Raw genomic sequence first — 112,558 nt, forward strand, 5'->3', positions numbered from 1 at the left:
GGGCCAGCTCAAGGCCAAGCAGGAAGCCGATGCGGCCCTGGCCGGTCGGGTCGAGGCGCTCGAACAGGTCATGCGGCATTTGCTCGAGCCGATCGCCGAGCAGGACCAGCAGCTGGAAGTGGCCCTGGTGACCCTGGTCGGCCAGGTCACCCGCGAGGTCATCCAGCGTGAGCTGAGTGGCGACTCCAGCCAGATCCGCCAGGTGCTGCGCGAAGCGCTCAAATTGTTGCCCATGGGCGCAGAAAACATTCGCATCCACCTCAACCCCCAGGACTTCGAACTGGTCAAGGCCTTGCGCGACCGTCACGAGGAAAGCTGGCGGATTCTCGAAGACGATTCCCTGCTGCCCGGCGGTTGCCGGGTCGAAAGCGAGCACAGCCGCATCGACGCCAGTGTCGAAACCCGGCTGAGCCAGGCGCTCAAGCAGCTGTTCGAGCAACAGCGCGAGCACGCCACTACGCCACGGGCGGCGGATATGGTCATCGACCTGGACGACAGCCATGCGCCTTGAGCGCCTCAGCTTCGCGCGGCGCATGGAAGGCTACGGCGAGGCCGTCAAGTTGCCGACCCAGCCTATCGTCGAAGGGCGCCTGTTGCGCATGGTCGGCCTCACCCTGGAAGCGGAAGGCCTGCGCGCCGCCCTGGGCAGCCGCTGCCTGGTGATCAACGATGACAGCTACCACCCGGTGCAGGTCGAGGCCGAGGTGATGGGCTTTTCCTCCGGCAAGATCTACCTGATGCCGGTCGGCAGCCTGGCCGGAATTGCGCCCGGCGCGCGCGTGGTGCCGCTGCCGGACACCGGCCGCCTGCCCATGGGCATGTCGATGCTCGGCCGGGTGCTCGACGGCGCCGGGCGCGCCCTGGATGGCAAGGGCGGCATGAAGGCCGAGGACTGGGTGCCGATGGACGGCCCGACCATCAACCCGCTCAAACGCCATCCGATCAGCGAACCCCTGGACGTCGGCATCCGCAGCATCAATGGCCTGCTCACCGTCGGCCGTGGCCAGCGCCTCGGTCTGTTCGCCGGTACCGGCGTGGGTAAGTCGGTATTGCTGGGGATGATGACGCGCTTTACCGAGGCCGAGATCATCGTGGTCGGGCTGATCGGCGAGCGTGGCCGTGAGGTGAAGGAATTCATCGACGAGATTCTCGGCAAGGAGGGCATCAAGCGTTCGGTGGTCGTTGCATCGCCGGCTGACGATGCTCCGCTGATGCGCCTGCGCGCCGCCATGTACTGCACACGAATCGCCGAATATTTTCGCGACAAGGGCAAGAACGTCCTGCTACTGATGGATTCGCTGACCCGTTTCGCCCAGGCGCAGCGGGAAATCGCCCTGGCGATCGGCGAGCCACCGGCGACCAAGGGTTATCCGCCATCGGTGTTCGCCAAGCTGCCGCGTCTGGTCGAGCGGGCGGGCAATGCCGAGGCGGGCGGCGGCTCGATCACCGCCTTCTACACCGTGCTGTCGGAAGGCGATGACCAGCAGGATCCCATCGCCGACGCGGCTCGCGGGGTACTCGATGGTCACTTCGTGTTGTCCCGGCGCCTGGCCGAAGAGGGGCACTACCCAGCCATCGACATCGAAGCCTCGATCAGTCGGGTGATGCCGCAGGTGGTAACCGCCGAGCACATGCGCAACGCCCAGCGTTTCAAGCAATTGTGGTCGCGTTACCAGCAGAGCCGCGACCTGATCAGCGTCGGCGCCTACGTGCCAGGTGGTGACGCCGATACCGATCTGGCCATTGCCCGCCAGCCGGTGATGGTGCGTTACCTGCGCCAGGCCCTGGGCGAAAGCGAAAGCCTGGACAGCAGCCGCGAGCTGCTGGCTGCCGTACTCAACCCAGGGCCAGCGTCCTAATCCATGGCCAACAGCCGCGCGGCGCGCCTGGCGCCGGTCGTCGACATGGCCGAGAAGGCCGAGCGCGAGGCCGCACTGCAGTTGGGACGGGCCCAGGGCCTGCTGGGCCAGGCTGAAGGCAAGCTGGCCGACCTGGAGAAATACCTGCAGGGTTATCAGCAACAGTGGATCAGCGAGGGGCAGCGTGGGGTGTCCGGCCAGTGGCTGATGAACTACCAGCGCTTTCTGTCGCAGCTCGACGTGGCGATCGCCCAGCAGCAGCAGGCGGTCAACTGGCACCGCAACAACCTGGACAAGGTGCGCGAGGTCTGGCAGCAGCGCTACGCGCGCCTGGAAGGGCTGCGCAAGCTGGTGCAGCGCTACCTGGACGAAGCACGCCTGGCCGAGGACAAGCGTGAACAGAAACTGCTCGACGAGCTGTCCCAGCGCATTCCGCGACGCGATTCCCTGGAATGATGGTTGCTGCTTGCGCGGGCTAGTGCTAAATCTTCTTAGGCCGGAATTCAGCATCGCCGGACCGCGGGCTGGGCAGGGCCAGGAAAAAACAGGTGAGACACCGCGTCACCATACGGGTCAACAGCTTATCAGCCGCTCCACGGAGCTGCTTCGGCCACGTTGACCCGCCTTAGCGGGCTGCGGGTTATCCCGGATATCAAGGAGTGTTTCATGCCCATCACCTCGCTGCCCTCGGAAGACGGGCAAGAGTTGACCATTACCATTCAGGGTCGCTTCGACTTCGGCGCCCATCAGGAATTCCGCCGTGCCTACGAGCGCGTCGATGTCCGTCCCAAACGCTATACGGTCGATCTCAAGGGAACCACCTACCTGGACAGCTCGGCGCTTGGCATGTTGTTGCTGCTGCGCGATCACGCAGGCGGTGACCGGGCGCAGATTCGCCTGCTCAATTGCAACGCCGACGTGCGCAAGATTCTCTCCATATCCAACTTCGAACAGCTGTTCCAGATCGACTGAGGCGCGATGAACGCCTCTACCCTCACCATCCTGATTGCCGAGGACAGCGCGACCGATCGCATGCTGCTGTCGACCATCGTGGCGCGCCAGGGGCATCGGGTACTGGTGGCTGCCAATGGGCTGGAGGCGGTGGCGCTGTTCCAGTCGCAGCGCCCGCAGCTGGTGCTGATGGACGCGCTGATGCCGGTGATGGATGGTTTCGAGGCGGCCCGGCGGATCAAGGCCATGGCCGGCGAAGCCATGGTGCCGATCATCTTCCTCACCTCGCTCAGCGAGGAGGAGGCGTTGGTCAACTGCCTGGAGGCGGGCGGCGATGACTTCCTGGCCAAGCCTTACAGCCGGGTGATTCTCGAAGCCAAGATCAACGCCATGGATCGGCTGCGCCGCCTGCATCAGGAGGTCCTGCACCAGCGCGACCAGATTGCCCGGCATAACGAGCACCTGCAGAACGAGCAGTTGGTCGCCAAGGCGGTTTTCGACAAGGTGGCCCATTCGGGTTGCCTGGGTGCCGGCAACGTGCGCTACCTGCAGTCGCCCTATGCGCTGTTCAATGGCGATCTGCTGCTGGCCGCCTTTCATCCCAGTGGCGACATGCACGTGCTGCTCGGAGATTTCACCGGCCATGGCCTGCCGGCGGCGATCGGCGCAATGCCACTGGCGGAAGTCTTCTACCGCATGACCGGCAAGGGCCATTCGTTGGTGGAGATTCTCCATGAGGGTAACGCCAAGCTACGGCGTATCCTGCCGCGCGGGGTGTTCTGCTGCGCCACGCTGTTGAGCATCAGCTTCCGTCGCCGGGTCGTGGAGTTCTGGGGCGGGGGCCTGCCGGCCGGCTACGTGTTGCGCCATGGCAGCGATGAGCGGGTGCCTCTGGTATCGCGCCACCTGCCTCTAGGCGTGCTCGACCCGGACAGTTTTCGCGACGACTACGAATCCTTTTCCCTGGCCCTGGGCGACCGCGTGTTTCTGCTCTCCGACGGGGTGCTGGAGGCGCAGAACGAACGCGACGAACTGTTCGGCGAACAGCGCCTGCTCGAGGTCCTCGCTGCCAGCCAGGACCCGTCGCGTCTGTTCGCCGACATTCAGCAGGCCCTGCGCGCCTTTCATGGCGAGGCGCGCGATGATGTCAGCCTGGTCGAGGTGACCATGGTCGAAGACGACGCGGTCAGTCGCCCACCCCTGGCGCCGGAAGAGTGGCAGGCAGGCCCTGAAAACTGGTCGGCGCGCTATGATTTTCGCGGCCCCACCCTGCGTGACTTTTATCCGCTGCCCCATTTGCTACAGCTCTTGCTGGAAGTACCCGGCTTGCGAGGCAATGGCGGCAATCTCTACAGCGTGTTGTGCGAGTTGTACACCAATGCCCTGGAGCACGGCGTGCTGGCGCTGGACTCATCTCTCAAGCGCGATGCCGCCGGGTTTGCCGAATACTATCGGCTACGTGCCGAGCGGCTCGATACCTTGCAGGACGGCTGCGTGAGCGTGGCCTTCGACGTGCAGCAGGAAGCGGCTGGTGGACGCCTGAGGCTGACGGTCGAGGACAATGGCGTGGGGTTTGATCCGCAGGCCGTGCGGGCACGCCAGCGCAACCCCGATGGTTTCAGTGGGCGTGGCATGGCGTTGATCCGGGAACTCAGCGAGCGCTGCGAGTGGTCAGCCGATGGGCGTCGGGTCAGTGTGGAGTTTTCCTGGGCCAGGCAGGCATAATCGGCCTGCTTTCGCTCGTCGTCTTATTGCCGCGGCAGCGAACCATCGTTCGAGGTTGGCCTGGAGTCGAGGGTGTCCGACAATCATCTGGATCGTGATGTGCTCAGTTCCCTGCAGGAGATCATGGAGGAGGAGTATCCGGTACTGCTGGATACTTTCCTGATCGACTCCGAGGAGCGCCTGCGCCTGCTGCAGAGTGCCGAGCATAGCCAGGACGCCCAGGCGATGCGCCGTGCAGCGCACAGCTTCAAGGGCAGCTGCAGCAACATGGGGGCCAAGGTGCTGGCCGATTCCTGCCGGGATCTGGAAGAGTTGGCACGGCGCGGCGAACTGGGCGGCTCGGCGCAGCTGATCGCGCGCATCGAGCGTGAATTCGCCATCCTGCGAATCCTGCTGAAATCCGAGCGGCAGCGTTTTTCCACTCACTAAGCGCTTGGCTTGAAGATTGGCCCGACCCTTGCTTGGGGTAGGCAGACGTCATTATTCAAGCGGAGAGCGTTCATGCCCGTTGCCCCTGATCTGTTGCTGACCCCTGCGCCTGCCGCCAAGCCCAAGGCTGCGCCGGCAAATACCTCGCAGAACACAGCGCAACCGCGTAAGCAGGAGGCTTCCAGCTTCTCGCAGGTGTATGCCAAGGAGCGTCAGGCCAAGGCCGTCGAGCGCCAGGACGACGCCGCCAGAAGTGCTCGCGAGGGTAGAACCGACCCGCAGGCGGGCGCCAGTGACCCGGCTTCGGCCGCCGCCGCGGAGCCCGCGGTTGCCGATAGCGGCAAGGATTTGCCCGAGGAGACCACTCTCGAGGAGGGCGCTGTCGATCCGCTGGTGCTGCTGGGGCTGTTCCAGCCAGAGCCGGAGGCCGTGGTGGTCGAGGGCGAGCCCGAGACGCCGGCATCGACGGTTGCCGTGGACTCGACCAGCCTGATCGGCGCCGCGCCGGCGAGCATGACCGAGGCGAGCTTCGATCCGCAAATCGATGCGCTCAACCAGCAGCCCGCCGTGCAATTGGCGCTCGAGGTCGGCGCGCAGGAGAAGGCCGCCGCGCAATCGACAGGCACTCCCGGCGGCGCCGCCGCTTCTGCATCGGCCAGCAGTGGCCAGGCATTCGCCAGCGCCATGTCGGCCATGGGCATGAAGTCCAGTTCCCTGGAAGGTGATACGACCGAGGTAACGCCTCTGCCATCGCTCGAGCTCAGCGGCGAAGCACTCGAGGCGCTCAAGGAAAGCTCTGCTGATACCGCCCCCGAGCAGTTCGTCAGCAAGCTCAGTGCGCTGAGCCAGGCCATCGGCCAGCAGACCGCGCAGGTGGCCAGGGTTCCCGTGGTGCCGGGGCAGCCCCTGGCCATGCACCAGACCGGCTGGAGTGAAGGGGTAGTGGACAAGGTGATGTGGATGTCCAGCCAGAACCTTAAGTCTGCGGAGATTCAGCTCGACCCCGCTGAACTCGGGCGCCTCGATGTGCGCATCAGCCTGAACCAGGATCAGACCCAGATCAGCTTTGCCAGCGCTCATCCGGGTGTGCGCGAAGCGCTGGAAGGTCAGGTGCACCGCTTGCGCGAGATGTTCACCCAGCAAGGCATGAACCTGGCTGACGTGAACGTTTCCGATCAGTCCCAGGGCCGTGCCTGGCAGGGTCAGGAGGGTGACGGGCGTAGCCGCGGTGGCCGTACGGCAGATGACGGCGCAGCGGGTACCGACAGCGATGATCGGGTGATCGGCAGTGTCGAGATTCGCGACCCGGCCCAGGGGGCTGGGCGAGGTATGGTTGACTACTACGCCTGACCTGGGCGCCCGGCGGTGCCGCTGACGGCGCGCTGCGTTTGCCTGTTCTAGACTTCGTATCACCCTGCCTGGTCAATCGGGCAGGGTGATTTCGTTTGGGCTGTTATTCGCCGCGGCCGGGCCAGGCGTCGAGCTTTCGCGTACCATGGCGCGCTTGGCGATTGCAGCCAGGCGTGCGAGCTGGCATAACACTTGCTCTTAACCCATTGAAAGCGGAGGGTTCTCCGCTCCGTGACGGATTTTTGGCATGGCTAAGAAGAACGCGCCACCCGCCGCTGCTGCCGAAGCAGGCAGCAAGCCGCCTGGCAAGCTCAAACTCATCATCGTGATCGTGTTGGCATTGCTACTGGCGGTCGGCGCTTCTATTGGTGGCACCTGGTTCTTCCTCAGCAAGGAAAACCCCAAGCCCGAGGCCGAGCATGAGCAGGCCGAGAACGCCGCGCCGGTCAAGCAGCCGGCCATCTATGAAGAGTTGACGCCTGCCTTCGTGGTCAACTTCACCCAGAACGGCAGGGCGCGCTACATGCAGGTCAGTGTTGCGCTGATGACCCGTGATCAGGCCGGCCTGGATGCGCTCAAGGTGCATATGCCGGTGCTGCGCAACAACCTGGTTATGCTGTTTTCCAACCAGGATTTCGCCACCTTGATCACTCCGGTCGGCAAGGAGATGCTGCGTCAGCAGGCCACTGCCAGCGTGCAGCAACTGGCCGAGAAGGAGACCGGCAAGGTGACCGTCGAGCAGGTGCTGTTCACCAACCTGGTGTTGCAATAGGGCAGGAGTTCACTGATGGCTGTACAAGACCTGCTTTCCCAGGACGAGATCGATGCGCTGCTGCATGGTGTCGACGACGGGCTGGTGGAAACCGAGGAGTTCGTCGAGCCCGGGAGCGTCAAGCAGTATGACCTGACCAGTCAGGATCGGATCGTGCGCGGTCGCATGCCGACCCTGGAAATGATCAACGAGCGCTTTGCGCGCTACACCCGCATCAGCATGTTCAACCTGTTGCGCCGCTCCGCTGATGTGGCGGTCGGTGGTGTGCAGGTGATGAAGTTCGGTGAATACGTGCATTCGCTGTACGTGCCCACCAGCCTCAACCTGGTGAAGATGAAACCCTTGCGTGGCACCGGGCTGTTCATTCTCGATGCCAAGCTGGTGTTCAAGCTGGTCGACAACTTCTTTGGTGGCGACGGCCGGCACGCCAAGATCGAAGGGCGTGAATTCACCCCGACTGAACTGCGCGTGGTGCGCATGGTGCTCGACCAGGCGTTCGTCGATCTGCGTGAAGCCTGGGCGGCGGTGATGGACATCAACTTCGAATACGTGGGCTCGGAGGTCAACCCGGCGCTGGCTAACATCGTCAGCCCCAGCGAGGTGATCGTGGTATCGACCTTTCATATCGAGCTCGACGGCGGCGGCGGCGACCTGCACGTGACCATGCCTTACGCCATGATCGAGCCGATCCGCGAAATGCTCGACGCCGGCTTCCAGTCCGATGTCGACGACCAGGACGAGCGCTGGGTCAAGGCCCTGCGTGAAGACATCCTTGACGTCAGCGTGCCGCTCAGCGCCACCGTTGCACGGCGCCAGCTCAAGGTCCGCGACATCCTGCACATGCAGCCAGGCGACGTGATTCCCGTGGAGCTTCCCGAGCACATGATCTTGCGCGCCAACGGCGTGCCGTCCTTCAAGGTCAAGCTTGGCTCGCATAAGGGCAATCTTTCCCTGCAGGTGCTCGACGCCCTGGAGCGTCAGCACCGTTAGCCGTAATCTGCCGCGCCAGGCGCGGCCAAACCGATAAACGCCAGCCGAGGTTGAACGATGGCAGACGAGAACGAACAAACCAGCCCCGAGGAACAGGCGCTCGCCGACGAGTGGGCGGCTGCGCTGTCCGAGTCCGGTGATGCCGGCGGGCAGGATGATATCGACGCGATGCTGGCCGCCAGCGCAGCCAGCCAGCCGGCGGCGCCGCGGGCGCCGATGGAAGAGTTCGGCAGCATGCCCAAGGCCAACAACCCGGTCAGCCTGGAAGGCCCGAACCTCGACGTGATCCTGGATATTCCGGTGTCCATCTCCATGGAAGTGGGCAACGCCGATATCACCATCCGTAACCTGCTGCAGCTCAATCAGGGGTCGGTGATCGAGCTCGATCGCCTGGCGGGCGAGCCGCTCGACGTGCTGGTCAACGGTACCCTGATCGCCCATGGCGAGGTGGTGGTGGTCAACGAGAAGTTCGGCATCCGCCTGACCGACGTGATCAGCCCCAGCGAACGCATCAAGAAGCTGCGCTGAGGCCATGAACAGAATCCTGCTCGCGCTGCTGGCGCTGCCCTGTTTCGTATTCGCTGCCGAACCTGCCGCCCAGGCGCCTGCCTCCAGTGGTGGCATCGCCGGGCAATTGGCCCAGTTGGTGATCGGTCTGCTGCTAGTGATCGGCCTGATCTTCCTGCTGGCCTGGATGATGCGCCGCGTGCAGCGCCTCGGCCCCAATAACGCCAAGGTGATCAAGATCGTCGCCAGCCAGGCCTTGAGCCCACGCGACCGGCTGGTGCTGGTGCAGGTCGGCAACGAGCAGATCCTGCTCGGCCTCACGCCCGGGCGCATCAATCCGCTGCACGTGATGGGCGAGCCGGTTCACCTGCCCGATGCCGAGCCGGCTTCCACCGAGTTCTCCCAGCGCCTGATGGAACTGCTGGGCAAGGATCAGAAGGATAAGTCCTGATGCTGCGATTTCTGCTCGTGCTGGTGTTCGCGCTGGGTGCCTCGATGGCCTTCGCTCAGGAGCCGCCCTCGGCCAGTGCGCTGATCCAGCAGGGCAGCAATCCGCTGTCGATTCCGGCCATCACCCTGAGCACCGATGCAGAGGGGCAGCAGGAGTATTCGGTCAGCCTGCAGATTCTGCTGATCATGACGGCGCTGAGTTTCATTCCGGCGTTCCTCATGCTGATGACCAGTTTCACGCGGATCATCATCGTGTTCTCCATCTTGCGTCAGGCCATGGGCCTGCAGCAGACGCCGTCCAACCAGATCCTCATCGGCCTGGCGTTGTTCCTCACCATGTTCATCATGGCGCCGGTATTCGACCAGATTAACCGTGAGGCCCTGCAGCCTTATCTGAATCAGCAGTTACCAGCGCAGCAGGCGATCGAGCGAGCCGAAGTGCCGATCAAGAACTTCATGCTCGCGCAAACCCGCGAGAGCGACCTGGAGCTGTTCGTGCGCCTGTCCAAGCGTACCGACATCGCCACACCGGAAGCGGCGCCGCTGACCATTCTGGTTCCGGCGTTCGTCACCTCGGAGCTCAAGACCGCGTTCCAGATCGGCTTCATGATCTTTATTCCGTTCCTGATCATCGACATGGTGGTGGCCAGTATCCTCATGGCCATGGGCATGATGATGCTCTCGCCGCTGATCATTTCGCTGCCATTCAAGATCATGCTGTTCGTGTTGATCGACGGCTGGGCGTTGATCATGGGCACCCTGGCCAGCAGTTTCGGCACCTTGTAGCGAGGCTCACATGACCCCTGAAGTCGCTGTCGATCTTTTTCGAGAAGGGCTCTGGCTGATCTGCCTGATGGTCGGGCTGCTGGTCGTGCCCAGCCTGCTGGTGGGCCTGCTGGTGGCCATGTTCCAGGCTGCCACCCAGATCAACGAGCAGACCCTGAGCTTCCTGCCGCGCCTGCTGGTGATGCTGCTGACCCTGATCGTTGCCGGGCCGTGGATGGTGCAGCAACTGATGGAATACACGCAGAACCTGATCATGAACATTCCCCAGCTGATCGGCTGACGCGATGTTCGAGCTCAGCGATGCGCAGATCGGCGGCTGGGTCAGCAGCTTCATACTGCCGCTGTTTCGCATCGCCGCCTTGCTGATGGTGATGCCGATCGTCGGCACGCAGTTGGTGCCGACCCGGGTGCGCCTGTACCTGGCCCTGGCGATCAGCCTGGTGCTGGTGCCCACCTTGCCGCCGATGCCGCAGGTCGATTCCATCAGCCTGCAGGCGTTCATGCTGATCGCCCAGGAAATCCTCATCGGCGTGATGCTTGGTTTCGTGTTGCAGCTGTTCTTCCATATTTTCGTGCTCGCCGGGCAGATCCTGGCGATGCAGATGGGCCTGGGCTTCGCCTCCATGGTCGATCCGGCCAACGGCATCTCGGTACCGGTGATCGCCCAGTACTTCACCATGCTGGTGACCCTGTTGTTTCTGGCCATGAATGGCCATCTGGTGGTGTTCGAGGTACTGGCCGAGAGTTTCCTGACCATGCCGCCGGGCTCCGGCCTGCAGGTCGAGCACTACTGGGAGATCGCCACCAAGCTCGGTTGGGTGATGGGCGCGGCGCTGATCCTGGTGTTGCCGGCGGTCACCGCGCTGCTGGTGGTCAATATCGCCTTCGGGGTGATGACCCGGGCGGCGCCGCAGCTGAATATCTTCTCCATAGGCTTTCCGCTCACCCTGGTGCTGGGCATGGTGATCGTGTGGATTTCCCTGGCTGACTTCCTTGCGCATTATCAGGCGATCGCGTCCGAAACTCTGATCATGCTGCGTGAACTGGTGAGGGCTGGCTGATGGCCGAGTCGGAAAGTGGTGCCGACAAAAGCGAGGAACCCACGGACAAACGCCGTCGGGAGTCCCGAGAGAAAGGCCAGATCGCGCGCTCGCGCGAGCTCAACACCGTTGCCATCATGCTGGCGGGCACCGGCGGCTTGCTGGCTACCGGCGGCTCGATCGGCAACGCCATGCTGGAGATCATGCGTGGCAATTTCTCCCAGACGCGTGAAGTGCTGATGGATGAGCGCAGCATGGCCCTGTGGTTGGCCGCCTCCGGGCAGCTGGCGCTTGAGGCGCTGGTTCCGCTGCTCGTGGTGCTGCTGGTGATGTCCATTGTCGGGCCTATCGCCCTGGGCGGCTGGCTGTTTTCGGCCAAGGCCATGGCGCCCAAGTTCAGCCGCATGAACCCGCTGGCCGGGCTCAAGCGCATGTTCTCGACGAAGGCGCTGATCGAGCTGGTCAAGGCCCTGGCGAAATTCATCGTGGTCTTGCTGGTGGCCCTGGTGGTGCTGTCGATGGATCGCGACGACCTGCTGGCCATTGCCAATGAGCCGCTCGAGTCGGCCATCATGCATTCGGCGCAGGTGGTGGGCTGGAGTGCGCTGTGGATGTCTTTCGGATTGATCCTCATCGCCGCCGTGGACGTGCCGTTCCAGCTCTGGGACAACAAGCAGAAGCTGATGATGACCAAGCAGGAGGTCAGGGACGAATACAAGGACAGCGAGGGCAAGCCGGAGGTCAAGCAGCGCATTCGCCAGTTGCAGCACGAGATGACCCAGCGGCGCATGATGCAGGCAGTGCCCCAGGCCGACGTGGTGATCACCAACCCGACGCACTTCGCCGTCGCCTTGAAGTACGACCCCGAAGCCGGGCAGGCGCCCATGTTGCTGGCCAAGGGCAGTGACTTCACCGCCCTGAAGATTCGCGAGATCGCGGCCGAGCACAATGTGCTGCTGCTGGAGTCACCGGCGCTGGCGCGCTCGATCTACCACACCACTGAACTCGACCAGGAGATCCCTGCCGGGCTGTACCTGGCGGTCGCCCAGGTACTGGCGTACGTCTACCAGATTCGCCAGCACCAGGCAGGCAAGGGCAAGCGCCCGGCGCCGCTGAAGGATCTACCTATCCCGGCTGACCTGCGGCGCGACGAATGACTCCGGTGCAGTCCGCCGGGCGCGGGCCGCACCACCTTGCCTAATTGATCACGCCACAGGCGACGCGCGCGCCGCCGCCGCCCAGAGGCTTGGGATGGTCAGCGTGGTTGTCGCCACCGGCGTGCACCATCAGCGACAGGTTCTTGAGCTCGTCCACGCTCTTGATGCGCGGTGCCAATACGGGCTGGCTGGCCTTGCCGTCAGCGGTCACCAGCAGGGCAGGGAGGTCGCCCAGATGGCCTTCACCCCATGGCAGGCCATGTTTGCCGGTATTCTTCGGGTCCCAATGACCGCCAGCCGCTTCGGCAGCCGATGGCTGGCCATCCTTGGGCGCCGGGTCACAGCTGGGCTTGCTGTGCACATGGAAGCCGTGCACGCCAGGCTCCAGGTCGTGCAGCTCGGGGGTGAATACCACGCCATAGGGGCTCTGGCTGATTACCACCTTGCCAACCGAACTGCCCACGCCCTTGGCGTCCACAGCGTTGAGTTCGACCGTTTTATCGGCGGCTTGCAGGCCGGCCGCGCAGCAACTGGCCAGTGCGGCCATCATCCAGCGTTTCATGGTGTTCTCCTTGTGTGGGATGTATCGCAATCGAACCATAGGTTCACAGGGTGTGACTGGGCTTTGCCGGCGGGGTTCGCGTTTTCGTCACGGCAGTGTTTCATCGGTATCTGGGCGCCCGCGCTCGAACTGTCTGGTGCGGGGCTTGCGTGGAGTTGGAAGGGTTCTTGCAATACCGGCTGCAGAGGCGTTCTGAACGTCAAAAGATTGAATCAGTCGGGGTACCCACGTGGCACTAAATCGAGCACAGATGATTGGCGACGTTCGCAGTAACCTTGCGGGGCTGCGTCACGGCAACCTGGGCATTCCGCTGCTGCTGCTGGTCATGCTCGCCATGGTCATGCTGCCGATCCCGCCGTTCCTGCTCGACGTGCTGTTCACCTTCAGCATCGCGCTGTCGATCGTCGTGCTGCTGGTGGCGATCTACGCACTGCGGCCGCTGGACTTCGCGGTATTCCCGACCATTCTGCTGGCCGCCACGCTGTTGCGTCTGGCGCTCAACGTCGCCTCCACGCGGGTCGTGCTGCTGCACGGTCAGGACGGCCATGACGCCGCCGGCAAGGTGATCCAGGCTTTCGGTGAGGTGGTGATCGGCGGCAACTACGTGGTCGGTATCGTGGTGTTCGCCATCCTCATGATCATCAACTTCGTGGTGGTGACCAAGGGTGCCGGGCGTATTTCCGAGGTGAGCGCGCGCTTCACCCTGGACGCCATGCCCGGCAAGCAGATGGCCATCGACGCCGACCTCAATGCCGGTCTTATCGACCAGGTCGAAGCCAAGAAGCGCCGCAGCGAAGTGGCCCAGGAGGCCGACTTCTATGGCTCCATGGACGGTGCCAGCAAGTTCGTACGCGGTGACGCCGTCGCCGGTCTGCTGATCCTGTTCATCAACCTCATCGGCGGCATGGCCATCGGCATGCTGCAGCACGGCCTGAGCTTCGCTGATGCCGGGCGCATCTACACCCTGCTGACCATCGGTGACGGTCTGGTCGCGCAGATCCCGTCGCTGCTGCTGTCCACCGCCGCGGCGATCATGGTGACCCGCGTATCCAGCGCCGAGGACATGGGTGCCCAGGTCAACCGCCAGATGTTCGCTTCGCCGCGTGCGCTGGCCGTATCCGCCGCCATCATGATCGCCATGGGCCTGGTGCCCGGCATGCCGCACATGTCGTTCATCAGCCTGGGCCTGGTCGCTGCCGGCGCCGCTTACTGGATTGCCAACAAGCAGCGCAAGGTCAAGGAAGCCGAAGTCATCGAGGTGCAGCGCCAGCAGGAACTGCTGCCGGCGCAGCGCGCTCAGGAGGTCAAGGAACTGGGCTGGGACGATGTGGTGCCGGTGGACATGGTGGGTCTCGAAGTTGGCTACCGGCTGATTCCCTTGGTCGACCGCAATCAGGGCGGGCAACTGCTGGCGCGCATCAAGGGGGTCCGCAAGAAGCTTTCTCAGGAGATGGGCTTCCTGATGCCGTCGGTGCACATCCGGGACAACCTGGACCTGCAGCCCAATGCCTATCGGCTGACCCTGATGGGCGTGAGCGTCGCCGAGGCCGAGGTGTACCCCGATCGCGAGCTGGCAATCAACCCGGGCCAGGTGTTCGGCACCCTCAACGGGGTGGCCGCCAAAGATCCGGCGTTCGGACTGGAAGCCGTGTGGATCGATCCAGGCCAGCGTGATCAGGCGCAATCGCTCGGTTACACGGTGGTAGATGCCAGTACCGTGGTGGCCACCCACCTCAACCAGATCCTTCACAAGCATGCCCACGAGCTGCTAGGCCACGAGGAAGTCCAGCAACTGATGCAATTGCTGGCGAAAAGCTCGCCAAAGCTGGCCGAAGAGCTGGTGCCCGGGCTGATTTCCCTGTCCACCCTGCTCAAGGTGCTGCAGGCATTGCTCCAGGAGCAGGTGCCAGTGCGCGATATCCGCACCATCGCCGAAGCCATCGCCAACGTCGCACCACGGAGTCAAGATCCCGCCGCGATGGTCTCGGCGGTGCGGGTCGCGTTGTCCCGTGCAATCGTGCAAAACATCGTGGGACTAGAGCCGGAGCTGCCTGTGATCACCCTTGAGCCAAGGTTGGAACAGATATTGCTAAATAGTCTTCAGAAGGCCGGTCAGGGCTCCGAGGATGGCATCCTCCTGGAGCCTGGCATGGCCGAGAAGCTGCAACGTTCCCTGGTGGAAGCAGCGCAGCGTCAGGAGATGCTTGGCAAGCCGGTGATTCTGCTGGCAGCCGGGCCGGTTCGGGGAATGCTCTCGCGTTTCGCCCGGTTGGCCGTCCCGAGCATGCATGTTCTGGCGTACCAGGAAATTCCGGACAACAAGCAGGTCACCATCGTTGCGACGGTGGGACAGAACTAATCGAGGGTACGGGCCATGCAGGTCAAACGCTTTTTCGCCGCCGATATGCGCCAAGCCATGAAGCTGGTTCGCGATGAGCTGGGCGCCGACGCGACCATCATCGGCAACCGCCGCGTGGCCGGTGGCGTGGAATTGACGGCCGCACTCGATTACCAGGTTCCCTCGGTGCCGGCGCGCCAGGCCAATCCGGCGCTGGAAGCCGAGCTGCGCAAGACGCAGTCGCGCATTGCGTCGGCGCAGGCGGAGCTGACCACCCGTAGCCAACTGGATGCCGGCAAGGATCGCCAACTGTTTGGCGCTGCGCCTGCCGCTGCGGCAGCTGACAGCCTGGAGGCCGTGCTGCAGCGCCAACAGCAGAAGCCCGCTGCGGCGTCGGTCGATCAGGTGGCGTTGGATTCCATGCGCTCCGAGCTGCATGGCCTGCGCGAATTGATCGAAATGCAGATGGGGTCGATGGCCTGGGGGCAACTGCAGAGCCGCCGGCCGCAGCAGGCCACCCTATGGCGCCGCCTGCAGCGCATGGGGGTACCGGCGGAGCTGTCGCGGGTGTTGCTCGAGCGCGTGGCCTCGATTGCTGATCAGCGCAAAGCCTGGCGTATGGTGCTGGCGCACCTCGCTCACTCCATCCAGACCCCCAAGCAAGAGCCGATGGAAGAGGGCGGCGTGATCGCTCTGGTCGGCCCCGCCGGCATGGGCAAGACCACCACCCTGGCCAAGCTGGCCGCGCGTTACGTGCTCAAGTACGGCGCTGCCAGCATCGCCCTGGTGAGCATGGACAGCTATCGTATCGGCGCCCAGGAACAGCTCAAGACCCTGGGGCGGATTCTGGGCGTCTCGGTGACCCAGGTCGACCCGGGGCAGTCGTTGACCCAGGCCCTGGCGCCGTTGGCGCGCAAGCGCGTGGTGCTGATCGACACGGCCGGCCTGCCGGCCAACGATCCGGCGCTGCGCATGCAGCTCGAGGCCCTGGCAAGTCGTGGCGTCAACGCGCGCAATTACCTGGTACTGGCCGCCACCAGCCAGGCCCAGGTGCTCAAGGCCGCGTACCACAGCTACAAGCGTTGTGGGCTGGCCGGCTGCATCCTGAGTAAACTGGACGAAGCCACCAGCATGGGCGAGGTATTGGGTCTGGCTATTGGCCACCGTCTACCGGTAGCCTATCTGGCAGATGGCCCGCGCATTCCGGATGATGTGCACGTACCGCGCAGCCACCAGCTGGTCAGCCGTGCCGTCGGCCTGCAGGCGTCAGAAGAACCGAGCGAAGACACCATGGCCGATATGTTCGCCGGGCTGTATCAGAACCCCGCGCGTCGTGCCGGTTGAACGGGTTGCGTGTAGCGAAGCGCTGGTCGTGTTCGCCACGGCAGCGCACAATGGCCCCGAGCCCACAGTGAAGTCAGATAAGGTGTGTAGATAACATGGGTATGCATCCCGTACAGGTGATCGCGGTGACCGGCGGCAAAGGCGGCGTTGGCAAGACCAATGTGTCGGTGAATTTGTCGCTGGCGCTCGCCGATCTCGGTCGGCGCGTCATGCTCATGGATGCCGACCTGGGCCTGGCCAACGTCGACGTCTTGCTGGGCCTGAGCGCCAAACGCACCCTGGCCGACGTCATCGATGGCGCGTGCGACCTGCGCGACGTGGTGTTGCAGGGGCCGGGCGGCATCCGCATCGTGCCTGCTGCGTCCGGCACCCAGAGCATGGTGCAGCTCACGCCCATGCAGCACGCTGGCCTGATCCAGGCCTTCAGTGACATCAGCGACAACCTCGATGTGCTGATCGTCGACACCGCTGCCGGCATCGGTGATTCGGTTGTCAGCTTCGTGCGCGCCGCCCAGGAGGTGCTGGTGGTGGTATGTGACGAGCCGACCTCGATCACCGATGCCTACGCGCTGATCAAGCTGCTCAACCGTGACCACGGCATGAGCCGTTTTCGGGTGCTGGCCAACATGGCGCACAGTCCGCAGGAAGGTCGCAATCTGTTTGCTAAGCTGACCAAGGTGACCGACCGTTTTCTGGATGTCGCGCTGCAGTATGTGGGCGCGGTGCCCTACGACGAATCGGTACGCAAGGCCGTACAGAAACAACGTGCGGTGTATGAGGCGTTCCCTCGTTCGAAGTGCGCGCTGGCGTTCAAGGCGATTGCCCAGAAGGTCGATGCTTGGCCCTTACCGGCCAACCCCCGTGGCCATCTGGAGTTTTTCGTGGAGCGCCTGGTGCAACAACCGACTGCAGACACGGCTGTATGACGACAGCCTCTGGACTCCGAATGTACAGCAAGGCACAAGCACGAGATTCACAGCATCAGTTGATCGAGCGCCATGCGCCGCTGGTTAAACGCATTGCCTACCATCTGCTGGCGCGCCTGCCTGCCAATGTGCAGGTCGACGACCTGATCCAGGCCGGCATGATTGGCCTGCTCGAGGCATCGCGCAAATATGATGCCGGCAAAGGCGCCAGTTTCGAGACCTTTGCCGGTATTCGCATCCGCGGCGCGATGCTCGACGAGGTGCGCAAGGGTGACTGGGCGCCGCGTTCGGTACACCGCAACAGCCGCATGGTCAGCGATGCAATACGAAAAATTGAGGCCAGAACCGGTCGTGACGCTAAAGATCACGAGGTTGCTGCCGAACTCCAATTGAGTCTCGAAGATTACTACGGCATTCTTGGCGACACTTTGGGCAGCCGCCTGTTCAGTTTCGACGACCTGTTGCAGGAAGGCGAAAACGGCGGGCTGCAGGAAGACACGAGTTCCCTGTATCACGGACCTTCCCATGAACTGGAAGACCATCGGTTCCAGGCCGCGCTGGCCGATGCCATCGGTAATCTGCCGGAGCGCGAGCGGTTGGTGTTGTCGCTGTATTACGACGAGGAGCTGAATCTCAAGGAAATCGGCGAAGTATTGGGGGTTAGTGAGTCGCGGGTCAGTCAACTGCACAGCCAGTGTGCCGCGCGTTTGCGAGCGCGGTTGGTGGAGTGGCGGGCATAGGAATTTGTTCGCGCCTGGAGTTGGTCGAGCCAGTGCGAACGGGTCGCAGGATTAGCAGGGCGCTGGACACACAGTGAACGCAGCAAAGCCGAGCGCAATGGTTTGCGGCGTTCTGCCAGGCCGGTTTCACGATTATTAAGCGCTGCACATGGTTGTAGGCGTTTTAGGACTGTACGGAGGTCGACTTGGACAAGAATATGAAAATCCTCATCGTCGATGATTTTTCGACGATGCGACGGATCATCAAGAACCTCTTGCGTGATCTGGGGTTCACCAACACGGCCGAGGCCGATGATGGCACCACCGCGTTGCCGATGCTGCAGAGCGGCAGCTTCGATTTTCTGGTAACCGACTGGAACATGCCGGGCATGACGGGCATCGACCTGTTGCGCGCCGTGCGTGCCGATGAGCGCCTCAAGCAATTGCCGGTGCTGATGGTCACGGCAGAGGCCAAACGCGATCAGATCATCGAGGCCGCACAAGCCGGGGTGAATGGCTATGTAGTCAAGCCGTTCACCGCTCAGGTGCTCAAGGAAAAGATCGAGAAAATCTTCGAGCGGGTTAACGGCTGATGTCGGCCGCGAGGTTGTTATGGAACACGATGATTCTAAAGAGGTTGACCTCGAGTCGACCCTGAAAAGCAATGCCCGCCAACTGGTCGACAGCCTCGAACAAGGTAATTTTGGCGAAGCCGTACAACTGATCAACGAACTGAACAAGGCGCGCGACCGGGGGCTTTACCTCGAAGTCGGCAAGCTCACCCGTGAGCTGCACAACGCCATCGTCAATTTTCAGCTCGACCCCCGGGTGCCGCACGCCAAGGAAGTTTCGCAAATATCCGATGCGACCGAGCGCCTGAACTATGTGGTGACCATGACCGAGCGTGCGGCCAACCGCACCATGGATCTGGTCGAGCAGAGTGCGCCGCTGGTCAATGACCTGAGCAGCGAGGCCGATTCGCTCAGCGAGGACTGGGGCCGCTTCATGCGCCGCGAGATGAGCGCCGAGGCGTTCCGTGAACTGGCCAAGCGCATCGAGCTGTTCCTTGCCCGCAGCCAGCGCGACACCAGCAAGCTGTCGGGGCATCTCAACGACATTCTGCTGGCACAGGATTATCAGGACCTGACGGGCCAGGTGATCAAGCGTGTCACGCAGTTGGTGACCGAAGTCGAGAGCAATCTGCTGAAGCTGGTGCTCATGGCCAGCCAGGTCGACAGCTTCGCGGGTATCGATCACAACCTCGATCAGCTACGTGCCGAGCAAAACAAAGAAAAAAATCCGTCCCGCGGTGAAGGTCCGCAGATTCATGCCGATAAGCGTGATGATGTCGCATCGAACCAAGACGACGTCGACGATTTGCTGTCCAGTTTGGGCTTTTAGGAGCACGTCATATGAGCTTCGGCGCCGATGAAGAAATCCTCCAGGACTTCCTGGTAGAGGCCGGCGAAATTCTCGAGCAATTGTCCGAGCAACTGGTAGAGCTGGAAAGCCGCCCGGACGATATGAACCTGCTCAATGCGATCTTCCGGGGATTTCACACGGTAAAAGGCGGTGCCGGCTTCCTGCAGCTCAATGAGCTGGTGGAGTGCTGTCATATCGCTGAAAACGTGTTCGACATCCTGCGCAAGGGCGAGCGTCGTGTCGACGCCGAATTGATGGATGTCGTGCTCGAGGCGCTGGATGCCGTCAATGGCATGTTTGCCGAAGTGCGCGAACGCGTCGAGCTGACCCCTGCCTCGCCACAGCTGCTGGCGGCGCTCGCGCGCCTGGCCGAGCCGGGTGGCGCTGAGCCGGAAGCGGCACCTGCCGCGGTAGCAGAGCCGCAACCTGCACCTGCAGAACCCGTGGCGGCAACGGTCGAGCCTTCAGCTGATATCTCTGACAGCGAATTCGAGCAATTGCTCGATGCCCTGGACGACGAAGCGCCAGCGCCTGCCAGTGCCTCGGCTGATGAAATCACCGATGACGAGTTCGAGTCGCTGCTCGATCAGTTGCACGGCAAGGGCCAGTTCGCGGCGCCGGCTGCTGCAGCGGTGGCACCGCCGGCTGCCGAGCCGGTGGCCGCGCCAGCGTCGGGTGATGAAATCACCGATGACGAGTTCGAGGCGCTGCTCGATCAACTGCACGGCAAGGGCCAGTTCGTCGCCCCTGACGTCGTCCCGGTAGCGGCCACGGTTGTCGAACCCGCCGCCGCGCCAGCGTCGGGCGATGAAATCACCGATGACGAATTCGAAGCGCTGCTCGACCAACTGCACGGCAAGGGTCAGTTCGTTGCGCCTGCGGTAGCAGCAGCCGCTGCGCCTGTGGCCAAGCCGGCGGCTGCTCCCGAGCCGGTCAAGGCGGCAGCACCGGCGGCCAAGGCCGAACCGGCCAAAGCTGTACCTGCAGCCAAGTCGGAGCCCAGCAAGCCTGCTCCCGCTCCGGCGGCCGCCAAGGCGGAAGCCGGCAAAGCGGCGCCTGCGGCAGCTGCCGCGCCGGCCAGCGAGGCGGAAACCACCGTGCGGGTCGACACCGCACGTCTGGACGAGATCATGAACATGGTCGGCGAGCTGGTGCTGGTGCGTAACCGTCTGGTGCGCCTGGGGCTCAACAGCGGCGACGAGGCCATGTCCAAGGCCGTGTCCAACCTCGATGTGGTGACCGCCGATCTGCAGACCTCGGTCATGAAGACCCGCATGCAGCCGATCAAGAAGGTCTTCGGGCGCTTCCCGCGCCTGGTTCGTGACCTTGCTCGCCAGCTCAAGAAAGAGATCAACCTGGAACTGGTGGGGGAAGAGACCGACCTGGACAAGAACCTCGTCGAGGCGCTTGCCGACCCGCTGGTGCACTTGGTGCGTAACGCGGTCGACCACGGTGTGGAAAGCCCGGAGGAGCGCGAAGCCGCTGGCAAGTCGCGCACCGGACGGGTAGTGCTGTCCGCCGAGCAGGAAGGCGATCACATCCTGTTGATGATCACCGATGACGGCAAGGGCATGGATGCCGACGTATTGCGCAGCAAGGCCGTGGAAAAGGGCCTGCTGGACAAGGACGCTGCCGACCGCCTGACCGATCTTGAGTGCTACAACCTGATCTTCGCCCCCGGTTTCTCGACCAAGACCGAGATTTCCGACGTGTCCGGCCGCGGCGTGGGCATGGACGTGGTGAAGACCAAGATTTCCCAGCTCAACGGCACGGTCAACGTGTTCTCGCAGAAGGGCCAGGGTTCGAAGATCGTCATCAAGGTGCCACTGACCCTGGCGATCATGCCCACGCTGATGGTGATGCTCGGCAACCAGGCATTCGCCTTCCCGTTGGTCAACGTCAACGAAATCTTCCACCTCGACCTGTCGCGTACCAACGTGGTTGACGGCCAGGAAGTGGTCATCGTGCGCGACAAGGCGCTGCCGCTGTTCTATCTCAAGCGTTGGCTGGTCAGCAAGGCTGCCCACGAAGAGCAGGGCGAAGGGCATGTGGTGATTCTTACCGTCGGTAACCAGCGTATCGGTTTCGTGGTCGATCAACTGGTCGGCCAGGAAGAAGTGGTGATCAAGCCATTGGGCAAGATGTTGCAGGGCACCCCAGGCATGTCCGGCGCGACCATCACCGGCGACGGCCGTATCGCGCTGATTCTCGATGTGCCGAGCATGCTCAAGCGTTACGCACGGCGTCTCTGATCGTCCGCGGCGCGGCCTAGGTCGCGCCGCTTAGGAGTGTTTATGGTTGTCAAGGTACTGGTAGTCGACGACTCCGGTTTTTTCCGACGCAGAGTTTCGGAGATTCTCTCTTCCGATCCCAACATCACCGTGGTCGGTACGGCCACCAATGGACGGGAAGCCATCGATCAGGCGCTGGCGCTCAAGCCGGACGTGATCACCATGGATTACGAGATGCCGTTGATGGACGGCATCACCGCCGTACGTAACATCATGCAGCGTTGTCCCACGCCGGTTCTGATGTTCTCCTCGCTTACCCACGAAGGCGCCCGGGTCACCCTGGATGCGCTGGATGCCGGTGCCGTGGATTTTCTGCCGAAGAACTTCGAGGACATCTCGCGCAACCCCGACAAGGTCAAGCAACTGCTGTGCGAGAAGGTCCACAGCATTTCGCGCAGCAACCGCCGGGGGATCGGCACGGCGTCCCTGACGCCGCCTGCCGGCGGTAGCCCGAGCCGGCCCGCCAGCACGCTGTCCACGCCCGCCACACGTACGCAGCCAAGCGTCGGCCACCCACCGGCAGAGCGTGCAACCTCGGCCAGCGCGGCGCCCAAGCGCAAGAGCTACAAGCTGGTGGCGATCGGTACCTCGACTGGTGGCCCGGTTGCCCTGCAGCGGGTGCTGACCCAGTTGCCGGCCAACTTCCCGACGCCCATCGTGCTGATCCAGCATATGCCGGCAGCCTTCACCAAGGCCTTTGCCGAGCGCCTGGACAAGCTCTGCAAGATCAGCGTCAAGGAAGCCGAAGACGGCGACATCCTGCGCCCTGGCATGGCTATTCTGGCCCCGGGCGGCAAGCAGATGATGATCGACGGGCGCGGCACCATCCGCATCCTGCCGGGTGACGAGCGGCTGAACTACAAGCCCTGCGTGGACATCACCTTCGGCTCGGCGGCCAAGACCTACAACGACAAGGTATTGGCCGTGGTGCTCACCGGTATGGGCGCCGATGGCCGTGAGGGCGCGCGCCTGCTCAAGCAGGGCGGCAGCCAGGTCTGGGCCCAGGACGAAGCCAGTTGCGTGATCTATGGCATGCCCATGGCGATCGTGAAGGCAAACCTGGCCGATGCGGTCTATCCCCTCGATGATATCGGCCGCCATCTGGTCGAGGCCTGCCTCTGATGGATGTGCTGAGCCTGATCGGCGTCATTCTGGCGCTGGTCGCGATTCTTGGCGGCAATTACCTGGAAGGCGGCCATGTCGCGGCGCTGCTCAATGGTCCGGCCGCCTTGATCGTGCTCGGCGGAACCCTCGGTGCGGCACTGTTGCAGACGCCCGTGGCGGTATTCAAGCGTGCCATGAGCATCTCGCGCTGGATCTTCATGCCGCCGCGCATCGACCTGGCTGGCGGCATCGATCGGGTGGTGAACTGGAGCATGACCGCACGCAAGGAAGGCCTGCTCGGCCTCGAGGCAGTGGCCGATGGCGAGTCGGACCCCTACGCACGCAAGGGACTGCAGTTGCTGGTCGATGGCGCCGAGCCTGAAGCCATTCGCAGCATCCTCGAAGTCGATCTCTACACCCAGGAAAGCCGCGATATCCAGGCTGCCAAGTTCTTCGAATGCATGGGCGGCTATGCACCGACCATCGGCATCATCGGCGCGGTGATGGGTCTGATTCACGTCATGGGCAATCTGGCCGACCCGAGCCTGCTCGGCAGCGGTATCGCGGTGGCCTTTGTCGCCACCATCTATGGCGTGGCCATCGCCAATCTGGTGCTGCTGCCCATCGGCAACAAGCTCAAGTCAGTGGCGCTGCGTCAGTCGGCCTACAGGGAGATGCTCCTGGAGGGCATCCTGTCGATTGGCGAAGGCGAGAACCCGCGCTCCATCGAGTTGAAGCTGCAAGGCTTCATGAGCTGATCATGGCCCGCCGACGCCATCAGGAAGAGCACGAGAACCATGAACGCTGGCTGGTTTCCTACGCGGACTTCATCACCCTGCTGTTCGCCTTCTTCGTGGTCATGTATTCGATTTCGTCGATCAATGAAGGCAAGTACAAGATCCTGTCGGAAACCCTGACCGGCGTGTTCAATCAGCCGGATCGTTCGATCAAGCCGATTCCGGTGGGCGACGAGCGACCACGCACCACCGAGCCGGACCGTTCGATGGTCGACGAGGCGGCGCCCCAACAGATCGCCGCCTCGACCTTGCAGAACATTGCCGACAGCATCCGCGATGCCTTTGGCGGCCTGCTGCAGAGTGACCAGTTGAAGGTGCGCGGCAACGAGCTGTGGATCGAGATCGAGTTGAGCTCCGGGTTGCTGTTTCCCAGCGGTGATGCACTGCCTAACGACGAAGCCTTCGAGATTATCGAGAAAATCGCCAAGATCCTGGCACCTTACGGCAACCCGATACATGTCGAAGGCTTCACCGACAACCAGCCGATCAAGACGGCCCAGTACCCGACCAACTGGGAGTTGTCGGCGGCGCGTGCGGCGAGCATCGTGCGCATGCTGGCCATGGATGGCGTCGATCCGTCGCGCATGGCTGCGGTGGGTTATGGCGAGTTCCAGCCGGTGGCCGACAATGCCACGGCGGACGGCAGGGCGCGCAATCGCAGGGTGGTGCTGGTGGTCTCGCGCAATCTCGATGTACGGCGTAGTGTAAGCGGTGTGGGTAGTGCCAATGCCCAGCCCGATGCGGCAATGCAGCGCGCTGGCACGCAACCTGCAGCAGGGCCTGCAGTACCGGCGCCTGCCAACGGCGCCGTCAATTCCCCGTCGCCGGCCCCGTGAATAGGGCAATTAGTCTCGGCCAGGCCTAGCTGGTCCCCGGGAGGAAGAAGATTATGAGAGTGTGGGCAGTATCGAATCAGAAAGGCGGGGTGGGCAAAACCACTTCCAGCATCGCCCTGGCAGGTCTGCTGGCCGATGCCGGCAAGCGGGTGGTGGTGGTGGACCTCGATCCCCATGGCTCGATGACCAGCTACTTCGGTCACGACCCGGACACCCTCGAAAACAGCAACTTCGATCTGTTCCAGCACCAGGGCAGCGTCCCTGAAGGGCTGCCGAAGCAATTGCTGTTGCCTACCAGCCACGAACATATTGCCCTGCTGCCGTCGAGCACCGCGCTGGCCACCCTGGAGCGTCAGTCGCCGGGGCAGAGCGGCCTGGGACTGGTGATCGCGAAAAGCCTGGCACAGCTGTGGCAGGACTTCGATTACGCGGTGATCGACAGCCCGCCATTGCTGGGCGTGTTGATGGTCAATGCCCTGGCGGCCAGCCAGCAACTGGTGATTCCGGTGCAGACCGAGTTCCTCGCGGTCAAGGGCCTTGAGCGCATGGTCAACACCCTGACGATGATCAATCGCTCACGCAAGCAGGCGCTGCCCTACACCATCGTGCCGACGCTTTTCGATCGCCGTACCCAGGCGTCGCTGTCGACCCTGCGGTTGCTCAAGCACACCTATCCCGAGCAGCTCTGGCAGGCCTATATACCGGTCGATACGCGCCTGCGCGATGCCAGCCGGGCAGGGCTGACGCCGTCGCAGTTCGATGGCAACAGCCGTGGCACCATCGCTTACCGGGCGCTGCTCAAGCATCTGCTGGCGCAGCAGCCGGCCGCCCAGGTGGCGTGATCATGCTGACTGAATATTCTGCGCGTACCGGCTCAAGTCTGTCGCCCCAGCGGCCGATAGCTCATACAGATATCTTCTGCAGGTTGCCTTCATGAGTCGTTCCACTGCTACCGCAACTCGGCCCCAACTGGCGCTGCAATCCTATCTCGATGGGTTGCTGCAGGATGCCGCGATCGAACTCGAACTGGAACAGGCTGAAAGCAGCCTCGACGAATTCGAGGCTGCCGTGCTCGAGGAGCAGGTGCGTGATGCCCAGTTGGCGCCCCGCGCCGAAGCCCCGGGCCTGACCCTCGTCCAGCCGGAGCCGGAGGTGGTGAGCGAACAGGTCGTCGAGGCCTTTGCGCCGACGGTCGTCGAGGCCATACCCATGCCGCCGGTGGTCGAGCCACTGGCTGAGGTGTATCGCCCGACGCCGCAGATTTTCTCCAGCCAGCCCGATGGCCGGCCTGCCTGGGCCGAGGAGCCGTTCGAATGCCTGCTGTTCGATGTGGCGGGCCTGACCCTGGCCGTGCCGCTGGTATGCCTGGGCTCGATCTATCCGCTGGCCGGTCAGGATCTGACACCTTTGTTTGGCCAACCTGACTGGTTTTTGGGCATACTGCCATCACAGTCGGGCAACCTGAAAGTGCTCGACACGGCGCGTTGGGTGATGCCTGATCGCTACCGCGACGATTTCCGCCAGGGCTTGCAGTACGTGATCTCCGTCCAGGGTTACGAGTGGGGGCTGGCGGTTCACCAGGTCAGCCGTTCCGTTCGCCTGAACCCGGACGAAGTCAAATGGCGCAGCCAGCGTGCACAAAGGCCATGGCTGGCTGGTACCGTGATCGAACACATGTGCGCGCTGCTTGACGTTGCCGCCTTGGCTGAGCTGATCGCCAGCGGTGCCACCAAGCGGATGCACAATGGGCAGTTACACTGATAACGGACGTACGCGCCACAGAGCGTGCGACCACTTGAATAGCGGGACTCCCGCGCACCGCACCGCGCGGTCAATGACGAGGCTAGGCCATGAAGAAAAGTTCTGCACAAGGCGCTGAAGATCCGATCCTGCAGTGGGTCACGTTCCGCCTGGATAACGAAACCTACGGCATCAACGTGATGCAGGTGCAGGAAGTGCTGCGTTATACCGAGATCGCCCCGGTACCGGGCGCGCCGAGCTACGTGCTGGGAATCATCAACCTGCGCGGCAACGTGGTCACCGTGATTGACACGCGCCAGCGTTTCGGCCTGGACTCGTCCGATGTCACCGACAACACCCGTATCGTCATCATCGAGGCGGACAAGCAGGTGGTGGGCATCCTGGTCGACAGCGTCGCCGAAGTGGTTTACCTGCGTCAGTCGGAAGTGGAGACCGCGCCTAACGTCGGTAACGACGAGTCGGCCAAGTTCATCCAGGGCGTTTGCAACAAGAACGGCGAGCTGCTGATCCTGGTCGAGCTGGACAAGATGATGACCGAGGAGGAGTGGTCGGAGCTGGAGAGCATCTGAGGTGCTCGAAGCCGCACTCATCGTTCTCGCGTTGGTCTGTGCCGGGTTGGTGGGCACCTGCGTCTGGTTGGCCGGGCGCTTGCGCCTGGCCAGTCAGCTGCAGGCCGAGCGCGACGCCCAGCGTGATCAGCGTATTCGCGAGCTGGGCAAGCGGTTGGATACCTACCTGACCGGCAGCATCCGCATGGGCGAGGAACTGCACGAGCTGCGCCGCACCGTCGCGCCGCTGCCGGACAAGCTCACCCAGATCGAACAGCGCGATCCCACCAGCCTGTCGTTCACCCAGGCCGCCCGCCTGGTCGGCATGGGTGCCAGTGCCGATGACCTGACCCAGTCCTGTGGACTGAGCAAGGCCGAAGCGGAACTGGTCGCCAAGCTGCACCAGGCGCGCCGCTCCTGAGCATTCTTTTTTATCCCTTCGAATCTCGCTCCTGGGCATCGCTTCGTTCCACCCAGGCTACGTCCAGGTCTGCAAATCTCCAGATGTTCTGACAGTGCCATTCTCTGCAGGCGCGTTCCGTGCCCATGGCCCGGCGTTCAGCGAAGCGTTACCCGAGACAGCGACCGGCAGGTGATCTGACGCTCAGGTTTTTTTGCCAGCAGGGCCTTCGAGCAGCAGCGGGCCATCCTTCGGCTTGCCGCGCGGATCGAAGCCCGCCGGAAACTTGCCTTTCAGGTACCAGGCGAAGGCGATGATCTCGGCGATGCAGCGGTACAGCTGCTCGGGAATCGCTTCGCCGAGTTCCAGGCGCGCAAGCAGGCGCACCAGTTCGGCATTCTCGTAGATCGGCACGTCATGGGCACGGGCGATGGCGAGTATGGCCTCGGCCAGCTCATCGTCGCCCTTGGCGCTGAGGTTGGGGGCATTCTGGCCGTCGTAGGTGAGGGCGATGGCCTGGCGTGGGGCTTTATTGTTCATGCGGTTTCGTCGACCCAGCGTTGTTCCAGGGAGGTTTTCGGGCCCTGGGGTGGCGTGCCCTGGCTGCACACCAGGTCGCTGACCGTCAGGCCGGCGGCGACCAGGCGCTCACGCAGGTTGCCCAGCTCGCGGTCGATAAGCCCGGCAGTGCTGGCACGCTCAGCCCATAGTTGGCTGGACAAGCTGCCATGGGCCAGCTGTGCCTGCACCTGCAGCGGCCCCAGCGGATCCAGGTCGAAGGCCAGGTCGATGCGCCAGAGCGTTTCCTTGGGATCCTGCTTGCCGGAGGGGGCGGGTTCCTCGTGCTGGATCTTCACTTGCAGCGGCACCAGTTCGTGCTGGTTACGCATCGGCACTTCCATCTGCCAGGTGGTCAGCAACTGGCCTTCAGGGCCGATCTGGCTCTGCGAAAGGCTCGACAACTGGTGCGTCTGCAGGCGTGAGATGGCCGCGGCCGCCAGTTTGAGCAGCGCCTCCAGATCGCTCTCTTCATTCATCGATTGCAGCAGGCGGCTGGGCAGCGGGAAGCTCAGCGCCTGCTGGCGCCCGCTGCTCTGGCCAATGTTGCCCAGCACGTTGCGGGCGAAGGCCGGCAGCGCCTGGGCCATGGCGTTGGCCGAGGCGGTTGCCGCTGCCAGGGGCGCGGCACCGGGCAGCAAGGGCAGCAGTTGACTGACCAGACGCAGCAGGTTGGCCTTCATGTCGGTACCCAGGCCGCCGGTCTGGCCGGCCAACAGTTTGCTCTCGAGAAACAGGCCGCTGTTTTCCAATGCTTTCATCAGACTCTTGCCATCGCTCATCTGCTCGCCACTCGGCAGGCCAGCCAGGAGCTTGTCGATGCTGCCTTTCAAGCCTTCGGGCAGGCCGCCCTGGCCGCCCATGCCCTTGAGCGCCGCCATCAGCCCCTCCAGCGAGCCCTGACGGCTTTGCTGGTTGCCGAGTTGCTGGAGCAGGGCCAGCTGGTCGAGGCGGCCACTGAGCGGCAGGAAAGCCAATGACTGGTCGCCCTGCACCCGCGCACTGAGCAGGCTGCCCGGCGGCAGATCGAGGCTGGTTTCCAGGCTCAGGGTCTTGCCGGCCAACCCGGTGTTGAGCAGGTTGACCAGCACCTTGAAGACGGTGGTCTGGGCGACCTGGACGGGTAGCGCTTCGCGAGAAATCACCTTGCCCTGTAGCAGGGTGCCAATCGGCAGCTGCTCAAGGTCGATACTGGTCAGCGCTTTGTTGCCGCCGGCCAGTAGGGCCAGCGCCAGGCGGGTATCGGACAGTGCCGTGACGGCCAGCGCCGTACCCTGGGCGATCGGCTGCGGGCTGCTGGCCTGCACGGTGGCCTGGCGACCGTTGTCGAGGGTCACGCGCAGCATCAGCTGGAAGCTCTGCACGCCTTCCTTGACGCCGACCACTTCGGCCTTGGCACTTTCCCCCGCCGCCATCAGGCCATCGAGGGGTTTGAGCAGCTTTACCGCCAGGTCGGCGGGGCTAACTGCCGGTCTGTTGGCCGCCTGCGGAGCGGCAACAGGACGCGATCCACTGATCTCGGTCATTAAGTCTCATACTCTGGGCCCAACGCACGCTGCGGGTGAGCAGGGCGGGCATGTATACTCGCGGCCAATCCGAACGTCCGCAAGAGTATAGCGGCCGCAATCGTCTCGACTTGAACCAGGTGCCCGCGTTGTGAGCAGTCCCTTTCTCGAAGCCACCGCGCTGTCCTGCGAACGGGACTGGCGCCTGCTGTTCGAGAACCTCGACATCAGCCTGGACAGCGGGCAGATGCTGCAGGTGTCCGGGCCCAACGGTAGCGGCAAGACCAGCCTGCTGCGGGTGCTCGCCGGTCTCAGGCCGGCCACCAGCGGCACCGTTCGCGTCAAGGGTCAGCCCCTCGTCAGCCGCAGCGCTGACCTGCTGTGGATCGGCCATGCCGCGGGCATCAAGGGGCTTCTCAGCGCTGAAGAAAACCTTGCCTGGCTGTGCGCCCTGCATCGCCCCGCCAGTCGCGCGCAGATCTGGCAGGCCCTGGAGGCGGTCGGGCTGCGCGGTTTCGAAGACGTACCCTGTCATACCCTGTCCGCCGGCCAGCAACGCCGCGTGGCACTGGCGCGGCTGTATCTGGACAGCCCACCGTTGTGGATTCTCGACGAACCCTTCACCGCGCTGGACAAGCAGGCGGTGAGCCAGCTCGAGGACCATTTGGCCGAGCATTGCCGCGAAGGCGGCCTGGTCGTGCTCACTACTCACCATTCCCTGAGCCGCGTACCGGATGGCTACCGTGACCTTGATCTGGGACAGCATGGCGCATGAATAGCGTGTTTATGCTGCTGGTCGTGCGCGAGGCGCGGCTGCTTTGTCGGCGCCCTGCAGAGCTGGCCAATCCACTGGTGTTCTTCGCTATCGTCATCGCCCTGTTTCCCCTGGCCGTCGGGCCGCAAACGCAACTGCTGCAAAGCCTATCGCCCGGGTTGGTGTGGGTGGCGGCGCTGCTGGCGGTGTTGTTGTCGCTCGACGGCCTGTTTCGCAGCGACTTCGAGGACGGCTCCCTGGAGCAATGGCTGCTTTCCTCGCACCCCCTGCCAGTGCTGGTGCTGGCCAAGGTCGCGGCGCACTGGCTGTTTTCCGGCCTGGCCCTGGTGTTGCTGTCGCCGCTGCTGGCATTGATGCTGGGCCTACCGGGACGCTGCCTGCCGGTATTGCTGGGCTCCCTGCTGCTGGGTACGCCGATCCTCAGCCTGCTGGGCGCCATTGGTGCAGCCCTGACGGTCGGCCTCAAGCGCGGCGGGCTGTTGCTGGCGCTACTTATTCTGCCTTTGTACATCCCGGTGCTGATTCTCGGCAGCGGGGCCTTGCAGGCGAGCCTGCAAGGCTTGCCGGTGGCCGGGCATCTGCTCTGGCTGGCCAGCCTCACCGCGTTGACGGTAACCCTGACACCCTTCGCCATAGCCGCCGGCCTGACTATCAGCGTCAGCGAGTGATTGAACGTGCTACCGAGGATGGCCGCAGGGCCCTTACCTCGGAGAATGATGAGTGACCTGATGAACTGGACATGGTTTCACAAGCTGGGCTCGCCCAAATGGTTCTACGAAATCAGTGGCCGCTGGCTGCCCGGGATGGCCATCGCCGCGGCGCTGTTGCTGGCCGTGGGCACGGTCTGGGGCCTGGCCTTCGCGCCGCCGGACTACCAGCAGGGCAACAGCTTCCGGATCATCTACATCCATGTGCCGGCTGCGTTCCTGGCTCAGTCGATCTACGTGATGCTGGCCGTGGCCGGCGTGGTCGGTCTGGTGTGGAAGATGAAACTGGCCGATGTGGCTCTGCAGCAGGCTGCACCCATTGGCGCCTGGATGACCGCCATCGCGTTGATCACCGGCGCCATCTGGGGCAAGCCGACCTGGGGCACCTACTGGATCTGGGATGCGCGCCTGACCTCGATGCTGATCCTGCTGTTCCTGTACTTCGGCGTCATTGCCCTCGGCCAGGCGATCAGCAACCGCGACAGCGCTGCCAAGGCCACCGCAGTGCTGGCGGTGGTCGGGGTGATCAATATCCCGATCATCAAGTACTCGGTGCAGTGGTGGAACACCCTGCACCAGCCGGCCACTTTCAGCGTCATCGAAAAACCGGCGATGCCGGTGCAGATGTGGCTGCCGCTGCTGATTATGGTGCTGGGCTTCTACTGCTTCTTCGCCGCAGTACTGCTGATGCGCATGCGCCTCGAAGTGCTGCGCCGGGAAGCGCGCAGCAGTTGGGTGAAAACCGAAATCCGCGGGCTGGTGGAGGGCAAACGATGAGTTTCGCGTCATTCGCCGACTTTCTCGCCATGGGCAACCACGGCGCTTACGTCTGGTCGGCTTACGGTATCTGCCTGGCGGTGCTGGTACTCAATGTGCTGTTGCCGCTGCAGGCCAAACGCCGTTACCTGCAGGATGAGGCGCGCCGTATGCGCCGGGAGGAGTCACGTTGAACGCCGTTCGCAAGAAGCGCCTGTTTATCGTGCTGGCGATCCTCGCCGGTGTCGGTATCGCCGTGGCGCTGGCCCTGAGCGCCCTGCAGCAGAACATCAACCTGTTCTACACGCCGACGCAGATCGCCAACGGTGAAGCACCACGCGATACCCGTATTCGCGCCGGCGGTATGGTGGAAAAAGGTTCGGTGAAGCGCTCCAGCGATTCGCTGCAGACCGACTTCGTGGTCACCGACTACGTAGCGCGGGTGACCATTCGCTTCCATGGCATCCTGCCGGATCTGTTCCGCGAAGGTCAGGGCATTGTTGCCATGGGCAAGATCGACGACAGCGGCATTTTGCTTGCCGACGAAGTGCTGGCCAAACACGACGAGAATTACATGCCGCCCGAGGTCAAGCAGGCTTTGGAGCAGAGTGGCATGAGCAAGCAATACGAGAAAGCAGGGGAGGCCGCGCGATGATTCCCGAACTCGGCCATCTGGCGATGATTCTGGCGCTGTGCCTGGCCCTGGTACAGTCCACGCTGCCGCTGATTGGTGCCTGGCGCGGCGACCGCCAGTGGATGAGCCTGGCGCAACCGGCGGCCTGGGGGCAATTCGCCTTTCTGGCGTTCGCCTTCGCGTGCCTGACGTACGCCTTCATGGTCGATGACTTCTCCGTCGCCTACGTGGCGCAGAACTCCAACACCGCGCTGCCCTGGTACTACAAGTTCAGCGCGGTATGGGGCGCCCACGAAGGCTCGCTGCTGCTCTGGGCCTTGATCCTCGGCGGCTGGACCTTTGCCGTGGCGATCTTCTCGCGGCAGCTGCCCGAGGAAATGCTCGCCCGCGTGCTGGGCGTGATGGGCATCATCAGCGTCGGCTTCCTGCTGTTTTTGATCGTCACCTCCAACCCTTTCACCCGGCTGCTGCCGAATGTGCCGGCCGATGGCCGCGACCTCAATCCGCTGCTGCAGGACTTCGGCCTGATCATCCACCCGCCGATGCTGTACATGGGCTACGTGGGCTTTTCGGTGGCCTTCGCCTTCGCCATCGCCGCGCTGCTCGGCGGCAAGCTGGACGCTGCCTGGGCACGTTGGTCGCGGCCCTGGACCATCGTTGCCTGGGCCTTTCTCGGCATCGGTATCGCCCTGGGTTCCTGGTGGGCCTATTACGAACTGGGCTGGGGCGGCTGGTGGTTCTGGGATCCGGTGGAGAATGCCTCGTTCATGCCGTGGCTGGTCGGCACGGCGCTGATTCATTCGCTGGCCGTGACCGAAAAGCGCGGCGTGTTCAAGAGCTGGACGGTGCTGCTGGCCATCGCCGCGTTCTCCCTCAGCCTGCTCGGTACCTTCCTGGTGCGCTCCGGTGTGCTGACCTCGGTACACGCGTTCGCCAGCGACCCGGAGCGCGGCGTGTTCATTCTCGCTTTCCTGCTGCTGGTGGTCGGCGGCTCGCTGACCCTGTTCGCCTTGCGCGCGCCGGTGGTGCGCAGCCAGGTCGGCTTCGGCCTGTGGTCGCGGGAAACCCTGCTGCTGGCCAACAACCTGATTCTGGTGGTGGCTGCCTCGATGATCCTGCTCGGCACCCTGTATCCGCTGGTGCTCGATGCCCTGAGCGGCGCCAAGCTGTCGGTCGGCCCGCCGTATTTCAACGCGCTGTTCGTGCCGCTGATGGGGCTGTTGATGGCCGTGCTCGCGGTTGGCGTGCTGGTGCGCTGGAAGGACACGCCGCTGCGCTGGCTGCTCGGCATGCTCGCGCCGGTGCTGGTGGCCAGTGTGGCACTGGCGTTGCTGGCCAGTTGGGCATGGGGCGATTTCCATTGGGCGGTGCTCGGCGTCTGCCTGCTGGCCGCCTGGGTGACCCTGGCCGGGCTGCGTGACATTCAGGACAAGACCCGCCACAAGGGCCTGTTCAAAGGCATGGCCAGCCTGGGCCGCAGCTACTGGGGCATGCAGTTGGCGCATCTGGGCCTGGCGGTCTGCGCGTTGGGGGTGATCCTCACCAGCCTTGGCAGCTTCGAACGCGACCTGCGCATGGCGCCGGGCGAGGCGGTGGAACTGGGTGGCTACCGCTTCGTGTTCGAAGGGGCGGCGCATCATGAGGGGCCAAACTTCATTTCTGACCGCGGCACGGTGCGCATCTTCGACGGCGAGCGGCAGATCGCCGTGCTGCACCCGGAAAAACGCCTGTATACCGTGCAGCAATCGGTGATGACCGAAGCGGGCATCGACGCCGGGCTGACCCGCGACCTTTTCGTCGCCCTCGGCGAGCCGCTGGGGCAGGGCGCCTGGGCCGTGCGCATTCATATCAAACCCTTCGTTCGCTGGATCTGGCTGGGTGCCCTGATGATGGGCTTCGGCGGTTTTCTCGCCGCCGCCGACAAGCGCTACCGGATGAAGGTCAAAACCCGCGTGCGTGATGCGCTGGGCCTGCAGGAGGCACGGGCATGAGACGGCTGATCTTGTTGCTACCGCTGGTGATCTTTCTCGGCGTGGCGGTATTTCTCTATCGCGGGTTGTTCCTCGACCCGTCCGAACTGCCGTCGGCGCTGATCGACAAACCCTTTCCGGCGTTCTCGCTGCCGGCGGTGGAGGGCGATCAACTGATCACCCAGCAGAACCTGCTGGGCAAGCCCTCGCTGGTCAACGTCTGGGCCACCTGGTGTGTGGCCTGCAAGGTCGAGCACCCGGTGCTCAACAAGCTGGCGTCCATGGGGGTGAACATCCACGGCGTCAACTACAAGGACGACAACGCGGCCGCGCAGAAATGGCTGAGCGAATTCCACGACCCGTACCAGCTCAATATCAGCGACCCCAAGGGCACCCTGGGCCTCGACCTCGGCGTGTACGGCGCCCCGGAGACCTTCTTCATCGACGCCAAGGGCATCATCCGCCACAAGTTCGTCGGCGTGATCGACGAGGCGATCTGGCGCGAGAAGCTGGCGCCGCTGTACCAGCAGATGGTCGACGAGGCGGGCCAATGAGGCGCCTGCTGACCGGCCTGGTTCTGCTGCTGGCGCTGGGTGGCGTCGCCCAGGCGGCCATCGACACCTACGAGTTCGCCACTGAAGCCGAACGCACCCGCTACCGCCAGCTCACCGAAGAGCTGCGTTGCCCGAAATGCCAGAACCAGAACATCGCCGACTCCGACGCGCCGATCGCCATGGACCTGCGTGCCGAGATCTACCGCATGCTCGAAGCCGGCCAGAGCAACGCGCAGATCATCGATTACCTGGTCGCCCGTTATGGCGACTTCGTGCTCTACAAACCGCCGGTCAGCGGCCGCACGCTGCTCCTCTGGTATGGGCCGGCGGCGCTTCTGGGCGGCGGCTTCGTACTGCTCGGGGTGATCGTGCTGCGCCGTCGCAAGGCCGACGGTGTGTCCGCTACTGGCCTGTCGAGCGATGAACGGCAACGTCTGGCGCAGCTGCTCGAGCAGACGTCTGAGGATAAGAGGGCCCCATGATCGAATTCTGGTTGTCCGCCGGCCTGTTGTGTCTGGTCGCCGTGAGTTTTCTGCTTATCCCGCTGCTGCGCGGGCGCAAGGTGCAGGCCGAGGAGGACCGTACCGCGCTCAACGTCACCCTCTATCAGGAGCGCCTGCGCGAGGTGGAGCAACAGCACCAGGCCGGCACGCTGGATGCCGAGCAGCTGCAGGCAGCGCGCGACGAAGCCGCCCGCGAATTGCTGGCCGACACCGAAGGCAGCGAAGCCCGGCAGGGCCGTCGTCTTGGCCGCGCCGTGCCGCTGGTGGCCGTGGTGCTGGTGCCCGTGCTGGCGGTGTTGCTGTACCTGCAGTGGGGCGCCATCGACCAGGTCGAGCAGGCGCGCACCTTCGCCGGTGAGCCGCACAGCATCGAAGAGATGACCACGCGCCTGGAACAGGCGGTGCAGAACAACCCTGAATCGGCTGAAGGCTGGTATTTCCTTGGCCGCAGCTACATGGCCCAGCAGCGCGCCGCCGATGCTGCTCGCGCCTTCGGGCAGGCGGTCAAGGTGGCAGGGCGTGAGCCGGAGCTGCTCGGCCAGTGGGCCCAGGCGTTGTACTTTGCCGCTGACAAACAGTGGAGCCCGCAGCTGGATGCCCTGACCAGCGAGGCCTTGAAAGCGGACCCGGAGGAGGTGACCAGCCTGGGCCTGCTGGGCATCGCTGCCTATGAGGAGCAGCGCTTCGCCGATGCCATCGGCTACTGGGAGCGCCTGGTGGCCGTGCTGCCCGAGGGTGACCCTTCGCGCCAGGCGATTGCCGGCGGTATCGAGCGCGCCCGCCAGGAACTGGGCTCGCCGGCAGATGATGTCAGCGCCGCACAGCCGCAAGCGGCCGGCCTGCAGGTGCGTGTCGAGCTGGCGCCGGCGCTACGCGACAAGGTGCAGCCTGGCGACGTAGTGTTCGTCTTCGCCCGTGCCGCTTCCGGGCCGCCGATGCCGTTGGCGGCCAAGCGTCTGACGGTGGCCGATCTGCCGGCCACGGTCAGCCTGTCCGACAGCGATGCGATGATGCCGCAACTGAAACTTTCCGCGTTCGACCAGGTTCAACTGGTAGCGCGCATTTCGCGCGCCGGCGATGCAAAGAGCGGCGAGTGGATCGGCCAGGGGCAACCGCTGGCCAGCAGCACCCAGGACGTGCAACGCCTTGTCATCGATAGCCCTGACGGCACACCACCATGAACAGACTGATTTCCGCTGCCGTGGCAGCCACCTTGTTGAGCCTTGCCGGCTGTACCTTGCACAGCCCGGCGCCTGGCAAGCCCGATGGCGGCCCTTCGGCTCCCGCCGGTTCGCCGCCAGCTAGCAAGTCCCATCCGCGCTTCGCGCCGCCGCCGGGTGTCTCCAGCCACTGGAATGGCACGCTCGGTGTCTACCAGATCGACTCCGAGCGCGACACCTACTATCGGGAACGCACCTTCTACCGCTGGCAGGACGGCTGGAGCTGGGCGGGCACTCTGCAGGGGCCATGGGAGCCGGTCGACAGCACCGGCGTGCCGCCGGCGCTGTATCGCCACCACGCACAATAGGCCGTCGTTACCTCAGCACGCTTCATTCGCACCGATATTCAAGCCGCCCTGGAGACCCTGTACCGGGGCGGTTTGCTTTCTGATGCCCATTCCAGAGGCTTTCTACGCAGTCCACTTTCCAAGGTGTCCCTCGTCTTGCGATTATCGAACCGCAGTTCGATAATCGCGCATACCGTCTGGACGAGTGACAGTGCCATGCCCGAATCCCGTTCCGTGCCCAGTTCCATGGCGCCGCCTATCATCGCGTCGCCGGCCAAGCGCATCGAAGCCTTTACCGGCGATCCCAACTTCATGACCTCACTGGCCCGGGGCCTGGCGGTCATCCACGCCTTTCAGGAACGCAAGCGCCACCTGACCATCGCCCAGATCAGCCACCGCACCGAGATCCCTCGCGCGGCGGTGCGCCGTTGCCTGCACACGCTGATGAAGCTCGGTTACGTGACCACCGATGGGCGGGTCTACTCGCTGCTGCCCAAGGTGCTGACCCTGGGCCATGCGTACCTGTCGTCCACGCCGATGGCCGTTACCGCACAGCCGATTCTCGACCGGCTCAGCGAGCAGCTGCACGAGGCCTGTTCGATGGCCACGTTGGAAGGCGACGAGATTCTCTACATCGCCCGCTCGGCGACGCCGCAGCGGCTGATCTCCGTGGACCTGAGCGTGGGCAGCCGGCTGCCGGCCTATTGCACCTCCATGGGCCGTATCCTGCTGGCGGCGCTGGATGATGCGGCGCTGGACGATTACCTGAACCACGCCGATCTGCAGGTAAAGACCAGCCGCACCCTGCATACCCCGGAAGACCTGCGCGCCAACATCGAGGAAATCCGCCGCCAGGGCTGGGTGATCATCGATCAGGAGCTGGAAGTCAGCCTGCGCTCCATTGCCGTGCCGCTGAAGGACTCCGCCGGCCAGGTGCTGGCGGCCCTCAACGTCGGCACCCATGTGGGCCGCGTGTCGCGCCAGGAGTTGGAAAACCGCTTCCTGCCAATACTGCTGGAAGCCAGCCACGAACTGAGTACCCGCCTGTTTCAGTAGCCCCTGCGGCCGCAGCCTGGGTTGAGCGAAGCGACCCAGGAATAACCGGTCACGAGCCACGCCATACCCACCCCGCGGTGCACCCATTCAACAAGCTGATGATGGCTGGGAGGCACCTGTGCCTTCGCTACACTCGGGCTGTCTTCCATTGGCCAGCAGGGCAGGTTGGGTATGAGCAATCGCATGATGATCACGGGCGCCGGATCCGGTTTGGGGCGCGAGCTCGCGCTGCGCTGGGCGCGCGAGGGCTGGCGCCTGGCGCTGTCGGACGTCAACGACGCCGGGCTGGCCGAGACCCTGCGCCTGGTGCGCGAGGCGGGCGGCGACGGCTTCACCCTGCGCTGCGACGTGCGTGACTACAGCCAGCTGACTGCCCTGGCGCAGGCCTGCGAAGAGAAGTTCGGCGGCATCGATATCATCATCAACAACGCTGGCGTGGCCTCGGGCGGCTTCTTCGCCGAATTGTCGCTCGAGGACTGGGACTGGCAGCTGTCGATCAACCTGATGGGCGTAGTCAAGGGCTGCAAGGCCTTCCTGCCGCTGCTCGAGAGCAGCCACGGGCGCATCATCAATATCGCCTCCATGGCGGCGCTGATGCAGGGCCCGGGCATGAGCAACTACAACGTCGCCAAGGCCGGTGTGGTGGCCCTGTCGGAAAGCCTGCTGGCCGAGCTCAAGCCGCTGCAGGTCGGCGTACATGTGGTGTGCCCGTCGTTCTTCCAGACCAACCTGCTCGATTCCTTCCGCGGCCCGACGCCCGCCATGAAGGCCCAGGTCGGCAAGTTGCTGGAGAGCTCGCCGATCAACGCCGAGTTCATCGCCGACTATATCTTCCAGGCGGTGGCCGCCGGCGAGTTCATGATCCTGCCCCACGAGCAGGGCCGCCAGGCCTGGGCACTGAAGCAGAAGAACCCGCAACTGCTGTATGACGAGATGACCCTCATGTGCGAGAAGATGCGCGCCAAGGCCGCCGGGCAGCGCGAAGCGAAGACGCCTTGAACCTGCTTATGAGCTTTGCATTCTGGGGAGCTTGTATCCTGTGAATCGACTGGAATAAGGCAGAAGCGGTCAGTGAGCATGTAGGAGGGGCTTTAGCCCCGAGCTTATTAGGCGCAAAGAACTCGCGGCTAAAGCCGCTCCTACGAGTTACGCAAACGACCGCTCCCGCCACGCTGCAGTCATTACAGATGGAATTGAACAGCTTCTCAGGCCATTGCATAGGACGAGCACGCGCTCATGCTTGCCCTAATCGACACGCACGAGTAGGGTTGCCGCCTCGGCTAAACCTGGCCACCTGATCAGGAACTCGTGTGAAACCCGTCTCCCGCGCTTTACTGTTGCTGGCCCTGGTCGCCGCCGCAGTGAACCTGCGACCCGGCATTACCTCGCTGGCGCCGCTTATCGAACGTATCGCTCAAGAACTGTCCCTGAGCCGTGGCTTTATCAGCCTGACCACGGCGCTGCCGGTATTGTGCATGGGCCTGCTGGCGCCACTGGCACCCCGGCTGGCGGTCAGGTTTGGCCTGGAGCGCACCATTACCCTGTGCCTTGGCGCGATCGCCTTGGCGCTGGCCCTGCGCCTGGTCGGTCATTCGAGCGCGGTACTGGTCGGCAGCGCGGTGCTGCTGGGTGCGGCTATCGCCATCGCCGGCCCATTGCTATCGGGTTTCATCAAGCGCCATTTTGTCGGCCGCATGGGCCAGGTGCTGGCCTGGTACTCGCTGAGCATGGCCATTGGTGGCGCCATCGGCGTGGTACTGACCATGCCGGTCGCCCAGCTGTTCGACAACGACTGGAGTTATGGCCTGGCCATCTGGGCAGTGCCGGCGGTATTGGCCGTGGTGATCTGGTGCTTTCTGCCCAAGCAGCACGCCGAGCCGCTGAGCCAGGAAGATGCATCTGCCGGTTTGCCCTGGCGCGAGGGGCGGGCCTGGCTGATCAGTGCCTATTTCGCCTTGCAGGCGGGCCTGTTCTACGCCGTGGCGACCTGGACGGTGGCGCGCTACCAGGAGGCGGGGCTGTCGGCCATGCACAGCAATACGCTGTTCAGCCTGGCCATGTTGATGGGGTTGCCGAGCTCCTTCGTGCTGCCGATGCTGGTGCAGCGCATGAACCGCTACCTGCTGATGGTCGCCTGCGGCAGCCTGACTCTGGTCAGCCTGAGCATGATCACCTTCGTGCCCACCTTCATTCCCGAGTTCTGGGCGCTGACCCTGGGCTTCGGCATGAGCGGCTCCTTCGCCTTGTCGCTACTGTTGCCCATCTACGAGGCGGGCTCGCCGCTGGCGGTCAGCCGCTGGACAGCGATGATGCTCGGCTCGGGCTATAGCCTGGCGTGCCTGAGCCCGGTGCTCAGTGGCCTGGCACGGGATATGTCAGGGACCTACCAGGTGCCGTTTCTGGTACTGACCTGCATGGCGGTGGTGATGGTGCTGCTGGCCTGGTCGATGCGCAAGGGCCCGCGCCGCCCCTCGGCGTGATTGGCCTTGCAGCCCCGGTAGAACACGGCGAAAGCGGGGAGCATCGGTCCATGATTGAATGATCCCCATCACTGTCCTGACTGAACGCTCCGCCCATAGCATTCCCCTGTATCGCGCGCTGTGATAGAAGGCTGCCAGTTTTTTGTGGAGTGCCCCCGTGGAATCGGAATCCATCGTCTACGGCAACATTCGCGACTGGCCGTCGGACAGCCCGGCGGAGAGTCGCCTTCGGCGCCTGCTCAACAGGCAGGTGCTAGACGCCTTGCCTAGCGGCGACGCCTGGCCATTTCTAGGCCGCGAGATGTTCTCCTGCTGCCAGCAACCCGGCAGTGGCTTGTACCAGACCCAGGTGATTCACTTCGGTGCCAGTTACCAGACCATCGAGTACGAATGGAAGCTGTGGGTGGCCGAATTCGAGGCGCTGCTCAAGCGCCTCTACTGGGCCAGTGCCGTGGTGCACCTGGAGACCGAGCTGAACGGTACCCATACCTTTCGCTGGGAAGCCGAATCGGAGAGCGGCCTGCACAGCCCGCAAGACGGCGCGCTGCGTGTGCGTTGTGCCTGGGAGCGGGAAGGGGGATTGCGTGGATAACGCGCTGCGGGCCGCGGCTCCTACACGCTCGCGGGCGACCCACGCGCTGCGTAGGGCGGACCGGGACGCCGGCCGCTCGTAGCGAAGCGAACAGTCCGCCTTTCGGAGGCGGCGACTCACCTGCACAAGCATGCTGCCAGCCTCACGGCGTACCGCCCTCGGCGAGTACGCCCATGGTAAGTACAAATGACCCGCAATCAATGACAAACCACGGCAACTAGTCCTCATCCTCCACCAGCCACTCCTTGGGCACGTCACGCTTGAGCGCCAGTTGGCACTGCCCGCTTTCCGGGTCAAACACGATCACTGCCTCGCCTTTGTCCAGCGCACGACGCACGCGGGTAACGCGGGTGTCCAGTGGGGTCTCGTCGCCATTGTCGGTGCCGTCGCGGGTGACGAAATCCTCGATCAGGCGGGTGAGGGTATCTGCCTCGAGCAGATTGGCGGGGATCAGCACGGTTTTCTCCTGCGGCGCTGGTGGCCTTTGACCATCGGATGCATTGATTTGCTTGGACGGCGCCTGCCGACATTTGATCACCTTTCGTGCCGGGCCACGCCGCGCTGCTGAGCCGGCCGCCAAGCTTGCCAACAATGCTGCACAGTCAACGACTTACATTCATACGCCCGAATGGGCTGCAATCGCTTCAAGGCCTGAGGCACATTTTCGAAGCTGGTGGTTTTTTAGACTGTTCAAAAGCTGATCAGCGTGCTACAACCTTTCCATCGAGTGACATAGCCGCTTGAAAACGAAGGGAAAAGTATGACCAAGTCGGAGTTGATCGAAAGAATCGTCACCCACCAAGGGCAGCTTTCAAACAAAGATGTCGAGCTGGCCATCAAGACCATGCTGGAACAGATGTCCCAGGCGCTGGCGACCGGTGATCGCATCGAGATCCGTGGCTTCGGCAGCTTTTCTCTCCATTATCGCGCCCCGCGTGTCGGTCGTAACCCCAAGACCGGGCAATCGGTACGCCTGGATGGCAAGTTCGTTCCGCACTTCAAGCCTGGCAAGGAACTGCGTGATCGAGTGAACGAAGAGGACGAATAAGTCCGGCGTCCTGGCAGAACGCGTCACCCGCATCCATGCTGCCACCTGCTTCTCTCCGGTTTCTGCATTCCCATATTTGCCTGCAACGGGCGACGTCATCGATTAATGTCCTACCTTTAACGGATAGCCCTTGTACTTCCGGGGCAGCGTTTAGCTTCCGGCCATTGGCTGCGCGCCGTACAGCCTGCGATACAGGATATGTCGCAGCACTTTCATCCAGCCGCTGCCTATCGCATCATTGCGCGCGCGAAAATTCATCTGCCAGACGTTAAGGGATTAACCGATGGAGTACCCGCATATCACTCATCATGGCGCCCAGAATGGGGTAACCGGTTCCTGCCACCAGCTGCATATCACGCAGCACAGCAGTGTCCTTGTCGACTGCGGCCTTTTCCAGGGCGCCGATACCTCGCCGCTTGGCGCGCGGGCCGACCACCAGCGTATTGAATTCCCCCTGGATGGCATTCACGCGCTGATCGTTACCCATGTGCATGCCGACCATGTGGGGCGCATTCCCTATCTGCTGGCCGCTGGTTTCAAGGGGCCAATTCTTTGCAGTGAGCCCTCGGCCAAACTGCTGCCCATCGTGCTGGAGGATGCGTTCAAACTCACCTTCAGCCGTGACCAGAAACAGGTCGAGCGCTACCTCAAGCAGGTGCAGGAGCGAATCATCGCGCTGCCCTACGATCACTGGTTCACCCTGCACGATGATGAAGGCCTGCATGCCAAGGTGCGGCTGCAACGCGCCGCCCATATGCTCGGCTCCGCCTATGTGGAAATCGATGTGCAGTACCGCCCAGGCGAAGCCAGCACGCGTATCGTATTCTCCGGCGACCTCGGTGCCCCCGGCGCGCCGATCCTCAAGCCCTGCGTACTACCACGCCGCGCCGACATCCTGGTGCTGGAAAGCACCTACGGCGACCGCCTGCACGAAGACCGCAGCACCCGCCGCCAGCGCCTGGAACAGGTCATCGAACATGCCCTGGCCAACAACGGCACCGTGCTGATACCCGCGTTCAGCGTCGGCCGCACCCAGGAACTGCTCTACGAACTGGAAGACATCATCCACAGCAAGAAGCTGGGCACCACCGCCGCTCCAGACGCTACTGTGGGAGCGGGCCACGCCCGCGAAAATCCTGAAGCCACACCAAATGATCAAATCGAAGTCGACTGGCCCCACCTACCCATCATCCTCGACTCACCCCTGGCCAGCCGCTTCACCCAGGCTTACCGCGAACTCAAAGACCACTGGAACGAAGAAGCCCAGGCCCGTGTGCAGTCCGGCAGAAGGCCGCTGGCGTTCGAGCAACTGATCACCGTCGACAGCCACGCCGACCACCAGAAGATTCTCAATCACCTGGTCAGCAGTGCGCGGCCCGCCATCGTAATCGCCGGCAACGGCATGTGTTCCAGCGGCCGCATCGTCAATTACCTCAAGGCCATGCTCGGCGATCCTCGGCACGACGTGCTGTTCGTCGGCTTTCAGGCCAGAGGCACGCCCGGCCATGCTATCCAGAGCTTCGGGCCGCGCAACGGCTACGTGGAGTTCGATGGCCAGCGCTACGAGATCCGTGCAGGCGTGCACAGCATCGGCGGGTATTCGGCCCATGCCGATCAAGCAGGGTTGGTCGAGTTCGTGACGGCGATGGAGCAGTGGCCGGGGGAGATTCGGTTGGTGCATGGGGAGGAGGGGGCTAAGGCAGAACTGTCCGAAAAGCTGGAGGATAGGTACAGAGCGAGAAAGCTGCTGATCAAAATCAAAGGAGCAAAAGCCTCCCTGTCTGATGAATCAGCGGGAGAGTTACCTGGATAGCTCAGCTTAGGGAGAATTGGCTCATAAAAAATGGTTAAATACGCGCCTTTCAGGCAGGGCTGCCATCGAGCTTGATGGTAATCCTGGCTCAAGTACGTGGGCTTCGGCCTAAGAATTTTATGCACGCTTTGAAACAGGATGATCAAGCCCATGTCGCAACCCCCTAACCTCCACAAGCAAAGCGACGAGATCGATTTGATCGAACTCTTTCGAACGTTGTGGATGAAAAAGCGGCTGATTATCTTTGTCACCTTGGCGGTAACGCTTGCCGCAGCCGCTTATGCTTTTCTGACGCCGCCAGTGTATCGGGCGCAAGCCAGCATAATGCCTCCTACACTGAGCGATATCGCGGGTTTCAACTTGGCTCGAAACAAAGATATTGGCTTGGAGCCTTTTAAAATCGACGATGTTTATCGCGTATTCACCCGCAACCTGCAGTCGGATCAGAGCAAACGCCGTTTTTATAGCGAGGTCTACTTGCCTTCGCTCACCGATGATCAGAAAAAAGCTTCCCGCGATACGCTTTATAAAAAATTCCTTGAGCGTGTGGCAATTGCCGGGCCTACCAATTCTCAGCCAGATCGTTTCGTTCTTAATATAGAGGGTAGTGATCCAATCGAGGCTGCCCAGTGGGCTGAGCTTTATATAAAAAATGTAGAGCAGCAATCCATTAAGGAAATGCTCAGCAACGCCCAAAGTGAGATAGACGTTCGAGGCCGTAACCTTATGCAGCAGATCGAAACTCTTCGCTATTCTGCAAAAGTCCGTCGAGAAGATAGGATGATGCAGTTAAAAGAGGCTCTCAAAGTTGCGCAAACTATCGGGCTGCAGAATCCCCCTATGATCGCTGGTCAAATGAACGACCAACTATCAGCGATTATGGAAGGTAACTTGACATATATGCGTGGAGCCAAGGCTCTGAAAGCAGAGATTGATGCACTCGCTCAACGTGCGTCTGATGATCCCTTTGTCCCAGAACTTAGGAATTTGCAGGAGCAGCACGCATTATACGCATCTCTTCGTATTCAGCCGGAACGGGTGGCCGTTTACCGTCTTGATGGCACGTTTGAGACGCCCGATGAGCCAATTAAGCCTAAAAAATCGTTAATTCTCATACTGGGGATAGTGCTAGGTTTGGTGCTGGGTAGTTTTGCAGCGCTTATACAAGTTATATCGAATAACTCCCGTTCATCTGGAAAAACGGCAGGGAATACGGTATGAGCATTTTAGTAACTGGTAGCGCTGGCTTTATCGGCAGTAATTTTGTGCTTGATTGGTTGGCGCAAAGCGATGAGCCTGTAATCGGCCTTGATAAGCTGACCTATGCAGGTAATTTGCAAAATTTGGCTTCCTTAGAAGGCGACTCGAGGCACGTCTTCATTAAAGGAGACATTGCTGATAACACGTTGGTGGCTGGCTTGCTAGAAAAGCATCGTCCGCGAGCGATCATTAATTTCGCAGCCGAGTCTCATGTCGATCGCTCGATTCTCGGTCCTGAAGACTTTGTCCAAACCAACGTTTTGGGCACCTTTCGCCTTCTCGAAGCTGCGCGCAGTTATTACCAGGGACTCACCGCAAGAGCTTCGAGCCAGTTTCGCTTCTTACATGTCTCAACCGATGAGGTATATGGCAGTCTCCAAGCGAACGATCCGGCATTTAGCGAAACCAATCGCTATGAGCCTAACAGTCCTTATTCTGCTACAAAAGCCGCTTCGGATCATTTAGTTCGCGCTTACCTGCATACTTATGGTCTGCCAGTGCTGACAACAAACTGCTCTAATAACTATGGACCTTACCATTTTCCGGAGAAGCTGATTCCATTGGTAATCCATAACGCACTCGCAGGTAAGACGCTGCCGATTTATGGTAATGGCCAGCAGATTCGTGACTGGTTGTATGTGTCGGATCATTGCAGTGCTATTCGGCGTGTATTAGAGGCAGGTCAAATAGGTGAGACCTACAACGTAGGCGGCTGGAACGAGAAGACCAATCTGGAAGTAGTCGAGATCCTGTGTGGCATCTTAGATGAAGAGCAGCCACGTGAAGACGGCCTAAGTTACGTCGAGCAGATTACGTATGTCAAAGATCGCCCCGGTCATGATCGTCGTTACGCTATTGATGCAAGTAAGCTGGAGCGGGAGTTAGGTTGGAGGCCGTCGGAGACTTTCGAAACGGGTATTCTCAAGACGGTGCATTGGTATCTTCAAAATGGTGATTGGGTGCGCAATATCACCAGCGGTAGTTACCGCGACTGGCTTACTCTGCAGTACACGTAAATAATTGGTAGACAGCTACTCATGCTCCCAAGGTAAATACGAATGAAAGGACAGTATCAGTGAAGGGCATCATTCTCGCCGGCGGCTCGGGCACAAGACTTTACCCCATTACACAGGGCGTATCTAAGCAGTTACTGCCTATTTATGACAAGCCGATGATCTACTATCCGCTTTCTGTACTGATGCTGGCAGGCATACGCGAAATCCTCATTATTACGACTGAGGAAGATCAAGCTGCGTTCCAGCGGCTACTAAAAGATGGTAGCCAATTCGGCATCAATTTAAGTTATGCCATTCAGCCCAGTCCTGACGGTCTTGCCCAAGCATTCCTGATCGGCGAGAGCTTTATCGGTGATGACTGTGTTTGTTTGGTGCTTGGGGATAATATTTACTATGGGCAGGGCTTTACGCCCAAGTTGCATGAAGCTGTGCGCCGAGCAGAGAAAGGCGAAGGGGCTACTGTCTTTGGTTATAAAGTGCGCGATCCAGAACGTTTTGGTGTCGTTGAGTTCGATGAAAACAAACGTGCTGTTTCTATTGAGGAGAAACCTGCCAGTCCGAGATCTGATTACGCCGTGACTGGCCTGTATTTTTATGATAGTCAGGTTATCGAAATCGCAAAAGATGTAAAACCTTCAGCCCGCGGTGAACTGGAAATTACTTGCGTAAATAATGCATATTTGGAGCGTGGCGAGCTAAGCGTGGAGGTTCTGGGGCGTGGATTTGCCTGGCTGGATACTGGCACGCACCAGAGTCTGCTGGAGGCGGCACACTTTGTAGAAACCCTTGAGCAGCGACAAGGCTACAAGGTCGCCTGCTTGGAAGAGATTGCGTATAACAATGGCTGGCTTTCTGTTGCGCAGGTTCGAGATGTGGGACGCACAATGAGTAAAAATAGTTACGGTGAATATTTGTTGCTACTTGCTGGAGAGCGAGTATGAGCATCATTAAGCTTATTGAATTTCCCACCCTTGGTGATGAGCGTGGCTCTCTGATCGTAGTGGAGGGCAATAAAAATATTCCTTTTGAAGTAAAGCGGGTTTATTACATCTTTGGGACTAAAAGTGGTGTGTCGCGCGGGTTTCATGCACACAAAGAACTTGAGCAGATAGCCGTGTGTGTGTCTGGGCAATGCAGAATGATTATGGATGACGGTAAGAACAAGGAGGAAATTTGGCTGGACAGGCCAAATAAAGCCATTCAAATCGGAAAAATGGTTTGGCATGAAATGCATGACTTCAGCTCCGATTGTGTTTTATTGGTTCTTGCTAGCGATCATTATGATGAGTCAGATTATATTAGGGTATACGAAAATTTCTTGGAGTGCGTAGCTTGATCGTCATAGCTGGGAAGAATGAAATAGCTATACATGGGCTCAAATTAGCCTTGCAATCTTTCCCAGTCAGCGATGTGTTAGCTGTTGTCAATTCGACGGATGCAGGACATGACGGTTGGCAGCCATCGTTCTTGAAGTTCGCAAAAGAAGCAGGCGTTGCAATAAAAACTATTAAAGAAATTTATGATTGCGAGCTAAGCGTTTTTCTTTCTTTAGAATTCGATAAAATTGTCCGTGTAGATAGGCTCCGCACGGATAAGGTCTTTAATATACACTTTTCTCTGCTTCCTAAGTATAAAGGTATGTATACATCGGTATGGCCTGTTCTTTTCAATGAAAAAGAATCAGGCGTGACCTTGCATGCTATAGACTCAGGTATTGATACAGGAGCGATTTACGCACAAAAAAGATTTGTTTTAGATGCTGAGGATCGTGCTCAAGATTGCTATCGTAAGTATATATCTGCTTCTAAAGAGCTACTGTCCGAAAATTTCGATTTTATCATAAATGGCTTTCCGGCTGAGCCGAAGCTACAAGCTGCGGAAGGGGCTACATATTTCTCAAAGTCAACGATTGACTTTCGTGAGTTGGCAATTGATTTTAAAAAGTGTGCGTGGGAAGTTAAACGACAAATTCATGCATTTGGTTTTAGGCCTTATCAATTTTTAAGTTTCCATGGTAAGCCTGTCGTCAATGCATCAATATTGACAACTCGTTCTGGTGCTAAACCAGGTGAGGCTGTAGGCGAGGCGTGTTTCAGTGGCGTAACAGTTTCGACAATTGATTATGATATTCGGCTTTTTTTTGATGGTTTAGACGATTTTTTAGCCGCCATTCCGAATATCAATGTTTCGGAATTGCCTTATAGACTTCAAGGTATCGCAGGTGTGAACGATCGTAATGAGAAAGGTTGGTCGCCAATTATTGTTGCGGCCTACCATGGGCGTTTGGATATCATGAGGTATTTATTGCAGATAGGGGCGGATGTCAATGATACCAATTACAAGGGGACGACCGTTTTAATGTACGCAAAGGATTATGCGTTAAAGAGTCGAGACGCCAGTATTATAGATTTTCTGATCGCATCTGGAGCAGATCAAGCGCGTCGCGATTATCAAGGTAAAAGTATTTTCGAATATATCAGTTGTTTAGACGCTAAATTTTTAGGATTAACAAAGTGACCAAAGTTCCCTTTCTTGACCTCAAGTCTATTAATGCCCAATACCGTGCAGAGCTAGTTGAGGCTTGTGCGCGTGTAATCGATTCTGGGTGGTATATTTCTGGTGGTGAACTTGAACAATTTGAACAGGATTTTGCTACCTACTGCGGATCCAAGTGTTGCATCGGAGTAGCTAATGGCTTAGATGCTCTGGTATTGGTTTTGCGTGCCTGGCTTGAACTCGGAAAACTAAGCCCAGGTGACGAGGTAATCGTACCCGCGAACACCTATATAGCCAGTATTCTAGCGATCAGTGCAAATGGTTTGACTCCTATCCTAGTCGAACCTGATGAGAAAAGTTACAACCTTTGCCCACTCAAGGTCGAGCAAGCTATAACAGGCAGAACGCGAGCTATTCTGCCAGTTCATCTTTACGGCCAAATCTCCGATATGCCGGCCATTCTTGCCATCGCCGATGCGCACGGTTTATTAGTGCTGGAGGATTGTGCGCAGGCACATGGAGCCAGTATCGATGGTAGAAAAGCGGGTAATTGGGGGCATGCTTCCGGATTCAGTTTTTATCCTGGTAAGAATCTAGGAGCATTGGGTGACGCCGGTGCGATTACAACTAACGATGACGAGCTTGCTGATACTCTAAAAGCCCTCCGTAATTATGGTTCGCATGAAAAGTACAAAAATCTTTTCAAGGGGATGAATAGCCGCCTAGATGAAATGCAAGCAGCGATGCTTGGCGTAAAACTGAAACATTTAGATCGCGAAACGCAGCAGCGTCGCAGCATTGCAGCACTCTATGATCAAAGTATTGTCAATTCTAATATCACATTGCCTTATGGTGCGGTGGCCGGTGCGATTGAAAACGAAGCGCATGTTTATCATCTATATGTGATTCGGACTCAGAAAAGAGATGCATTACAAAAACATTTACACGAATGCGGTGTTCAGTCACTTATACACTACCCCATTCCTCCTCATAAGCAACAAGCATATTCCGAGTTGAGTGGGGAGCGCTATCCGCTCACTGAGGCCATTCATCGTGAGGTTTTAAGCTTGCCGATGAGTCCGGTCCTAAATGAAACGGATGTCAACAGAGTCATCGCAGCGTGTAATTCTTTTAGGCCCTAGAGATGTTTTTCAGATCGTTCTTTTTAAGTGCTATCAGTGTCGCATTTAAAATGTTGGCATTGTTAGGGATTAATAAAGTTCTCGCTGTGTATGGCGGGCCGGCAGGCTTGGCGCTAGTAGGAAACTTTCAAAATCTTATGCAGATAGCGACTGCGTTCGCAAGTGGTGCTGTCACGAATGGAGTAACCAAGTACACATCTGAAAATTTGAACGACCCAGGGAGGCTAAAGTATGTTTGGTGTACTGGTGTTTCTCTGGTCATGGTAGTAGCAATCCCGAACGCGCTGATAGCTTTGGCGTTAGCTATCTGGTCTCCCGTCTTGCTATCTGCGGGTGTGGTGAAGCCTTTAATATATATAATTTTCGCTGCATCGATTATTTTATTTTCATTTAATGCGTTACTACTTGCCATTCTCAATGGCCTGGGCGATGTTAAACGTTATGTAGTCGCTAACGTCCTAGGTAGCATTCTTTCGCTATTGCTTACGTGGCTCCTAGCTTCTTTCTATGGCTTGCAAGGCGCTTTGATGGCATTGGCCTCTTATCAGGGAGTTGCGCTGGCAGGTACGCTTTTGATCTGTAAGCGGCAGACGTGGTTCAAATTTGGCAATTTTCTGGGCTTGGGGCAGTTATCAATATTGTCAGGTTTTTTGAGACTCGCTCTAATCTCGCTTGTATCGGCGTTCTGTGTTCCCGTGGCTCATATTTTTATACGGGAAATAATAAATTCGCAGTTAGGAATAGATGCTGCGGGGATTTGGGATGCGACGTGGCGATTAAGTGCGGCCTTTTTGCTTTTTATAACCAGTGCACTAGTGGTCTATGTGTTGCCAAAATTCTCTTCTGTTACTGATGACGGCATGTTGTGGAAGGAGTTCTTGGGCATTTCTAAAAAAGCGCTTATGCTTGCAGCTAGCATTGCTGTCTTTGTATATCTGGCCAGAGGGTTAATAGTGCCTCTGCTGTTTACAACGGATTTTGCACCAGTTACTGACCTGCTTTTTTGGCAGCTAGTAGGTGATGTTCTTAAGGTTTTTGGCTGGTTGTTGAGCTATGCTGCAATTAGTAGGCTTTATTATGGGGTTTGTATTTTTTCGGAAATTTTTTACAACGCTTTATTTGTGTTTTTTGTTCATGTGCTCGTTTCTAGATTTGGTCTGAATGGTGCCGTTTATGCGCACTGTATTTCCTATATTTTTTATACTGGTCTAATGTATTTATTAGTCAGGCGGCGATTGTTGAAGGGGCAAGGCAGTGAGCGTTGAGTATCCATTGGTTTCCGTGTTGGTGCCGGTATACAAGCAGCAGGATTTGATCTCAGAAACTGTCGAGTCAATTTTAGCTCAGAATTACCCTTCGATAGAAATTCTTATTTCGGATGATGCGTCTCCCGACTCTTCGGCAAATGTAATAAATGGGCTGGCTGCGCGTTATCCGACAGTGAGGTCCTTTGCCCAAGAAAAGAATTTAGGTATTACCGCGAACTATAATTTCTTAGCTAGTAAGGCGATAGGAAAATATATCGCTATATTTTCAGGCGATGATCTCATGATGCCTGGAAAAATTGCAGCTCAAGTAGATGCACTTGAGCAAAATCCTGACTCTAGCTTTTGCCATCATGCTGTTTATGATATGGCTCCTTCCGGTAAAATTCGTGGAATAATTGATCATTTCTATGAGGATGGAGTAACTACAATAAAGGATGTGTTGAATAATCTTGGTATACCAGGATCTATGACTATTCTTTATCGCGCTAGCTCAAGCCCTCAACCACCCTTTGAGCCATCAATTCCAACAGCTAGCGACTGGTTGAATATGATAGACCTATGTGCTCGCGGTAGAGGCATCTATTTGGATACGCCCTTCGTCTGCTACAGGCGGGACGACAGTTATAATGGCAAGGATCCAACCCGTTACGAGGGTGATTTCATTAAGACACTGGAGTTGGCTCTGCATCGCTATGCATACAGTCATCCGGAAATAGGGGCCGCTTGCGATTTTGCGTTGGCGCGGTTTTATTTAGGTGCAGGGTATCGGCGGCTATATCTTGGTCATGTCAAGATTGCCAGAGAGTATTTCCTGCTTGCTGCTACGCAAAAAAGCTTAAAGCCAAAGGCCATGGCATTGTGGTTGATTAGTTATTTTCCTGTAAGGCCATCACTTTTGTTGAGGATGAAAAAAATTTATAAAAAGATGGTAAGTGCTGCATGATTACATCAGGCATCGCGCGTCATAGGCCGATATTGGAGGGTGTTTGGTCCAATAGCATGCTGGCGGCAAAAGCTTGTCTGGTGCTTGCTGTAGGTTTTTACTGTTTACATGTGCTGAGAAATATTAATCCTGTTTTTGCTGTATTGGGGCCGCTCTTTTCAGTGTTTGGTTGTTTTCTAGTAGGCCGCCGATCGGGTTACGACGGCTCTGGTATATTGGTACTGTCTTTTTTTGCTTTGTCGTCGTGTCTTCCAATTATCTACTCTTATTTTTGGTTTCCAGACGAGCAATATGCGCAAGCAATTTTTCGCTACTACTATATGGTGCCTGTTTTTTTGTTTTTCTTAACCGCGTTGCGTTCTGAAGAGCTGCTTTTGCTACTGTTTCGTGTTTACGTGGTATTTATCTGTCTAGGAGCGCTTTCACTTGTCTTTCAGGTGATGCATGGGCCGATATCTTGGTTTTCTGAAGCCTCATCCCGAGATGGCTTGGTTCGATATTCTTCGCTAGTTGGAAGTTTGACCGCCTATGGGGTGTACTCAGTTTTTGCATTGCCTATGTTGGTGTTTTTTTCATCTAAATTCGTACGTGCGATTGTATTTCTTCTAATAGCTGTGGGTATGTTGTTGAGCTTGCAAAAAGCAGCAGTTGTTAATTTGTTGGTGTTTTTTATAATTTATTTTTTTTACGGTTCGGTCAGGGTGAAGCTTATGTTGCTGGCTGCAGCTGTCATGCTAATAATTTCTGTTGTAATTTCTTATTTCCTAAATGTTCCCTATCTGGTTTCGGTGGTCGATAATATATTCAGGTTAAATGAGAATGCCGTAGTTACAGATTATACTGTCATGGAAAGTATCTTGCAGAGGGTTTGGCTTCTGCCTTCTGTATTATACGAATCCTACGGTCCAGAAGGTATGCTTTGGGGGGTGGGGTTAGTTGGGGCATCCGGTACGCTGGGTTTCGAGAATTATCCCATGTCCCATAACGGCATCTTTGATTTGCTCTTTGTTGGGGGGGTCTTTAATTGCATGGTTTTTATTGCCTGTGCTTGCTGGATGTGGGTTCGCATTAGGCAATACACGAAGCTTTATAATTCGGTAATCGGTACTGCAATGCAGTGTATGCTGCTGCTGTTTTTGATTAACTTCCTGTTTGCTGGGGTGCTGTACCTTCAACCTTATGGCGCGATAGTTTTCTACGCTTTATTTGCATTCTGTTGTGGAGTGTGGGGGCCTGCATATCAGGCCACTGAATGAAATTTGAGGGATACTATGTTTGATGATAAAACGCTACTGATTACCGGTGGCACTGGTTCTTTTGGTAACGCAGTGCTCAAAGGTTTTTTGCAGTCTAGTATTCGTGAAATTCGGATATTCAGCCGCGACGAAAAAAAACAGGATGACATGCGTAAGCTTTACGCCAGTCCCAAACTGAAGTTCTACATCGGAGATGTACGCGACTACCAGAGCATCCTGAATGCGACCCGTGGTGTCGATTACATTTTTCATGCGGCTGCACTCAAGCAAGTTCCGTCTTGCGAGTTTCACCCCATGGAAGCTGTCAAGACCAACGTGCTGGGCACCGAGAACCTGCTGGAAGCCGCCATCCAGAATGGCGTCAAGCGCGTAGTCTGCCTAAGTACCGATAAGGCCGTTTACCCGATCAACGCCATGGGTATTTCCAAGGCAATGATGGAAAAGGTCATGGTGGCCAAGTCGCGCAATCTCGACGACACCGGCACTGTCATCTGCGGTACCCGCTATGGCAACGTCATGGCGTCTCGCGGTTCGGTGATTCCGCTGTTCGTCGATCAGATTCGAGCTGGTAAGCCGCTGTCGATCACCGACCCTAACATGACCCGCTTCATGATGACCCTGGCCGATGCGGTCGACCTAGTGTTGTATGCATTCGAGCATGGTCGCAATGGCGACCTGTTCGTGCAGAAGGCGCCTGCAGCAACCGTCGAAGTGCTCGCGCAAGCGCTGACCTCCTTGCTAGGCAAGCCTGACCATCCCATCCAGGTGATCGGTACCCGCCATGGTGAGAAGCTTTACGAGGCGCTGCTGAGCCGCGAGGAAATGGCCTGCGCCGAAGACCGTGGCGAGTACTACCGCGTACCGCCGGATCTGCGCGACTTGAATTACAGCAAGTTCGTTGAGCAGGGTGAAGAGCGTATCTCCCATACCGAAGATTATAATTCGCATAACACCGAACGCCTTGACGTACAGGGCATGCAGGAGCTGTTGCTCAAGTTGAATTTCATGCGTGCCATTCAGCGTGGCGAAGACGCAGCGCCCGAGGAATGAGCATGAAGGTATTGATCACCGGGGCTAACGGTTTCGTTGGCAAAAACCTGATCGTGCATCTTAACGAGCGTCAGGATGTCGAAATTCTTACATTCGGTCGTTCTGACGAGTTGAAGGTGCTTGGCGAGCGTGTGGCTCAAGCTGACTTTATCTTCCATCTGGCGGGTGTAAATCGCCCTCAGGATCCTGCGGAGTTCGGTCAGGGCAATACGGAGCTCACCGTTGAGTTGTGCAAGGCGATTGAAACCAGTGCTCGGCAGATTCCGGTCGTGTATACCTCGTCGAGCCAGGCCACCCTGGATAACCCCTATGGTGCCAGCAAGCGTGGCGCCGAGGAGGCCTTGCAACGGCTCGCCCAGCAGCACGGTAGCCCGGTGCATGTGCTGCGTTTACCGAATGTATTCGGCAAATGGGCCAGGCCGAATTACAACTCGGCGGTAGCCACCTTCTGCCACAACATCGCTCGCGATTTGCCCATCCAGATCAACGATCCGGCCGCCGTCATCACCCTGGTGTATATCGATGACGTGATCGCCCACTTCCTGGCCCTGATGGCGGGCGAGGAGGCAAGGGCTGACGTGCAGCCGCAGTACCGGGTGAGTGTCGGCGAGATAGCCGACCGCCTACGCAGCTTCAAGGAAAGCCGCAATACCCTGGTCACGGATCGAGTGGGTGGCGGCTTCGTGCGCGCCCTGTACTCGACCTACTTGAGCTACCTGCCGCCCGAGCACTTCACCTACAAAGTGCCGAAGTATGGTGACCCGCGTGGGGTGTTCGTCGAGATGCTGAAGACCCCCGACTGCGGGCAGTTCTCCTTCTTTACCGCGCACCCGGGCATTACCCGTGGCGGCCATTACCACCACACCAAGACCGAGAAATTTCTGGTCATCAAGGGCCGTGCGCGCTTTGGGTTTCGCCATATGACCACGGGTGAGTTCCATGAAGTCGTCACCGAAGGTGATAGCCCGCAAATTGTCGAAACCGTGCCCGGCTGGACACATGACATCACCAACATTGGCGACGATGAAATGATCGTGATGCTCTGGGCCAACGAGATCTTCGACCGAGCGCACCCTGATACCTACGCCTGCCAGGTGAAACCATGAAAAAACTGAAAGTTGCCACGGTCGTTGGCACCCGCCCGGAAATCATTCGTCTGGCGCGCGTGATGGCCAAGCTGGACGAGCATTGCGATCACGTATTGATCCATACCGGGCAGAACTACGATTACGAGCTCAACGAGATCTTTTTCGACGATCTGGGCATTCGTCGCCCTGATCATTTTCTCAATGCCGCGGGGGCCACGGGCGCCGAGACGATCGGCAACGTGATCATCGCCGTCGACAAGGTGTTGGCTGAAGTCCAGCCGGATGCGTTGCTGGTGCTGGGCGATACCAATAGTTGCATGGCGGTGATTCCGGCCAAGCGCCGCAAGATCCCCACCTTCCATATGGAAGCAGGTAACCGCTGTTTCGACATGCGCGTGCCGGAAGAGATCAACCGTCGGATCGTCGATCACACGGCGGACATCAACCTGACCTACAGCACCATCGCCCGCGACTATCTGCTTCGCGAAGGGCTATCGCCGGATATGGTGATCAAGACTGGCAGCCCGATGTTCGAGGTATTGACCTACTACCGTGAAGGCATTGATGCCTCCGATGTGCTTCAGCGCCTTGGACTGGAGGAGGGCAAGTTCTTCGTGGTCAGTGCGCACCGTGAAGAGAACATCGATTCCGAGAAAAACTTCCGCAAGCTGGCCGAGACCTTGAACCAGGTCGCCGCGCACTACGACATGCCGGTAATCGTGTCCACCCACCCGCGTACTCAAAAGCGTGTGGATGCACTGGGCGTGACCTTTCACCCCAATGTGCGATTGCTCAAGCCGCTGGGCTTCAAGGACTACAACAAGCTGCAAGCCTGCGCCAAGGCGGTGTTGTCCGACAGCGGCACCATTTCGGAAGAGTCTTCAATTCTGAATTTTCCGGCGCTGAACATCCGGGAGGCCCATGAGCGTCCGGAGGGCATGGAAGAAGCTGCCGTGATGATGGTAGGCCTTGAAGTCGAGCGGGTGATGCAGGCACTGCAAGTACTCGAATCCCAAGGCCGTGGCGATGCGCGCAGCCTGCGCCTGGTAGCCGACTACAGCATGCCCAACGTGGCGGACAAGGTCGTACGCATCGTGCACAGCTATCGCGATTACGTGATGCGCACCGTATGGAAGCGGAACGACTGACGCCCATGCGAGAGGGAAAACTGAAGATATTGATCGTCAGCCAGTATTTCTGGCCCGAGAACATGCGCGTCAATGACATGGCCGAAGAGCTGGTGCGCCGGGGGCACGAGGTCACCGTGCTGACGGCCTTACCAAATTACCCCGAAGGCCAGGTGTTCGACGGCTATCGCAAGGCGCCGGAGCAGTTCGCCAACTATCAGGGTGCTGAGGTGGTGCGGGTGCCCTTTATCCCCCGCGGCAAGCGCAGCCTGACGCTCGTTCTCAATTATCTGTCGTTCGTGGTGAGTGGTTCGTTGCTGGGTAGCTGGAAGCTGCGCGGCAAAGAGTTCGACGGCATATTCGTCTATGCCGTCTCGCCGATCATGTCGGCCATTCCGGCCCTGTTGATCGGCAGGCTGAAAAAGGCCCCGGTCAGCGTCTGGGTTCTGGACTTGTGGCCGGAAACCCTGCGTGCCGTCGGGGTCGTTCATGATGACCGCGCCTTGGCGCTGGTCGGCAGGATGGTGTCGTGGATATACAATCGTACCGACTACCTGCTGCTTCAATCCCGCGCCTTCCTAGACAGCGTGCGCTCCTATTGCACTCGGCCTATCGAAGACGAGCGGCTGGTGTACTTTCCCAGCTGGGCCGAAGACGGGTTTAACGAACTGCCTGAAGGGGGCTCGCCCTTACTGGCCCGTGCGCCGGATGAGTTCACCATCCTGTTCGCCGGTAATCTGGGTGAGGCGCAGGATTTCCCGGCGATTCTCGACGTAGCCGAAGCCCTGCGAAATACCGTGAAGGTTCGTTGGGTACTAGTTGGCGACGGCCGCATGAGCGAGTGGCTGCAGCGCGAGGTCACGCAACGTAACCTCGACAATGTGCTCTTGCTGGGTCGTCATCCGCTGGAAGCCATGCCGGGGCTATTCGCCACGGCCGATGCCTTGCTGGTTTCCTTGAAAACCAATGAGGTGTTCGCCAAGACCATTCCCGGCAAGGTTCAGGCTTATCTTGCCTCGGGCAAGCCTGTGCTCGGGATGATCGGGGGCGAGGCGGCACGTGTCATCGAAGAGTCGGGAGCAGGGCTTGCCTGTGCCTCGGGCGATCAGCAGGGGCTGTCCCGGATCGTGCAGCAGATGGCGGCCATGACCCACCCACAGCGTATTGCGATGGGGCAGGCGGGCAAGCGCTATTACGATGATCAGTTCGCCAAGGAAAAGATCTTCTCTAATCTGGAGCGCCTGTTCCGGCAGGGCACACGCAGGGACGGAAAACAGTGATGAAACGAATAATGGTCACCGGGGGCAGTGGTTTCGTTGGCCGTACCTTGCTCGAACGTTTGCATCAGGAGGGCTATGGGTTAATCGCGCCATCGCGTGCTGCCCTGGTCCAGGCGCCGGTTGGCGTCGTCAATCCACTGGTAGGTGGGCTGGCGGCGGATGTGGATTGGAGCGCTTCGCTGGAGGGTGCTGCTGTCGTCATTCACAGTGCGGCTCGCGTTCACGTGATGAACGATACAGCTGCCGATCCGCTCGTGGAGTTTCGCAAGGCCAATGTCGACGGCACCCTGAGCCTGGCCAGGCAGGCGGCTGCTGCAGGTGTGCAGCGTTTCATCTTTATCAGTTCGATCAAGGTCAATGGCGAGGGCACCGAGCTCGGCCATCCTTATCGTGCAGACGATACGCCGGATCCCCAAGACCCTTACGGGGTTTCCAAGATGGAGGCCGAGCAGGGCTTGCGGGCGCTGGCGGGCGAGACCGGTATGGACGTGGTGATCATCAGGCCTGTGCTCGTTTATGGCCCCGGTGTTAAGGCCAATTTCCGCAGCATGATGAGCTGGCTTCGCAAGGGGGTTCCGCTGCCGCTGGGCGCCACGGGAAACAAGCGCAGCCTGGTGGCCGTGGATAACCTGGTGGACCTGATTGCCACCTGCATCAATCACCCTGCTGCGGCCAACCAGACATTTCTGGTAAGTGACGGTGAGGATCTGTCCACGACGCAACTGTTGCAGCGCATGGGTAAAGCGCTGGGGCGGCCAGCGAGATTGCTGCCGGTACCCGCCAGCCTGTTGCAAGCCGGCGCGGTAATGCTGGGCAGGCGCGCCATCGCACAGCGGCTCTGTGGCTCCCTGCAGGTGGATATCGGTAAAACGCGTGAGCTACTGGGCTGGGCGCCGCCTGTTAGCGTCGATGACGCATTGCGTAAAACTGCCCGTGCTTTCGAAGCAGGTTGACCAGCAATAGCTGCCGTGAACGGTAGGGGTTAGGAGAAGTTACTTGTTGATCACTGTTTTGCTGGTCATTGCCAGCCTGTCGTGTCTGCTGACCTGGTTGTTGAGGCGTTATGCTCTGGCGAGCAGCCTTATGGATATCCCCAACGAACGTAGCTCTCACTCGGTACCCACGCCGCGCGGTGGCGGCATGGCCATTGTGGTGTGCTTCATTCTTGCCGTGCTTGGCCTGGCCCTGCTTGGCCAGGTAGACAGTGCCATAGCATTTGCCTTGTGTGGTGCGGGCGGGCTGGTGGCCGTGATCGGCTTTCTTGACGATCATGGGCATATCGCCGCCCGCTGGCGTTTGCTCGGGCATTTTGCGGCTGCTGGTTGGGCGCTGTTCTGGCTGGGTGGGCTGCCTGCAATCAGTCTGTTCGGCACCCTGGTCGATCTTGGTTGGTTTGGCCATCTGTTGGCAGCGATCTATCTGGTCTGGTTGCTCAATCTCTACAACTTCATGGATGGCATCGACGGTATCGCCAGTGTGGAGGCTATTTGCGTCTGTATCGGCGGCGCGTTGCTGTATGCCTGGCTTGGCGATACCCACGGGGCATTGCTGACCGTGCTGGCCCTGGCTGCTGCGATGCTTGGCTTCCTGATCTGGAACTTTCCGCCCGCGCGGATTTTCATGGGGGATGCCGGGAGTGGTTTTCTGGGGATCACGCTTGGCGTTCTTTCGCTGCAGGCCGCGGCGGCATCGCCTGAGCTGCTGTGGGCCTGGTTGATACTGCTAGGTGTTTTTATCGTCGATGCAACCTACACATTATTGCGCCGACTTCTGCGCGGCGACCGTGTTTACGAGGCGCATAGAAGCCACGCTTATCAGTATGCCTCGCGCCATTACGGCCGCCATCTGCCTGTCACCATGGCGGTTACCGCCATCAATCTGTTATGGCTGCTGCCTATCGCCCTGTGGGTCGGCTTCGGTGGCGTGGACGGTGCTATCGGTTTGTTGATCGCTTATCTTCCGCTGGTTTTCCTGGCTGCCAGGTTCAAGGCCGGGGCACTGGAGACGAAATGAAAAATACATTGCTGATACTGGGCGCTGGCGGGCATGGCAGGGCGGTTGCCGAAGCGGCGCTACTCTCGGGCCAGTGGCAGGCCGTCTGTTTTCTGGATGATCGATGGCCTGGTTTGAGCGAGCTTTACGGCTTAGCGGTGATCGGCAAACCGGATGACCTTGCCGCTCATGCCAGCGCCGGCAGTGCAGCGATTGCTGCAGTTGGCAACAATGCGTTGCGCGAACGATGGAGCCAACTGATCGAGGCGGCCGGCCTGCCCCTGGCGACGGTCATTCATCCGCGGGCCTTTGTCAGTAACGATGCCGAAGTGGGCCGCGGTGTCGCGGTAATGGCAATGGCAATGATCGGCGTGGGTGCTGTTCTCGGGCAGGGTGCTATCGTGAACGCCAACGCAACCGTTGATCACGATGCGGTGCTGGGTAACTTCGCCCACCTGGGGGTTGGCGTACAACTGGCTGGAGGCGTAAAGGTAGGTGCCAGGGCCTGGCTGCAGGCCGGCTGTTGCGCTGGCTATCATGTAGTCGTCGAGGACGGCGCGCTGCATGCGCCAGGAACGGTATTACAGGGTTGAATCAGGCGTTCTATCTGAGCATTCAGGACGATTTGGAACTACTCGCGCTGCCAGCTTTGGCCTGGCAAAGGCGCGCTCCAGGGATATGAGGTGTTGTTTTGTTGAGGTTCGCTGAGCTGTTGCGTACTCGTCTGGTACGGTTGCGCCGTCGCCAAAAACGACTGATCCAGGTGGCCGTCGACGTGATGCTGGTATGGGCGGCATTGTGGCTGGCCTTTGTCGTTCGCCTGGGAGATTTCGAAGAGGTTTATCCGCTTGACGGCCACCTCTGGCTCTTCGCGCTGGCGCCTCTCATCTCCATTCCGCTGTTCATACGCTTTGGCATGTACCGCGCCGTGATGCGCTACTTCGGCACCGAGGCGCTCATCGCTATCGCCAAGGCGGTCTCCCTGTCAGCATTGATTCTGGCGTTGGCGATCTACTGGCATCAGGATGCGCGGGCGGTGATTCCCCGTTCCATGGTGTTCAATTACTGGTGGCTGAGCATCATGCTTATAGGCGGACTGCGCCTGGCAATGCGTCAGTTCTTTATGGGCCACTGGTTCGCTGCTGATCAACCCTTCAAGTTCAGCAGCCGTGACGCATGTGCTCCGCCGGTTGCCATCTATGGCGCGGGCTCGGCGGGTAATCAGCTGGCTGCGGCCTTGCGTATGGGGCGTAGGAAGCGCCCGGTAGCCTTTATTGACGACGATCCTAACATCGCCAACCGCATCATCGCAGGGTTGCGCGTGTATTCGCCGCGGCATATCCAGCAGATGATCGATGATACTGGCGCTACCGAGATCCTGATGGCATTGCCATCGGCTTCACGCACACGTCGCCGAGAGGTACTCGAAGCGCTCGAGCAATTCCCCCTCCATGTGCGCACTGTTCCTGGCTTCATGGATCTGGCCAGTGGCAGGGTCAAGGTTGAGGATGTTCAGGAAGTGGACATCGCTGACTTACTTGGGCGTGATGCCGTGCCGCCACAGCGTGAATTGTTCGAGCGGTGCATTCGTGGTCTGGTGGTGATGGTAACCGGAGCTGGCGGTTCGATCGGTTCTGAATTGTGCCGGCAAATTCTTGGATCCGGCCCAAAAACACTGCTGTTGTTCGAGCACAGCGAGTTCAATCTCTACGCCATTCATGGCGAACTTGAGCAGCGCATCCGCCGTGAATCGTTGCCGGTTCGACTCGTACCGATCCTCGGCTCGGTGCGCAACCAGCAGCGCCAGGTCGAACTGTTGCGCGCCTGGGATGTGAATACCGTTTACCACGCGGCTGCCTACAAGCATGTGCCCATGGTTGAACACAATATCGCCGAAGGTGTATTGAACAACGTGCTGGGTTCGCTGCACACGGCCCAGGCAGCTTTGAAGGCCGGCGTCGAGCACTTCGTATTGATTTCCACCGACAAGGCCGTGCGACCTACGAATGTGATGGGCAGTACCAAACGTCTGGCCGAAATGGTCTTGCAGGCGTTGAGTCGGGAGAGTGCCCCCGTGCTGTTCGGCGACAAGGAAGGCGTGCATCAGGTCAACAAAACTCGGTTCACCATGGTGCGTTTCGGCAATGTGCTGGGTTCTTCAGGCTCGGTGATCCCGCGTTTCTACGAGCAGATTCGCAAGGGGGGACCGGTTACGGTTACCCATCCCAGCATCACCCGTTACTTCATGACCATCCCTGAAGCGGCTCAGTTAGTGATCCAAGCAGGCTCCATGGGACAAGGCGGCGATGTGTTCGTGCTGGATATGGGGCAACCGGTGAAGATCGCCGAGTTGGCGGAAAAGATGATCCATCTCACCGGGCTCAGTGTAGCCTCGGATGAGAATCCCAGCGGCGATATTGCCATTGAGTTCACTGGCCTGCGTCCGGGTGAGAAACTCTATGAGGAGTTGCTGATCGGTGACAACGTGAGCCCTACCGAGCACCCGATGATCATGCGGGCCAATGAAGAGCATCTGCCCTGGGACACCTTTAAGTTGGCCATTGCCAATCTGCTTCGCGCCGTAGAACAGGATGACTACGACCGGGTACGTCAACTGCTGCGCGAAACGGTCTGCGGTTATACGCCGGAAGGTGAAATCGTCGACTGGATGCATCAGCGCCGTGAGGCCAAGAGGCCGCTGGAGTAGGGCGCTCCTACCAAATGCGCCGTTCGTAGGAGCGTGCCCTCGTCGCAGTTAGCCTTCTCTTTCGCGGTTCCCCACCAAACTATCCACCGTCGGCACCCGCGTCTCCGGTTCCATCTGCGCATCATGTTCCAGCTGGTGGCTGAAGCGCTCCAGGGAGCCATTCTCCGGCTGTGCATCGCTGGCAAATACCGGTGGGCTGAGCAGGTAGGCGCCGAGCAGGCGGGAGAGGGCGGCGAGGCTGTCGATATGGGTGCGCTCGTAGCCATGGGTGGCGTCGCAGCCGAAGGCGATCAGCGCGGTGCGGATGTCGTGGCCTGCGGTGACGGCTGACTGGGCGTCGCTGTGGTAGTAGCGGAACAGGTCGCGGCGCACCGGGATTTCGTTTTCGCTGGCCAGGCGCAGCAGTTGTCGCGACAGGTGATAGTCGTAGGGGCCGCCGGAGTCGTGCATGGCCACGCTGACCGTATGTTCGGTGGAGCGCTGGCCGGTGGCGACCGGCGCAATGTCGATACCCACGAATTCGCTCACGTCCCAGGGCAGCGCTGCTGCCGCGCCGGAGCCGACTTCTTCGGTGATGGTGAACAGTGGATGGCAGTCGATGGGCGGTTCCTGACCGCTTTCCACCACCGCCTTGAGCGCGGCGAGCAGGGCGGCGACACCGGCTTTGTCATCCAGATGGCGGGCACTGATATGGCCGCTTTCGGTGAACTCGGGCAGTGGGTCGAAGGCCACGAAGTCGCCGACGGAGATGCCCAGGCTTTCGCAGTCGGCGCGGCTGGCGATCAGGGCATCCAGACGTAACTCGACGTGATCCCAGGAAATCGGCAACTGGTCGACCTCGGTGTTGAAGGCATGTCCAGAAGCCAGCAGCGGCAGGACGCTACCGCGGAATACGCCATGGTCACTGAACACGCTGACCCGGCTGCCTTCGGCGAAGCGGCTGGACCAGCAGCCGATGGCGGTCAGGCTCAGGCGACCGTTGTCCTTGATCTCACGGACCATGGCACCAATGGTGTCCAGGTGCACGGAGACGGCACGGTCCGGGCTGTCACGACGCCCTTTGAGGGTGCCGCGAATGGTGCCACGCCGGGTCATTTCGAAGGGAATGCCGATTTCGGTAAGACGCTCGGCGACGTAGCGCACGATGGTGTCGGTAAAACCGGTAGGGCTGGGAATGGCGAGCATTTCCAGCAGGACTTTTTGCATGTACTCGAGATCGGGTTCTGGAATTTGCGACATGGGCTCTCCATCTAGGACGGGGCGGGCCGCCGGGCGACGTCGGTCTCTGGTGACTGCTTGACGCCTGTCGACGGACGGGAATTTTGCGCTGTGTTACATCCTGACCCGCATTTGCAGCGAGGGTTTCAAGCATGGGCCGTTCATTGAACCCATCACTTGCAAGGCACCCTGGCTCGATCAATCGCGCCGAGGCGATACTGCCAATTGACCGGTGGGCACCTAAGCCCCTGCCGCACTAGGTTCCACGGTGCTGGCGCCGGTGAGGTAATCTTCAAGCGTCCTCACCGGCGCCAGGAGTGGCCAGTCTGGTTCGATCAGTCACCCACCCCATGGCTCAAGGGGAACAACAGATCGATAAACCGCTCCGCGGTTGGCTGCGGTTCGTGGTTGGCCAAACCGGCACGTTCGTTGGCTTCGATAAACACGTACTCCGGCTGATCCGCAGCGGGTACCAGCAAATCCAGGCCGACTACCGGGATATCCAGCGCGCGAGCAGCCTTGACGGCCGCTTCTGCAAGCGTCGGATGGAGAATGCCGGTGACGTCTTCGAGAATCCCACCGGTATGCAGGTTGGCGGTCTTGCGCACGGCCATGCGTTTGCCCTGGGGCAGCACGCTGTCGTAGTCGTAACCGGCGGCATGCAGGGTGCGCAGGGTTTCGGCGTCCTTGGGGATACGGCTTTCGCCGCCTGTGGCCGCCTGGCGACGCCGGCTTTGCGCGTCGATCAGTTCGCCAATGGTGTGGCGGCCATCGCCGAGAATTTCCGCTGGGCGGCGGATCGCCGCCGCCACTACTTCGAAGCCGATCACCACGATGCGCAGGTCGAAGCCTTCGTGGTAACTCTCCAGCAGCACACGCTCATCGAAGGGGCGGGCGCGCTCGATAGCCGCTTGCACATCGGCGGGCGTGCGCAAGTCGACGGCCACGCCTTGGCCCTGTTCCCCATCCACGGGCTTGACCACCAGGCTGCCATGCTCGGACAAAAACGCCGCATTGTCCTCGGCACTGCCTGCCAGGCGCTGGGCGGGGAGGCTCAGGCCAGCACGGCTGAGCGTGCGATGGGTCAGGCGCTTGTCCTGGCAGAGGGTCATGGTCACGGCGCTGGTCAGGTCGGTCAGCGACTCGCGGCAACGAATGCGTCGGCCGCCCTGGCTCAGGGTAAACAAGCCGGCTTCGGCGTCGTCGATCTGCGCATCGATACCACGCCGACGGGCCTCGTCGACGATGATGCGTGCGTAAGGGTTGAGGTTGTCGTCCGGTCCAGGGCCGAGGAACAGCGTCTGGTTGATGCCGTTCTTGCGTTTGATGCTGAAGGTCTGCAGTTCACGGAAGCCCAGCTTGGCGTACAGCTTCTTGGCCTGGCCGTTGTCGTGCAGCACCGATAGGTCGAGGTGGCTGAGGCCGCGGCTCATGAAATGCTCGACCAAGTGGCGAACCAGCACCTCGCCTACGCCGGGGCGGCTGCAGGCCGGGTCGACGGCCAGGCACCAGAGGCTGCTGCCCAGCTCCGGATCCTGGTAGGCCTTCTGATGATTGAGACCCATCACGCTGCCGATCACCGCGCCGCTGTCTTCATCCTCCGCCAGCCAGTAAACCGGGCCACCCTGGTGACGCGGGGTGAGCTTCTGCGGATCCAGCGGCAGCATGCCGCGGGTCTGGTACAGGCAATTGATCGCTTGCCAGTCGGCATCGGTCTGCGCCCGGCGTACGCGAAAACCTCGAAAGCCGCGGCGCGCCTGCCGGTAGTCGCTGAACCACAGGCGCAGGGTGTCCGACGGGTCGAGAAACAGCTGCTGCGGTGCCTGGGCGAGAACCTGCTGCGGCGCCGCCACATAGAGGGCAATGTCCCGCTCGCCGGGCTGCTCGCTGAGCAGCTCCTCGGCCAGCACCGCGGCGTCGGGGAAGGTGTGGCCGATCAGCAACCGGCCCCAGCCGCAATGGACGATCTGCGGCTGGCTGATGCCGTCGCCGTGTTCTTCGGCAAAGCGCGCCTGCAGCCGCTCGTAGGAGGGGGACTGGCCGCGGAGAAGGCGTTGATTATGGGCAGTGGCTCGCATTGAAGAATGTTCCTTTGCTTGCGCATGGCCGGTAATTACCGGCTATCGGTTGGCCTGTCTGATGATCCGCAGCGAGGCGGATACGGCCATTGCAGTTGAGAGCGAGGGAGCCGCAGCTCCCCCGATTCGTCGTTACAGGCCCTGTTCGCTCAGCCACAGGTTCAGCGCTGCCATCTGCCACAGCTTGGAGCCGCGTAGCGGCGTCAGCTGGCCTTGCGGGTCGGTGAGCAGGCGGTCGAGCATCTGCGGGTTGAAGATGCCGCGGTCGTGGGCCGGGTCGACCAGCAGGTCGCGTACCCAGCCCAGGGTGGCGCCTTCCAGGTGCTTGAGGCCAGGCACCGGGAAATAACCCTTCTTGCGGTCGATGACCTCGGACGGAATGACCTTGCGGGCCGCCTCCTTGAGCACGTACTTGCCGCCTTCCGGCAGCTTGTACTGGGCAGGGATACGCGCCGACAGCTCGGCCACGCGGTAATCCAGGAACGGCGTACGTGCTTCCAGGCCCCAGGCCATGGTCATGTTGTCGACACGTTTGACCGGGTCGTCGACCAGCATCACCGTGCTGTCCAGGCGCAGCGCCTTGTCCACCGCAGCGCTGGCACCCGGCTGGGCGAAATGCTGGCGCACGAATTCGCCGGACACGTCGTCGGTCAGCCAGGCAGGCTGCACGCAGGCGGCGTATTCGTCGTGCTCGCGGTCGAAGAAAGCCTTGCGGTAGGCGCTATAGGCATCGTCAGCGCCATCGACCAATGGGTACCAGTGATAGCCGGCGAACAGCTCGTCGGCGCCCTGGCCGCTCTGCACCACCTTGCAGTGCTTGGCCACTTCCCGCGAGAGCAGGTAGAAGGCAATGCAGTCGTGGCTGACCATCGGCTCGCTCATGGCGCGGAAAGCTGCCGGCAACTGGTCGAGAATCTCGTTTTCGCCGATGCGCAGTTGGTGGTGCTGGGTTTCGAAACGCTTGGCGATCAGATCCGAATACTGGAATTCGTCACCGCGCTCGCCACCGGCATCCTGGAAGCCGATGGAGAAGGTCAGCAGGTTTTCGACACCGGCTTCGCGCAGCAGGCCGACCAGCATGCTGGAGTCGACGCCGCCGGACAGCAGCACGCCGACATCCACGGCGGCACGCTGACGGATCTCGACCGCTTCGCGCATGCTGTCGAGAGTGGCGTCGCGCCAGTCTTCGAAGGTGAAGTTGGCTTCATCGGCATTCGGGCCGAAGTTCAGCGTCCACCAGACCTTCTGCTCGACCTTGCCATTGGTGTCGATACGCATCCAGGTCGCCGGCGGCAGTTTCTCCACACCGGCCAGGATGGTGCGCGGTGCGGGCACCACGGCATGGAAGTTCAGGTAATGGTTGAGCGCAATGGGATCCAGGGTCTTGCCGATATCGCCGCCTTTGAGCAGAGCCGGCAGGCTGGAAGCAAAACGCAGGCGATCCTTGGTCTTGGACAGGTACAGCGGCTTCACGCCCAAGCGGTCGCGGGCGATGAACAGTTGCCCGCTGTCTCGCTCCCAGATGGCGAAGGCGAACATGCCGTTGAGCTTGGGCAGCAGGTCGGCGCCCCAGGCGTGGTAGCCCTTGAGCAGCACCTCGGTGTCGCCGCCGGAGAAGAAACGATAGCCAAGCTGTTCCAGCTCGCCACGCAGTTCCGGGTAGTTGTAGATGGCGCCATTGAAGACCATCGACAGGCCGAGATCGTTATCGATCATTGGCTGGCCCGAGGCTTCGGCGAGATCCATGATCTTCAGCCGGCGGTGGCCGAAGGCGACGGGGCCGCGGGCGTGGAAGCCATGGGCATCCGGGCCGCGAGGGGCGAGGTGGTGGGTGATGCGTTCAACGGCAGCCAGATCGGCTGGTTGGTTATCGAATCGAAGTTCGCCTGCTATTCCGCACATAGTCTATAAAGCCCGCGTATTTCCTGGGCTCTGTTCCTCCTTAACGTCAGTCCGTACCAGTCTTGTACCGGTTCTGAGTTCCAGCGCGCTCCAGGGCGCACCGGAGACGATCGAGCAGTGAAAATGCTGCTGCGCACGGGAAGGCGGCGCAGCAGGCTCGAGTTTTTTCGAGTCCCCGTGCGCGGCGAACGTTCAATAAAATGGCCGGGATGGCTGGTTTTGGCTGCTCGGCTGGGCCGCAATCGCTTCGCGGGCGTGGACTGGGCGTCCCCGCCAGATCCCACGGTGAAGGAGAGTAATGCCAGCTAAAAAGAAGGTGCGCTTGCCTACGTTTGTGGGAGCGGGCCATGCCCGCGAATAGGCAGGCTGCTCAGCCCTTGCGGATCAGCTGGCGCAGCATGAAACGATTGGGATGACAGCCTTCGGCGACGTCGCCTGGCACTGGCAGCGGTTCGCCTTCCAGCCAGGCGGCGATGAGTTCACCGGACAGCGGCGCGGTGATCAGGCCGCGCGAACCATGCCCGCTGTTGATATACAGGCCCTGCTGCCACGGGCAGGGCACGGGCGGCACCTGGCGTGCGTCCCGGGCCAGCACGGCATAGGCCTGCGCGAACTGCTCGGCATCGGCCAGCGGGCCGATGACCGGCAGGTAGTCCGGACTGGTGCAGCGAAAGGCGGCGCGGCCTTGCAGCGTTGCCGGGTCGAGGTCATCGGCCTGGAGGCGCTCGGCCAGGTCGCTGGATATCTCCCGAAGCAGGTCCAGGTTGCTGGCGTGTTCGGCGCTGCTCGGCGTGAGGTCATCACTGTCGAAATTGAAGCTGGCGCCCAGGGTGTGTTCGCCCTGGCGCACGGGGGCGACATAACCTTCGGCGCAGACCACGGTGCTCAACGCGGCGCTTGATGACGAGGCCGGCAGCCGGCTGATCTGTCCACGGATACGCTTGAGCGGCAGGTGCGCGCTTTGCTCGAAGCGGGTGATATCGGCCGCGCCGCAAAGCACCGTCACTTCGGCTTCGGCCAGCGTCCGTGCGCCGCTTAGTGCCTGCCATTTGCCCTCGACACGTTGCAACGCCAGCGCTTCGCCGTGGTAGTGCAGGGTGATGCCCGGATGGTCGAGCAGTTGCGCACAGAGGGCCGGAGGGTGCACCCAGCCGGCATCAGGGTAGAACAGCCCGCCGCTTGCCAGGGCGATGCCGGCCTGTGCCTCGGCCTGCTGGCGATCCAGCATGGTGAGCAGGCTGGTCGGGAAGGCCGCGGTGAGCTTGGCCTGGCGCTGTGCTTCACGCTCGTCGAAGGCCAGTTGCAGCACGCCGCAATCATCCCAGTCCTGGCCCTTGTGCAGGCGCTCAAGCAGCCGACGGGTATAGCCGAAACCATCGACGATCAGTCGCGACAACGCCGTACCGTGGGCCGACAACTTGAGGTAGAGAACGCCCTGGGGGTTGCCCGAGGCTTCCTGGGCCGCGGCGCCATGGCGCTCCAGCACCGTGACCTCCCAGCCGCGCCTGGCCAGGCTGGCGGCCGTGGCACACCCGGCCAGCCCGGCACCGATCACCAGTGCCCGGCGCCGGTCGGGTAGATAGCCGGGGCGGGCGAACCAGGGTTTGTGCAAGGTGCTGGCTGCACCGCCAAAGGTGCCGCGCATTACTTCCCATTTCTTGCCGAGCCCCGGTACCCGCTTCATCGCGAAGCCCGCTTCGATCAGGGCGCGGCGCACATAGCCGGTGGCGGTAAAGGTGCCCAGGGTGGCACCCGGCGCGCTTAATCGTGCCAGTTGCGCGAACAGCTCGGGCGTCCACATCTCGGGGTTCTTCGAGGGAGCGAAGCCGTCGAGGAACCAGGCGTCGATACGCGCATCGAGCTGCGGCAGCATGGCCAGCGCATCGCCGATCAGCAGGGTCAGCACCACCCGGCCGTCGCCGAACACCAGGCGCTGGAAGCCCGGATTCAGGCAGCGGTAGGCATCGAGCAGTTGCTCGCTGTAAGGCTGCAGCGACGGCCACAACGCCAGGGCGCGCCGCAGGTCGGGCTCAGTGAGCGGGTGCTTCTCCACGCTGACGAAATGCAGCCGTGCGCCAGCGCTCGCCCGCTGGTCGAACAGCTCCCAGGCGCAGAGGAAGTTCATGCCGGTGCCGAACCCGGTTTCGCCGATCACCAACTGCTCGCCAGCTTGCAGCGCCGCGAAGCGTTGCGGCAGGTCGTTGTTGCTCAGGAACACATAGCGCGTTTCTTCCAGGCCGTTTTCCCGGGAAAAGTAGACATCGTCATAGAGGCGCGAAGAGGGTTGGCCCTGTTCGTTCCAGTCCAGTTGTGCGTGTTGATCGGCCATGGTCGCGTGTTCGTGGCGGGCAGGGCGGCGATTCTAGCAGGGCGCCATGGGCCTGTGATGTGGCCAACGCCTGCTGCCCCATGGTTCCAATCGCCGTGCTGGGGCTGGCGACTTGCGCTAGGCGGTAATCGACCCCTAGGCTGCTTACACCGTTCATGGAGAGCTGCTTATGTTCGAATCCGCCGAGATCGACCACGTTATCGACAAGGCCACCTTTGCCGCCGAAGAGCAGGTGCTGCGCGAGGCGCTGCTCGATGTGCAGTACGCGTTGCGTGAGCAGGGCCGCCATGCGGTGATCATCCTCATCAATGGCATCGAGGGGGCGGGCAAGGGCGAGACGGTGAAGCTGCTCAACGAGTGGATGGATCCGCGGCTCATCCAGGTCAGCACCTTCGATCAGCAGACCGACGAGGAACTGGCGCGGCCGGCGGCCTGGCGCTATTGGCGGCAATTGCCGCCGAAGGGGCGCATCGGCATCTTTTTCGGCAACTGGTATAGCCAGATGCTGCAGGGCCGAGTGCACGGCGACCTGAAGAAGGATCAGCTCAATGGTGCCATCGAAGGTGCGCTAGGCCTGGAGCAGATGCTCTGCAACGAGGGCACGTTGATCTTCAAGTTCTGGTTTCACCTGTCCAAGAAGCAGATGCTCACGCGCCTCAAGACTCTGCAGGACGACCCGCTGCACAGCTGGCGTCTGAGCCCGCTGGACTGGCAACAATCGAGAACCTACGACAAGTTCGTGCGCGCTGGCGAAGACGTGCTGCGCCGCACCAGCCGCGATTACTCGCCCTGGTACATCGTCGCCGGCGCCGATGCCAATTACCGCAGCCTGACTGTCGGGCGGATTCTTCTCGAGGGCCTGCAGGCTGCGTTGCGTGGTAGCGGCGAGCGAGTACCGCTTCCGCACACCACGCCCCTGATGACCCGCACCGATCAACGTAGCCTGCTCGACAGCCTGGACATGGGCCTGAGCCTCGCCAAGGCCGATTACCGCGAGCAGCTGACCCGTGAACAGGCACGCCTGGCGCAGCTGATGCGTGACAAGCGCATGCGTCGCCATGCGCTGGTGGCGGTGTTCGAGGGTAACGACGCTGCCGGCAAGGGCGGCGCGATTCGCCGTGTGGCGGCGGCGCTGGACCCGCGTCAGTACCGCATCGTGCCAGTGGCGGCGCCGACCGAGGAGGAGCGTGCGCAGCCCTACCTGTGGCGTTTCTGGCGGCATATTCCGGCACGTGGCAAGTTCACCGTGTTCGATCGCTCCTGGTACGGCCGGGTGCTGGTCGAGCGGGTCGAGGGCTTTTGCGAGGCCGAGGATTGGCTACGGGCCTACGGAGAAATCAATGATTTCGAGGAGCAGCTCAGCAATGCCGGCGTGGTGCTGGTGAAGTTCTGGCTGGCCATCGATGAAGACACTCAGCTGCAGCGTTTCCGCGAGCGCGAGGGCAACCCGGTCAAACGCTTCAAGATCACCGAGGAGGACTGGCGCAATCGCGAGAAATGGCCGCTGTACCGCGAGGCGGTGGGCGACATGGTCGACCGCACCAGCACCCGCCTTGCGCCCTGGACGCTGGTCGAGGCCAATGACAAGCAGTACGCCCGGGTCAAGGTACTGCGCACCCTCAACGACGCGCTGGAGGCCGCCTTCGAAAAGGCCAAACACTGATCGTGCAGGTTGCCGCTCGCGCCCGGGGAGGCAAGGGCGGCAGTGCGATCAGCTCAAGGCGCTGTCGCGGTCGCGGCTGTCGAGGATGGCCTGGGACTGCAGCATGCGCGCGATATAGCGTGGCACCTGGCGCTCGGCCTCGTCGCGCGAAAAGTACGGGCCTTCCAGCGTGCCCTCGCGGGTGCTGAAAAAGAACTGGCCATTGATGGTGCTGACCCGTTCGCTGCGGAAATAGGTGCTCTGGCGGGTGTCTTGCGCGCGCTGAATGGTTGCCATGAAGGCGCCTCGGGTGGGCTGGATTCATGCAGTGTAGCTGCGCGTTGCAAGGTTGCTGGCTGATCCGTAGCCCGAGGCTCAGCGGCGGTCCGGCAGGGTCTTTTGCTTGAGGATGTACAGGCTCACCAGCACCGCACTGGTGAGCATGAACAGCCGCGCCCAGAACAGGGGCACCAGAGCGCAGGAAATGCCGATGCTCAGCCACATCAGGCCGATGGCGTAGATCTTGGCCCGGCGCGGGATGCCTTCACCGGCCAGGTAGTCGCGGATCCACGGTCCCAGCTGCGGATGCTCGACCAGCCACAGATAGAAGCGCTTCGAGCTGCGCATGAAGCACGCCGCGGCCAGCAGCAGGAAAGGAGTGGTGGGAAGCAGCGGCAGGAAGATGCCAACCACGCCCAGCGCCACGCTCAGCCAGCCGAAGAACAGCAGGCTGTAGCGCAGCAGCGGGTTGCGGGTTTCGAAGGGTTCGCGCGCCATATCGATGGCGTCGCCATCAATGTGGGCGAGGCTTGAGCAGCGCCGGTTTTTCGTCCGGAGCGTTGCAGAGCAGGAACAGGGCGGTCAGCAACTCCGGGATCTGCTCGACCATGCTGTCGACCAGGTCGCGGTCACGGGCGATTTCCGCGAACTCCGGCTGCTCGTCGAACAGGCCTGAGCCAACCATGATCGGCAGCAGCAATTCGCTGACTTCATCCTCGGCATCGTCGAACCACACGCTTTCACGCAGGAACACGCCCTCCATGAAGCCGATGCACCAGCCGCGCAGGTCGGAGTCGTCCGGCTCGTCACCGAGGTCCAGCTCGCACGGTACTTCCGGCTCGTCATCACTGGCCAGTTGACGGGCGATATGGGCCTGCAGCTGGATCAGCGTGGCTTCGATGTCGTCGCGCTCCTCGTCGCTGCGGTAGTGCGGCGGCTCGGAGAACAGGGCATCGATCCACTCGCGCGGCTCGACCTTTTCCGGGCAGATGGACAGGGCGGTCAGATAGCCATGGGCGGCGACATAGTCCAGGGCCTCTTCGTGCAGATCATCGGCATCGAGGAAGGCTTGCAGGCGGGACAGTTGCTCGGCGAAGGACATCGGTGGCTACCTTGGAGAAGTAAACGAGGCTGGATTCTAGCAGGCTGTTGAAAAACTATCTGCGTTGCCGTGCTAGTGCAGACCGGCTTCGCCGGCCAGAGTTGCAGGTAAAGAGCGGTGTCAAGGCCGCACCTCGCCGCGCAGGTGCGTATAATGCTGCGCTTGATTCGGAGACCCTACATGCTCGAACAGGCGCAACGCATCCTCAAAGACGTATTCGGCTATGACAGCTTCCGGGGTCGCCAAGGCGCGATCATCGAGCGCGTGGCCAGCGGCGGCGATGCGCTGGTGCTGATGCCCACCGGCGGCGGCAAGTCGCTGTGCTTCCAGGTGCCGGCGCTGCTGCGCGACGGGCTGGCCGTGGTGGTGTCGCCACTGATCGCGCTGATGGACGATCAGGTGGCGACCCTGGAAGAGCTGGGCGTGGCGGCGGTAGCCCTGAACTCCACCCTGGAAGCTGACCAGCAACGTGACATCGCCGAGCGTATTCGTCGTGGTGAGATCAAGATGCTCTACCTGGCGCCGGAGCGCCTGGTGCAGCCGCGGATGCTGGCGTTTCTGCAGCAGTTGCAGATTGCCTTGTTCGCCATCGACGAAGCTCACTGCGTGTCGCAGTGGGGCCATGACTTCCGCCCCGAGTACCTGCAGCTGGGGCAACTGGCCGAGCTGTTCCCCGAGGTGCCGCGCATCGCCCTGACCGCGACCGCCGACATGCGCACCCGCGAGGAAATCGTCAACCGCCTGCACCTGCAGAATGCCGAGCGCTTTCTGTCGAGCTTCGACCGGCCCAATATCTTCTATCGCATCGTGCCCAAGGAACAGCCGCGCAAGCAGCTGCTGGCGTTCCTGGCGGCGCGCAAGGGTGATGCCGGTATCGTCTATTGCCTGTCGCGCAAGAAGGTCGAGGAAGTGGCGGGTTTCCTGACCGAGCAGGGCTTCCCGGCGTTGCCCTATCACGCAGGTCTGCCGGCGGAGTTGCGCGCCTTCAACCAGAAGCGCTTTCTCAATGAGGAAGGCTTGATCATGGTGGCCACCATCGCCTTTGGCATGGGCATCGACAAACCCAACGTGCGTTTCGTCGCGCACCTGGATCTGCCCAAGTCGCTGGAGGCCTATTACCAGGAAACCGGTCGGGCAGGGCGCGATGGGCTGCCGGCGGACGCCTGGATGGCCTACGGCCTGCAGGACATGATCTTCCTCAAGCAGATGCTCGCCAATTCTGAAGGCGACGAGCGCCACAAGCGCGTGGAGCAGCACAAGCTCGATGCCATGCTGGCGCTGTGCGAGGAAACCCGTTGCCGTCGCCAGGTGCTGCTGGCCTATTTCGACGAAGAGCTGCCGCAGCCGTGCGGCCACTGTGACAACTGTACCGACGGTGTACAGACCTGGGATGCCACCGAGCCTGCCCGCCAGGCGCTGTCGGCCATCTACCGTAGTGGCCAGCGCTATGGCGTCGGCCACCTGGTGGACATTCTGCTGGGACGTGACAACGAGAAGATGCGCGGGCTCGGTCATCAGCACCTGTCGGTATTCGGGGTAGGTAGCGCGCTCAGCGAGGGTGAATGGCGTTCACTGTTTCGCCAACTGGTCGCCCGCGGTCTGGCGGATGTCGACCTGGAAGGCTTTGGCGGCCTGCGGCTGTCCGACAGCTGCAGGCCGCTGCTGCGCGGTGAGGTGAGCCTGCAACTGCGCCGCGACCTCAAGCCGCAACAGAGCGCCAAGGCCTCCGGCAGCGCCGCGCGTCAACTGGTGCGTGGCGACGAGCGCGAGCAGTGGGAAGCCCTGCGCGCCTTGCGCAAGCGCCTGGCCGAGGAGCATGCGGTGCCGCCTTATGTGATCTTCCCCGACGCCACATTGCTGGAAATGCTGCGCAGCAAGCCGACCACCCTGGCCGAGATGGCCCGGGTCAGTGGCGTCGGCGCACGCAAGCTGGAGCGCTATGGCGAAGCCTTCCTGGAAGTACTGGGCGGCGGCGATGCCCCGGCGCCAGTGGTCGACCTGCGCCATGAACTGGTCAGCCTGGCCCGCGCCGGCATGACGCCGAGCCAGATTGCCGGCCAACTGGGCTGTAGCCAGAAGAGCGCCTACGCCATGTTGGCCGAAGCGATTGCCGAGCAGCAGCTTTCCCTGCAGCAGGCTCTCGACCTGCCCGAAGAACTGCTGGGTGAAATCCATGATGCCTTTCTCGACGGCGAAGGCGAGTTGCCGCCCGTGGCTGAAGTCAGCCCGCTGTTCGCCGGCCGTATAGAGGAGGGCGTGCTGCACTGCGTACGCGCGGCGCTACAGGCCGAGTTCGAGGCCTGATCGACTGGGCGACGAGGGTGTATCTGGTTGCGACGACAATCTTGCTCTCTGCCAAAAGCTATGGTTAGCTCGCTAATAATTAGTTTTTGATAATTTTAAGAGCGACCCTCATGTCCCCATCCGAACCCCATCGTTTCGCTATGCAGGTGGCGCAATTGTCCCGCGCCTGGCGCGCAGAACTGGATCGACGACTTGCCGGGCTGGGGCTTTCCCAGGCCCGCTGGCTGGTGCTGCTGCATATCGGTCGTTTCGCCGAGCTGCCTACCCAGCGCGAGCTGGCGCAGAGCGTCGGGGTGGAGGGGCCGACCCTGGCCCGCCTGCTCGACAGCCTGGAGGCCCAGGGCCTGGTGGTGCGCCATGCCGTGCCGGAAGACCGTCGCGCCAAGAAGATCGCCCTGTGCCCGCCGGCCAAGCCGCTGATCGAGAAGATCGAGGCGATTTCCACGCAGCTGCGCGAAGAGCTGTTCGCCGGTATCGATCAGGAAGACCTGCGCCGCTGCCAGCAGGTGCATGCACGTATCCTGGGCAACCTGGAGCGGCGCTGATGCAGGACCTGTCTCTATTGCAGAGACGTTACGGACCGCGTTATCCGCATTACCTGCTGGTCGTTCTGATGCTCGGCAGCATGGCGATGATCCTGGCCTCGACCAGCATCAACGTCGCGTTGCCGGCGATCATGGCCGACTTCGGCATCGGCCGCCCGCTGGCCCAGTGGTTGTCCACGGGCTTCCTGGCGGCCATGACTTCGGGGCTGCTGCTCTCGGCCTGGGCCCAGGCGCGCTTTGGCGCCAGGGCCACCGCCCAGGCTGGCCTGGCCATCTTTATCGTCACCTCATTGCTGGCCCTGGTTACCAGCGCGGCCTGGGAACTGATCACCCTGCGCATCATCCAGGGCCTGTGCGCCGGGATCGTCCAGCCGCTGGCCATGGTGCTGATCTTCCAGGTCTTCGCCGGTGGCGGCCGTGGTGCCGCGTTGGGTGCCTATGGCCTCGGGGTGATGATCGCGCCCACCCTCGGGCCGACCATCGGCGGCTACCTGGTCGACGTGTTCAGTTGGTACGCGGTGTTCTGGTTGCCACTGCCCATGTGCCTTCTCGCCATGCTGGCCGGGCTGTTCCTGATGCCCAGCGCGCGCCAGCGCGATACGCCGTTTCTTGACCTCTGGGCGTTCGTGCTGCTCAACGTCGGTCTGTTCGCCACTCTCGGCGCTCTGGCCGAAGCCCAGCGTTTTGCCTGGGCCGAACCGCGGGTATGGGCGCCAGGGCTGATCGGGGTGCTGGCCATCGTGGCCTTCCTGTGGCGCAGCCGTTTCAGCAGCAAGCCGTTGTTGCCACTGGCGCTGTGGCGGCATGTCGGCTTTCGCAAGGCCAGTTGGGTGGCACTCGCTCTCGGCATGGGGCTGTATGGCACCACCTATATCATTCCGCTGCATGTGCAGACCATCGAGGGGTACAGCGCTGGCTGGGCCGGCCTGTTGCTGTTGCCGACCGGTATCGTGATGGGCATGGCGTCGTTCATGGGCGGGCGGCTCAGTGACCAGTTGCCGTCAGCCGTGCTGCTGGTCGGTGGCTTGCTGGCCTTGGCGGTATCCTCCTTCGGCCTTGGTTGGCTGGGGCCGGGCACCTCCTTTCTGGTTCTGTGTTTCTGGGCCTGTGTCGGCCGGATCGGTCTGGGCATCCTGTTGCCGGCGCTGACCACTGGCGCCCTGGATGCCCTGGACCGCGAACAGGTGGCCCATGGCGCAGGTGCCATCACCTTCGTGCGTCAGCTGGGCGGGGCGTTCGGGGTCAACCTGCTGACTTTCTTTCTGGAGTGGCGACATCGCCAGGAGGGCGGCGATTTTGCCGGCGAAGTGACTGCCTTTCAGCAAAGCTTCTGGCTGATGGGGGCGTTATTCGCGCTGACCATCGTGGCGGCATACAACTTGCGGCCGTCACAACGTTGACGTCGTTCACATAACTAGCCGTATTTCTGGCTTTTTGCGTATGATGGCCAGATGCTCGAACCATTTGGGCTGAACGGGTTGGGAAACTCGCAACTCTTTGAATTATGACCATACTCACTACTCGGTGGGACAGGGAGCGTTTGCCGATGCCGCGCCACGCTATGCCGCACCTTGCAGGACCCTCGGCCCGACTGGAGCCGCTGCAAACGTTTTTCGAGCGGAGTTATCCGGAGCTTTTATGACTCGTGTTCGTCACCTGCTGATCGGCCTGGCATCGAGCTCGGCGTTTTATTCAGGACTGGCGCCTGCGCTGGGGCTGGGTGAGATCACCCTGCATTCGGCACTCAACCAGCCGCTGAATGCCGAAATCGAGTTGTTGGCGGTAGGCGACGACATGACCACCTCGGACATCAAGGTTGCGCTGGCACCGGCCGATGCGTTCAACCAGGCCGGGGTCGACCGCGTCTATTTTCTCAATGATCTACGTTTCAGCCCGCTGCTGCGCGGCAGCAAGAGCGTCGTGCGGGTGGTTTCCAACCAACCGGTGCGCGAGCCGTATCTGAACTTCATCGTCGAACTGAAGCGCCCGGGTGGGCAATTGCTGCGCGAATATACCCTGTTGCTCGACCCGCCTTCCTCGTCTGGGTACAGCAGCCAGGCGGCATCAGTCGGCGACCAGCAGTTCACCTCCTACGCGCCGCCGCGCCGCACGCCGATCGCCAGCCGCGGCGAGCGCTATCAGGTGGCCAGCGGTGAAAGCCTGTGGACGATCGCCTCCAAACTGCGGCTCGATGGCGACAAGGCATCGCTGCAGGATCTGATGCTCGACATTCACGCCCTCAACCCCGAAGCGTTCAGCAACGGTGATATCCATCGCCTGCGCGCCGGCGCGTCGCTATTGCTTCCTGACCATGCGCGCATGCCCGCCGCGGCGCCGACTCAGCCTGCCGGTTCAGCTGCACCGGCAGAACCGGCCGCTCCCGCTGAAATCATTCCTGATACCGCCCCTCAGCAACCCGCCGAGCCGCAGGTGGAAATGCTCGCGCAGATTCGCCGTGTCGAAGAGGAGGTGGCCAATCGCTCAGCCGAGAACCTGCAACTGCAGCAGGATCTGTTGACCGTGCAGAATCAGCTCAAGGACATGATGACGCGCATGGAGGCCCGTGATCAGCAGATCGCCCAGTTGCTCGAGCAACTCGCCCAGCGCCCGGCTGCAGCTGCTCCAGCCGCGCCGTCCGAGCCTGCAGCACAGGCCACGGCTGCAGACGCCGCTCAGCAACCTACAGCGGTTCCGGCAGCCCCTGCCGAGCAGCCGGCAGCGCAAGGCTTCTGGAGCCTGTGGAATGTGCTGCTGGCGGTCTTGCTGGGCGTGCTGGCACTGCTGCTGGTGCTGTTCAAGCGTAAGCGCAAGCCTGATCCGCAGGCTGTCGCCGAGCCGGTCATCGTCGTCCCGCCTCCAGCACCGGCAGCTGTCGTGGAGCCTGCGGAACCTTTGATCGCGGCGCGCGCCGTCGAAGCGGACGTGCCGCCGCCCGTGCGCGCCCCGATCGCCCCACGCACCGACACCAGTTCAACCGATCCGCTGGATGCGGCCAATATCTACCTGGCCTATGGTCGTCTGGGCGAGGCGGTATCGGTACTTCGTCAGGCGTCGCAGGCCAACCCCGAACGCCTGGATATTGGGTTCCGTCTGCTCGAGGTGCTGGCGCAGAAAGGCAATGCCGTTGCCTTCGCCGAGGAAGAGATGCGCCTGCGCCAGGCCGGTTTCGATGGCGGCCGTATCGATGCGCTCAAGGCGGGCTACCCCGGCTTGTTCGCCCAGCCGACGGATGAATTCGAGCCACTCGAGTCCCTTGGCCCGCTGGAAGACCTGACCCTCGAGCTGGAAGACGCGCCGGCGCCTGCAGCACCCCAGCACAAATCCCAGGATGACGACTTCCAGCTCAACCTCGACGACCTGTCGCTGGATGCCGACTGGGATCTGGTCAATCCCTTCGAGAACGCGTCGCGCAAGAAGCGCTCCGGTGTCGAGGCCGATGCACCGGCCGTGTCGGACGATGGCGCGAACGATATCTTCGGCCACGACGTGAACAGTCCTTTCGCCGGAACCATGCTGGTCGAGGAGCAAGGGCACCAGGACGAGTGGCTGGAGCTCGATGAACTGCCGGCGCAGGAGCCTGAGGACGAGCGGTTCGTCACCAATCACGAGAACCTCACCAAGCTCAACCTGGCCATGGCCTATATCGAGCAGGATGACCTGGAAGCGGCGTGTGACATTCTCAACGAGGTGATCAACGAGGGCGACGAGGAAGAGAAGCAGGAAGCCCGCGAGCTGCTCGCGCGTATCGCCTGAGTTCTTCGTCTGTATCGAGCGCGGCCTGGCCGCGCTTTTTCATGGGCGTTTGCGGACACGCCCATTGCCAGCGGAGTCAGCATGAGCCCCAGCAAAGCCGAAGTGACCATCACCTATTGCACCCAGTGCCAGTGGCTGTTGCGCGCGGCCTGGCTGGCCCAGGAGCTGCTTTCCACCTTTGCCGATGATCTGGCCAGGGTCAGCCTCGAGCCCGCCACGGGCGGCACCTTTCGCATCCAGTGCAATGGCGTGGAGATCTGGGAACGCAAGGCCGACGGCGGCTTTCCCGAGGCCAAGGTGCTCAAGCAGCGGGTCCGCGACCAGATCGACCCGGCCCGCGACCTCGGCCATAGCGACCGACCAGCCGCCTACTGAGCCGTTTCTGCTAGGCCGTTCTTGGCGTTTGCACCGAGCCTGACTGGGTTGCGCCCATGCAAACCGCGAAGATAATCAGACTGCCGCCGGCGAGCATGCCAAGGGTCGGCGGCTGCTTCAACAAGAGCCAGGCGAAGCCGATGCCGTATACCGGGTCAAGGGCAAAAATCACCGCCGCGTTGCGTGCCTTGACCACCCGCAGGCTGGTGATCAGCAGGCTATGGGCCAGCCCCGTACACAATATGCCGAGCAGCGCTACCCAGAACCATTGCGGGGTAGTCAGGCCTTGCAGCGTCGCCCCGGCAAACGGCAGCGAGCAGGCCATTGCCACCAGATTCTGACCCAGGGCGGCCTGGATGGGATCGACGTGCCGGGCGCTCGTACGACCGAGCAGGGACAGCAACGCGAACAAAAGCCCTGATAAGACTCCCCACAGCAGCCCCAGGGTGTTGCTGTCGCTCGGATCCAACGCAGGCGCCACCATTAGCAGGCCGATGCTGACCAGGGTGACCACCAGGTATTCACGCGCACGTGGACGTTCGCCCAGCAGCAGCACCTCCAGCAGCACGGTGAAGGCCGGAAAGCTGGCGAAGCCCAGCGTGGCGATACCCACCCCGGACACCCGCACCGACTCGAAGAAGCTCAGCCAGTGGCCGCCCAGCAGCAGGCCGCCCACTGCCGGCCAGGGCAGGTGGCGGACAGTGATACGCAACGGTTTGCGTATCGCCAGCAGAAACATGCCCAGGGCCAGCGCCGCGAACAGGGCGCGGCCGCTGACGATGGCGATTGGCGAGGTGTCGGCCATTACGCCGAATATGCCGGAAAGGCCGAACGCCAGCGCGCCCAGGTGCAGACCAAGCAGTGCACTGCGGGTATTCATGCCAGGCGCGCGCCGTTGGGCAAGGGCCTGTCGAAGCTGGCCAGAACCACCTTGCCATCGTTGTCATGGACCCCCGTGACCAGCACTTCGGAGCGCACGCCGGCGATGCGCTTGGGAGCGAAGTTGCACACGCACAGTACCTGGCGTCCGACCAGTTCCTCGGCGCTGTAGTGGGCGGTGAGCTGGGCGCTGGAGGTGCGGATGCCCAGCTCGCCGAGATCCACCTGCAGCACATAGGCCGGTTTCAGGGCTTTTTCATTGGGCGCCGCGCTGACGAGGGTGCCGACGCGCAGCTCGACGCGTGTGAAGTCCTGCCATTCGATGATCTGCATGAAACGTCTCCTTTTCGGCCGCACTGTAGCGGGCCGGAACGGGGAGACGCTGTCGCCCGACTGGCGTTATTTGTCGCCGGACTGTCGCTCGCGCAACAGCTTGGGCGTTGCGCCGAATTGTCGGGACAGGGCGGCGGTAAAGGCGCTCTGCGAGGTATAGCCGACCCGGGCGGCGATCTCGCCGACGCTCAGGCGGCTGTTGTGCAGTAGTTGCCGCCCCAGGCGCAGGCGCTTGTCGCGTACGTAGGCCATGGGCGTAAGGCCCGTCTCGTCGACAAACCGCTTGTGCACACGCGCGGCGGAAAGCCCAACAACGCTAGCCAGATCCGCCACCTGTATGGGATGGGCGGCGTGGCGTTCGATGTAGGCGTCCAGCGCGGCCAGCGGCAGGCCTGCGCGAGGGTGCGGGTGCGCACGGGTACAGAGGCTGGCGAGCAGCAGGATGGAACCCTGACGAGCGATCAGCGGGTCGTGGATCGAACTGGCGGCGAGCCAGTTGACCAGGCCGTGCTGGGTCACCGACAGCTCGATCTGCCGTGGTGCCTCCAGCAAGCGTCGGCTGGTGCCGGCATGCTCGCCCAGGTGCCGCTCCAGCCAGTCGCCTGCCGGGACGTCGAATACCAGGCATTCGCTGCCGTGACGGCTGTCGCAGGCATGGCGGGCGCCGGCAGGTACCACCGCCAGAGTCTGCCGGCTGACCTGGCTACCCAGCCCGGCCGCCTCGAACTGCAGGCGCCCGCTCAGGCCAAAAACCAGTTGGGCATGCCCATGCTCATGGCAAACGATGTCCTGGTGGTAGTGGCGTACTGACAACAGCGCTGACATGGCGACATCCCCTGATCGATTGCGCCAGTTTACGCCGAGCGGCGCCTTTGTGGCGCGGCCAGCATGCGCTGATGGGCAACAACGGCGAGTTCGCAGAGTGGTCGTCATCGAACTGCCATGGCGCGTTCACAATCATTTCACCGCCTTCGCGCAAGCTCGGCCGAAAATATGCCGGAGACCGCCCGATGAGCATCGCACCCCTGGTAAGGCCGAGCCGCAAGCAACGTGTGCGCACGCTGTGGATCTCCGACGTGCACCTGGGCACGCGCGACAGCCAGGCCGAGCACCTGGCGGCATTTCTCAAGCGTTACCAGGCCGAACGCATCTACCTGGTGGGCGACATCATCGATGGCTGGAAGCTGCGCGGCGGTATCTACTGGCCCCAGGCGCACACCAACGTGATCCGCCGCTTGCTGACCATGAGCAAGCGCGGTACCGAAGTCATCTACGTCACCGGCAACCACGACGAGTTTCTGCGCCGCTACTCGAAGTTGCTGCTGGGCAACATCCAGTTGGTCGACGAGGCCGAGCACGTGACGGCCGATGGCCGCAAGTTACTGGTCATCCACGGCGACCAGTTCGACGTGATCACCCGTTATCACCGCTGGCTGGCCTTTCTCGGTGATTCGGCCTATACCCTGACCCTGGTGCTCAACCGCTGGCTCAACCATTGGCGGCGCCGGTACGGCTATGGCTACTGGTCGCTGTCGGCTTATCTCAAGCACAAGGTGAAGACGGCGGTGAACTTCATCAGCGACTTCGAGGAAGCCATCACCCACGAGTGCGCGCGCCGCGGCTTCAATGGCGTGGTGTGCGGGCACATCCACCATGCCGAGATCCGCAAGCTCGGCGATGTCGAGTACCTCAACTGCGGTGACTGGGTGGAGTCCTGCACGGCGCTGATCGAGCACCCGGACGGGCGTATCGAGCTCTACCGGCTCGCCGAGGAGCAGCAACGCCTGGCAGGCTTGCAGGCGGACAAGGTGGTGGCCATCGAGCCGGCGGCATGAGGCTGCTGATCATCAGCGATGCCTGGGCGCCGCAGGTCAATGGCGTGGTCACCAGCCTGCAGGCTCTGATCGTTGAGCTGCGCGCCCTGGGCCATCAGGTCGAGGTGCTGTCGCCCCAGGGCTTTCGCTGCGTGCCATGCCCCACCTATGGGGAAATTCCCCTGGCGTGGAACCTGTGGCGCGTTGGCCCAGCCATCGAGGCGTTCGCGCCGGACTGCGTGCACCTGGCCACCGAAGGGCCGTTGGGCTGGGCCGCCAGGCGCTGGCTGGTGCGGCACGGCCTGGCCTTTTCCAGCGCGGTGCATACGCGCTTTCCCGAATACCTGACGGCGCGCTGCGCCTGGCTCGGGCTGGGCGTGGGGTATGCCTGCCTGCGCCTGTTCCATCGGCGCAGCCGGGCGGTGCTGGTCAGTACCGAGCGGTTGCGTGCCGGCCTGGCCGAACGTGGCCTCAAGCGCCTGGTGCTCTGGCGCAAGGGCGTCGATACACGGCTCTTCGCGCCCAGGCAGGGGCATGCAGAACCCGTGCGTGCGATCTTCCTCTATGTCGGGCGTATCGCACCGGAAAAGAACCTGCAGGCGTTTCTCGATCTGCAGTTGCCGGGCGAGAAGTGGGTGGTCGGAGATGGCCCGCAGCGGCAGGCGCTGCAGCAGGCCTGTCCGGAGGTGAAGTTCTTTGGCTATCAGCATGGCGAGGCGCTTGCCGATTTCTACCGGCGCGCCAGCGTGCTGGTATTTCCTTCACGCACCGATACCTACGGCCTGGTGATGCTCGAGGCCCAGGCCTGCGGCACCCCGGTGGCGGCCTTTGCCGTGCCCGGGCCCCTGGATGTGGTGGTGCCGGGGGTGACGGGAGTGCTCGGCGAGGATCTGCAGCAGGCCTGTCTGGCGGCGCTGGAGCTCGATCGCAGGCGATGCGCGGAGGAGGCGGGGCGGCAGTCGTGGCGGGCATCGGCTGCCGAGTTTCTCGCCAGCCAGCCATTACTCAGTGGCGCGCCCGCGAGTACCAGGCTGCCGGCGGGCGCGATGCGCAGCTGCTGAGCAGCCGCGGGCATTACATGATGATCTTGTCGCGCAGCTTCTCGGCCGCCTGTTGCAGCGCCTGAATGACCCGCTCCTTGTCGAAGTTCTGGATGCCGTTGGTGTCCAAGTACATGGAAAAGCCGGGCAGCTCGTGCTCCACGTAGCTGGAGCTGGCGCCCAGGTCACGGCGGAAATCCACCACCTGGTAGATCTGCACCGGGCGGGTGAAGCCCTTGACGTTGATCTGCCCCTTGTCGCGACACATGATCACGTCCTTGATCAGCGAATAGGTCTCGTGGGAGATCAGGATCTCGCCGGCTTCGGCGGCGCTTTCCAGGCGGCTGGCGAGGTTCACGTCACGGCCAATGATGGTGTAATCCATGCGCGTGTCGGCGCCGAAGTTGCCCACCGTGCAATAGCCGGTGTTGAGCCCCATGCGGATCTCCAGCGGCTTGGTGATGCCCTGGGCGCGCCAGTGCTGACGCAGCACCTTCATGTGCTTGCGCATGGCGATGGCCATCGACACCGCGGCCATGGCGTCCTTCTTGGCGCCCTGGCTGCTCGGGTCGCCGAAGAACACCATCACGCTGTCGCCGATGAACTTGTCGATGGTGCCGCCGAACTTCATGCAGATCTTCGACATCTCGTTGAGATAGGTGTTGAGCAGGTCGGTCAGGGCCTCGGCTTCCAGCTCTTCGGACAGCTCGGTGAAACCGCGGATATCGGAGAAGAACACCGTGAGTTTCTTGCGCTGGGTTTCCAGGCGCACGTGCTTCTTGCCGCTGAAGATCGACTCCCATACCTGGGGCGACAGGTACTTGGCCAGGTTGCGGGCCAGGCGTGCGGCCTTTTCCTGCTCGCTGGTGATCTGGTTGCGCACCTGGGCGAGGCGAATGCCTTGCTGGTGGACGAAATAGGCGGTGATGCAGATATACAGGATGGTGAAACCGATGCTCACCAGGGCCACCAGTGCCGGGGTTTCGGGGGCCACGTGCAATTCCCCGAGCGAGGCGGTGAGCAGGGTGCCGCTCAACGCCACCAGCAGCGCCAGGCCCATGTCGCGCAAGCCGCCGACGATCAGGGTGCTGAAACTCAGGGTCAGCAGGAACATCAGGCTGGGCACCACCGAGAAGCCGAGCAGCGCCGCAAACGCCCCGCAGTGCAGGGCGTCGACGAACAGCAGAGTCATCAGGGTGCGATGGCGGTGTTCGTCGCGAAAACGCTTGCTCGCCCAGTGGGCCAGGTGCGGATAGAGCAACGCGTAGGGCACCAGCCACAGCAGGCTGTGGCTGAACACCTGAACGTAGGTGCCGGCGGCGACGCTGGCAGCCATGGCGATATAGGCCAGCACCCGCGAGTAGTACTCGCGGGTGAGCAACGATGGCAGGCCATGCGGGACGATGGGTAGAGTGGTATTCATGCGCTGACGGCGACCCCTGCTGAAAGTCCGACTGCATGACCGAGCGCCTGGCTGCGATCGGCGTGCGGACGGGGCCAGCGGAAAATGGCGATCATATACGCTGCGAGCGAGGCCGGCAAAGGCACAATGCCGTCAGCTGGCCAAGCGCGTCGTGCAATCGACGCGGGCCCTTGGCCGGCAGGCATTTCAAAAGCGAATGCGCCCGGTGAGCATGTCCTTGAGCATCACCCAGTCGCCCATCAGCGAGTACAGCGGATACTGGAAAGTGGCCGGGCGGTTGCGCTCGAAGATGAAGTGGCCGACCCATGCAAAGCCATAGCCGATCACCGGCAGGGCCAGCAGCCAAAGCCATTGTCCGCTGATCAGGGCATGGCCGAGTACCAGCAGCACCAGCAGGCTGCCGAGGTAATGCAGGCGGCGGCAGGTAGGGTTGCGGTGTTCCTGCAGGTAATAGGGGTAGAACTCGGCGAAGGAGTTGAATCGCTCCCGGGGCTGGCTGTTCATCGGCGGCTTCCTGTTGTTGTTATGCAGGGAAGTCTAGGCCGATTCGTGGCGGTTGGGACGCCCGGTCGTCCGCGGCGGCGGGCGATCAATGTCGCCAGAATGCCGGCATCAACAGCACCAGCACGGTGAGGATCTCCAGGCGCCCCAGCAGCATGCCCAGGGTCAGCAGCCACTTGGCCATATCCGGCAGGCTGGCATAGGTGCCGGCCGGGCCGATGATCGGGCCCATGCCCGGGCCGACACCGGCCACGGTGCTGGCCGCGCCGCTCAGTGCGGTGATCCAGTCCAGGCCGCAAAGGGTCAGGGCCAGGGCCAGCAAGGCGATGGTGATGGTGAAGAAGAACGAAAAGGTGAGGATCGAGCGGACGATGTCTTCGTCAAGGCGGTGGCGGTTGTATTGCTGCTTGATCACCGCCCGCGGGTGCACCAGCTGCATCAGGTTGGCCTTAAGCAGGATGTAGGCGACCTGGAAACGGAAGATTTTCAGGCCGCCGGCGGTAGAGCCGGAACAGCCGCCGATGAAACCCAGGTAGAAGAACAGCATCCCGGCGAAGCCGCCCCACAGCGAATAGTCGCCGAGGGCGAAGCCGGTAGTGGTCATGATCGAGGTGGTGTTCACCGCCACGTGGCGCAATGCATCGAGCCAGTGCAGATCCGTGGTCATGTAGTACCAGGTGCCGAGAATCAGCCAAGTGCCCAGCAGGATGGCCAGGAAGCCGCGAACCTGCTGATCGCCCAACACGGCGCCATAGTTGCCGCGCAGGGTCGAGACATAGAGCACGAAGGGCAGGCTGCCAAGAATCATCAGTACCACGGCGACCCAGTGCACGGCCGGCTGTGTCCACTTGGCCAGGGACAGGTCCGAGGTGGAGAACCCCCCCGTGGAGATTGCCGACATGCTGTGGTTGATCGCATCGAAAAAGCTCATGCCGGCCAACCAGAAGCCCAGGCAGCCGAGCAGGCTGATGCCCAGGTAAGCCACCACCATGTACTTGGCGACCATGTGCGAGCGCGGCATGACCTTGTCGGAGCGGTCCGAGGATTCGGTCTGGAACAGGCGCATGCCACCGATGCGCAGCATCGGCAGAATGGCCACTGCCATGGCGATAAAGCCGATGCCGCCGAGCCAGTGCAGCATCGAGCGCCAGATGAGTATGCCCGGCGACATGTTGTCCAGGCCGATCAGCACCGTGGCACCGGTAGCGGTGATGCCCGACATGCTTTCGAAGAAGGCATCGGTGTAGCTCATGTGCTGGGTGAACATGAAGGGCAGGGCGGCGAAGATGCATACCATCAGCCAGCTCGACACGGTCAGCAGGTACATGTCGCGGGGGCGCAGGTGCACGTCCTGTGGGCGGCCACGCACGATCATTGACAGGCCGGCGATAAAGGTAATCAGGCTCGACCAGATGAAGGGGCTGAGTTCCGTTGCCCGCTCGAATGCCACCAGGGTCAGCATGGGGCCGGTCATGCCGATGGCCAGGGTGATCAGGAAAATGCCATTGATGAACGCGATGAGTCGTAGGGTCGGCCAGGCCATCGGTTTTATCCGCGAAAAAGTGGCGCCATTCTACCTGTGCGGCCACTGCTGTAAACCTGCCCGCGCGCCCGTCGTCCGGTGCTTTGCGGCCTCTTTACAAGTTGCTTGCGGTGCATAGAATACGCCCTCAGGTGCCGGCCCTTGCCGGTTTCTGAGCCCTCTGATCATGTCCGATAGCAATCCTTGTCTAACGTGCGGCGCCTGCTGCGCGTATTTTCGTGTGTCCTTCTTCTGGGGCGAATGTCAGTCGGCCGGCGGCACGGTGCCGGACGAGCAGGTCATCCAGATCACCCCGCACCGGGTGGCCATGCGCGGCACCGAAACCAAGCCGGCGCGCTGTAACGCGCTGCTCGGCGATGTCGGCCAGGGCACCCGCTGCACGATGTACGAGCAGCGTTCCAGCCCCTGTCGGGAGTTCCAGGCCTCCTGGGCCAACGGCGAGCACAATCCGCGCTGTGACGATGCCCGCAAGGCCTATGGCCTGCCGCCGCTGACGCCGCCCCTGCAGCCGGAACTGTCGCCTGACCGGGTGGCCTAGCGGGCTGCCTGAAATTGCTTCGCCGCCGACAGCGGTTCGCCCGCTTTCCGTGAGAGCCCGGGGCGGGCGCCGCGCCCGATAACTCGCCTGGGGCACGCGGTGCTCGAGGCCCGGTCGCCGCTGAGCTGTGGTAAACGATGCGATGCGCAAGTCGGCACGCCCCATTGGAACATGGCGCGATGCTCACGCATTGCTCATGGTCGGCAGGCTTGGCTGGTAGAATCCCGGTTCTTTTTCTGGAGGTGAGCCGATGGATGCCCTCGATGCGCTGATCAACCGAGTTTCCGCCCCGCGCCTGATCGAGCCGGCGCCGACTGCCGAGCAACGCGAGCTGATGTTCCAGGCGGCGCTGCGTGCGCCGGATCATGGTCAGCTGCGGCCCTGGCGTTTTCTCACCGTCGAGGGTGAGGCGCGCCACGCGCTGGGTGAGCTGTTCGCCGAGGCGATCGCCAGCAAGTACCCGGATGCCGACGAGGAGGCGCTGACCAAGGCGCGCAACATGCCGCTGCGCGCGCCGCTGCTGATCCTGGTAATCGCCCGCACCCAGGAGCACCCCAAGGTGCCGGCCCAGGAGCAGGTGCTGGCCGCCGGCTGCGCCGCTCACGGCCTTCTGCTCGCCGCCTATGCCCAGGGTGTCGGGGCGGTATGGCGCACCGGCGAGCTGTCCCATGACCCGGTGGTAGACGCCGGCCTGGGGCTGGCGGCCAACGAGCAGGTGATCGGTTACCTGTACCTGGGCACGCCGCAGCGCGAGTTGCGCGCTGCACCGGCCGTGAATGTCGACGAATTCGTCAGCGGCTGGGCGGGCAAAACCCAGGCCTGATTCTAGCGCGCCTTGTACCGGATGAAGTGTATTGGCGGCCCTTCTTTGGGAGCGCGCCATGCGCGAATTCGCGGGCGCTCCCACGGAGACCTTCGAGTGGCCGCTCGCGCTGCCAGCAGCCTGTCAGTGAAAGGCTAAACCGCTGCCTCCAGCGGCAGGATCAGCGTGGCGCTGAAACCGCCGTCCGGGTGGTTTTCCAGTTGCAGGCGGCCGCCATGGCGCTCGGCGGCGCGGCGGGTGATGGCCAGGCCCAGGCCGTGGCCGGCTGCTGCCTGGCCAGGGGCGCGAAAGAATGGTTCGCCCAGTTGGTCGAGGTGTTCGGCAGCTACGCCGGGGCCATGGTCGCGAACCTCCAGGTGTGCTTCATTGCCGCGGCGCACGACGTTCAGCTCGATCGGCTGGCCATCGGGATTGAAGCGCAGGGCATTGCGTAGCAGGTTATCCAGGGCCCGCTCGATCATCGCCGGCCAGCCGTGAAGGTGCATGCCCGGCTGCAGGCTGACCGCGAGTTGCTGATCCGGGTGGCCGAGGTTCATGTCCTCGCGCAGCTTGGCGGCCAGTTGCGCCAGGTCAATGAGCTGGGCGGCGCCGGGTTCGGCATCCAGGCGCGCGAGGGCAAGGATCTCGCTGATCAGGTCTTCCAGACGATCGCATTCGCGCGTCAGCCGCGGCCAGAGCTTCTCGCGTTCGGCCGGCTCGGCGCGCTCAGCCAGGGCCAGGGCGATGCGCAGGCGGGCGAGGGGTGAACGCAGCTCGTGGGAGACGTCCCGTAATAGCTGGCGCTGGCTGCCGATCAAATCCTGCAGGCGCGCGCCCATGCGGTTGAAGTCGTTGGCCAGCACACCCAACTCGTCCCGCCGGCTGGCCAGGCGCGCCAGACTGTTCTGCTGGTAGGCAGTTTGCCCGAGGTCATGCACGGCGCCGCGCAGGCGATCCAGCGGGCGGGTGATGGACAACGTGAGCAGCAAGCTCAGCAGGGTCAGTACCACCAGTGCGATAGCCAGCGCGCTCAACGGCCAAAGCAGGCTGCCGCGATGCCAGGCATCAAGTTCCGGGTGGGGAATGCGGTAGACGAACAGGTAGGTTTCACCACTGATCGGGCTGGTGTAATCGGTGGTCAAGCGCCGCCAGGGCAGGTGCTTGTCGCCCCGATTGCGTTCCTCGAAGGCCGCTGCACGGGGTGGGAAGGTGCCGCGAACCGCTGGTTGCCCGGCTTCGGTCAAAACCTGGGTGTCGATGCGAAAGCGCCGTTTGCGCTGTTCGAGGACCTCCTGGGCCGCCCGCGCGCCTCCATTTTCGAAAGCTTGCACCCATTGTGCGGGCAGATCTTCCAGGCCGGGATGCTGGTTGAGAATCCAGGCGTCCTGATTCAGGGCGCGCCCGAGCAGCATGGACAGGCCGGCGACCAGGGCGATCGCCAGCCAGAAACTGCCAAAAATTCTCCAGAACAGTGAACGCACAACAGCTCCTCAGGACGGCAAAAGCCTGCCCCACATCAGTGGCGCAGGCGGGAGTGGGCTGGCCGCCGTCACGGCCAGCGCCAGGGTCAGCCGGCTTTCTTGTGTTCGGCTTTCCAGGCTTCGAATTCTTCGCGGTCGGCTTTGCGTTCTTTCATCTTGGCGACCTGCTCGTCGAAGCGCTTCTGCTGTTCGGGCGTCAGCAGGGCGCGTATGGCGTTTCGCTGCTGGTCGTGGGACGCCTTGCGCTCGCTCTCCAGGGCCTTCTTGTCGGCTTCGGGCAGCTTGTCGAGGTAACGCTGGATCATCTCACGGTCGTTCTTTCGCTGGTCGGCCATCAGCTTGTGAACCTGGCGTTGCTGATCCTTGTTCAGATCCAGCTCATGGAACATACGCGGTCCTGGGCCCGGGCCACCCGGGCGGTGATCGTCACCGGGAGCGGCCATGGCCAGGGTCGGCAGGGTCATGGCGAGGAGCAGGGCGGTCATGGTCTTGCGCATGGTGTATCTCCTTGGTCTGGGAGCCGGCCTGTTCAGATGAGTGCCGGATGTGCCCAGATTAGGGCGTTCAAGGTAAGGCGCAGTCAGCCAAGGTAAAGGCAGGGTAAAGAGCGCTGTCGCTATGTAAAGCGGCCAGGGTATGCATCAGGGCGCGTAGTAATAGCCGCGCCCCCGCAGGGCGACCACGCGCGGCCGACCATCGGGGTGCGGGCCGATCTTCCTGCGCAGGTTGCTGACGTGCATGTCCAGGCTGCGGTCGTAGAGGGTCAGCTTGCGGCCCAGGGCCAGTTGGGCGAGCGCCTGCTTGTCGACCGGCTCGCCCGGCTGCCTGAGCAGCGCTTCGAGCACCCGGCTTTCGGACAGGGTGAGGACGATTTCCTGGCCTTCGGCACCCAGCGCAGCCACGCCACGGGCCGGGCTGAAACGCAGGTCGCCCAGTTCCAGCTGGCTGGAGGTCGCCGGCGGCAGGCTGCGGCGCAGCACGGCGCGCAGACGGGCCGTGAGCTCGCGGGGGTCGCAGGGTTTGGCCAGGTAGTCGTCCGCGCCCAGTTCCAGGCCGAGGATCCGGTCCAGTGGCTCGCCGCGGGCCGAGAGCATCAGGACCGGCAGTTCCGGGTGCTCGCCGCGCAATTGCTTGAGCAGCTCCAGGCCACTGCCATCGGGCAGCATCACGTCCAGCACCACGGCGTCCGGGGCCTGTTGCGCCAATGCCTGGCGCGCGCTCTGGCCGTCATGGCAGGCAGTGACCTGGAAGCCCTCCTGGGTCAGCCAGCTGGCCAGCAGGTCACAGAGTTCGACGTCGTCGTCGATCAGCAGCAGCTCGCTCATGACAGAGATGACGACTGCCGATTACGGCAGTACGTGCTTGAAGGGCTTGACCACCACGCTGGCGTAGACGCCGGCGGTGCGGAACGGATCGGCGTCGGCCCAGGTCTTGGCGGCTTCCAGCGACTCGAACTCGGCGACGATCAGGCTGCCGGTGAAACCCGCCGGACCCGGATCGTTGCTGTCGATGGCCGGGTTGGGGCCGGCCAGCATCAGGCGCCCTTCGGTTTTCAGCTGTTCCAGGCGAGCCAGGTGTGCAGGGCGAACGGAGAGGCGCAGCTCGAGGGAGTTTTCCACGTCGGTGGCGGTGATGGCGTAGAGCATGTCGATCCTTGTGGGCCAGGCGGTGAACCGCGAGAAAAGCGCAGGAGGAGCGCGGGATGGCCAGCAAGAATCTGCCAGCCGCGGCATAATAACAAACATGAATCGTCGGGAAAGCGCCCCTTATGCAGGTTGATCTTCATTGCCACAGCACCGCTTCGGATGGCGCCCTGCCGCCTGCCGAGGTGGTCGCGCGAGCCCACGGGCGTGGCGTAGAAATGCTGGCGCTGACCGACCACGACACCCTCGAGGGGCTCGATGAGGCCGGCGCGGCGGCGAGCCAGCTGGGTATGCAGTTGGTCAATGGCATCGAACTGTCCTGTACCTGGGGCGGCGCGACCATCCACGTGCTTGGGTATGCCTTCGACCGCGACGCGCCGGCCCTGCGCCAGGCCATTGCCAACCTGCACCAGGGGCGCTGGCTGCGCGCCGAGGAGATTTCCCGGCGCCTGGCGCTCAAGGGTATGGCGGGCGCCCTGGAAGGTGCGCGGGCGATCCAGCAGGCCCAGGGTGAAAGCGGCAACGCACCGGCGCGGCCGCATTTTGCCGAGTTCCTGGTGCGTGGCGGTTTCGTCAAGGATCGCGCCGATGCCTTTCGCAAATGGCTGGGCTCCGGCAAGCTCGGTGACGTGAAGCAGCACTGGCCGACGTTAGATGAAACGCTCGAGACGCTGCGCCAGTCCAACGCATGGATCAGCCTCGCGCACCCCTGGCAGTACGACTTCACGCGCAGCAAGCGCCGCAAGCTGGTGGCGGCTTTCGCCGCGGCCGGCGGCCATGCGCTGGAGGTCGTCAACGGCATGCAGCCGGCCGAGCAGGTCGGTGGCCTGGCGATCCTGGCGCGCGAGTTCGGCCTGCTGGCCAGTGTCGGCAGCGATTTTCACGCGCCAGGCGACTGGTCGGAGCTGGGTTTGTACCGGCCTTTGCCCGATGATCTTTGCCCGTTATGGACGCGTTTCGGCTGCGCGCCCTCGTACCACGCCGTTTGAGAGTTGCTAGTCATGAGCCAGTTTTTTCAGATACACCCGGAGAGTCCCCAGGCCCGTCTGATCAAGCAGGCGGTCGATATCATCCGCAATGGTGGCGTGGTGGTCTATCCGACCGACTCGTCCTACGCGGTGGGCTGCCAGATGGGCGCCAAGAACGCCATGGAGCGCATTCGCCGCCTGCGCCAGCTCGATGACAAGCACAACTTCACCCTGGTGTGCCGCGACCTGTCGCAACTCAGCACCTTCGCCAAGGTCGATACCGCGGCCTTTCGCCTGCTGAAGAACCACACCCCGGGCCCATACACCTTCATACTCAATGCCACGCGCGAAGTGCCGCGCATGCTGCTGCACCCCAAGCGCCGCACCATCGGCCTGCGGGTGCCCAGCCATGCGATCGCCGCGGCGCTGCTCGAAGAGCTGGGTGAGCCGATGATGAGCGTCAGCCTGATCCTGCCCGGCGAGGATCTGCCGATGAGCGATCCCTACGAGATGCGCCAGGCGCTCGAACACCAGGTGGATCTGGTCATCGATGGCGGCTTCGGTGGCCTCGAGGCTTCCACCGTCATCGGCTTGATAGATGATGAGCCTGAGGTGATCCGCGTGGGTTGCGGCGATCCATCACCCTTCGAGTCGCGCTGACTCGATGACCACCGTGACCGAGACCCTCGACAGCCAGGCCGGTGCCCAGCAGGAGCTGCCGTTCGCCATGGTGTATGGCGAGGCGCTCACCGAGCTGCCGGTGGATTTGTATATTCCGCCGGACGCCCTGGAGGTGTTTCTCGAAGCCTTCGAGGGGCCGCTGGACTTGCTGCTCTATCTGATCCGCAAACAGAACATCGACGTCCTGGACATCCCCGTGGCGGAAATCACCCGCCAGTACATGGGCTATGTCGAGCTGATGCACAGCGTTCGCCTGGAGCTGGCGGCCGAGTACCTGGTGATGGCGGCCATGCTCGCCGAGATCAAGTCGCGCATGCTCCTGCCGCGCTCGGCCGCAGCCGAGGAGGAGGAAGACGACCCCCGTGCCGAGCTGATTCGCCGGCTGCTCGAGTACGAGCGCTTCAAGGCGGCTGCCGAAGGCATCGACGCCCTGCCGCGGGTGGGCCGCGACTTGATCGTGCCGCGGGTCGAGGCGCCCGAGGCGCGGGCGCGCAAGCTGTTGCCGACGGTCGAGCTGCAGGAGCTGCTGGTGTCCATGGCCGAGGTGCTGCGCCGCGCCGACATGTTCGAAAGCCACCAGGTCAGCCGCGAGGCGCTGTCCACACGCGAGCGTATGGGCGACGTGCTCGACCGCCTCAAGGACGGTGCCTTCGTGCCCTTTGTGCAGCTGTTCACCGCCGAGGAGGGGCGCCTTGGGGTGGTGGTAACCTTCATGGCGATTCTCGAACTGGTCAAGGAATCACTGGTCGAGCTGGTGCAGAACGAGGCCTTCGCCGCCGTACATGTACGCCTGCGCAGCGAGCAGGGCGTCGAGGAACTGGCGCCCGAGAACTGAGTCGCAGTATTCGCCTCCTACTTTTCGTCGTTTTCCTACCCATTAATCAGGACGATTCAATGAGTCTTTTCTCGCGCTTCTTCGGCCGTCAGGACGCCGCCAATACCGACACCAGCGAACTGGTGGCCAAGCCGGACATCGAGAACCCGCCGAGCCTGCAGATCGTGTTCGGCCAGCGTCTCGATATCGGCGAGTCGCAACTGACCGCGGCCCTGCGTCGCTACCATCCGAGCATGGTTGCTGCGCGCTGCGATATTTCAGACGAGGTCGAAGCGTTCTTCGCCCTGGCCGGCTGGGGTCGCCATGTAGTGAAAATGGTCGGTTTCGATCATCCTTTTCCTGCTGACGCTCTGGAAAACTGCGTCGCCCCGGCGCACTACCCGCAACAGCTCAAGGACGAGGTACGCCAGCAGGCCAGCCATATGTTGCTGTACTACGCGGGCCATGAAACCGATCCGCTGGAGCAATATGTCGCCCTGGCTGCCGTTGCCGGTGCCCTGGCCGGTTTCGGTGCGCTGGCGGTGCTCAACGAGACCGCGCGCACCTCCTTGCCGGCTGCCGTGTTCGCTGATGAGGACATGGGCGAGCACAGCCTGGAGATTCTCCGTGACCTGCCACTGACCATGCTGTACTGCGGCTTCGTGAAGTATCAGGTCGAGGGTGTGCAGGGTGTGTGGATGCGTACCTATGGCAGCGAGGCCTTCGGTCTACCGGATTTCGCCGCGCTGGCTGCCGGTCACCATGAAGGCCAGCGTTACATGGACATCTTCAATAATGTGCTCGGTTACCTGATTCAGAGCGGTGCGCAGATGGAGGCGGGGCACACCATGCAGATCGGTGAAAGCGAGTTCATGCGTTTGCGCGAGCCCGCCGAGGCCGAGTACTACCTGCAGGGGCCCGGGCCAGTGCTGGTGGCCGAGATCATCGCGGCGAGCGAGGTCGTCAACCCGTGACGGCATGGCGCGCGCTGATTTGTTAAGCTGGCGCCGCCCAGCCCCAAGCAGACCCTGCCCAGACGATGAACCTGTCCGATCCCAAGCAACTTTCCACCTTGCTCGAAGGCCTGCTGCTGGCCTCCGGCAAGCCGCTGTCGTTCGAGCGGATCATGGAGCTGTTCGAGGAGGCCGAGCGCCCCGAGGCAGATGTGTTTCGCAAGGCGTTGGCGATTCTCGGCGGCAGTTGCAAAGGGCGGGCGTTCGAGCTCAAGGAGGTGGCCTCCGGTTACCGCCTGCAGATTCGCGACAGCTTTTCGCCCTGGGTCGGTCGGCTCTGGGAGGAGCGCCCGCAGCGTTACTCCCGGGCGATGCTCGAGACCCTCGCGCTGATCGCCTATCGTCAGCCGATCACCCGGGGTGAAATCGAAGAGATCCGCGGCGTGGCGGTCAACAGCCAGATCGTCAAGACCCTGCAGGAGCGCGAGTGGATTCGCGTGGTCGGCTATCGCGACGTGCCCGGGCGGCCAGCCATGTTCGCCACCACCAAGGGCTTTCTCGATCACTTCAACCTGAAGAACCTCGACGAGTTGCCGCCGCTGGCCGCGTTGCGCGAGCTGGAGCCCGAGCCGGTGCTGGCCCAGGACGACGATGACCCGGCGGTGCCGCAGAGCCTGCAGGCGCGCGCCGATCTGGCCCTGGCGGATGACGACGGCGAGCCCGAAACCGACGCTCAGGCCAAGGCCGAGACCAGCTTCGGCTCGCTGCTGGCCGAGCTGGACGCCATGGAACAGGGCCTGAAAACCGACTTCGACGATCTGGCGCGCGCTGGCGATGAGTCGAACCATGGGGAGCCGGAAACGGTCTCTAACGCTGCGGATGACCCGTCCGGCAGCGAGCGCGAAGAGACTTAATGAATGAAAGACCCCTGCATCAGCGTCTGCAAATTCGATGACGGCATCTGCCTCGGTTGCGGGCGCAGCAAGGCGGAAATCAAGGCCTGGAAGAAACTCGACAAGGCCGAGCAGCGCCTGGTCGCCGCCGAGGCGGACATGCGCCTGCTGGCCATGGGCTCGAAGGCACGTTGCAAGCGTTGATTGCGGCGCTTGCCGACAGATGGTCGCGAGACCCCGTCAGTCGCAACTATGCTCTGCTGCCAGGTGCGCTGCACACCTTATACGCGTATGATGCGCGCCCCTTCGACGACTTGATCGTCCCATCACCAGAAAACACCGGGAGGTGCCCAGATGAGTGAAACCGAAGAATACAGCCCCGCTGGCGAAAAACTGCAGAAAGTCCTGGCGCGCATGGGCCTGGCCTCGCGTCGGGAAATCGAAGCCTGGATCGCGGCTGGCCGCGTCAAGGTCAACGGCAAGGATGCATCGCTCGGCCAGCGCGTCGACCTGCATGACGCCATCGCCATCGACGGCCGCGTGCTGCGCCGCGAAGAAGCCGCCGAGACCGTGCGCCGTGTGCTGATCTACAACAAGCCCGATGGCGAGATCTGCACCCGTGACGACCCGGAAGGTCGGCCGACGGTGTTCGACCGCCTGCCGCGCCCGAAAGAGGGTCGCTGGATCAACATCGGCCGCCTGGACATCAACACTACCGGCCTGCTGATGTTCACCACCGATGGTGAGCTGGCCAACCGCCTGATGCACCCGTCCTACCAGATGGACCGCGAGTACGCGGTGCGCGTACGTGGCGAAGTCGACGAAGAGATGATCGAGCGCCTCAAGGCGGGGGTGATGCTCGAAGACGGCCCGGCCAAGTTCACCGACATCAAGGAAGCACCCGGCGGTGAAGGTTTCAACCACTGGTACCACTGCGTGGTCATGGAAGGTCGTAACCGCGAAGTACGCCGTCTGTGGGAATCCCAGGGCCTGGTGGTCAGCCGCCTGAAGCGCGTGCGTTTCGGCCCGGTATTCATGACTTCCGACCTGCCGATGGGCCGCTGGCGGGAAATGGGCCAGCGCGAAGTCGACATTCTCAGCGAAGAGGTTGGCCTCAAGCCGGTCGCCCTGCCGGAAATGAAGGAAAAGACCCGCGACAAGCTCGATCGCCTGCAGCGCAAGGCGGCCAAGCCGGTTGGTCGCGGCGAGCGACCGGGCCGCGCCCTGCGACCTGCAGTTGGCAGCACTGCGCCGAGTTCGGGCAGTGGGCGCGGCTCCCGTGAAGAGTCGGGCGAGCGTCCAGCTCGGGCACCGCGCCCGCCACGTGGCGAAGCGAATCGGGGTACCCCGGTTGCCGAACGCCCCCGTGATGTGGGCAAGAAGCCTGGCAAACCGCGGGGCGAGTCGAGCGAGCGCGGGCCGCGCAAGCCGGCCGATGGCGATAAGCGGCGCAGCCGCCCGGCCGGCGATGGCCAGCGCCCAGGTTTTGGCCGTGGCAGTCGCAAGCCGCAGTGACAGCCTCGAGCCAGGCATAGAAAAAAGGGCCCCAATCCTCACGGATGGGGCCCTTTTGCATTGGGCGTGCGCGTTTATCAGCCGGCTATGGCGAGGCGGTTGCGGCCATCGCGTTTGGCGCTGTAAAGCGCCTTGTCGGCGCGCTGAAGCAGGCTGTCCGCCGACTCTCCGGCCTCCAGCGTGGCGCAGCCCAGGCTGATGGACATCTTCACTGGTTTGCCCTGGGCTACGCACTGTAAGCCCTGTACGGCCTCACGCAGTCGCTCGCCCACCAGCTGGGCGCCCTCGCGTGGCGTGCCGGACAGCAGCACCAGGAACTCCTCGCCGCCATAGCGGAAGACCATGTCGATGTTGCGCAGCTGATCCTTAAGGGTACTGGCGACGGCCTTCAGCACTTCATCACCAGCGCTGTGGCCATGTTCGTCGTTGATGCCCTTGAAGTGGTCGATATCCAGCATCAACAGCGATAAAGGCTGGCAGTTGCGGCGCGCCAGATCGATCTCGCGGCTGAGCATCTGATCCATGGCGACGCGGTTCCCGGTGTTGGTCAGCGGGTCACGCAGCGCGCTCTGAATCGCCACTCGGTAGAGCAGGGCGTTGCGCAGCGGATACATGAGGCTGGCCAGCAGCGATTCCAGTTGCGCAAGCTCCTGGTCGGAGAAGCGCTGGCGGCGCCGGAAGGTCAGCTCGCCCAGGTACTCGCTTTCGTGGCTGAGGCGGTAGGTGGCCGAGTGATTGGCGGGCTGGCCAATATCCAGGCGCAGGTCGCTGCTCAGGTGTTGATAGCCCAGCGAATCCACCGCCACCAGGTGCTGCAGCTCGCGATAGAACATGTTCAGGATGCGCTCGGCATCCAGACTGGTCTGCAGTTCCAGGCCGAGGCGCTGGCGCAGTTGCGCCAGGCTGACCGGGCGGGTCTGCTCTTTTTTGCGAGATGAGAAACCGAGGCGCTGCAGTTTGGCAGCGTCGAAATCGATCGTGTTTTTCTGGCTAGGTGGAACCATTTTGAGAACCTCTGGCGCTTCATTGCAGCTTCTGAGCTACAGAGCTATTTTCGTGCCAGTCTTTTAGGCTGTTCTGAAAGCCTTGAGGTTCAATGGGTTGCGACGACTGGATGCAGGCAGAGCGCCACTGATGGCAATCGGCCGCCAGAATCACGGCAAGCAATTGCCGCTTTTATCAGTGGCCGTGACAATTTAATGTCGCAGCCGCCGCAGGATGAGAAATGCCGGGGTAGCCCTGCAATGCGCCACTTCTGCATCGCTTACTGGGCGTCGAATGCCTGCCCGTTGATGCCCTGGCTATCGGGACCCATGAGGTACAGGTAAACCGGCATGATGGCCTCCGGCGTCGGCCTGGTCTGCGGATCCTCGCCTGGATAGGCCTGGGCGCGCATGTCGGTACGGGTACCGCCCGGGTTGACGCTGTTGGCGCGAATGGTCGTGATGCCTTCGACTTCGTCGGCCATCACCTGCATCAAGCCTTCCGTGGCGAACTTCGACACCGCGTAGGCGCCCCAGTAGGCGCGGCCCTTGCGACCGACGCTGCTGGAGGTGAACACCACCGAGGCATCGGCGGACAGCTTGAGCAGCGGCAGCAGCGTACTGGTGAGCATGAACATGGCGTTGACGTTGACCTGCATGACGCGCATGAAGTTTTCCCCGGACAACTGCTCCAGCGGCGTGCGCGGGCCAATGATCGAAGCGTTGTGCAACAGGCCGTCGAGTTTGCCGAACTCCTTTTCGATCATCGCCGCCAGCTCGTTGTACTGGTGCGGCAGCGCGTTTTCCAGGTCGAACGGAATCACCACCGGCTGTGGGTGGCCGGCTTGCTCGATGGCGTCATAGGTGCGCGCCAGGTTCTCTTCGCTCTTGCCCAGCAGCAGCACGCTGGCGCCGTGGGCCGCGTAGGTGCGGGCGGCAGTCGCACCAATACCTCGTCCGGCGCCAGTCACCAGGATCACGCGATCCTTGAGCAGGTCGGGGCGGGCGCTGTAATCGAACATGGAAGATCCTTGATTTCAAATGTTGCATTAGGTGAAGCCCGCCACTGACACAGCAGGCTTATCCGGGCTCATGGACACTTGGGAAGCACCGGCAGCCGCCAGGAGGACGGCGACGACTCAGCAGCTGCACAACGCCTGATCGAGCACCTGGCGCAGTTCCAGCGGATGGTCGATGACCACGTCGGCGCCCCAGTGGCGAGGGTTGTCGTCGGGATGGATATAGCCGTAGGTGACCGCCGCGGTCTTGGTGCCGGCGTCGCGGCCGGATTCGATGTCGCGCAGGTCGTCGCCGACGAACAGCACGCTGGCGGGGTCGAGCTTGAGGGTCGAGCAGGCCAGGATCATCGGTTCGGGGTCTGGCTTGCTGCGGGTCACGTGATCCGGGCAGATCAGGATCGAGGAGCGCTCGGCCAGCCCCAGGCGCTGCATGATCGGCTCGGCGAAGCGCAGTGGCTTGTTGGTCACCACGCCCCAGATCAGCCTGGCCCGTTCGATATCCTCGAGCAGCGCTTCGATACCGTCGTAGGGGCGGGTCAGCACCGCGCAGTGCTCCTGATAACGCTCGAGAAACTCCAGGCGCAGGGCTTCGAAGCCCGGATTCATCGGGTCGATATCGAAGGCGTTGATGATCATCGCCCTCGCGCCGCCCGATACGTGGTCACGAATCAGCTTTTCTTCCACCGGCGGTAGCCCGCGTTCGGCGCGCATGGCCTGGCAGATGGCGATGAAGTCCGGCGCGCTGTCGAGCAGCGTGCCATCCATGTCGAAAAGAACCGCGCGCAAGCGCATCAGGCCTCCTTGGAGTTCGAGTCTAGCGTTGGCGTGTGCCCGCACTGGATTGGGCAACGGTCATGAAGCGCATGTTGCCAGTTTACGGCGCCCGATGGGGCGGCACAGGTGCTCCTACTGTATGTCAGTTTGTCGCAGTGTGCAGCCGCTCAGCTCATCAGGCTGACCTGGGCGGCGACGATGCGCCACTGGCCGTCCAGTCTTACCCAGCTCTGCTGCTGGCGGCCGATGCGCTGGCTGCCTTCGCGGGTGAACTCGGTGCTGCATACGGCGAAGTCCTCGCCGTAGGTGGTGATCACCGTATTGCGCAATTCGCGGTGCAGGCCGGCGGCTGGTCGCGCGGCTCGGAATGCACGGACCTCGTCGATCCCGTAGAGGTTCTCGGCGGCTCCCAGGCGAACCGTGCGCGGGTCGTGCCAGAACAGCTCGTCGAGCACGGCGATATCATTGCTGATCAACGCCTGTTCGTAGCGCTGGAAGGCAGCGGTGACTTCTGCCTGCACGGCGGGCAGGTCCAGTTGTTCAGGGTTCATGGCTTCACTCCAGATTCACGGCTTGGACTTGCGCGATGCCCATGCGCTCCAAGGCTGCGGCAGCACGCAGGCATGCGTCTTCGCGAAATGGCGCGGCGATCAGTTGCACGCCAATCGGCAGGCCGGCGGCTGTGCGCAGCGGCGCGCTGACCACCGGCAGGCCGAGAAAGGAAATCGGCTGCGCCAGCATGCCCATGCTGGCGCGGGTGGGCAGGTCGACGCCATTGAGGCGCAGGGTTTCCTGGCCAATGGGCGTCGCGCTGGTGGGCGTCGCGGGGGCGATCAGCACATCGATGCCATTGAACAGCGGCAGTACCTGCTGCTGGAAGTGACGCCGGAAGCGCTGGGCCTGGACGTACCAGGCGGCGGGAATCATCGCGCCGGCCAGCAGCCGTTCGCGCGACAGCGGCTCGAAGACTTCCGGTGAGTTACGCAGCGCCGGCAGGTAGGTGTTGCCGCCCTCGCTGGCGCTGATGATGAACGCCGAGGTGCGGGCCAGCTCGGCGTCCGCCAGGGTGATTTCTTCGCTGGCGTTCAGGGCCTTGGCGGCCCGGGCTACGGCATCGCGGGCGCTGTCGTCGCACCACTGCTGGAAGTAGCCGCCCAGTACGCCAACGCGCAGGCCGCCCAGACCCTGCTCGAGGAGCGCCGATACCGCTTGCGTGGGCTGGCTGGCCTGAAAACCGTCTGCAGGATCATGCCCTTGCAGCGCGTCGTACACCGCGGCGAGGTCGGCGGTGCTGCGCGCCAGCGGCCCGATATGATCGAGACTGCCCACGAAGGGATGCGAGCCGCTGCGCGCCAGCCGGCCAAAGGTGGGCTTGAGCCCGAAGATCCCGCACAGCGAGGCCGGTACGCGAATCGAACCGTTGGTGTCGCTGCCCAGGGAGAAAGTCACCAGCCCGGCGGCGACTGCCGCTGCCGAGCCGCCGGAGGAGCCGCCGGCAATGCGCGACAGGTCATGGGGGTTGCGGGTCGCGCCGAAATGGGTGTTTTCCGTAGTGAAGCCATAGGCATAGGCATCCATGTTGAGCATGCCCGAGAGCAGGGCGCCGCTGGCTGACAGCTGGCGCACGGCCCAGGCGTCGGCCTGCGCGGGCGGTCGGTTCTGGAACAGCCGCGCGCCGGCCAGGGTCGAATAGCCGGCGACGTCGAACAGGTTCTTCACTGCATAGGGCACCGCTGCCAATGGCGGCAGGGACGAGCCTTCCCGTCGCTGGCGATCCAGCCGCTCGGCCTCGTCGCGCATGCGCTGCCCGGTGATCTGCGTCCAGGCGTTGATCGCCGGATTCTGGCGCTCGATGGCTGCCAGGCTGTGCTCGGTGATTTCCCCGGCGCTGAGTTCGCCGGCCGCCAGGGCCTTTCTGAGTTCGCTGATGGAAAGCAGGGCGGGATTCATGCCTGGTATACCCCGGCGACTTCCAGTCGGTCATCGAGCGTGAATTCCATCAGCGGCGCTGCCATCGCGGCGATGCGGCTGAACTGGGTCAGCAGTTCGTGGCGACGTGCGTCGTCCAGCTCCAGGGCCAGAACCTGTTCCATCTGGGCGACATAGGCGGCCCAGTCGAGCGTGATCGGGGGCATGGTGATCTCCTTGCGAAGGTGGCGGCTTGGCACCTCGGGTGCGGGGCGATGAATTTCTGCGCGGCGACTTCAGGCTGGCAGGTGACTTCCTATATCATCGACTGAATGAAACGAAAGTTACAAGGCGCCGCCATGACTCGACTCGATGAACGTTTGCGCAGCCACTATTCCCAGCTTGCGCCCCAGGAGCAGCGTATTGCTGACTTCGTACTCGACCACTATGACGACCTGGTCAGCTACAACAGCGCCGAGCTGGCCCGGCTCGCCGGGGTCTCCAAGGCCACCGTCAGCCGGTTGTTCAAGCGCCTGGGCTACGAGAAGTACAAGGACATGCGCGAGGAGCAGCGCAGCCTGCGCCATAGCGGCATGCCGGTGGCCGACAGTCGCGACGTAGTGCAGGGCAACACCTTGCTGGCCCGCCATTACAAGCAGGAGATGGCCAACCTTGCCCAGTGGGTGAATGCCATCGACGCCGAGCAGTTCGGTGAAGTGGTGCAGGCGCTGGGCAGCAGCAAGCGGGTTTTCGTCGTCGGCATGCGCAATGCCTTTCCCGTGGCCCTGCACCTGCGCCAGCAGTTGCTGCAGGTGCGCAGTGGCGTCCAGGTGCTGCCCCAGCCAGGGCAGACATTGGCCGAGGAGCTGGTCGAGCTGACCGCCGAAGACATGGTGGTGGTGCTCGGATTCAGGCGCCGCCCGCGGATCATCCGCCCGCTTCTGCACGTGCTGCAGGCACAGCAGGTGCCGACCCTGGTGATCTGCGAACCCCAGGCCCGGGGCATCATCGAACTGGCGCGCTGGCATCTGTGCGCGCCACTGGACAGCGTGTCGGCATTCGACAGCTACGCCAGTGCCAATAGCCTGATCAACCTGCTGGTCAACGCGCTGTTGCACGAGCAGCTGGCCCGTGGCCGCCAGCGCATTCATCAGATCGCCGAGTTGTATGGGCAACTGGACGAGCTGGAACAGCGTTAGTGCGCTTTCGTGGTGCGCGAAAACGCAAGGGCGCCAGGTGGCGCCCTTTTTTGTGGCGCTTGATTCGGGGGTTTCGCCTCGTCAGCGCGCATTGGAAGTCGTAGTTCCGGGTTCTAGGCCCCCGCTGTTACTGGCTTGCAAGGCAGCATTCAACTGGTTTTCCGAAAAAACATGGCCAGAAAACGCCATGGCACGTTGGTTGCAGATCCGAATATTAAGAATCTTTCGTTTCATGACTGACGATGATGGGGTGAAGCCGATGAAGGCATTGATCGCACTACTGACCGCAGGCCTGCTGCTGACCCAGGCCACCACTGCGCTGGCCGACCAGTTGCAAGAGATCGAAAAACGCGGCGTGATCCGTATCGCCGTGCCACAGGACTTCCCACCCTTTGGTTCCGTGGGCACCGATCTGCAGCCTCAGGGGTACGACATCGACATGGCCAGGTACCTGGCCAAGGAGATGAAACTTAAGTTGCAACTGGTGCCGGTCACCAGCGCCAACCGTGTGCCTTATCTGCAGACTGACAAGGTCGATCTGGTGATTTCCAGCCTGGGCAAGAACGCCGAGCGTGAGCAGGTGATCGATTTCAGTACGGCCTACGCACCGTTCTTTCTCGGTGTATTCGGCGCCAAGGACAGCACCCTGGAGAATGCCGAAGCGTTGGTCGGCAAGTCGATTGGCGTGACCCGTGGCGCCGTCGAGGACATGGTGCTCACCGAAGTGGCGCCCGCAGGTGCCCAGGTCAAGCGCTACGAAGACAACAACACGACCCTGTCGGCCTACCTGTCCGGGCAGGTGGAGTTCGTTGCCACCGGCAACCTGGTGGTCGCCGCCATCGAGCGCCAGAACGCTGCCCGCGCGCCCGTCGCCAAATTCATGCTCAAGGATTCGCCCTGCTACATCGGCCTGCGCAAGGGCGAAGCGGCGCTGAAAGCCAGGGTCGACGCGCTGATCGAGCAGGCCAAGGCCGATGGCACCCTCAATGGCCTGTCCGAACAATGGCTGAAGGCGCCGCTGCCGTCGAACCTGGGCGCGTAAGGGCTGACGATGATGGCGCAGCTGAATTTTTCCGCCCTGTGGCCCTACTGGCCGGAGCTGCTCTCCGGCCTGTGGGTGACCATCCAGCTCACGGTGATGGCGACCGTGGGCGGTGTGGCCCTGGGCATTCTTGGCGCGGCCCTGCGCAGCGGCCGGCCGAGCATGCTCGGTCGCCTCTGGGGCGTCTACGTCGAGCTGATCCGCAACACGCCGTTCGTGGTGCAGCTGTTCTTCATCGTCTTCGGTCTGCCGAACCTGGGGGTGAAGCTGACGGCGGGCGAGGCGGCGTTGCTGGCCATGCTGATCAACCTGGGGGCCTACAGCACCGAGATCATCCGCGCCGGTATCCAGGTCACGCCCCGTGGCCAGTGGGAGGCCGGCCGCGTGCTGGGCCTGAGCCGCACGCAAACCTTCGTCCGGGTGGTGTTGCCGCCGTCGCTGAAGCGCATTTATCCGGCGCTGGTCAGCCAGTGCATCATCGTGATGCTTGGCTCGTCGGTGGTTTCCCAGGTTTCCCATGAGGAACTGACCTTCGCCGCCAACCTGATCCAGTCACGTACCTTCCTGAGCTTCGAGGTTTACCTGGTGACCACCCTGATGTACCTGGCGCTGTCCATCGCCATGCGCCAGTTGCTGCTGGCGGTCGGGCGCAAGTGGTTTGGAGAGCAGCCATGATGACCACCTTTACCGACTGGGACATCCTGCGCAACCTGCTGCTGGCCGCGCGCTGGACCGTGCTGTTGTCGCTCACGGCCTTCATCGGCGGCACCCTGGTGGCCATTCCGCTGGTCATGGCGCGCTTGTCCAAGCGGGCCTGGCCGCACTGGCTGGTTCGCGGCTACACCGAGTTGTTCCAGGGCACGCCGCTGCTGATGCAACTGTTCCTGGCGTTCTTCGGCGTGGCCTTGCTGGGCATCGACGTGTCGCCCTGGACCGCAGCCTCGCTGGCGCTGACCCTCTATACCAGTGCGTTCCTGATGGATATCTGGCACGGCAGCATCCGCGCCTTGCCCAAGGGCCAGTGGGAAGCCTGCCGTTGCCTGGGCCTGGATTTCGGGCAGAGCCTGTTTCGCGTCATCCTGCCCCAGGCGCTGCGCATCGGCATCGCGCCGACCGTGGGCTTCGCCGTGCAGGTGGTCAAGGGCACGGCGCTGGCGTCGATCATCGGTTTCGTCGAGTTGACCAAGGCCGGCACCATCCTCAACAACGTCACCTACGAGCCCTTCAAGGTGTTCGGCCTGGTGGCGCTGGGCTACTTCCTGATGTGTTATCCGCTGTCGCGTTACAGCCAGTATCTGGAGAAGAAATTCAATGCCGCTCATCACCATTGATCAGGTACAGAAGTACTACGGCGACAACCACGTGCTCAAGGGGGTCGATCTCGATATCGAGGTGGGCGAGGTGGTGTCGATCATCGGCCGCAGCGGTTCGGGCAAAAGCACCTTGCTGCGCTGCATCAATGGGCTGGAGGGCTATCAGGACGGCAGCATCAAGCTCGCCGGCATGACCGTCACCGACCGCGATTCCCAGGCCCGGGAGATCAGCCGGTCGGTGGGCATGGTGTTCCAGAGCTTCAACCTGTTCCCGCACATGACCGCCCGCGAGAACGTCATGCTGGCGCCGCGTCGCGTGCTGAAGAAGAGCGATGCCGAGTGCCGTGAGCTGGCGGCGCGCATGCTCGAGAAGGTGGGCCTGGGTGATCGCCTGGACTACTATCCGGCAAGCCTCTCCGGCGGCCAGCAGCAGCGCGTCGCCATTGCCCGGGCGCTGGCCATGTCGCCCAAAGTGCTGCTGTGCGACGAGATCACCTCGGCGCTCGATCCGGAGCTGGTCGGCGAGGTGCTCAAGGTGCTCGAGCAACTGGCCAAGGAGGGCATGACCCTGATCCTGGTCACCCACGAAATGAACTTCGCCCAGGAAGTCGGCGACCGCGTGGTGTTCATGCACCAGGGGCGGGTATGGGAGCAGGGCCCCAGTCGCGAGCTGTTCGCCAACCCGCAGAGCGCCGAACTCAAGCAATTCATCTCGTCCGTACGCGGACTGAACTGAGCGTCACCAGAACGAGAACCAGCAGATGAACACGACTTTCCTGCCCGTCAATCCGCCCCAGCGCCTGCTCATGGGCCCCGGCCCGATCAATGCCGACCCGCGCGTGCTGCGCGCCATGTCCAGCCAGTTGATCGGCCAGTACGACCCGGCCATGACTGGCTACATGAACGAAGTGATGGCCCTCTATCGCGGCGTGTTCCGCAGCGCCAATGCCGCCACCTTGCTGGTCGACGGCACTTCGCGGGCCGGCATCGAGGCCATCCTGGTGTCGGCGATTCGCCCGGGCGACAAGGTGCTGGTGCCGGTATTCGGCCGCTTCGGCCATCTGCTCTGCGAGATCGCCCGACGCTGCCGCGCCGAGGTGCACAGCATCGAAGTGCCCTGGGGCGAAGTGTTCAACGCGCAGCAGATCGAGGATGCGATCAAGCAGGTCAAGCCGCGCCTGCTGCTGACCGTACAGGGCGACACCTCGACCACCATGCTGCAGCCACTGCCCGAGCTGGGCGAAATCTGCCGGCGCCACGGTGTGCTGTTCTATACCGACGCCACCGCCTCCCTGGGCGGCAACCCGCTGGAAGCCGATGCCTGGGGCCTGGATGCGGTGTCCGCCGGCCTGCAGAAGTGCCTGGGCGGGCCATCCGGTACCGCGCCGATCACTCTCAGCGAGCCCATGGTGGAAGCGATTCGCCGCCGCGCCCATGTGGAGGCCGGCATCCGCACCGCTGCCCACCGGGATGGCGACGACGAGATGATCTACTCCAACTATTTCGACCTCGGCATGATCCTCGATTACTGGGGCCCCGAGCGCCTCAATCATCACACCGAAGCCACCTCGGCGCTGTTCGCTGCCCGTGAGTGCGCCCGTGTGCTGCTCGAAGAGGGCCTGGACGCCGCCATCGCGCGCCACAAGCTGCACGGCGACGCGCTGCTCAAGGGCATTCAGGGCATGGGCCTGGAGACCTTCGGCAACCTCGAGCACAAGATGAACAACGTGCTGGGCGTGGTGATTCCCGACGGTGTGCATGGCGAGCAGGTGCGCCAGATCCTGCTGCAGGACTTCGGCATCGAGATCGGCACCTCGTTCGGACCGTTGGCCGGCAAGATCTGGCGCATCGGCACCATGGGCTACAACGCCCGCAAGGATTGCGTGATGCAGACCCTCAGCGCCCTGGAGGCGGTGCTCAACCGGCTTGGCCTGCGCACCACCCAGGGCGCGGCCATGCAGGCGGCCTGGGATCACTATGGCGAGCGCGGCTGATGGGCGCCCTGGACAATCAGTTGGCCGCGGCGCGGGTCATGGCGCGCTGCGACGAATTGGCCGCGATCAGCGAATCCGCCGAGGGCCTGACCCGGGTCTACCTGTCGCCCGAACACCGGCGCGCCAATGCGCTGGTGGGCGAGTGGATGCAGGCGGCCGGCATGCGCACCTGGCAGGACGCCGTCGGCAATATCTGCGGCCGCTATGAGGGCCAGCGTGCCAGCGCCCAGGCGTTGCTGCTCGGCTCGCACCTGGACACCGTGCGCAATGCCGGGCGCTACGACGGTATGCTTGGCGTGGTCGCCGCCATCGAGGTGGTGCAGCGCTTTCATGACCTGGGAATCCGCCTGCCGCTGGCCATCGAGATCGTCGGGTTCGCCGACGAGGAGGGCACGCGCTTCGGTATTACCCTGCTGGGCAGCCGTGGCCTGATCGGCAACTGGCCGCCAGCATGGCTCGATCAGGCCGATGCCAATGGCGTTACGGTGGCCGAGGCACTGGCGGAGTTCGGCCTCGACGCGGTGAGGATCGCCGATGCCGAGCGCCGGGACGAGGATTTTGCCGGCTATCTGGAACTGCATATCGAACAGGGGCCGTGCCTGGAGCGCGAAAGTCTGGCGCTGGGCGTGGTGACCGCCATCAATGGTGCGCGTCGCCTCAATTGCCGTTTCGTCGGTCAGGCCGGTCATGCCGGTACGGTGCCGATGGGGCATCGCCAGGATGCCCTGGCCGCAGCCGCGCAGTGGATGGTCGCCATCGAGGCGCTCACGCAACGGCACAACCCGCAACTGGTGGCCACCGTGGGCCGCCTGCAATGCCACCCGGGTGCGGTCAATGTCATCCCTGGCGAGGTCGAGTTGACCCTGGATGTGCGGGGGGCAGAGGATCTGGTGCTGGCAGAGCTGCTCGACGCGCTTCTCGGTGAAGGCGAGGCGATTGCCTGGCAGCGCGGGCTGCAGTTCCATGCCAACCCGTATTACGGCATTTCGGCGACCCGCTGCGATCCGGCCATGCAGGCTTGCCTGGCGCAGGTGTTGAGTGAGGTGCAGGGGCGCAGCCTGTCGCTGCCCAGTGGCGCTGGCCATGACGCCATCGCCATGGCCGAACGCTGGCCGGTCGGCATGCTGTTCGTGCGTTGTGCTGGCGGCATCAGCCATAACCCGGCCGAGGCGGTGGCCGTGGAGGACGTGGGGCTGGCGGTCGAGGCCTACGCGCGGTGGATCCAGGCGCTGGCCCAGCGGCCGCCCGTTTCGGCGGCCTGAGGCGAGGGCAGGTCGATCAGTCGGCCTTGCGGGTGTGCACCATGTAGTTGACGTCTACGTCGTTGGCCAGCTTGTAGTGCTTGGTCAGCGGGTTGTAGGTCAGGCCGATGATGTCCTTGACCTCGAGGCCGGCCTGGCGGCTCCAGGCGCCCAGTTCCGAGGGGCGGATGAATTTCTTGAAATCATGGGTGCCGCGCGGCAGCAGGCGCAGGATGTATTCGGCACCGATCACGGCGAACAGGTAGGCCTTGGGGTTGCGGTTGATGGTGGAGAAGAACACCTGGCCGCCGGGCTTGACCAGCTTCTGGCAGGCGCGAATCACCGAAGAGGGATCGGGAACGTGCTCGAGCATTTCTAGGCAGGTGACCACATCGAACTGGCCGGGCATCTCTTCAGCCATGGCTTCGGCGGTGATCTGCCGGTAATCGACTTCCACGCCCGATTCCAGTTGGTGCAGGCGCGCCACCGCCAGTGGCGCTTCACCCATGTCGATGCCGGTGACCGTGGCGCCACGCTGTGCCATGGCTTCGCTGAGAATACCGCCACCACAACCGACGTCGAGCACCTTCTTGCCGGCCAGACCGGCGCGCTCGTCAATCCAGTTGACGCGCAACGGGTTGATCTCGTGCAAGGGCTTGAACTCGCTTTCCTTGTCCCACCAGCGGTGGGCGAGGGCTTCGAATTTGGCGATTTCAGCGTGGTCGACGTTGCTCATGGTTTTCCCTGAATAAAGCGAATGCGTATGACAGGACGCGATAGGCGTCCATGTTGCCAGTTTTGCGCGGCGGCTGTGACGGATTACTGGCCATTACCGTGTGACAATTTGCCGGCTTTTGTGATCAATGTGCCGGACGCCCGGCTATTTTCGCCCCCCATTGCCGGGTGGTGGCGATGATGCGCTGCTCGTCCAGGCGGGTCAGCCGGCGATCTTCGAGCAGCGGCTTGCCGGCAACCCAGAGGTGCTCGACGCAGTCCCGCGAGGTGGCGTAGATCAGCTGCGAAACGGCATCGTAGACCGGATGCTGGGCCAGGCCACGCAGGTCAAAGGCGACGATGTCGGCGGATTTGCCCAGCTCCAGCGAGCCGATCTCGCCATCCAGGCCCAGAGCGCGGGCGCCATTGAGGGTCGCCATGCGCAGGGCGCGATGGGCGTCCAGGGCGCTGGCCGAGCCCGCCACGGCCTTGGCCAACAGCGCGGCGGTGCGGGTTTCGCCAAGCAGGTCGAGGTCGTTGTTGCTGGCGGCGCCATCGGTGCCGACGGCGACGTTGACCCCTGCCTGCCAGAGCTTCTCGACCGGGCAGAAGCCGCTGGCCAGCTTGAGGTTGGATTCCGGGCAGTGGATCACGCTGCTGTTGGTCGCCACCAGCAGGGCGATGTCTTCGTCGTCGATCTGCGTCATGTGCACGGCCTGAAAGCGCGGGCCGAGCAGGCCCAGGCGATTCAGGCGCGCCAGTGGGCGCTCGCCATAGTGCTCCAGGCTCTGCTGCACTTCGAAGGCGGTTTCCTGCACGTGCATATGGATGCCGCCGTCCACCTCTTCGGCGAGGATACGCAGCTTTTCCAGGTTGGCATCGCTGACCGTGTAGGGGGCGTGGGGGCCGAAAGCGACGCTGATACGCGGGTGATGTTTCATGTCGTCGAACAGTGTCACGCCCTTGCGCAGCGCCTCGTCGGCGTCGCGGGCTCCGGGAATGGCGAAATCCAGCACCGGAATGCTGATCTGCGCGCGCATGCCGCTGGCGTGTACGCGCTCACAGGCCATCTCCGGGAAGAAGTACATGTCGGCGAAACAGCTGATGCCGCTCTTTATCTGCTCGGCGATGGCCAGCTCGGTGCCATCCTGGACGAACTGCTCATCGACCCATTTGGCCTCCGCCGGCCAGATGTGCTTTTCCAGCCAGGTCATCAACGGCAGGTCGTCGGCCAGGCCGCGAAACAGGGTCATGGCTGCATGACCGTGGGCATTGACCAATCCCGGTGTGAGCAGGCGACCGGGCAGCTCGCGGATCGCCGCCGCGCCACGGCGCAGGGCTTCGTCGCGCGGCGCGATCAAGGCGATCTTGCCGTCCTTGATGCCCAGGCCGTGATCATGCAGCACCACGCCGGCGGGCTCGACCGGCACCAGCCAGGTGGGCAGCAGTAAAAGGTCGAGCGGGGCGTCGGCCATGGCTAGGTTCCGTCAGCGAAAACCCCGAGTCTATAGAGGAATGCCGCGGTCTTGAAGGTGCGCGACGTGCCGCCAGTTGCCCGCCGGGCGTATACTGGCCGGCTTTCTAGGATGGAGTAGGTGATGCGCGAGCGTTTGCTGGCTGCCGAGCAGGTCGTGGGTTTCGTATGGCGCGAGGGTGCGCTGCACGTACTCGATCAACGCCGCCTGCCCGGCGAGCAGGTCTGGCACGCCTGCCATACGGTCTCGGCGGTCGCCACTATGCTGGCCGGTGGGGCTTTGCAGGGTGCCGCTGCCAGGGAGATCTGCTGTGGTTACGCGCTGGTGCTGGGTGCTCGGCAGCGCATGACCGAAGGTGGTGATTGGCGGGCCGGACTGCAGGTCGATATCGATGCCTTGTGCGCGGCCGGCTTGCCAGCTGCCGAGGGCGCGCGCCTGCTGGCGGCCATGCACCAGCGCCTGGCGCTGATGAAGCCCGGCGCGCAACCGCTTGCGGTGCTGGAAGACGAAGCCTGCGGCGCTCAACAGCGTGACCGCGAGGCCAACCTGGCCATGGCCCAGTTGGGCGTCGAGCTGATCCGTGGTTTTCAGGGCAACCTGCAGAACCTGTTGAGTATCGGCTGCGCCGGCGCGCTGGCCAGTGGCGGCATCGGCACGGCGCTCGGGGTGGTGCGCGCGGCGCAGCTCGAAGGCCTGCTGGAGCGCTGCTACCTGGGCGAAAGCCGCCCGCAGTTGCAGGGCGCCCGACTGGCGGCCTGGGAGCTGAGCCAGGAGGGCATCGCCGTGGCGCTGAGTGCCGATGCGGCGCTGGCCCATGTCATGAAGGTGCGCGGCGTGACCTGGGCCGTCGTCGGCGCCGAGCGCATCGCCGCCAATGGCGATGTGCTGGGGGTGATCGGTACCTACCAGCTGGCGGTGGCGGCCATGCACCACGGTGTGCGCTTGATGGTGGTGGCGCCAAGCGCGGTCATCGACCTTGCGGCCGAGAGCGGCGAAGAGGATTTTCACGAGCTTGGCGATGGTCCGCTTGCTTACGCCGGGACCGAGCGAGTCGACGGGGTTGACGAGGTAGCGCCGCAATACGACGTGACGCCGGCCGATCTGGTGGATTTTCTGGTCACCGAGCGCGGCGTGGTCGAGCGCCCGGACGCAGCCAAGCTCACGCAGTTGATGTGCCGCAGGCGGCTGCACTGAGTCGCGCGGTTCATGCGCCTGCGGGGATAGGTGCGGGACGCGCTTTGTGGTAAGCTCCGGCAGTTTTCAGGGGCACCGCCTGCGGCTGCCGTCACTGCTCGAATGCATGACATAACGTATTGATTTGTCGTGAGTCGTCGCTGGCCTGATGCCATCGCGACGCGCTTCGCCAGGCTCCATATGGGCCTGGCGGAGTTTCATCAGAAA

At 62.2% G+C, this 112,558-nt stretch carries 116 protein-coding genes (1 of these 116 cut by a window edge); 87 read left to right on the top strand and 29 right to left on the bottom strand.

Annotated elements, in window-relative coordinates:
* The 15 genes from fliH to flhB form a co-directional block, all read left to right on the top strand.
* A protein-coding gene (gene fliH / locus BM154_RS13580) for a flagellar assembly protein FliH (protein WP_074884663.1) crosses the window boundary here: on the top strand, positions 1-511 show its 3' portion. Its footprint begins 275 nt before the window's first position; the window shows 511 of its 786 coding nt (coding positions 276-786); its start codon lies beyond the left edge, outside the window; it ends in the stop codon at positions 509-511.
* Entirely contained in the window at positions 501-1,859 is a 1,359-nt protein-coding gene (gene fliI, locus BM154_RS13585) for a flagellar protein export ATPase FliI (RefSeq protein WP_074884666.1), read from the top strand. Before fliH ends, fliI begins: the two co-directional genes overlap by 11 nt.
* A 3-nt stretch (positions 1,860-1,862) precedes the next feature.
* Positions 1,863-2,315 carry a flagellar export protein FliJ gene (fliJ, locus tag BM154_RS13590; RefSeq protein WP_074884668.1) on the top strand — a complete coding sequence of 151 codons (453 nt, stop codon included), beginning with the start codon at positions 1,863-1,865 and terminating at the stop codon, positions 2,313-2,315.
* 210 nt (positions 2,316-2,525) lie between these two features.
* Positions 2,526-2,831, top strand: a complete 306-nt coding sequence (locus tag BM154_RS13595) for an STAS domain-containing protein (RefSeq protein ID WP_074884672.1) — start codon at positions 2,526-2,528, stop codon at positions 2,829-2,831.
* A 6-nt stretch (positions 2,832-2,837) separates the two neighbouring features.
* On the top strand, positions 2,838-4,535 hold the full coding sequence (locus BM154_RS13600; RefSeq protein WP_074884675.1) for a fused response regulator/phosphatase: 1,698 nt from the start codon (positions 2,838-2,840) through the stop codon (positions 4,533-4,535).
* 72 nt (positions 4,536-4,607) lie between these two features.
* Entirely contained in the window at positions 4,608-4,964 is a 357-nt protein-coding gene (locus BM154_RS13605) for an Hpt domain-containing protein (RefSeq protein ID WP_074884678.1), read from the top strand.
* A 72-nt stretch (positions 4,965-5,036) separates the two neighbouring features.
* Positions 5,037-6,314, top strand: a complete 1,278-nt coding sequence (locus BM154_RS13610; RefSeq protein ID WP_074884681.1) for a flagellar hook-length control protein FliK — start codon at positions 5,037-5,039, stop codon at positions 6,312-6,314.
* Positions 6,315-6,561: 247 nt separating this feature from the next.
* Positions 6,562-7,086: a flagellar basal body-associated protein FliL gene (gene fliL / locus BM154_RS13615; protein ID WP_074884684.1), complete on the top strand. Its 525-nt coding sequence runs from the start codon at positions 6,562-6,564 to the stop codon at positions 7,084-7,086.
* A gap of 15 nt (positions 7,087-7,101) precedes the next feature.
* Positions 7,102-8,076 carry a flagellar motor switch protein FliM gene (fliM, locus tag BM154_RS13620; RefSeq protein WP_074884687.1) on the top strand — a complete coding sequence of 325 codons (975 nt, stop codon included), beginning with the start codon at positions 7,102-7,104 and terminating at the stop codon, positions 8,074-8,076.
* A gap of 57 nt (positions 8,077-8,133) precedes the next feature.
* Complete coding sequence (fliN, locus tag BM154_RS13625) at positions 8,134-8,604, top strand: flagellar motor switch protein FliN (protein WP_074884691.1); 471 nt, start codon at positions 8,134-8,136, stop codon at positions 8,602-8,604.
* 4 nt (positions 8,605-8,608) lie between these two features.
* Positions 8,609-9,034, top strand: coding sequence for a flagellar biosynthetic protein FliO (fliO, locus tag BM154_RS13630; protein WP_074884694.1), 426 nt, complete (start codon positions 8,609-8,611; stop codon positions 9,032-9,034).
* Complete coding sequence (gene fliP, locus BM154_RS13635; protein ID WP_074884698.1) at positions 9,034-9,819, top strand: flagellar type III secretion system pore protein FliP; 786 nt, start codon at positions 9,034-9,036, stop codon at positions 9,817-9,819. The genes fliO and fliP overlap by 1 nt, the downstream gene beginning before the upstream one ends.
* Positions 9,820-9,829: 10 nt before the next feature.
* Positions 9,830-10,099 (top strand): flagellar biosynthesis protein FliQ, encoded by a 270-nt coding sequence (fliQ, locus tag BM154_RS13640; RefSeq protein WP_074884701.1) that lies wholly within the window; start codon positions 9,830-9,832, stop codon positions 10,097-10,099.
* A 4-nt stretch (positions 10,100-10,103) separates the two neighbouring features.
* On the top strand, positions 10,104-10,880 hold the full coding sequence (fliR, locus tag BM154_RS13645; RefSeq protein WP_074884704.1) for a flagellar biosynthetic protein FliR: 777 nt from the start codon (positions 10,104-10,106) through the stop codon (positions 10,878-10,880).
* Positions 10,880-12,016, top strand: a complete 1,137-nt coding sequence (gene flhB / locus BM154_RS13650; protein WP_074884707.1) for a flagellar biosynthesis protein FlhB — start codon at positions 10,880-10,882, stop codon at positions 12,014-12,016. The genes fliR and flhB overlap by 1 nt, the downstream gene beginning before the upstream one ends.
* 40 nt (positions 12,017-12,056) lie before the next feature.
* Here the strand turns inward: flhB and sodC are convergent, their stop codons facing one another.
* A complete protein-coding gene (gene sodC / locus BM154_RS13655; RefSeq protein WP_074884710.1) occupies positions 12,057-12,578 on the bottom strand; it encodes a superoxide dismutase family protein in 522 nt (173 codons plus the stop codon).
* A 250-nt stretch (positions 12,579-12,828) separates the two neighbouring features.
* Here sodC and flhA point away from each other — a divergent pair, with 250 nt between their 5' ends.
* The 14 genes from flhA to BM154_RS13725 all read left to right on the top strand — a co-directional run bounded on the left by flhA (position 12,829) and on the right by BM154_RS13725 (position 27,085).
* Positions 12,829-14,937 carry a flagellar biosynthesis protein FlhA gene (gene flhA / locus BM154_RS13660; RefSeq protein ID WP_074884713.1) on the top strand — a complete coding sequence of 703 codons (2,109 nt, stop codon included), beginning with the start codon at positions 12,829-12,831 and terminating at the stop codon, positions 14,935-14,937.
* A gap of 15 nt (positions 14,938-14,952) precedes the next feature.
* Positions 14,953-16,260, top strand: a complete 1,308-nt coding sequence (gene flhF / locus BM154_RS13665; RefSeq protein ID WP_074884714.1) for a flagellar biosynthesis GTPase FlhF — start codon at positions 14,953-14,955, stop codon at positions 16,258-16,260.
* A 95-nt stretch (positions 16,261-16,355) separates the two neighbouring features.
* The gene (gene fleN, locus BM154_RS13670; protein WP_208609438.1) at positions 16,356-17,186 is read left to right on the top strand and encodes a MinD/ParA family protein; all 831 of its coding nucleotides are present in this window, start codon (positions 16,356-16,358) and stop codon (positions 17,184-17,186) included.
* Complete coding sequence (fliA, locus tag BM154_RS13675) at positions 17,183-17,926, top strand: RNA polymerase sigma factor FliA (RefSeq protein WP_074884717.1); 744 nt, start codon at positions 17,183-17,185, stop codon at positions 17,924-17,926. Before fleN ends, fliA begins: the two co-directional genes overlap by 4 nt.
* Positions 17,927-18,123: 197 nt before the next feature.
* Positions 18,124-18,498: a chemotaxis response regulator CheY gene (locus tag BM154_RS13680; protein WP_177345177.1), complete on the top strand. Its 375-nt coding sequence runs from the start codon at positions 18,124-18,126 to the stop codon at positions 18,496-18,498.
* Between the two features lie 19 nt (positions 18,499-18,517).
* Positions 18,518-19,306, top strand: a complete 789-nt coding sequence (locus tag BM154_RS13685; RefSeq protein WP_074884720.1) for a protein phosphatase CheZ — start codon at positions 18,518-18,520, stop codon at positions 19,304-19,306.
* 11 nt (positions 19,307-19,317) lie between these two features.
* Complete coding sequence (locus BM154_RS13690; RefSeq protein ID WP_074884724.1) at positions 19,318-21,579, top strand: chemotaxis protein CheA; 2,262 nt, start codon at positions 19,318-19,320, stop codon at positions 21,577-21,579.
* A gap of 42 nt (positions 21,580-21,621) precedes the next feature.
* Complete coding sequence (locus tag BM154_RS13695; RefSeq protein ID WP_074884726.1) at positions 21,622-22,740, top strand: protein-glutamate methylesterase/protein-glutamine glutaminase; 1,119 nt, start codon at positions 21,622-21,624, stop codon at positions 22,738-22,740.
* Positions 22,740-23,480 carry a flagellar motor protein gene (locus tag BM154_RS13700; RefSeq protein ID WP_074884729.1) on the top strand — a complete coding sequence of 247 codons (741 nt, stop codon included), beginning with the start codon at positions 22,740-22,742 and terminating at the stop codon, positions 23,478-23,480. Before BM154_RS13695 ends, BM154_RS13700 begins: the two co-directional genes overlap by 1 nt.
* Positions 23,480-24,355, top strand: coding sequence for a flagellar motor protein MotD (motD, locus tag BM154_RS13705; protein ID WP_139225460.1), 876 nt, complete (start codon positions 23,480-23,482; stop codon positions 24,353-24,355). Before BM154_RS13700 ends, motD begins: the two co-directional genes overlap by 1 nt.
* Positions 24,356-24,408: 53 nt before the next feature.
* Positions 24,409-25,197 carry a ParA family protein gene (locus BM154_RS13710; protein ID WP_074884736.1) on the top strand — a complete coding sequence of 263 codons (789 nt, stop codon included), beginning with the start codon at positions 24,409-24,411 and terminating at the stop codon, positions 25,195-25,197.
* A gap of 91 nt (positions 25,198-25,288) precedes the next feature.
* Entirely contained in the window at positions 25,289-26,116 is an 828-nt protein-coding gene (locus BM154_RS13715) for a CheW domain-containing protein (protein ID WP_074884741.1), read from the top strand.
* 89 nt (positions 26,117-26,205) lie between these two features.
* Positions 26,206-26,685 (top strand): chemotaxis protein CheW, encoded by a 480-nt coding sequence (locus tag BM154_RS13720; protein ID WP_013791056.1) that lies wholly within the window; start codon positions 26,206-26,208, stop codon positions 26,683-26,685.
* 1 nt (position 26,686) lies between these two features.
* Positions 26,687-27,085 (top strand): DUF2802 domain-containing protein, encoded by a 399-nt coding sequence (locus BM154_RS13725; RefSeq protein ID WP_027911376.1) that lies wholly within the window; start codon positions 26,687-26,689, stop codon positions 27,083-27,085.
* Between the two features lie 183 nt (positions 27,086-27,268).
* On the opposite strand, the gene BM154_RS13730 is transcribed toward BM154_RS13725, so the two are convergent.
* Positions 27,269-27,604, bottom strand: a complete 336-nt coding sequence (locus BM154_RS13730) for an EscU/YscU/HrcU family type III secretion system export apparatus switch protein (RefSeq protein WP_074884744.1) — start codon at positions 27,602-27,604, stop codon at positions 27,269-27,271.
* Positions 27,601-29,148, bottom strand: coding sequence for a flagellar hook-length control protein FliK (gene fliK / locus BM154_RS13735; protein ID WP_074884747.1), 1,548 nt, complete (start codon positions 29,146-29,148; stop codon positions 27,601-27,603). The genes BM154_RS13730 and fliK overlap by 4 nt, the downstream gene beginning before the upstream one ends.
* Before the next feature lie 130 nt (positions 29,149-29,278).
* On the opposite strand from fliK, the gene ccmA reads away from it, so the two are divergent.
* From ccmA to BM154_RS13805, 14 genes are all read left to right on the top strand, one after another.
* Positions 29,279-29,902: a cytochrome c biogenesis heme-transporting ATPase CcmA gene (gene ccmA / locus BM154_RS13740; RefSeq protein WP_074884750.1), complete on the top strand. Its 624-nt coding sequence runs from the start codon at positions 29,279-29,281 to the stop codon at positions 29,900-29,902.
* On the top strand, positions 29,899-30,570 hold the full coding sequence (gene ccmB, locus BM154_RS13745; RefSeq protein WP_074884753.1) for a heme exporter protein CcmB: 672 nt from the start codon (positions 29,899-29,901) through the stop codon (positions 30,568-30,570). Before ccmA ends, ccmB begins: the two co-directional genes overlap by 4 nt.
* Before the next feature lie 57 nt (positions 30,571-30,627).
* Entirely contained in the window at positions 30,628-31,386 is a 759-nt protein-coding gene (locus BM154_RS13750; protein ID WP_208609447.1) for a heme ABC transporter permease, read from the top strand.
* On the top strand, positions 31,383-31,559 hold the full coding sequence (ccmD, locus tag BM154_RS13755) for a heme exporter protein CcmD (RefSeq protein ID WP_074884756.1): 177 nt from the start codon (positions 31,383-31,385) through the stop codon (positions 31,557-31,559). Before BM154_RS13750 ends, ccmD begins: the two co-directional genes overlap by 4 nt.
* Positions 31,556-32,020, top strand: coding sequence for a cytochrome c maturation protein CcmE (ccmE, locus tag BM154_RS13760; RefSeq protein WP_074884759.1), 465 nt, complete (start codon positions 31,556-31,558; stop codon positions 32,018-32,020). Before ccmD ends, ccmE begins: the two co-directional genes overlap by 4 nt.
* Positions 32,017-33,990, top strand: coding sequence for a heme lyase CcmF/NrfE family subunit (locus BM154_RS13765; RefSeq protein WP_074884762.1), 1,974 nt, complete (start codon positions 32,017-32,019; stop codon positions 33,988-33,990). The genes ccmE and BM154_RS13765 overlap by 4 nt, the downstream gene beginning before the upstream one ends.
* The gene (locus BM154_RS13770; protein WP_074884765.1) at positions 33,987-34,523 is read left to right on the top strand and encodes a DsbE family thiol:disulfide interchange protein; all 537 of its coding nucleotides are present in this window, start codon (positions 33,987-33,989) and stop codon (positions 34,521-34,523) included. Before BM154_RS13765 ends, BM154_RS13770 begins: the two co-directional genes overlap by 4 nt.
* Positions 34,520-35,005: a cytochrome c-type biogenesis protein gene (locus BM154_RS13775; protein WP_074884768.1), complete on the top strand. Its 486-nt coding sequence runs from the start codon at positions 34,520-34,522 to the stop codon at positions 35,003-35,005. The genes BM154_RS13770 and BM154_RS13775 overlap by 4 nt, the downstream gene beginning before the upstream one ends.
* A complete protein-coding gene (ccmI, locus tag BM154_RS13780; protein WP_074884772.1) occupies positions 35,002-36,207 on the top strand; it encodes a c-type cytochrome biogenesis protein CcmI in 1,206 nt (401 codons plus the stop codon). Before BM154_RS13775 ends, ccmI begins: the two co-directional genes overlap by 4 nt.
* Complete coding sequence (locus BM154_RS13785) at positions 36,204-36,554, top strand: hypothetical protein (RefSeq protein ID WP_074884774.1); 351 nt, start codon at positions 36,204-36,206, stop codon at positions 36,552-36,554. The genes ccmI and BM154_RS13785 overlap by 4 nt, the downstream gene beginning before the upstream one ends.
* A gap of 195 nt (positions 36,555-36,749) precedes the next feature.
* Positions 36,750-37,589 (top strand): IclR family transcriptional regulator domain-containing protein, encoded by an 840-nt coding sequence (locus tag BM154_RS13790; protein ID WP_074884777.1) that lies wholly within the window; start codon positions 36,750-36,752, stop codon positions 37,587-37,589.
* A gap of 171 nt (positions 37,590-37,760) precedes the next feature.
* Positions 37,761-38,588 carry an SDR family oxidoreductase gene (locus tag BM154_RS13795; protein ID WP_074884780.1) on the top strand — a complete coding sequence of 276 codons (828 nt, stop codon included), beginning with the start codon at positions 37,761-37,763 and terminating at the stop codon, positions 38,586-38,588.
* A 311-nt stretch (positions 38,589-38,899) separates the two neighbouring features.
* A complete protein-coding gene (locus tag BM154_RS13800; RefSeq protein ID WP_074884783.1) occupies positions 38,900-40,069 on the top strand; it encodes an MFS transporter in 1,170 nt (389 codons plus the stop codon).
* 157 nt (positions 40,070-40,226) lie between these two features.
* Positions 40,227-40,661, top strand: coding sequence for a hypothetical protein (locus BM154_RS13805; RefSeq protein WP_074884786.1), 435 nt, complete (start codon positions 40,227-40,229; stop codon positions 40,659-40,661).
* Positions 40,662-40,878: 217 nt separating this feature from the next.
* Here BM154_RS13805 and BM154_RS13810 read toward each other — a convergent pair whose 3' ends face one another.
* Positions 40,879-41,118 (bottom strand): YheU family protein, encoded by a 240-nt coding sequence (locus tag BM154_RS13810; RefSeq protein WP_074884788.1) that lies wholly within the window; start codon positions 41,116-41,118, stop codon positions 40,879-40,881.
* A gap of 303 nt (positions 41,119-41,421) precedes the next feature.
* Here BM154_RS13810 and ihfB point away from each other — a divergent pair, with 303 nt between their 5' ends.
* From ihfB to BM154_RS13905, 19 genes are all read left to right on the top strand, one after another.
* Positions 41,422-41,709, top strand: a complete 288-nt coding sequence (gene ihfB / locus BM154_RS13815; protein ID WP_074884791.1) for an integration host factor subunit beta — start codon at positions 41,422-41,424, stop codon at positions 41,707-41,709.
* A 283-nt stretch (positions 41,710-41,992) separates the two neighbouring features.
* Positions 41,993-43,522, top strand: a complete 1,530-nt coding sequence (locus tag BM154_RS13820) for an MBL fold metallo-hydrolase RNA specificity domain-containing protein (RefSeq protein ID WP_074884793.1) — start codon at positions 41,993-41,995, stop codon at positions 43,520-43,522.
* Between the two features lie 150 nt (positions 43,523-43,672).
* Complete coding sequence (locus BM154_RS13825; protein WP_074884796.1) at positions 43,673-44,743, top strand: LPS O-antigen chain length determinant protein WzzB; 1,071 nt, start codon at positions 43,673-43,675, stop codon at positions 44,741-44,743.
* The gene (rfbB, locus tag BM154_RS13830; protein ID WP_074884799.1) at positions 44,740-45,798 is read left to right on the top strand and encodes a dTDP-glucose 4,6-dehydratase; all 1,059 of its coding nucleotides are present in this window, start codon (positions 44,740-44,742) and stop codon (positions 45,796-45,798) included. Before BM154_RS13825 ends, rfbB begins: the two co-directional genes overlap by 4 nt.
* 59 nt (positions 45,799-45,857) lie before the next feature.
* Positions 45,858-46,739: a glucose-1-phosphate thymidylyltransferase RfbA gene (rfbA, locus tag BM154_RS13835; RefSeq protein WP_074884804.1), complete on the top strand. Its 882-nt coding sequence runs from the start codon at positions 45,858-45,860 to the stop codon at positions 46,737-46,739.
* A complete protein-coding gene (locus tag BM154_RS13840; protein WP_074884807.1) occupies positions 46,736-47,134 on the top strand; it encodes a sugar 3,4-ketoisomerase in 399 nt (132 codons plus the stop codon). Before rfbA ends, BM154_RS13840 begins: the two co-directional genes overlap by 4 nt.
* Positions 47,131-48,315: a formyltransferase family protein gene (locus tag BM154_RS13845; RefSeq protein WP_074884810.1), complete on the top strand. Its 1,185-nt coding sequence runs from the start codon at positions 47,131-47,133 to the stop codon at positions 48,313-48,315. Before BM154_RS13840 ends, BM154_RS13845 begins: the two co-directional genes overlap by 4 nt.
* Positions 48,312-49,436, top strand: coding sequence for a DegT/DnrJ/EryC1/StrS family aminotransferase (locus BM154_RS13850; protein ID WP_074884814.1), 1,125 nt, complete (start codon positions 48,312-48,314; stop codon positions 49,434-49,436). The genes BM154_RS13845 and BM154_RS13850 overlap by 4 nt, the downstream gene beginning before the upstream one ends.
* A gap of 2 nt (positions 49,437-49,438) precedes the next feature.
* The gene (locus tag BM154_RS13855) at positions 49,439-50,701 is read left to right on the top strand and encodes an O-antigen translocase (protein WP_083414570.1); all 1,263 of its coding nucleotides are present in this window, start codon (positions 49,439-49,441) and stop codon (positions 50,699-50,701) included.
* Complete coding sequence (locus BM154_RS13860; RefSeq protein ID WP_083414571.1) at positions 50,691-51,647, top strand: glycosyltransferase family 2 protein; 957 nt, start codon at positions 50,691-50,693, stop codon at positions 51,645-51,647. The genes BM154_RS13855 and BM154_RS13860 overlap by 11 nt, the downstream gene beginning before the upstream one ends.
* Positions 51,644-52,903: a hypothetical protein gene (locus BM154_RS23915; protein ID WP_139225449.1), complete on the top strand. Its 1,260-nt coding sequence runs from the start codon at positions 51,644-51,646 to the stop codon at positions 52,901-52,903. The genes BM154_RS13860 and BM154_RS23915 overlap by 4 nt, the downstream gene beginning before the upstream one ends.
* Before the next feature lie 15 nt (positions 52,904-52,918).
* A complete protein-coding gene (locus BM154_RS13870; protein WP_074884823.1) occupies positions 52,919-53,953 on the top strand; it encodes a polysaccharide biosynthesis protein in 1,035 nt (344 codons plus the stop codon).
* A gap of 2 nt (positions 53,954-53,955) precedes the next feature.
* Positions 53,956-55,059, top strand: a complete 1,104-nt coding sequence (wbjC, locus tag BM154_RS13875; protein WP_074884826.1) for a UDP-2-acetamido-2,6-beta-L-arabino-hexul-4-ose reductase — start codon at positions 53,956-53,958, stop codon at positions 55,057-55,059.
* Complete coding sequence (wecB, locus tag BM154_RS13880) at positions 55,056-56,189, top strand: non-hydrolyzing UDP-N-acetylglucosamine 2-epimerase (RefSeq protein WP_074884829.1); 1,134 nt, start codon at positions 55,056-55,058, stop codon at positions 56,187-56,189. The genes wbjC and wecB overlap by 4 nt, the downstream gene beginning before the upstream one ends.
* A gap of 5 nt (positions 56,190-56,194) precedes the next feature.
* The gene (locus BM154_RS13885) at positions 56,195-57,448 is read left to right on the top strand and encodes a glycosyltransferase family 4 protein (protein WP_074884832.1); all 1,254 of its coding nucleotides are present in this window, start codon (positions 56,195-56,197) and stop codon (positions 57,446-57,448) included.
* 11 nt (positions 57,449-57,459) lie between these two features.
* Positions 57,460-58,401 carry a UDP-glucose 4-epimerase family protein gene (locus tag BM154_RS13890; protein ID WP_244157160.1) on the top strand — a complete coding sequence of 314 codons (942 nt, stop codon included), beginning with the start codon at positions 57,460-57,462 and terminating at the stop codon, positions 58,399-58,401.
* 49 nt (positions 58,402-58,450) lie between these two features.
* The gene (locus BM154_RS13895; RefSeq protein ID WP_074885375.1) at positions 58,451-59,461 is read left to right on the top strand and encodes an MraY family glycosyltransferase; all 1,011 of its coding nucleotides are present in this window, start codon (positions 58,451-58,453) and stop codon (positions 59,459-59,461) included.
* Positions 59,458-60,033, top strand: a complete 576-nt coding sequence (locus tag BM154_RS13900; protein WP_074884837.1) for a PglD-related sugar-binding protein — start codon at positions 59,458-59,460, stop codon at positions 60,031-60,033. The genes BM154_RS13895 and BM154_RS13900 overlap by 4 nt, the downstream gene beginning before the upstream one ends.
* Before the next feature lie 98 nt (positions 60,034-60,131).
* Positions 60,132-62,147, top strand: a complete 2,016-nt coding sequence (locus tag BM154_RS13905; RefSeq protein WP_074884841.1) for a polysaccharide biosynthesis protein — start codon at positions 60,132-60,134, stop codon at positions 62,145-62,147.
* A gap of 48 nt (positions 62,148-62,195) precedes the next feature.
* On the opposite strand, the gene BM154_RS13910 is transcribed toward BM154_RS13905, so the two are convergent.
* The 4 genes from BM154_RS13910 to mnmC form a co-directional block, all read right to left on the bottom strand.
* Complete coding sequence (locus tag BM154_RS13910) at positions 62,196-63,386, bottom strand: osmoprotectant NAGGN system M42 family peptidase (RefSeq protein ID WP_074884845.1); 1,191 nt, start codon at positions 63,384-63,386, stop codon at positions 62,196-62,198.
* Positions 63,387-63,700: 314 nt separating this feature from the next.
* On the bottom strand, positions 63,701-65,443 hold the full coding sequence (gene ngg / locus BM154_RS13915; RefSeq protein WP_074884848.1) for an N-acetylglutaminylglutamine synthetase: 1,743 nt from the start codon (positions 65,441-65,443) through the stop codon (positions 63,701-63,703).
* Between the two features lie 132 nt (positions 65,444-65,575).
* A complete protein-coding gene (locus tag BM154_RS13920) occupies positions 65,576-67,345 on the bottom strand; it encodes an N-acetylglutaminylglutamine amidotransferase (protein WP_074884851.1) in 1,770 nt (589 codons plus the stop codon).
* Between the two features lie 370 nt (positions 67,346-67,715).
* Entirely contained in the window at positions 67,716-69,674 is a 1,959-nt protein-coding gene (mnmC, locus tag BM154_RS13925; RefSeq protein ID WP_074884853.1) for a bifunctional tRNA (5-methylaminomethyl-2-thiouridine)(34)-methyltransferase MnmC2/FAD-dependent 5-carboxymethylaminomethyl-2-thiouridine(34) oxidoreductase MnmC1, read from the bottom strand.
* A gap of 169 nt (positions 69,675-69,843) precedes the next feature.
* Between mnmC and pap the strand changes: the two genes are divergently transcribed.
* The gene (gene pap, locus BM154_RS13930) at positions 69,844-71,337 is read left to right on the top strand and encodes a polyphosphate:AMP phosphotransferase (RefSeq protein WP_074884856.1); all 1,494 of its coding nucleotides are present in this window, start codon (positions 69,844-69,846) and stop codon (positions 71,335-71,337) included.
* A 48-nt stretch (positions 71,338-71,385) separates the two neighbouring features.
* Here pap and BM154_RS13935 read toward each other — a convergent pair whose 3' ends face one another.
* From BM154_RS13935 to BM154_RS13945, 3 genes are all read right to left on the bottom strand, one after another.
* Positions 71,386-71,613: a DUF6316 family protein gene (locus BM154_RS13935; protein ID WP_074884860.1), complete on the bottom strand. Its 228-nt coding sequence runs from the start codon at positions 71,611-71,613 to the stop codon at positions 71,386-71,388.
* A gap of 78 nt (positions 71,614-71,691) precedes the next feature.
* A complete protein-coding gene (locus BM154_RS13940; protein WP_074884863.1) occupies positions 71,692-72,093 on the bottom strand; it encodes a YbaN family protein in 402 nt (133 codons plus the stop codon).
* A gap of 16 nt (positions 72,094-72,109) precedes the next feature.
* The gene (locus tag BM154_RS13945) at positions 72,110-72,697 is read right to left on the bottom strand and encodes a UPF0149 family protein (RefSeq protein ID WP_074884865.1); all 588 of its coding nucleotides are present in this window, start codon (positions 72,695-72,697) and stop codon (positions 72,110-72,112) included.
* A gap of 180 nt (positions 72,698-72,877) precedes the next feature.
* Here BM154_RS13945 and recQ point away from each other — a divergent pair, with 180 nt between their 5' ends.
* The 5 genes from recQ to BM154_RS13970 all read left to right on the top strand — a co-directional run bounded on the left by recQ (position 72,878) and on the right by BM154_RS13970 (position 79,674).
* Positions 72,878-75,001 carry a DNA helicase RecQ gene (gene recQ / locus BM154_RS13950; protein WP_074884868.1) on the top strand — a complete coding sequence of 708 codons (2,124 nt, stop codon included), beginning with the start codon at positions 72,878-72,880 and terminating at the stop codon, positions 74,999-75,001.
* 110 nt (positions 75,002-75,111) lie between these two features.
* Positions 75,112-75,546 (top strand): MarR family transcriptional regulator, encoded by a 435-nt coding sequence (locus tag BM154_RS13955; protein ID WP_074884872.1) that lies wholly within the window; start codon positions 75,112-75,114, stop codon positions 75,544-75,546.
* Positions 75,546-76,946 carry a DHA2 family efflux MFS transporter permease subunit gene (locus tag BM154_RS13960; RefSeq protein ID WP_074884875.1) on the top strand — a complete coding sequence of 467 codons (1,401 nt, stop codon included), beginning with the start codon at positions 75,546-75,548 and terminating at the stop codon, positions 76,944-76,946. Before BM154_RS13955 ends, BM154_RS13960 begins: the two co-directional genes overlap by 1 nt.
* Positions 76,947-77,184: 238 nt before the next feature.
* Entirely contained in the window at positions 77,185-79,299 is a 2,115-nt protein-coding gene (locus BM154_RS13965) for a motility hub landmark protein FimV (RefSeq protein ID WP_244157161.1), read from the top strand.
* Positions 79,300-79,380: 81 nt separating this feature from the next.
* Positions 79,381-79,674 carry an Rdx family protein gene (locus BM154_RS13970; RefSeq protein WP_074884878.1) on the top strand — a complete coding sequence of 98 codons (294 nt, stop codon included), beginning with the start codon at positions 79,381-79,383 and terminating at the stop codon, positions 79,672-79,674.
* A 10-nt stretch (positions 79,675-79,684) separates the two neighbouring features.
* Here the strand turns inward: BM154_RS13970 and BM154_RS13975 are convergent, their stop codons facing one another.
* The 3 genes from BM154_RS13975 to BM154_RS13985 all read right to left on the bottom strand — a co-directional run bounded on the left by BM154_RS13975 (position 79,685) and on the right by BM154_RS13985 (position 81,711).
* On the bottom strand, positions 79,685-80,554 hold the full coding sequence (locus tag BM154_RS13975) for a DMT family transporter (protein ID WP_074884881.1): 870 nt from the start codon (positions 80,552-80,554) through the stop codon (positions 79,685-79,687).
* On the bottom strand, positions 80,551-80,886 hold the full coding sequence (locus tag BM154_RS13980) for a tRNA-binding protein (protein ID WP_074884884.1): 336 nt from the start codon (positions 80,884-80,886) through the stop codon (positions 80,551-80,553). The genes BM154_RS13975 and BM154_RS13980 overlap by 4 nt, the downstream gene beginning before the upstream one ends.
* Positions 80,887-80,952: 66 nt before the next feature.
* Positions 80,953-81,711 (bottom strand): AraC family transcriptional regulator, encoded by a 759-nt coding sequence (locus BM154_RS13985; protein ID WP_074884887.1) that lies wholly within the window; start codon positions 81,709-81,711, stop codon positions 80,953-80,955.
* Between the two features lie 185 nt (positions 81,712-81,896).
* Here BM154_RS13985 and BM154_RS13990 point away from each other — a divergent pair, with 185 nt between their 5' ends.
* Both BM154_RS13990 and BM154_RS13995 read left to right on the top strand, forming a co-directional pair.
* Positions 81,897-82,721, top strand: coding sequence for a UDP-2,3-diacylglucosamine diphosphatase (locus BM154_RS13990; RefSeq protein WP_074884890.1), 825 nt, complete (start codon positions 81,897-81,899; stop codon positions 82,719-82,721).
* Positions 82,718-83,761, top strand: a complete 1,044-nt coding sequence (locus tag BM154_RS13995) for a glycosyltransferase family 4 protein (RefSeq protein ID WP_074884892.1) — start codon at positions 82,718-82,720, stop codon at positions 83,759-83,761. Before BM154_RS13990 ends, BM154_RS13995 begins: the two co-directional genes overlap by 4 nt.
* 13 nt (positions 83,762-83,774) lie before the next feature.
* On the opposite strand, the gene BM154_RS14000 is transcribed toward BM154_RS13995, so the two are convergent.
* From BM154_RS14000 to BM154_RS14010, 3 genes are all read right to left on the bottom strand, one after another.
* Positions 83,775-85,163, bottom strand: a complete 1,389-nt coding sequence (locus tag BM154_RS14000; protein ID WP_074884895.1) for an adenylate/guanylate cyclase domain-containing protein — start codon at positions 85,161-85,163, stop codon at positions 83,775-83,777.
* Between the two features lie 186 nt (positions 85,164-85,349).
* Positions 85,350-85,667 carry an Mpo1-like protein gene (locus BM154_RS14005; RefSeq protein WP_074884898.1) on the bottom strand — a complete coding sequence of 106 codons (318 nt, stop codon included), beginning with the start codon at positions 85,665-85,667 and terminating at the stop codon, positions 85,350-85,352.
* A gap of 85 nt (positions 85,668-85,752) precedes the next feature.
* Positions 85,753-87,207: a TrkH family potassium uptake protein gene (locus tag BM154_RS14010; protein ID WP_074884901.1), complete on the bottom strand. Its 1,455-nt coding sequence runs from the start codon at positions 87,205-87,207 to the stop codon at positions 85,753-85,755.
* Between the two features lie 166 nt (positions 87,208-87,373).
* Between BM154_RS14010 and BM154_RS14015 the strand changes: the two genes are divergently transcribed.
* Complete coding sequence (locus tag BM154_RS14015) at positions 87,374-87,745, top strand: YkgJ family cysteine cluster protein (RefSeq protein WP_074884904.1); 372 nt, start codon at positions 87,374-87,376, stop codon at positions 87,743-87,745.
* Positions 87,746-87,995: 250 nt separating this feature from the next.
* Complete coding sequence (locus tag BM154_RS14020) at positions 87,996-88,568, top strand: NAD(P)H nitroreductase (RefSeq protein ID WP_074884907.1); 573 nt, start codon at positions 87,996-87,998, stop codon at positions 88,566-88,568.
* 134 nt (positions 88,569-88,702) lie between these two features.
* On the opposite strand, the gene BM154_RS14025 is transcribed toward BM154_RS14020, so the two are convergent.
* The 4 genes from BM154_RS14025 to BM154_RS14040 all read right to left on the bottom strand — a co-directional run bounded on the left by BM154_RS14025 (position 88,703) and on the right by BM154_RS14040 (position 91,674).
* Positions 88,703-90,028: a sensor histidine kinase gene (locus BM154_RS14025; RefSeq protein WP_074884911.1), complete on the bottom strand. Its 1,326-nt coding sequence runs from the start codon at positions 90,026-90,028 to the stop codon at positions 88,703-88,705.
* 86 nt (positions 90,029-90,114) lie between these two features.
* Complete coding sequence (locus tag BM154_RS14030; protein WP_074884914.1) at positions 90,115-90,525, bottom strand: Spy/CpxP family protein refolding chaperone; 411 nt, start codon at positions 90,523-90,525, stop codon at positions 90,115-90,117.
* A 144-nt stretch (positions 90,526-90,669) separates the two neighbouring features.
* Positions 90,670-91,353 (bottom strand): response regulator transcription factor, encoded by a 684-nt coding sequence (locus BM154_RS14035; RefSeq protein WP_074884917.1) that lies wholly within the window; start codon positions 91,351-91,353, stop codon positions 90,670-90,672.
* Positions 91,354-91,374: 21 nt separating this feature from the next.
* Positions 91,375-91,674 carry a YciI family protein gene (locus tag BM154_RS14040; RefSeq protein WP_074884919.1) on the bottom strand — a complete coding sequence of 100 codons (300 nt, stop codon included), beginning with the start codon at positions 91,672-91,674 and terminating at the stop codon, positions 91,375-91,377.
* Positions 91,675-91,796: 122 nt separating this feature from the next.
* Between BM154_RS14040 and BM154_RS14045 the strand changes: the two genes are divergently transcribed.
* The 7 genes from BM154_RS14045 (at position 91,797) to rluB (ending at position 97,495) form a co-directional block, all read left to right on the top strand.
* The gene (locus BM154_RS14045) at positions 91,797-92,660 is read left to right on the top strand and encodes a PHP domain-containing protein (protein WP_074884923.1); all 864 of its coding nucleotides are present in this window, start codon (positions 91,797-91,799) and stop codon (positions 92,658-92,660) included.
* A gap of 12 nt (positions 92,661-92,672) precedes the next feature.
* Positions 92,673-93,299: an L-threonylcarbamoyladenylate synthase gene (locus BM154_RS14050; protein WP_074884926.1), complete on the top strand. Its 627-nt coding sequence runs from the start codon at positions 92,673-92,675 to the stop codon at positions 93,297-93,299.
* 4 nt (positions 93,300-93,303) lie between these two features.
* Positions 93,304-94,155, top strand: coding sequence for a segregation and condensation protein A (locus BM154_RS14055; RefSeq protein ID WP_074884929.1), 852 nt, complete (start codon positions 93,304-93,306; stop codon positions 94,153-94,155).
* 59 nt (positions 94,156-94,214) lie between these two features.
* Complete coding sequence (locus BM154_RS14060; RefSeq protein WP_074884932.1) at positions 94,215-95,108, top strand: DUF4261 domain-containing protein; 894 nt, start codon at positions 94,215-94,217, stop codon at positions 95,106-95,108.
* Between the two features lie 65 nt (positions 95,109-95,173).
* Complete coding sequence (gene scpB / locus BM154_RS14065; protein WP_074884938.1) at positions 95,174-96,001, top strand: SMC-Scp complex subunit ScpB; 828 nt, start codon at positions 95,174-95,176, stop codon at positions 95,999-96,001.
* A gap of 3 nt (positions 96,002-96,004) precedes the next feature.
* Positions 96,005-96,184, top strand: coding sequence for a DUF1289 domain-containing protein (locus tag BM154_RS14070; RefSeq protein WP_074884941.1), 180 nt, complete (start codon positions 96,005-96,007; stop codon positions 96,182-96,184).
* A 150-nt stretch (positions 96,185-96,334) separates the two neighbouring features.
* Entirely contained in the window at positions 96,335-97,495 is a 1,161-nt protein-coding gene (rluB, locus tag BM154_RS14075; protein WP_074884944.1) for a 23S rRNA pseudouridine(2605) synthase RluB, read from the top strand.
* Between the two features lie 77 nt (positions 97,496-97,572).
* Here the strand turns inward: rluB and BM154_RS14080 are convergent, their stop codons facing one another.
* The 6 genes from BM154_RS14080 to hpxX form a co-directional block, all read right to left on the bottom strand.
* Positions 97,573-98,499, bottom strand: coding sequence for a GGDEF domain-containing protein (locus BM154_RS14080; RefSeq protein WP_074884947.1), 927 nt, complete (start codon positions 98,497-98,499; stop codon positions 97,573-97,575).
* Between the two features lie 260 nt (positions 98,500-98,759).
* Complete coding sequence (locus BM154_RS14085) at positions 98,760-99,500, bottom strand: YciK family oxidoreductase (protein WP_074884950.1); 741 nt, start codon at positions 99,498-99,500, stop codon at positions 98,760-98,762.
* A 117-nt stretch (positions 99,501-99,617) separates the two neighbouring features.
* Positions 99,618-100,289 (bottom strand): N-acetylmuramic acid 6-phosphate phosphatase MupP, encoded by a 672-nt coding sequence (gene mupP / locus BM154_RS14090; RefSeq protein WP_074884953.1) that lies wholly within the window; start codon positions 100,287-100,289, stop codon positions 99,618-99,620.
* Positions 100,290-100,438: 149 nt separating this feature from the next.
* Positions 100,439-100,822: an oxalurate catabolism protein HpxZ gene (hpxZ, locus tag BM154_RS14095; protein WP_074884957.1), complete on the bottom strand. Its 384-nt coding sequence runs from the start codon at positions 100,820-100,822 to the stop codon at positions 100,439-100,441.
* A gap of 4 nt (positions 100,823-100,826) precedes the next feature.
* Complete coding sequence (locus BM154_RS14100; protein WP_074884959.1) at positions 100,827-102,221, bottom strand: AtzE family amidohydrolase; 1,395 nt, start codon at positions 102,219-102,221, stop codon at positions 100,827-100,829.
* Positions 102,218-102,406, bottom strand: a complete 189-nt coding sequence (gene hpxX / locus BM154_RS14105; RefSeq protein ID WP_074884962.1) for an oxalurate catabolism protein HpxX — start codon at positions 102,404-102,406, stop codon at positions 102,218-102,220. The genes BM154_RS14100 and hpxX overlap by 4 nt, the downstream gene beginning before the upstream one ends.
* A 132-nt stretch (positions 102,407-102,538) precedes the next feature.
* Between hpxX and BM154_RS14110 the strand changes: the two genes are divergently transcribed.
* From BM154_RS14110 to hpxK, 7 genes are all read left to right on the top strand, one after another.
* Positions 102,539-103,378, top strand: a complete 840-nt coding sequence (locus BM154_RS14110) for a MurR/RpiR family transcriptional regulator (protein ID WP_074884965.1) — start codon at positions 102,539-102,541, stop codon at positions 103,376-103,378.
* A gap of 232 nt (positions 103,379-103,610) precedes the next feature.
* The gene (locus BM154_RS14115) at positions 103,611-104,420 is read left to right on the top strand and encodes a transporter substrate-binding domain-containing protein (protein ID WP_425272834.1); all 810 of its coding nucleotides are present in this window, start codon (positions 103,611-103,613) and stop codon (positions 104,418-104,420) included.
* 9 nt (positions 104,421-104,429) lie between these two features.
* Positions 104,430-105,095 (top strand): amino acid ABC transporter permease, encoded by a 666-nt coding sequence (locus BM154_RS14120; protein WP_074884968.1) that lies wholly within the window; start codon positions 104,430-104,432, stop codon positions 105,093-105,095.
* Positions 105,095-105,751, top strand: a complete 657-nt coding sequence (locus tag BM154_RS14125) for an amino acid ABC transporter permease (RefSeq protein ID WP_074885383.1) — start codon at positions 105,095-105,097, stop codon at positions 105,749-105,751. The genes BM154_RS14120 and BM154_RS14125 overlap by 1 nt, the downstream gene beginning before the upstream one ends.
* A complete protein-coding gene (locus BM154_RS14130; protein ID WP_074884971.1) occupies positions 105,732-106,469 on the top strand; it encodes an amino acid ABC transporter ATP-binding protein in 738 nt (245 codons plus the stop codon). The genes BM154_RS14125 and BM154_RS14130 overlap by 20 nt, the downstream gene beginning before the upstream one ends.
* A gap of 25 nt (positions 106,470-106,494) precedes the next feature.
* Positions 106,495-107,727 (top strand): pyridoxal-phosphate-dependent aminotransferase family protein, encoded by a 1,233-nt coding sequence (locus BM154_RS14135; protein WP_074884974.1) that lies wholly within the window; start codon positions 106,495-106,497, stop codon positions 107,725-107,727.
* A complete protein-coding gene (hpxK, locus tag BM154_RS14140; RefSeq protein WP_074884976.1) occupies positions 107,727-108,989 on the top strand; it encodes an allantoate amidohydrolase in 1,263 nt (420 codons plus the stop codon). The genes BM154_RS14135 and hpxK overlap by 1 nt, the downstream gene beginning before the upstream one ends.
* Positions 108,990-109,005: 16 nt before the next feature.
* On the opposite strand, the gene ubiG is transcribed toward hpxK, so the two are convergent.
* Positions 109,006-109,704, bottom strand: coding sequence for a bifunctional 2-polyprenyl-6-hydroxyphenol methylase/3-demethylubiquinol 3-O-methyltransferase UbiG (ubiG, locus tag BM154_RS14145; protein WP_074884979.1), 699 nt, complete (start codon positions 109,702-109,704; stop codon positions 109,006-109,008).
* Positions 109,705-109,828: 124 nt separating this feature from the next.
* A complete protein-coding gene (locus BM154_RS14150; RefSeq protein ID WP_074884982.1) occupies positions 109,829-111,157 on the bottom strand; it encodes a TRZ/ATZ family hydrolase in 1,329 nt (442 codons plus the stop codon).
* Positions 111,158-111,280: 123 nt separating this feature from the next.
* Here BM154_RS14150 and BM154_RS14155 point away from each other — a divergent pair, with 123 nt between their 5' ends.
* The gene (locus BM154_RS14155; RefSeq protein WP_074884985.1) at positions 111,281-112,351 is read left to right on the top strand and encodes a s-methyl-5-thioribose-1-phosphate isomerase; all 1,071 of its coding nucleotides are present in this window, start codon (positions 111,281-111,283) and stop codon (positions 112,349-112,351) included.
* The last annotated feature ends 207 nt before the right edge of the window (positions 112,352-112,558 follow it).

This window comes from Phytopseudomonas argentinensis, from assembly GCF_900113905.1.
Classification (GTDB): domain Bacteria; phylum Pseudomonadota; class Gammaproteobacteria; order Pseudomonadales; family Pseudomonadaceae; genus Aquipseudomonas; species Aquipseudomonas argentinensis.

Bases quoted from the DNA above. Each gene is read 5' to 3' on its own strand.
- BM154_RS13885 (WP_074884832.1), top strand. From the start codon at position 56,195: ATGCGAGAGGGAAAACTGAAGATATTGATCGTCAGCCAGTATTTCTGG.
- scpB (WP_074884938.1), top strand. From the start codon at position 95,174: ATGAACCTGTCCGATCCCAAGCAACTTTCCACCTTGCTCGAAGGCCTG.
- BM154_RS14150 (WP_074884982.1), bottom strand. From the start codon at position 111,157: ATGGCCGACGCCCCGCTCGACCTTTTACTGCTGCCCACCTGGCTGGTG.
- BM154_RS13820 (WP_074884793.1), top strand. From the start codon at position 41,993: ATGGAGTACCCGCATATCACTCATCATGGCGCCCAGAATGGGGTAACC.
- BM154_RS13695 (WP_074884726.1), top strand. From the start codon at position 21,622: ATGGTTGTCAAGGTACTGGTAGTCGACGACTCCGGTTTTTTCCGACGC.
- BM154_RS13855 (WP_083414570.1), top strand. From the start codon at position 49,439: ATGTTTTTCAGATCGTTCTTTTTAAGTGCTATCAGTGTCGCATTTAAA.
- BM154_RS13975 (WP_074884881.1), bottom strand. From the start codon at position 80,554: ATGAATACCCGCAGTGCACTGCTTGGTCTGCACCTGGGCGCGCTGGCG.
- BM154_RS13775 (WP_074884768.1), top strand. From the start codon at position 34,520: ATGAGGCGCCTGCTGACCGGCCTGGTTCTGCTGCTGGCGCTGGGTGGC.
- BM154_RS14125 (WP_074885383.1), top strand. From the start codon at position 105,095: ATGACCACCTTTACCGACTGGGACATCCTGCGCAACCTGCTGCTGGCC.
- BM154_RS13940 (WP_074884863.1), bottom strand. From the start codon at position 72,093: ATGGCGCGCGAACCCTTCGAAACCCGCAACCCGCTGCTGCGCTACAGC.
- BM154_RS14055 (WP_074884929.1), top strand. From the start codon at position 93,304: ATGACCACCGTGACCGAGACCCTCGACAGCCAGGCCGGTGCCCAGCAG.
- BM154_RS14050 (WP_074884926.1), top strand. From the start codon at position 92,673: ATGAGCCAGTTTTTTCAGATACACCCGGAGAGTCCCCAGGCCCGTCTG.
- BM154_RS14110 (WP_074884965.1), top strand. From the start codon at position 102,539: ATGACTCGACTCGATGAACGTTTGCGCAGCCACTATTCCCAGCTTGCG.
- flhA (WP_074884713.1), top strand. From the start codon at position 12,829: ATGATTGGCGACGTTCGCAGTAACCTTGCGGGGCTGCGTCACGGCAAC.
- BM154_RS14080 (WP_074884947.1), bottom strand. From the start codon at position 98,499: ATGGTTCCACCTAGCCAGAAAAACACGATCGATTTCGACGCTGCCAAA.
- BM154_RS13995 (WP_074884892.1), top strand. From the start codon at position 82,718: ATGAGGCTGCTGATCATCAGCGATGCCTGGGCGCCGCAGGTCAATGGC.
- BM154_RS13790 (WP_074884777.1), top strand. From the start codon at position 36,750: ATGCCCGAATCCCGTTCCGTGCCCAGTTCCATGGCGCCGCCTATCATC.
- BM154_RS13960 (WP_074884875.1), top strand. From the start codon at position 75,546: ATGCAGGACCTGTCTCTATTGCAGAGACGTTACGGACCGCGTTATCCG.
- BM154_RS13985 (WP_074884887.1), bottom strand. From the start codon at position 81,711: ATGTCAGCGCTGTTGTCAGTACGCCACTACCACCAGGACATCGTTTGC.
- fliQ (WP_074884701.1), top strand. From the start codon at position 9,830: ATGACCCCTGAAGTCGCTGTCGATCTTTTTCGAGAAGGGCTCTGGCTG.
- rluB (WP_074884944.1), top strand. From the start codon at position 96,335: ATGAGTGAAACCGAAGAATACAGCCCCGCTGGCGAAAAACTGCAGAAA.
- BM154_RS14000 (WP_074884895.1), bottom strand. From the start codon at position 85,163: ATGAATACCACTCTACCCATCGTCCCGCATGGCCTGCCATCGTTGCTC.
- BM154_RS13795 (WP_074884780.1), top strand. From the start codon at position 37,761: ATGAGCAATCGCATGATGATCACGGGCGCCGGATCCGGTTTGGGGCGC.
- BM154_RS13870 (WP_074884823.1), top strand. From the start codon at position 52,919: ATGTTTGATGATAAAACGCTACTGATTACCGGTGGCACTGGTTCTTTT.
- BM154_RS13715 (WP_074884741.1), top strand. From the start codon at position 25,289: ATGAGTCGTTCCACTGCTACCGCAACTCGGCCCCAACTGGCGCTGCAA.
- flhF (WP_074884714.1), top strand. From the start codon at position 14,953: ATGCAGGTCAAACGCTTTTTCGCCGCCGATATGCGCCAAGCCATGAAG.
- BM154_RS13685 (WP_074884720.1), top strand. From the start codon at position 18,518: ATGGAACACGATGATTCTAAAGAGGTTGACCTCGAGTCGACCCTGAAA.
- BM154_RS13955 (WP_074884872.1), top strand. From the start codon at position 75,112: ATGTCCCCATCCGAACCCCATCGTTTCGCTATGCAGGTGGCGCAATTG.
- BM154_RS13700 (WP_074884729.1), top strand. From the start codon at position 22,740: ATGGATGTGCTGAGCCTGATCGGCGTCATTCTGGCGCTGGTCGCGATT.
- BM154_RS13945 (WP_074884865.1), bottom strand. From the start codon at position 72,697: ATGTCCTTCGCCGAGCAACTGTCCCGCCTGCAAGCCTTCCTCGATGCC.
- BM154_RS13825 (WP_074884796.1), top strand. From the start codon at position 43,673: ATGTCGCAACCCCCTAACCTCCACAAGCAAAGCGACGAGATCGATTTG.
- BM154_RS14155 (WP_074884985.1), top strand. From the start codon at position 111,281: ATGCGCGAGCGTTTGCTGGCTGCCGAGCAGGTCGTGGGTTTCGTATGG.
- BM154_RS14085 (WP_074884950.1), bottom strand. From the start codon at position 99,500: ATGTTCGATTACAGCGCCCGCCCCGACCTGCTCAAGGATCGCGTGATC.
- BM154_RS14035 (WP_074884917.1), bottom strand. From the start codon at position 91,353: ATGAGCGAGCTGCTGCTGATCGACGACGACGTCGAACTCTGTGACCTG.
- ccmB (WP_074884753.1), top strand. From the start codon at position 29,899: ATGAATAGCGTGTTTATGCTGCTGGTCGTGCGCGAGGCGCGGCTGCTT.
- fliA (WP_074884717.1), top strand. From the start codon at position 17,183: ATGACGACAGCCTCTGGACTCCGAATGTACAGCAAGGCACAAGCACGA.
- BM154_RS14030 (WP_074884914.1), bottom strand. From the start codon at position 90,525: ATGCGCAAGACCATGACCGCCCTGCTCCTCGCCATGACCCTGCCGACC.
- BM154_RS14010 (WP_074884901.1), bottom strand. From the start codon at position 87,207: ATGGCCTGGCCGACCCTACGACTCATCGCGTTCATCAATGGCATTTTC.
- BM154_RS13730 (WP_074884744.1), bottom strand. From the start codon at position 27,604: ATGAACAATAAAGCCCCACGCCAGGCCATCGCCCTCACCTACGACGGC.
- BM154_RS14045 (WP_074884923.1), top strand. From the start codon at position 91,797: ATGCAGGTTGATCTTCATTGCCACAGCACCGCTTCGGATGGCGCCCTG.
- BM154_RS14130 (WP_074884971.1), top strand. From the start codon at position 105,732: ATGCCGCTCATCACCATTGATCAGGTACAGAAGTACTACGGCGACAAC.
- BM154_RS14005 (WP_074884898.1), bottom strand. From the start codon at position 85,667: ATGAACAGCCAGCCCCGGGAGCGATTCAACTCCTTCGCCGAGTTCTAC.
- fliP (WP_074884698.1), top strand. From the start codon at position 9,034: ATGCTGCGATTTCTGCTCGTGCTGGTGTTCGCGCTGGGTGCCTCGATG.
- BM154_RS13890 (WP_244157160.1), top strand. From the start codon at position 57,460: ATGGTCACCGGGGGCAGTGGTTTCGTTGGCCGTACCTTGCTCGAACGT.
- BM154_RS13840 (WP_074884807.1), top strand. From the start codon at position 46,736: ATGAGCATCATTAAGCTTATTGAATTTCCCACCCTTGGTGATGAGCGT.
- ccmD (WP_074884756.1), top strand. From the start codon at position 31,383: ATGAGTTTCGCGTCATTCGCCGACTTTCTCGCCATGGGCAACCACGGC.
- BM154_RS13965 (WP_244157161.1), top strand. From the start codon at position 77,185: ATGACTCGTGTTCGTCACCTGCTGATCGGCCTGGCATCGAGCTCGGCG.
- BM154_RS13710 (WP_074884736.1), top strand. From the start codon at position 24,409: ATGAGAGTGTGGGCAGTATCGAATCAGAAAGGCGGGGTGGGCAAAACC.
- fliR (WP_074884704.1), top strand. From the start codon at position 10,104: ATGTTCGAGCTCAGCGATGCGCAGATCGGCGGCTGGGTCAGCAGCTTC.
- BM154_RS14115 (WP_425272834.1), top strand. From the start codon at position 103,611: ATGACTGACGATGATGGGGTGAAGCCGATGAAGGCATTGATCGCACTA.
- recQ (WP_074884868.1), top strand. From the start codon at position 72,878: ATGCTCGAACAGGCGCAACGCATCCTCAAAGACGTATTCGGCTATGAC.
- hpxK (WP_074884976.1), top strand. From the start codon at position 107,727: ATGGGCGCCCTGGACAATCAGTTGGCCGCGGCGCGGGTCATGGCGCGC.
- BM154_RS13600 (WP_074884675.1), top strand. From the start codon at position 2,838: ATGAACGCCTCTACCCTCACCATCCTGATTGCCGAGGACAGCGCGACC.
- flhB (WP_074884707.1), top strand. From the start codon at position 10,880: ATGGCCGAGTCGGAAAGTGGTGCCGACAAAAGCGAGGAACCCACGGAC.
- ubiG (WP_074884979.1), bottom strand. From the start codon at position 109,704: ATGAGCAACGTCGACCACGCTGAAATCGCCAAATTCGAAGCCCTCGCC.
- BM154_RS13980 (WP_074884884.1), bottom strand. From the start codon at position 80,886: ATGCAGATCATCGAATGGCAGGACTTCACACGCGTCGAGCTGCGCGTC.
- fliM (WP_074884687.1), top strand. From the start codon at position 7,102: ATGGCTGTACAAGACCTGCTTTCCCAGGACGAGATCGATGCGCTGCTG.
- BM154_RS14100 (WP_074884959.1), bottom strand. From the start codon at position 102,221: ATGAATCCCGCCCTGCTTTCCATCAGCGAACTCAGAAAGGCCCTGGCG.
- fliL (WP_074884684.1), top strand. From the start codon at position 6,562: ATGGCTAAGAAGAACGCGCCACCCGCCGCTGCTGCCGAAGCAGGCAGC.
- BM154_RS13910 (WP_074884845.1), bottom strand. From the start codon at position 63,386: ATGTCGCAAATTCCAGAACCCGATCTCGAGTACATGCAAAAAGTCCTG.
- BM154_RS14040 (WP_074884919.1), bottom strand. From the start codon at position 91,674: ATGCTCTACGCCATCACCGCCACCGACGTGGAAAACTCCCTCGAGCTG.
- wecB (WP_074884829.1), top strand. From the start codon at position 55,056: ATGAAAAAACTGAAAGTTGCCACGGTCGTTGGCACCCGCCCGGAAATC.
- fliI (WP_074884666.1), top strand. From the start codon at position 501: ATGCGCCTTGAGCGCCTCAGCTTCGCGCGGCGCATGGAAGGCTACGGC.
- BM154_RS14135 (WP_074884974.1), top strand. From the start codon at position 106,495: ATGAACACGACTTTCCTGCCCGTCAATCCGCCCCAGCGCCTGCTCATG.
- fliO (WP_074884694.1), top strand. From the start codon at position 8,609: ATGAACAGAATCCTGCTCGCGCTGCTGGCGCTGCCCTGTTTCGTATTC.
- BM154_RS13690 (WP_074884724.1), top strand. From the start codon at position 19,318: ATGAGCTTCGGCGCCGATGAAGAAATCCTCCAGGACTTCCTGGTAGAG.
- BM154_RS14060 (WP_074884932.1), top strand. From the start codon at position 94,215: ATGAGTCTTTTCTCGCGCTTCTTCGGCCGTCAGGACGCCGCCAATACC.
- BM154_RS13970 (WP_074884878.1), top strand. From the start codon at position 79,381: ATGAGCCCCAGCAAAGCCGAAGTGACCATCACCTATTGCACCCAGTGC.
- BM154_RS13765 (WP_074884762.1), top strand. From the start codon at position 32,017: ATGATTCCCGAACTCGGCCATCTGGCGATGATTCTGGCGCTGTGCCTG.
- fliJ (WP_074884668.1), top strand. From the start codon at position 1,863: ATGGCCAACAGCCGCGCGGCGCGCCTGGCGCCGGTCGTCGACATGGCC.
- BM154_RS13610 (WP_074884681.1), top strand. From the start codon at position 5,037: ATGCCCGTTGCCCCTGATCTGTTGCTGACCCCTGCGCCTGCCGCCAAG.
- rfbB (WP_074884799.1), top strand. From the start codon at position 44,740: ATGAGCATTTTAGTAACTGGTAGCGCTGGCTTTATCGGCAGTAATTTT.
- hpxZ (WP_074884957.1), bottom strand. From the start codon at position 100,822: ATGAACCCTGAACAACTGGACCTGCCCGCCGTGCAGGCAGAAGTCACC.
- BM154_RS23915 (WP_139225449.1), top strand. From the start codon at position 51,644: ATGATTACATCAGGCATCGCGCGTCATAGGCCGATATTGGAGGGTGTT.
- wbjC (WP_074884826.1), top strand. From the start codon at position 53,956: ATGAAGGTATTGATCACCGGGGCTAACGGTTTCGTTGGCAAAAACCTG.
- BM154_RS13920 (WP_074884851.1), bottom strand. From the start codon at position 67,345: ATGTGCGGAATAGCAGGCGAACTTCGATTCGATAACCAACCAGCCGAT.
- fliN (WP_074884691.1), top strand. From the start codon at position 8,134: ATGGCAGACGAGAACGAACAAACCAGCCCCGAGGAACAGGCGCTCGCC.
- BM154_RS14070 (WP_074884941.1), top strand. From the start codon at position 96,005: ATGAAAGACCCCTGCATCAGCGTCTGCAAATTCGATGACGGCATCTGC.
- BM154_RS13595 (WP_074884672.1), top strand. From the start codon at position 2,526: ATGCCCATCACCTCGCTGCCCTCGGAAGACGGGCAAGAGTTGACCATT.
- BM154_RS14020 (WP_074884907.1), top strand. From the start codon at position 87,996: ATGGATGCCCTCGATGCGCTGATCAACCGAGTTTCCGCCCCGCGCCTG.
- BM154_RS13720 (WP_013791056.1), top strand. From the start codon at position 26,206: ATGAAGAAAAGTTCTGCACAAGGCGCTGAAGATCCGATCCTGCAGTGG.
- pap (WP_074884856.1), top strand. From the start codon at position 69,844: ATGTTCGAATCCGCCGAGATCGACCACGTTATCGACAAGGCCACCTTT.
- BM154_RS13990 (WP_074884890.1), top strand. From the start codon at position 81,897: ATGAGCATCGCACCCCTGGTAAGGCCGAGCCGCAAGCAACGTGTGCGC.
- ngg (WP_074884848.1), bottom strand. From the start codon at position 65,443: ATGCGAGCCACTGCCCATAATCAACGCCTTCTCCGCGGCCAGTCCCCC.
- sodC (WP_074884710.1), bottom strand. From the start codon at position 12,578: ATGAAACGCTGGATGATGGCCGCACTGGCCAGTTGCTGCGCGGCCGGC.
- BM154_RS13785 (WP_074884774.1), top strand. From the start codon at position 36,204: ATGAACAGACTGATTTCCGCTGCCGTGGCAGCCACCTTGTTGAGCCTT.
- BM154_RS13935 (WP_074884860.1), bottom strand. From the start codon at position 71,613: ATGGCAACCATTCAGCGCGCGCAAGACACCCGCCAGAGCACCTATTTC.
- ccmI (WP_074884772.1), top strand. From the start codon at position 35,002: ATGATCGAATTCTGGTTGTCCGCCGGCCTGTTGTGTCTGGTCGCCGTG.
- BM154_RS14120 (WP_074884968.1), top strand. From the start codon at position 104,430: ATGATGGCGCAGCTGAATTTTTCCGCCCTGTGGCCCTACTGGCCGGAG.
- BM154_RS14015 (WP_074884904.1), top strand. From the start codon at position 87,374: ATGTCCGATAGCAATCCTTGTCTAACGTGCGGCGCCTGCTGCGCGTAT.
- fliK (WP_074884747.1), bottom strand. From the start codon at position 29,148: ATGACCGAGATCAGTGGATCGCGTCCTGTTGCCGCTCCGCAGGCGGCC.
- BM154_RS13770 (WP_074884765.1), top strand. From the start codon at position 33,987: ATGAGACGGCTGATCTTGTTGCTACCGCTGGTGATCTTTCTCGGCGTG.
- mupP (WP_074884953.1), bottom strand. From the start codon at position 100,289: ATGCGCTTGCGCGCGGTTCTTTTCGACATGGATGGCACGCTGCTCGAC.
- mnmC (WP_074884853.1), bottom strand. From the start codon at position 69,674: ATGGCCGATCAACACGCACAACTGGACTGGAACGAACAGGGCCAACCC.
- hpxX (WP_074884962.1), bottom strand. From the start codon at position 102,406: ATGCCCCCGATCACGCTCGACTGGGCCGCCTATGTCGCCCAGATGGAA.
- fleN (WP_208609438.1), top strand. From the start codon at position 16,356: ATGGGTATGCATCCCGTACAGGTGATCGCGGTGACCGGCGGCAAAGGC.
- ihfB (WP_074884791.1), top strand. From the start codon at position 41,422: ATGACCAAGTCGGAGTTGATCGAAAGAATCGTCACCCACCAAGGGCAG.
- BM154_RS13900 (WP_074884837.1), top strand. From the start codon at position 59,458: ATGAAAAATACATTGCTGATACTGGGCGCTGGCGGGCATGGCAGGGCG.
- BM154_RS13680 (WP_177345177.1), top strand. From the start codon at position 18,124: ATGAAAATCCTCATCGTCGATGATTTTTCGACGATGCGACGGATCATC.